The organism is Pseudomonas sp. YuFO20 (assembly GCF_035064975.1).
Taxonomy (GTDB): domain Bacteria; phylum Pseudomonadota; class Gammaproteobacteria; order Pseudomonadales; family Pseudomonadaceae; genus Aquipseudomonas; species Aquipseudomonas putida_AE.
Map to the genome: position 1 here is coordinate 1 of NZ_JAXDEO010000021.1, position 109,326 is coordinate 109,326.

General features: G+C 61.5%; 106 protein-coding genes and 3 tRNA genes. 58 read left to right on the forward strand and 51 right to left on the reverse strand.

What is annotated here, in order from left to right; genetic code table 11:
• Window positions 1–163: 163 nt before the first annotated feature.
• The 10 genes from SOP85_RS13525 to SOP85_RS13570 form a co-directional block, all read right to left on the reverse strand.
• Entirely contained in the window at window positions 164–1,096 is a 933-nt protein-coding gene (locus tag SOP85_RS13525; protein WP_274075433.1) for a phosphatidate cytidylyltransferase, read from the reverse strand.
• A gap of 1 nt (window position 1,097) precedes the next feature.
• Window positions 1,098–1,718 carry a lysophospholipid acyltransferase family protein gene (locus tag SOP85_RS13530; RefSeq protein WP_323627226.1) on the reverse strand — a complete coding sequence of 207 codons (621 nt, stop codon included), beginning with the start codon at window positions 1,716–1,718 and terminating at the stop codon, window positions 1,098–1,100.
• Between the two features lie 9 nt (window positions 1,719–1,727).
• Entirely contained in the window at window positions 1,728–2,183 is a 456-nt protein-coding gene (locus SOP85_RS13535) for a hypothetical protein (RefSeq protein ID WP_323627227.1), read from the reverse strand.
• Entirely contained in the window at window positions 2,173–3,516 is a 1,344-nt protein-coding gene (locus SOP85_RS13540) for a phosphatase PAP2/dual specificity phosphatase family protein (RefSeq protein ID WP_323627229.1), read from the reverse strand. Before SOP85_RS13540 ends, SOP85_RS13535 begins: the two co-directional genes overlap by 11 nt.
• Window positions 3,516–5,270: a bifunctional alpha/beta hydrolase/class I SAM-dependent methyltransferase gene (locus SOP85_RS13545; RefSeq protein WP_323627230.1), complete on the reverse strand. Its 1,755-nt coding sequence runs from the start codon at window positions 5,268–5,270 to the stop codon at window positions 3,516–3,518. Before SOP85_RS13545 ends, SOP85_RS13540 begins: the two co-directional genes overlap by 1 nt.
• A gap of 10 nt (window positions 5,271–5,280) precedes the next feature.
• Complete coding sequence (locus tag SOP85_RS13550; RefSeq protein ID WP_323627231.1) at window positions 5,281–5,904, reverse strand: CDP-alcohol phosphatidyltransferase family protein; 624 nt, start codon at window positions 5,902–5,904, stop codon at window positions 5,281–5,283.
• Between the two features lie 119 nt (window positions 5,905–6,023).
• On the reverse strand, window positions 6,024–6,638 hold the full coding sequence (locus SOP85_RS13555) for a hypothetical protein (protein WP_274075427.1): 615 nt from the start codon (window positions 6,636–6,638) through the stop codon (window positions 6,024–6,026).
• A complete protein-coding gene (locus SOP85_RS13560; protein ID WP_323627232.1) occupies window positions 6,635–8,098 on the reverse strand; it encodes a PAAR domain-containing protein in 1,464 nt (487 codons plus the stop codon). The genes SOP85_RS13555 and SOP85_RS13560 overlap by 4 nt, the downstream gene beginning before the upstream one ends.
• 162 nt (window positions 8,099–8,260) lie before the next feature.
• The gene (locus SOP85_RS13565) at window positions 8,261–11,536 is read right to left on the reverse strand and encodes a PAS domain S-box protein (RefSeq protein ID WP_274075425.1); all 3,276 of its coding nucleotides are present in this window, start codon (window positions 11,534–11,536) and stop codon (window positions 8,261–8,263) included.
• A 66-nt stretch (window positions 11,537–11,602) separates the two neighbouring features.
• Window positions 11,603–12,493, reverse strand: coding sequence for a LysR family transcriptional regulator (locus SOP85_RS13570; RefSeq protein ID WP_323627233.1), 891 nt, complete (start codon window positions 12,491–12,493; stop codon window positions 11,603–11,605).
• 148 nt (window positions 12,494–12,641) lie between these two features.
• Between SOP85_RS13570 and leuC the strand changes: the two genes are divergently transcribed.
• The 22 genes from leuC to SOP85_RS13680 all read left to right on the forward strand — a co-directional run bounded on the left by leuC (window position 12,642) and on the right by SOP85_RS13680 (window position 36,047).
• Window positions 12,642–14,060, forward strand: coding sequence for a 3-isopropylmalate dehydratase large subunit (gene leuC / locus SOP85_RS13575; protein ID WP_274075423.1), 1,419 nt, complete (start codon window positions 12,642–12,644; stop codon window positions 14,058–14,060).
• 11 nt (window positions 14,061–14,071) lie between these two features.
• The gene (gene leuD, locus SOP85_RS13580) at window positions 14,072–14,716 is read left to right on the forward strand and encodes a 3-isopropylmalate dehydratase small subunit (protein WP_077185516.1); all 645 of its coding nucleotides are present in this window, start codon (window positions 14,072–14,074) and stop codon (window positions 14,714–14,716) included.
• 149 nt (window positions 14,717–14,865) lie between these two features.
• Entirely contained in the window at window positions 14,866–15,633 is a 768-nt protein-coding gene (locus SOP85_RS13585) for a class I SAM-dependent methyltransferase (RefSeq protein WP_274075422.1), read from the forward strand.
• Between the two features lie 52 nt (window positions 15,634–15,685).
• A complete protein-coding gene (gene leuB / locus SOP85_RS13590) occupies window positions 15,686–16,768 on the forward strand; it encodes a 3-isopropylmalate dehydrogenase (protein WP_274075421.1) in 1,083 nt (360 codons plus the stop codon).
• Window positions 16,769–16,836: 68 nt separating this feature from the next.
• Window positions 16,837–17,949: an aspartate-semialdehyde dehydrogenase gene (gene asd, locus SOP85_RS13595; RefSeq protein ID WP_007975660.1), complete on the forward strand. Its 1,113-nt coding sequence runs from the start codon at window positions 16,837–16,839 to the stop codon at window positions 17,947–17,949.
• A gap of 244 nt (window positions 17,950–18,193) precedes the next feature.
• Window positions 18,194–19,204 (forward strand): aspartate-semialdehyde dehydrogenase, encoded by a 1,011-nt coding sequence (locus SOP85_RS13600; RefSeq protein WP_274075420.1) that lies wholly within the window; start codon window positions 18,194–18,196, stop codon window positions 19,202–19,204.
• 177 nt (window positions 19,205–19,381) lie between these two features.
• Window positions 19,382–22,066, forward strand: coding sequence for a FimV/HubP family polar landmark protein (locus SOP85_RS13605; protein WP_323627234.1), 2,685 nt, complete (start codon window positions 19,382–19,384; stop codon window positions 22,064–22,066).
• Window positions 22,067–22,336: 270 nt separating this feature from the next.
• The gene (gene truA / locus SOP85_RS13610; RefSeq protein ID WP_274075521.1) at window positions 22,337–23,161 is read left to right on the forward strand and encodes a tRNA pseudouridine(38-40) synthase TruA; all 825 of its coding nucleotides are present in this window, start codon (window positions 22,337–22,339) and stop codon (window positions 23,159–23,161) included.
• 63 nt (window positions 23,162–23,224) lie between these two features.
• The gene (locus tag SOP85_RS13615; RefSeq protein WP_323627235.1) at window positions 23,225–23,851 is read left to right on the forward strand and encodes a phosphoribosylanthranilate isomerase; all 627 of its coding nucleotides are present in this window, start codon (window positions 23,225–23,227) and stop codon (window positions 23,849–23,851) included.
• A 185-nt stretch (window positions 23,852–24,036) separates the two neighbouring features.
• Window positions 24,037–24,957 (forward strand): acetyl-CoA carboxylase, carboxyltransferase subunit beta, encoded by a 921-nt coding sequence (gene accD / locus SOP85_RS13620; RefSeq protein WP_274075417.1) that lies wholly within the window; start codon window positions 24,037–24,039, stop codon window positions 24,955–24,957.
• Complete coding sequence (gene folC, locus SOP85_RS13625; RefSeq protein ID WP_323627236.1) at window positions 24,954–26,261, forward strand: bifunctional tetrahydrofolate synthase/dihydrofolate synthase; 1,308 nt, start codon at window positions 24,954–24,956, stop codon at window positions 26,259–26,261. The genes accD and folC overlap by 4 nt, the downstream gene beginning before the upstream one ends.
• On the forward strand, window positions 26,245–26,913 hold the full coding sequence (locus tag SOP85_RS13630) for an SPOR domain-containing protein (protein WP_323606834.1): 669 nt from the start codon (window positions 26,245–26,247) through the stop codon (window positions 26,911–26,913). The genes folC and SOP85_RS13630 overlap by 17 nt, the downstream gene beginning before the upstream one ends.
• Window positions 26,914–27,011: 98 nt before the next feature.
• On the forward strand, window positions 27,012–27,572 hold the full coding sequence (locus SOP85_RS13635) for a CvpA family protein (RefSeq protein ID WP_274075414.1): 561 nt from the start codon (window positions 27,012–27,014) through the stop codon (window positions 27,570–27,572).
• A 41-nt stretch (window positions 27,573–27,613) separates the two neighbouring features.
• Window positions 27,614–29,119: an amidophosphoribosyltransferase gene (purF, locus tag SOP85_RS13640; RefSeq protein ID WP_274075413.1), complete on the forward strand. Its 1,506-nt coding sequence runs from the start codon at window positions 27,614–27,616 to the stop codon at window positions 29,117–29,119.
• Window positions 29,120–29,251: 132 nt separating this feature from the next.
• Complete coding sequence (locus SOP85_RS13645) at window positions 29,252–30,463, forward strand: O-succinylhomoserine sulfhydrylase (protein ID WP_323627237.1); 1,212 nt, start codon at window positions 29,252–29,254, stop codon at window positions 30,461–30,463.
• A complete protein-coding gene (locus SOP85_RS13650) occupies window positions 30,460–31,233 on the forward strand; it encodes an SDR family oxidoreductase (RefSeq protein ID WP_323627238.1) in 774 nt (257 codons plus the stop codon). The genes SOP85_RS13645 and SOP85_RS13650 overlap by 4 nt, the downstream gene beginning before the upstream one ends.
• Window positions 31,234–31,485: 252 nt before the next feature.
• A tRNA-Val gene (locus SOP85_RS13655) sits at window positions 31,486–31,561 on the forward strand.
• Window positions 31,562–31,614: 53 nt separating this feature from the next.
• Window positions 31,615–31,691, forward strand: a tRNA-Asp gene (locus SOP85_RS13660).
• A gap of 92 nt (window positions 31,692–31,783) precedes the next feature.
• Window positions 31,784–31,860 (forward strand) — tRNA-Asp (locus SOP85_RS13665).
• 246 nt (window positions 31,861–32,106) lie between these two features.
• Window positions 32,107–32,616: a sigma-70 family RNA polymerase sigma factor gene (locus SOP85_RS13670; RefSeq protein ID WP_274075410.1), complete on the forward strand. Its 510-nt coding sequence runs from the start codon at window positions 32,107–32,109 to the stop codon at window positions 32,614–32,616.
• Window positions 32,613–33,557: a FecR domain-containing protein gene (locus SOP85_RS13675; protein WP_323627239.1), complete on the forward strand. Its 945-nt coding sequence runs from the start codon at window positions 32,613–32,615 to the stop codon at window positions 33,555–33,557. The genes SOP85_RS13670 and SOP85_RS13675 overlap by 4 nt, the downstream gene beginning before the upstream one ends.
• 66 nt (window positions 33,558–33,623) lie before the next feature.
• Window positions 33,624–36,047 carry a TonB-dependent receptor gene (locus tag SOP85_RS13680; RefSeq protein ID WP_323627240.1) on the forward strand — a complete coding sequence of 808 codons (2,424 nt, stop codon included), beginning with the start codon at window positions 33,624–33,626 and terminating at the stop codon, window positions 36,045–36,047.
• Between the two features lie 130 nt (window positions 36,048–36,177).
• On the opposite strand, the gene aldA is transcribed toward SOP85_RS13680, so the two are convergent.
• Genes aldA through SOP85_RS13700 form a run of 4 tightly spaced genes read right to left on the reverse strand, consistent with a single transcriptional unit; the run spans window position 36,178 to window position 40,958 of the window.
• Window positions 36,178–37,611: an aldehyde dehydrogenase gene (gene aldA, locus SOP85_RS13685; protein ID WP_323627241.1), complete on the reverse strand. Its 1,434-nt coding sequence runs from the start codon at window positions 37,609–37,611 to the stop codon at window positions 36,178–36,180.
• 19 nt (window positions 37,612–37,630) lie between these two features.
• Complete coding sequence (locus SOP85_RS13690; RefSeq protein WP_323627242.1) at window positions 37,631–38,431, reverse strand: HpcH/HpaI aldolase/citrate lyase family protein; 801 nt, start codon at window positions 38,429–38,431, stop codon at window positions 37,631–37,633.
• Between the two features lie 14 nt (window positions 38,432–38,445).
• Complete coding sequence (gene rhmD, locus SOP85_RS13695; protein WP_323627243.1) at window positions 38,446–39,630, reverse strand: L-rhamnonate dehydratase; 1,185 nt, start codon at window positions 39,628–39,630, stop codon at window positions 38,446–38,448.
• 32 nt (window positions 39,631–39,662) lie between these two features.
• Window positions 39,663–40,958, reverse strand: a complete 1,296-nt coding sequence (locus tag SOP85_RS13700; protein WP_274075404.1) for an MFS transporter — start codon at window positions 40,956–40,958, stop codon at window positions 39,663–39,665.
• Between the two features lie 124 nt (window positions 40,959–41,082).
• Between SOP85_RS13700 and SOP85_RS13705 the strand changes: the two genes are divergently transcribed.
• The 6 genes from SOP85_RS13705 (at window position 41,083) to SOP85_RS13730 (ending at window position 48,356) form a co-directional block, all read left to right on the forward strand.
• Window positions 41,083–42,024, forward strand: a complete 942-nt coding sequence (locus SOP85_RS13705) for a LysR family transcriptional regulator (protein WP_323606827.1) — start codon at window positions 41,083–41,085, stop codon at window positions 42,022–42,024.
• Between the two features lie 175 nt (window positions 42,025–42,199).
• Window positions 42,200–45,031 carry a xanthine dehydrogenase family protein molybdopterin-binding subunit gene (locus SOP85_RS13710; protein WP_323627245.1) on the forward strand — a complete coding sequence of 944 codons (2,832 nt, stop codon included), beginning with the start codon at window positions 42,200–42,202 and terminating at the stop codon, window positions 45,029–45,031.
• Window positions 45,024–45,563, forward strand: coding sequence for a (2Fe-2S)-binding protein (locus tag SOP85_RS13715; RefSeq protein ID WP_046817930.1), 540 nt, complete (start codon window positions 45,024–45,026; stop codon window positions 45,561–45,563). The genes SOP85_RS13710 and SOP85_RS13715 overlap by 8 nt, the downstream gene beginning before the upstream one ends.
• A 2-nt stretch (window positions 45,564–45,565) precedes the next feature.
• The gene (locus tag SOP85_RS13720) at window positions 45,566–46,801 is read left to right on the forward strand and encodes a c-type cytochrome (RefSeq protein ID WP_323627246.1); all 1,236 of its coding nucleotides are present in this window, start codon (window positions 45,566–45,568) and stop codon (window positions 46,799–46,801) included.
• A gap of 1 nt (window position 46,802) precedes the next feature.
• Window positions 46,803–47,774, forward strand: coding sequence for an XdhC family protein (locus SOP85_RS13725; protein WP_323627247.1), 972 nt, complete (start codon window positions 46,803–46,805; stop codon window positions 47,772–47,774).
• 273 nt (window positions 47,775–48,047) lie between these two features.
• A complete protein-coding gene (locus SOP85_RS13730) occupies window positions 48,048–48,356 on the forward strand; it encodes a class I SAM-dependent methyltransferase (RefSeq protein ID WP_274075399.1) in 309 nt (102 codons plus the stop codon).
• Window positions 48,357–48,388: 32 nt separating this feature from the next.
• Here the strand turns inward: SOP85_RS13730 and greB are convergent, their stop codons facing one another.
• The 3 genes from greB to SOP85_RS13745 are packed head-to-tail and all read right to left on the reverse strand — an operon-like array spanning window position 48,389 to window position 52,125.
• Window positions 48,389–48,901, reverse strand: a complete 513-nt coding sequence (gene greB, locus SOP85_RS13735) for a transcription elongation factor GreB (protein WP_323627248.1) — start codon at window positions 48,899–48,901, stop codon at window positions 48,389–48,391.
• Between the two features lie 36 nt (window positions 48,902–48,937).
• Window positions 48,938–51,442, reverse strand: a complete 2,505-nt coding sequence (locus SOP85_RS13740; protein ID WP_274075397.1) for an ABC transporter permease — start codon at window positions 51,440–51,442, stop codon at window positions 48,938–48,940.
• Entirely contained in the window at window positions 51,442–52,125 is a 684-nt protein-coding gene (locus SOP85_RS13745) for an ABC transporter ATP-binding protein (RefSeq protein WP_274075396.1), read from the reverse strand. Before SOP85_RS13745 ends, SOP85_RS13740 begins: the two co-directional genes overlap by 1 nt.
• Window positions 52,126–52,135: 10 nt before the next feature.
• On the opposite strand from SOP85_RS13745, the gene SOP85_RS13750 reads away from it, so the two are divergent.
• The 3 genes from SOP85_RS13750 (at window position 52,136) to SOP85_RS13760 (ending at window position 54,762) form a co-directional block, all read left to right on the forward strand.
• Window positions 52,136–52,741 (forward strand): arylesterase, encoded by a 606-nt coding sequence (locus SOP85_RS13750; RefSeq protein ID WP_274075395.1) that lies wholly within the window; start codon window positions 52,136–52,138, stop codon window positions 52,739–52,741.
• 56 nt (window positions 52,742–52,797) lie between these two features.
• Window positions 52,798–53,091, forward strand: coding sequence for a hypothetical protein (locus SOP85_RS13755; RefSeq protein WP_008055299.1), 294 nt, complete (start codon window positions 52,798–52,800; stop codon window positions 53,089–53,091).
• 699 nt (window positions 53,092–53,790) lie between these two features.
• Window positions 53,791–54,762, forward strand: a complete 972-nt coding sequence (locus SOP85_RS13760; protein WP_274075394.1) for a L,D-transpeptidase family protein — start codon at window positions 53,791–53,793, stop codon at window positions 54,760–54,762.
• A 124-nt stretch (window positions 54,763–54,886) separates the two neighbouring features.
• On the opposite strand, the gene oprI is transcribed toward SOP85_RS13760, so the two are convergent.
• Window positions 54,887–55,138: an outer membrane lipoprotei OprI gene (gene oprI, locus SOP85_RS13765; RefSeq protein WP_003183784.1), complete on the reverse strand. Its 252-nt coding sequence runs from the start codon at window positions 55,136–55,138 to the stop codon at window positions 54,887–54,889.
• A 224-nt stretch (window positions 55,139–55,362) separates the two neighbouring features.
• Between oprI and SOP85_RS13770 the strand changes: the two genes are divergently transcribed.
• The gene (locus tag SOP85_RS13770) at window positions 55,363–55,674 is read left to right on the forward strand and encodes a hypothetical protein (protein WP_274075393.1); all 312 of its coding nucleotides are present in this window, start codon (window positions 55,363–55,365) and stop codon (window positions 55,672–55,674) included.
• Window positions 55,675–55,777: 103 nt separating this feature from the next.
• The gene (locus tag SOP85_RS13775) at window positions 55,778–56,065 is read left to right on the forward strand and encodes a GNAT family N-acetyltransferase (RefSeq protein ID WP_020800382.1); all 288 of its coding nucleotides are present in this window, start codon (window positions 55,778–55,780) and stop codon (window positions 56,063–56,065) included.
• A gap of 72 nt (window positions 56,066–56,137) precedes the next feature.
• On the opposite strand, the gene SOP85_RS13780 is transcribed toward SOP85_RS13775, so the two are convergent.
• Complete coding sequence (locus SOP85_RS13780; protein WP_274075392.1) at window positions 56,138–57,214, reverse strand: 3-deoxy-7-phosphoheptulonate synthase; 1,077 nt, start codon at window positions 57,212–57,214, stop codon at window positions 56,138–56,140.
• A 127-nt stretch (window positions 57,215–57,341) separates the two neighbouring features.
• Window positions 57,342–57,785, reverse strand: a complete 444-nt coding sequence (locus tag SOP85_RS13785) for a PilZ domain-containing protein (protein ID WP_274075391.1) — start codon at window positions 57,783–57,785, stop codon at window positions 57,342–57,344.
• On the opposite strand from SOP85_RS13785, the gene SOP85_RS13790 reads away from it, so the two are divergent.
• The 5 genes from SOP85_RS13790 to cysB all read left to right on the forward strand — a co-directional run bounded on the left by SOP85_RS13790 (window position 57,784) and on the right by cysB (window position 61,739).
• Window positions 57,784–58,170 carry a thioredoxin family protein gene (locus SOP85_RS13790; protein WP_323606808.1) on the forward strand — a complete coding sequence of 129 codons (387 nt, stop codon included), beginning with the start codon at window positions 57,784–57,786 and terminating at the stop codon, window positions 58,168–58,170. The genes SOP85_RS13785 and SOP85_RS13790 overlap by 2 nt on opposite strands.
• The gene (locus SOP85_RS13795; protein WP_323627250.1) at window positions 58,167–59,123 is read left to right on the forward strand and encodes a putative 2-dehydropantoate 2-reductase; all 957 of its coding nucleotides are present in this window, start codon (window positions 58,167–58,169) and stop codon (window positions 59,121–59,123) included. The genes SOP85_RS13790 and SOP85_RS13795 overlap by 4 nt, the downstream gene beginning before the upstream one ends.
• 25 nt (window positions 59,124–59,148) lie before the next feature.
• Window positions 59,149–60,054 (forward strand): 5'-nucleotidase, encoded by a 906-nt coding sequence (locus SOP85_RS13800; protein ID WP_274075388.1) that lies wholly within the window; start codon window positions 59,149–59,151, stop codon window positions 60,052–60,054.
• A 94-nt stretch (window positions 60,055–60,148) separates the two neighbouring features.
• A complete protein-coding gene (locus SOP85_RS13805) occupies window positions 60,149–60,652 on the forward strand; it encodes a universal stress protein (RefSeq protein WP_274075387.1) in 504 nt (167 codons plus the stop codon).
• Window positions 60,653–60,764: 112 nt separating this feature from the next.
• Entirely contained in the window at window positions 60,765–61,739 is a 975-nt protein-coding gene (gene cysB / locus SOP85_RS13810; protein WP_008049066.1) for an HTH-type transcriptional regulator CysB, read from the forward strand.
• A 33-nt stretch (window positions 61,740–61,772) separates the two neighbouring features.
• Here the strand turns inward: cysB and SOP85_RS13815 are convergent, their stop codons facing one another.
• Both SOP85_RS13815 and SOP85_RS13820 read right to left on the reverse strand, forming a co-directional pair.
• Window positions 61,773–62,255 carry a GreA/GreB family elongation factor gene (locus SOP85_RS13815; protein WP_323627252.1) on the reverse strand — a complete coding sequence of 161 codons (483 nt, stop codon included), beginning with the start codon at window positions 62,253–62,255 and terminating at the stop codon, window positions 61,773–61,775.
• Window positions 62,256–62,257: 2 nt separating this feature from the next.
• Window positions 62,258–62,668 (reverse strand): hypothetical protein, encoded by a 411-nt coding sequence (locus tag SOP85_RS13820; RefSeq protein ID WP_274075385.1) that lies wholly within the window; start codon window positions 62,666–62,668, stop codon window positions 62,258–62,260.
• Between the two features lie 124 nt (window positions 62,669–62,792).
• On the opposite strand from SOP85_RS13820, the gene earP reads away from it, so the two are divergent.
• Both earP and SOP85_RS13830 read left to right on the forward strand, forming a co-directional pair.
• A complete protein-coding gene (earP, locus tag SOP85_RS13825) occupies window positions 62,793–63,935 on the forward strand; it encodes an elongation factor P maturation arginine rhamnosyltransferase EarP (protein ID WP_274075384.1) in 1,143 nt (380 codons plus the stop codon).
• A 48-nt stretch (window positions 63,936–63,983) separates the two neighbouring features.
• On the forward strand, window positions 63,984–64,553 hold the full coding sequence (locus SOP85_RS13830; protein ID WP_017125860.1) for an elongation factor P: 570 nt from the start codon (window positions 63,984–63,986) through the stop codon (window positions 64,551–64,553).
• 134 nt (window positions 64,554–64,687) lie between these two features.
• On the opposite strand, the gene SOP85_RS13835 is transcribed toward SOP85_RS13830, so the two are convergent.
• The 4 genes from SOP85_RS13835 to SOP85_RS13850 form a co-directional block, all read right to left on the reverse strand.
• The gene (locus SOP85_RS13835) at window positions 64,688–65,698 is read right to left on the reverse strand and encodes an alpha/beta hydrolase (RefSeq protein ID WP_323627253.1); all 1,011 of its coding nucleotides are present in this window, start codon (window positions 65,696–65,698) and stop codon (window positions 64,688–64,690) included.
• A gap of 34 nt (window positions 65,699–65,732) precedes the next feature.
• A complete protein-coding gene (locus SOP85_RS13840) occupies window positions 65,733–66,152 on the reverse strand; it encodes an organic hydroperoxide resistance protein (protein ID WP_150772566.1) in 420 nt (139 codons plus the stop codon).
• A 177-nt stretch (window positions 66,153–66,329) separates the two neighbouring features.
• The gene (locus SOP85_RS13845) at window positions 66,330–66,791 is read right to left on the reverse strand and encodes a MarR family winged helix-turn-helix transcriptional regulator (RefSeq protein WP_274075382.1); all 462 of its coding nucleotides are present in this window, start codon (window positions 66,789–66,791) and stop codon (window positions 66,330–66,332) included.
• Window positions 66,792–66,859: 68 nt separating this feature from the next.
• Complete coding sequence (locus SOP85_RS13850) at window positions 66,860–67,816, reverse strand: LysR family transcriptional regulator (protein ID WP_274075381.1); 957 nt, start codon at window positions 67,814–67,816, stop codon at window positions 66,860–66,862.
• 126 nt (window positions 67,817–67,942) lie between these two features.
• Here SOP85_RS13850 and SOP85_RS13855 point away from each other — a divergent pair, with 126 nt between their 5' ends.
• Complete coding sequence (locus SOP85_RS13855; protein WP_274075520.1) at window positions 67,943–68,677, forward strand: sulfite exporter TauE/SafE family protein; 735 nt, start codon at window positions 67,943–67,945, stop codon at window positions 68,675–68,677.
• On the opposite strand, the gene SOP85_RS13860 is transcribed toward SOP85_RS13855, so the two are convergent.
• A complete protein-coding gene (locus tag SOP85_RS13860; RefSeq protein WP_274075380.1) occupies window positions 68,667–69,521 on the reverse strand; it encodes a LysR substrate-binding domain-containing protein in 855 nt (284 codons plus the stop codon). The genes SOP85_RS13855 and SOP85_RS13860 overlap by 11 nt on opposite strands.
• Before the next feature lie 95 nt (window positions 69,522–69,616).
• On the opposite strand from SOP85_RS13860, the gene SOP85_RS13865 reads away from it, so the two are divergent.
• From SOP85_RS13865 to SOP85_RS13875, 3 genes are all read left to right on the forward strand, one after another.
• Window positions 69,617–69,838 (forward strand): DUF1127 domain-containing protein, encoded by a 222-nt coding sequence (locus SOP85_RS13865; protein WP_274075379.1) that lies wholly within the window; start codon window positions 69,617–69,619, stop codon window positions 69,836–69,838.
• A gap of 161 nt (window positions 69,839–69,999) precedes the next feature.
• Complete coding sequence (locus SOP85_RS13870) at window positions 70,000–70,239, forward strand: DUF1127 domain-containing protein (protein WP_408597690.1); 240 nt, start codon at window positions 70,000–70,002, stop codon at window positions 70,237–70,239.
• Between the two features lie 67 nt (window positions 70,240–70,306).
• The gene (locus tag SOP85_RS13875; RefSeq protein WP_323627254.1) at window positions 70,307–71,533 is read left to right on the forward strand and encodes a winged helix-turn-helix domain-containing protein; all 1,227 of its coding nucleotides are present in this window, start codon (window positions 70,307–70,309) and stop codon (window positions 71,531–71,533) included.
• A 112-nt stretch (window positions 71,534–71,645) separates the two neighbouring features.
• Here the strand turns inward: SOP85_RS13875 and SOP85_RS13880 are convergent, their stop codons facing one another.
• Window positions 71,646–72,992: a class II 3-deoxy-7-phosphoheptulonate synthase gene (locus SOP85_RS13880; protein WP_323627255.1), complete on the reverse strand. Its 1,347-nt coding sequence runs from the start codon at window positions 72,990–72,992 to the stop codon at window positions 71,646–71,648.
• A 159-nt stretch (window positions 72,993–73,151) separates the two neighbouring features.
• Between SOP85_RS13880 and SOP85_RS13885 the strand changes: the two genes are divergently transcribed.
• Window positions 73,152–73,907: a spermidine synthase gene (locus tag SOP85_RS13885; RefSeq protein ID WP_323627256.1), complete on the forward strand. Its 756-nt coding sequence runs from the start codon at window positions 73,152–73,154 to the stop codon at window positions 73,905–73,907.
• A gap of 88 nt (window positions 73,908–73,995) precedes the next feature.
• Here SOP85_RS13885 and SOP85_RS13890 read toward each other — a convergent pair whose 3' ends face one another.
• Window positions 73,996–74,787 carry a crotonase/enoyl-CoA hydratase family protein gene (locus SOP85_RS13890; RefSeq protein ID WP_323609171.1) on the reverse strand — a complete coding sequence of 264 codons (792 nt, stop codon included), beginning with the start codon at window positions 74,785–74,787 and terminating at the stop codon, window positions 73,996–73,998.
• A 423-nt stretch (window positions 74,788–75,210) separates the two neighbouring features.
• Here SOP85_RS13890 and SOP85_RS13895 point away from each other — a divergent pair, with 423 nt between their 5' ends.
• Complete coding sequence (locus SOP85_RS13895; protein ID WP_007973525.1) at window positions 75,211–76,884, forward strand: DEAD/DEAH box helicase; 1,674 nt, start codon at window positions 75,211–75,213, stop codon at window positions 76,882–76,884.
• Window positions 76,885–76,962: 78 nt separating this feature from the next.
• On the opposite strand, the gene SOP85_RS13900 is transcribed toward SOP85_RS13895, so the two are convergent.
• The 8 genes from SOP85_RS13900 to minC form a co-directional block, all read right to left on the reverse strand.
• Window positions 76,963–79,119, reverse strand: coding sequence for a mechanosensitive ion channel family protein (locus tag SOP85_RS13900; RefSeq protein ID WP_323627257.1), 2,157 nt, complete (start codon window positions 79,117–79,119; stop codon window positions 76,963–76,965).
• Window positions 79,120–79,196: 77 nt separating this feature from the next.
• Window positions 79,197–79,373 carry a hypothetical protein gene (locus SOP85_RS13905; RefSeq protein WP_274075372.1) on the reverse strand — a complete coding sequence of 59 codons (177 nt, stop codon included), beginning with the start codon at window positions 79,371–79,373 and terminating at the stop codon, window positions 79,197–79,199.
• Window positions 79,374–79,521: 148 nt separating this feature from the next.
• Complete coding sequence (locus tag SOP85_RS13910; RefSeq protein WP_046817960.1) at window positions 79,522–80,811, reverse strand: M18 family aminopeptidase; 1,290 nt, start codon at window positions 80,809–80,811, stop codon at window positions 79,522–79,524.
• Between the two features lie 87 nt (window positions 80,812–80,898).
• Window positions 80,899–81,990, reverse strand: coding sequence for a hypothetical protein (locus tag SOP85_RS13915; RefSeq protein WP_323627258.1), 1,092 nt, complete (start codon window positions 81,988–81,990; stop codon window positions 80,899–80,901).
• Between the two features lie 139 nt (window positions 81,991–82,129).
• Window positions 82,130–82,765, reverse strand: coding sequence for an RluA family pseudouridine synthase (locus SOP85_RS13920; RefSeq protein ID WP_020800410.1), 636 nt, complete (start codon window positions 82,763–82,765; stop codon window positions 82,130–82,132).
• A gap of 89 nt (window positions 82,766–82,854) precedes the next feature.
• Window positions 82,855–83,109: a cell division topological specificity factor MinE gene (gene minE / locus SOP85_RS13925; protein ID WP_007974947.1), complete on the reverse strand. Its 255-nt coding sequence runs from the start codon at window positions 83,107–83,109 to the stop codon at window positions 82,855–82,857.
• A 3-nt stretch (window positions 83,110–83,112) separates the two neighbouring features.
• The gene (minD, locus tag SOP85_RS13930; RefSeq protein WP_008056976.1) at window positions 83,113–83,925 is read right to left on the reverse strand and encodes a septum site-determining protein MinD; all 813 of its coding nucleotides are present in this window, start codon (window positions 83,923–83,925) and stop codon (window positions 83,113–83,115) included.
• Window positions 83,926–84,125: 200 nt separating this feature from the next.
• The gene (gene minC, locus SOP85_RS13935; protein WP_274075369.1) at window positions 84,126–84,863 is read right to left on the reverse strand and encodes a septum site-determining protein MinC; all 738 of its coding nucleotides are present in this window, start codon (window positions 84,861–84,863) and stop codon (window positions 84,126–84,128) included.
• A 118-nt stretch (window positions 84,864–84,981) separates the two neighbouring features.
• On the opposite strand from minC, the gene SOP85_RS13940 reads away from it, so the two are divergent.
• Both SOP85_RS13940 and SOP85_RS13945 read left to right on the forward strand, forming a co-directional pair.
• Entirely contained in the window at window positions 84,982–85,914 is a 933-nt protein-coding gene (locus tag SOP85_RS13940; RefSeq protein WP_274075368.1) for a lipid A biosynthesis lauroyl acyltransferase, read from the forward strand.
• Between the two features lie 35 nt (window positions 85,915–85,949).
• The gene (locus tag SOP85_RS13945; protein ID WP_274075367.1) at window positions 85,950–87,104 is read left to right on the forward strand and encodes a patatin-like phospholipase family protein; all 1,155 of its coding nucleotides are present in this window, start codon (window positions 85,950–85,952) and stop codon (window positions 87,102–87,104) included.
• Between the two features lie 91 nt (window positions 87,105–87,195).
• On the opposite strand, the gene SOP85_RS13950 is transcribed toward SOP85_RS13945, so the two are convergent.
• The 9 genes from SOP85_RS13950 to puuE form a co-directional block, all read right to left on the reverse strand.
• Window positions 87,196–87,981, reverse strand: a complete 786-nt coding sequence (locus SOP85_RS13950) for an outer membrane protein OmpK (RefSeq protein ID WP_046817966.1) — start codon at window positions 87,979–87,981, stop codon at window positions 87,196–87,198.
• Entirely contained in the window at window positions 87,978–88,355 is a 378-nt protein-coding gene (locus tag SOP85_RS13955) for a hypothetical protein (protein WP_274075365.1), read from the reverse strand. The genes SOP85_RS13950 and SOP85_RS13955 overlap by 4 nt, the downstream gene beginning before the upstream one ends.
• A 1-nt stretch (window position 88,356) precedes the next feature.
• The gene (locus SOP85_RS13960) at window positions 88,357–89,142 is read right to left on the reverse strand and encodes an outer membrane protein OmpK (protein WP_274075364.1); all 786 of its coding nucleotides are present in this window, start codon (window positions 89,140–89,142) and stop codon (window positions 88,357–88,359) included.
• Between the two features lie 157 nt (window positions 89,143–89,299).
• On the reverse strand, window positions 89,300–90,652 hold the full coding sequence (locus SOP85_RS13965; RefSeq protein WP_323609180.1) for a nucleobase:cation symporter-2 family protein: 1,353 nt from the start codon (window positions 90,650–90,652) through the stop codon (window positions 89,300–89,302).
• Window positions 90,653–90,771: 119 nt separating this feature from the next.
• Entirely contained in the window at window positions 90,772–92,076 is a 1,305-nt protein-coding gene (locus SOP85_RS13970) for a urate hydroxylase PuuD (RefSeq protein WP_274075362.1), read from the reverse strand.
• Between the two features lie 51 nt (window positions 92,077–92,127).
• The gene (locus SOP85_RS13975) at window positions 92,128–92,631 is read right to left on the reverse strand and encodes an ureidoglycolate lyase (protein ID WP_007960046.1); all 504 of its coding nucleotides are present in this window, start codon (window positions 92,629–92,631) and stop codon (window positions 92,128–92,130) included.
• Between the two features lie 121 nt (window positions 92,632–92,752).
• A complete protein-coding gene (alc, locus tag SOP85_RS13980; RefSeq protein ID WP_274075361.1) occupies window positions 92,753–93,748 on the reverse strand; it encodes an allantoicase in 996 nt (331 codons plus the stop codon).
• An 88-nt stretch (window positions 93,749–93,836) separates the two neighbouring features.
• Entirely contained in the window at window positions 93,837–94,352 is a 516-nt protein-coding gene (uraD, locus tag SOP85_RS13985; protein WP_274075360.1) for a 2-oxo-4-hydroxy-4-carboxy-5-ureidoimidazoline decarboxylase, read from the reverse strand.
• On the reverse strand, window positions 94,349–95,275 hold the full coding sequence (gene puuE, locus SOP85_RS13990; RefSeq protein ID WP_323627259.1) for an allantoinase PuuE: 927 nt from the start codon (window positions 95,273–95,275) through the stop codon (window positions 94,349–94,351). The genes uraD and puuE overlap by 4 nt, the downstream gene beginning before the upstream one ends.
• A 443-nt stretch (window positions 95,276–95,718) precedes the next feature.
• Here puuE and uraH point away from each other — a divergent pair, with 443 nt between their 5' ends.
• From uraH to SOP85_RS14005, 3 genes are all read left to right on the forward strand, one after another.
• On the forward strand, window positions 95,719–96,072 hold the full coding sequence (gene uraH, locus SOP85_RS13995; protein WP_323627260.1) for a hydroxyisourate hydrolase: 354 nt from the start codon (window positions 95,719–95,721) through the stop codon (window positions 96,070–96,072).
• Window positions 96,073–96,338: 266 nt separating this feature from the next.
• Window positions 96,339–97,205, forward strand: coding sequence for a transcriptional regulator HexR (gene hexR / locus SOP85_RS14000; RefSeq protein ID WP_008056956.1), 867 nt, complete (start codon window positions 96,339–96,341; stop codon window positions 97,203–97,205).
• A 170-nt stretch (window positions 97,206–97,375) separates the two neighbouring features.
• On the forward strand, window positions 97,376–97,585 hold the full coding sequence (locus SOP85_RS14005) for a PA3496 family putative envelope integrity protein (protein ID WP_274074609.1): 210 nt from the start codon (window positions 97,376–97,378) through the stop codon (window positions 97,583–97,585).
• Here SOP85_RS14005 and SOP85_RS14010 read toward each other — a convergent pair.
• A complete protein-coding gene (locus tag SOP85_RS14010; protein ID WP_274074610.1) occupies window positions 97,527–98,489 on the reverse strand; it encodes a LysR family transcriptional regulator in 963 nt (320 codons plus the stop codon). The genes SOP85_RS14005 and SOP85_RS14010 overlap by 59 nt on opposite strands.
• A gap of 188 nt (window positions 98,490–98,677) precedes the next feature.
• Here SOP85_RS14010 and SOP85_RS14015 point away from each other — a divergent pair, with 188 nt between their 5' ends.
• From SOP85_RS14015 to SOP85_RS14025, 3 genes are all read left to right on the forward strand, one after another.
• Entirely contained in the window at window positions 98,678–100,093 is a 1,416-nt protein-coding gene (locus SOP85_RS14015) for an acetyl-CoA carboxylase biotin carboxylase subunit (RefSeq protein ID WP_046817975.1), read from the forward strand.
• Window positions 100,094–100,193: 100 nt separating this feature from the next.
• Entirely contained in the window at window positions 100,194–102,002 is a 1,809-nt protein-coding gene (gene oadA / locus SOP85_RS14020) for a sodium-extruding oxaloacetate decarboxylase subunit alpha (RefSeq protein ID WP_323627261.1), read from the forward strand.
• A 197-nt stretch (window positions 102,003–102,199) separates the two neighbouring features.
• Window positions 102,200–103,258: an AI-2E family transporter gene (locus SOP85_RS14025; protein WP_274074612.1), complete on the forward strand. Its 1,059-nt coding sequence runs from the start codon at window positions 102,200–102,202 to the stop codon at window positions 103,256–103,258.
• On the opposite strand, the gene SOP85_RS14030 is transcribed toward SOP85_RS14025, so the two are convergent.
• The 3 genes from SOP85_RS14030 to SOP85_RS14040 all read right to left on the reverse strand — a co-directional run bounded on the left by SOP85_RS14030 (window position 103,255) and on the right by SOP85_RS14040 (window position 104,354).
• On the reverse strand, window positions 103,255–103,446 hold the full coding sequence (locus tag SOP85_RS14030) for a hypothetical protein (protein WP_323609195.1): 192 nt from the start codon (window positions 103,444–103,446) through the stop codon (window positions 103,255–103,257). The two genes, SOP85_RS14025 and SOP85_RS14030, sit on opposite strands and share 4 nt — an antisense overlap.
• Before the next feature lie 115 nt (window positions 103,447–103,561).
• A complete protein-coding gene (locus tag SOP85_RS14035; protein WP_274074613.1) occupies window positions 103,562–103,756 on the reverse strand; it encodes a hypothetical protein in 195 nt (64 codons plus the stop codon).
• A 211-nt stretch (window positions 103,757–103,967) separates the two neighbouring features.
• Window positions 103,968–104,354, reverse strand: coding sequence for a hypothetical protein (locus SOP85_RS14040; protein WP_274074614.1), 387 nt, complete (start codon window positions 104,352–104,354; stop codon window positions 103,968–103,970).
• A gap of 244 nt (window positions 104,355–104,598) precedes the next feature.
• Here SOP85_RS14040 and SOP85_RS14045 point away from each other — a divergent pair, with 244 nt between their 5' ends.
• Complete coding sequence (locus SOP85_RS14045) at window positions 104,599–105,426, forward strand: shikimate 5-dehydrogenase (protein ID WP_323627262.1); 828 nt, start codon at window positions 104,599–104,601, stop codon at window positions 105,424–105,426.
• 9 nt (window positions 105,427–105,435) lie between these two features.
• Here SOP85_RS14045 and SOP85_RS14050 read toward each other — a convergent pair whose 3' ends face one another.
• Window positions 105,436–106,083, reverse strand: coding sequence for a YceH family protein (locus SOP85_RS14050; protein WP_323627263.1), 648 nt, complete (start codon window positions 106,081–106,083; stop codon window positions 105,436–105,438).
• A 172-nt stretch (window positions 106,084–106,255) separates the two neighbouring features.
• Between SOP85_RS14050 and SOP85_RS14055 the strand changes: the two genes are divergently transcribed.
• From SOP85_RS14055 to SOP85_RS14065, 3 genes are all read left to right on the forward strand, one after another.
• Window positions 106,256–107,428 (forward strand): acyl-CoA dehydrogenase family protein, encoded by a 1,173-nt coding sequence (locus SOP85_RS14055; RefSeq protein WP_323627264.1) that lies wholly within the window; start codon window positions 106,256–106,258, stop codon window positions 107,426–107,428.
• The gene (locus SOP85_RS14060; RefSeq protein ID WP_323627265.1) at window positions 107,425–108,618 is read left to right on the forward strand and encodes an acyl-CoA dehydrogenase family protein; all 1,194 of its coding nucleotides are present in this window, start codon (window positions 107,425–107,427) and stop codon (window positions 108,616–108,618) included. The genes SOP85_RS14055 and SOP85_RS14060 overlap by 4 nt, the downstream gene beginning before the upstream one ends.
• A 77-nt stretch (window positions 108,619–108,695) precedes the next feature.
• Window positions 108,696–109,205 (forward strand): DUF1993 domain-containing protein, encoded by a 510-nt coding sequence (locus SOP85_RS14065; protein WP_323609194.1) that lies wholly within the window; start codon window positions 108,696–108,698, stop codon window positions 109,203–109,205.
• Window positions 109,206–109,326 lie beyond the last annotated feature (121 nt).

Here is a 109,326-nt window from a genome sequence, read left to right on the forward strand (position 1 = left end):
AAGTTGTGGGTCAGTTCCAGTGCCCGAGCGAGACGCATAAAAAAATCCGATGCCAGTTCAGGCATCGGATTTTGATTTCTTGCGGCCAAAGGTCAAGCGAGATGGCTTAACTGATCGGCATTAGCCATCAGGCGCCCTTTTTTGTGGGCGTGATTCGGTGGGGTCAAGTCCAGCCATAGCGCACCAGATGGAAGAAGATCGGCGCCGCAAAGCACACCGAGTCCAGTCGATCGAGCATGCCGCCATGGCCTTCGATCATGTGCCCCCAGTCCTTGACGCCACGGTCGCGCTTGATCGCCGACATGACGATGCCGCCGGCGAACCCCAGTAAGTTGATCAGCAGGGCGATGACCAGTGACTGCCAGGGGGTGAACGGCGTGATCCACCACAAGGCACAGCCGATCAGCGAGGCCAGGACAATGCCGCCGACAAACCCTTCCAGGGTCTTGGAGGGCGACAGGTTCGGGGCGATCTTGCGTTTGCCGAACAATTTGCCGCACACGTACTGCAGTACATCCGACATCTGCACCACAATCACCAGATAGGCGATCAACAGCAGGTTGCGCCCCTCATACCCGACGATGTCCAACGTCAGCAGGGCGGGCACATGGGAGACGCAGAACACCGCGATCATCAGGCCCCACTGGACTTTCGAGGCGCGCTCGAGGAAGTGCGTGCTGTCGCCGCCCAGGGAAGCGAGGATCGGCAGGAGCAAAAACACGTAGACCGGAATGAAGATCGAAAACAGCCCGTACCAGTCGTAGTAGATCAACAGGTACTGCAGCGGCAGCGCCAGGTAGAAGGCCGCGACCAATGCCGGGTAGTCGCTGCGGCGGGTGGGCGTGAGGGTGAGGAATTCGCGCAGGGCGTAGAACGACACGGTGTAGAACAGCAGGATCACCGCGCCGGTGCCGAGCCAGAAGGCGACCCCGATCACCAGCACCATCACCCACCAGGCGTTGATCCGCGCGTTGAGGTTGTCGATCACCGGGTTGTCGGTACCGCGGGTGCGGCGCTTGAGCACCAGGCCGATGATCGAGGCCAGCAGCAGGAACGCGCCAATCCCGGCGAACAACATCAAGGTCTGTCTGTCCATGTCAGGCATGCTCCCCGGCCAGGCTCAGCAGCGCTTCGCGACTGCGTTCGAGGAACTGCGCCTTGCTTTCGTCTTCGTCGATGGCCAGCGCGGCACCAAAGCTGATGGTGCATAACAGCGGCAGCGGCAGCACACGCCCCTTGGGCATGACGCGGTTGAGATTGGCGATCCACACCGGGATTACCTGCGCCTGGGGATACTGCTTTGCCAGGTGATACAGCCCGCTCTTGAAGGGCAACAGGCCGTCTTCGGGATTGCGGGTGCCTTCCGGAAAAAGGATCAGCGAATCGCCGCTCGCCAGGGCGTCGAGCATTGGCTGCAAGGGATTGTCGGTACTGTCCTTGCGCTCGCGGTCAATCAGCACGCCGTTGAACACCCGGTTGATGATGTACCGGCGCAGGGGGCTTTTGAGCCAGTAATCCGCACCGGCAACCGGTCGCGTGATGCGGCGCAAGGTCGGCGGCAAGGAGGCCCACAACAGCACGAAATCGCCATGACTGCTGTGGTTGGCGAAGTAGATGCGCTGTACCGGTTGCGGCGCACAACCGAGCCAAAGGCTGCGCGCTCCGGTGAGCAGGCGCGCGGCCGAGGTGATGAGGGTGGCAACCACGGGTTCCAGCATGAGAGCTCCTTATTCGGCATAGGCCAGCCAGGGGGTGGCCAGGATGAACACCAGGGTCAACAACAGTTGGGCCGCCACCAGCAATGCCTGGCGGCGTAACAGTTTCAAGGCGCCGGCGATGCGTTCGCTCCAGGGGCGGCCGCCGCGCTCGGCAGGTTGCAGGCCCAGGGCCGTCAGCGCCTGGTCCAGGTCTTGGGTGCGCTGGGGCAAGTCTTCGGCACGGTCGGCCAGATGGCAGAACAGATCGGCGTCGAAGGCTACCCGCAGTGCCCAGTATTTTTGCCACAGGCCGAGCACCAGTAGTCCGCCGCTGCAGGCCAGGCTCCACAACCCCGGGCCGGGCATCAGGTACTGGCCCAGGCCGAGCAAGGCGCCGAGCAGGGTGAGGCCGCAGGACAATCGATCCAGGGAGTCGCCACGACGCAACAGACTGGCTGTCACCTGCAGTTGCATATCAATGGACACCTTTCTTCTCCATGCGGGTCGCCAGCGGCTCCAGCGCCTCTCGGTGCAGGAGACCCAGAACAATCCCCGGGCGTGCGCGCTGGATCACCAAAAAGGCTTCGGCGACACTGCTGGCCCGCCCGGTGTGCAGCAGCCAGGCGGCGACTGCGGTGGCGCTGCGCGAATAGCCCAAGGCGCAGCAGACCAGTAGCGGCCCGTGCTGGCGCAGGCTTTCGATGGCCAACGCGGCTTCCTGGCATTGCAAGGGGGTGGGGGTGGTCAAGTCCAGCACCGGCAGCGTGCGGTAGGCGACGCTGCCAGGATCGAGTGACAGTTCGGCACACAGGTCGAACACGGCACTGAAAGGGCTGCCCTTGAGTTCCAGGCCAGTCGGTATACGCCCCAGCCAGACGTCATCGAGCACCTGGTCAGGCTGCGGATTGTTGCGCGTCCACAGGCGCGAGTTGAGCCAGGCGGCAGCCAGGTAGGGCGCCATCAACCAGCGTGCGGCAGGGGACAGGCGTCCATCGGCGCCTTTCTGAAAACCTTCTGCACCCAGCACGGCGTAATTGAGCACCACCAGCAGCAAGGCCGATGCAGGCCAGGTCAGCCACAGCCAGATGCCCCCGAAGCTGAAGGCCGGGACGGCAAAAGCAGCAGCCCCCACCAGGTAATACAGCGCCAGTTGCCAGCGTTTTTTCCCGGTTGGCAGTCGGGCGCGCTGCAATGGGCCAGGTCCCTCCAGTGGCCACAGCCAGACACACAGCCAGCCAAGCAGCACGCCGGTCGGCAGATCGATGAAGTGGTGCTGGTAAGTGGTCAGCACCGAGATCCCGATGAGGATGAACCAGGCATGCATCAATCCGCGCCAGAGGCCCTGCAAGTGTCTGTGATAGCAGGTCCACAGGATCACCAGCAAGGCGATGTGCAGGGATGGCGCCTGATTGAATGGCTTGTCAAAGCCTGCCAGGACATCGAACAGCCAGCCGAATACGCCGTCCAGTTCCGGCCGGGCGAAGGTGAAGCGCAACGGCCAGATCAGGAAACAGCTGACCGCAATGAGTTGCGCGGTCAGCAGGCGCAAGGCGTGGCGCTTGAGTTCCTGGCGACTGTCGGGCAGCAGCAGGGACAAACCGTACAGCAAGTCGATGGACCAGTAGGGAACAATGGTCCAGGCCCAGAACGGCATGTGGTTTTCCCAGCCGAACACCAGGCTGCCGACATCGTCGCGCTGGGTGGTGTACCAAGTGGCGAAGCCGTAGGTGCCGAAGAACAATGGCGCCAGGAGCAGCAACCAGAGCAGCGCAGGTTTGAGCAAACCGGGTTCGCGTGTTGTCGTCGTGTTGCGCAGCATCAAGACACCCGTTGCGCGAGAGCCACGCTGAAAATGCCCCACTCGTCGACGCGCATGCTGACCTTGCGAAAGCCGGCGGCCTCCACCAGTTGGTCCATTTCCACCTGGGTGCGCCGGCGCATGACCCAGGCCTGGCCTTCACGGTGGCTGGTCAAGGCGCGGGCGATCAGTTCCAGTTGCGGGTGCCAGGGTTGGCCGGTATAGACCAGGTATCCGCCAGGCTCCACGGCTTCGGCCAGGCCAGCTAGGGAAGCCGCGACCATCTGGTTGTCGGCGAAAAGCTCGTACAGACCGGAGACCACCGCCAGGGTCGGCTTGGGTTGCAGCGCAGCCAGGTCGGCACGGTCGAAGGCGTCGCCCTTGACGAATTGTGCGATCCCTTCCAGGCCTTTCTCGCGGATCAGCGCGCTTCCGTCGCGCACGTTGATGTCGCTGTAGTCGCGCAACAGGATCGACTCGGGTAACGGGCTGACGCCCTGAAGGGCTTCGAGAATGTAGCGTCCGTGGCCGGCGGCGATGTCGACGATGCGCACTTCGCGGCCCTGGTCGCGCAATTGCTGCATCGCCAGGCGCAGCAGTTCTTCGACGTGCAGCTTGCGTTGGCGAATGCCGCGCCAGCCGATGGAATCGAGGTAATTGCGGTCGATCAGGCGGCCGACACCCGACTTGCCCGTGGCTGTGTTGCGGTAGACGTAGTCCAGGGTGCTGCCGGAGTCGAAGCCGGTGTCGAACCCCAGCTTGATCCCGGACGACAGTTGGCTGCCCAGGCGCATGCTGGCGCGGGTCATGCGCCAATACAGGTCGCGCAGTGAGTTGTGCGGCAGCGGCGCGGCCAGTGATTCGGATTCGGCGCAGGTCAGGCCCAGGCGATCGGCATTCAGCAGGCTGGGGCGTTCGCTCGGCTGTGCGAAGTTCTGCTGGATGAAGCGACGTGCGCTGGCGACGGCGTGCCCGCGGTTCTTTTCGCCCAGGGTGTCGTGGAAGAACCCCGGCAGGATGTGTTTTTCCTTGCGCAGGCTGCCCAGGCGCTCGAAGAACTGCTCCTGGGGTTGGCGATGCACGACAAAGTCGGCACCGGAGATCAACAACTGTGTGGGTATCGTGATGGCCTGGGCATCGGCCACGACACGCTCGGCGGCCTCGTAGAGACCGAGCAGGACATTGACTGAAATGGCCTTGGTGATCAGCGGATCGCTGTCATAACTGGCGACGCGCTGCGGGTCGTGGCTGAGAAAGCGCGCCTTGACGTAGCTGTTGACGAAAAAATTGCCGCGCCATCGACGCATCAGTGCCAATCCCTGGCGGGCGAAGGGCACATAGAGCTTGACCTTGAACGCCGGGGACGCCAGCACCAGCGCTCGGATGCGTGGCGCGTAATCGTGGGCCCAGGTGGCGACGATCACCGCGCCGACGCTTTGCGCGATCACCGCAATATTTTCTTCGTCGATCTGATAAGTCGCGCTCAGGTGCTCACAGAAAGTCTGCACGTCCCGCACGCTGGTGGCAAAGCCGGGGCTGTCGCCCCGGGCGCCCGGCGAGAGGCCATGGCCCCGGGCATCCCAGGCAAAGAAGTCAAAACCGGGCAGGTCCAGTTCATCCACCAGATGGGCAATGCGCCCGGAGTGTTCGTGGCCGCGGTGAAACAGCAAAACCGCCTTGCGCGGCTCCCCAGGTTCCGGGGTGCCGGGCCAGTGTCGATAGAACAGTTGCACGTCATCGTGGGTGGTGAATGTCTGTTGTTGTGCTTCGCGCATTGCCATTTCCTTAGGCTGAAGAGCTGTCAATTTGTGCTTCCCTGAGGCCCTGGCGGACCCGGTTGATCAAGGTATAAACCAGCAGCATCGCGATGATCGCGAACACCGTGTTGATCCAGAACGCGCCGATCCAGCCCGGTACGATGCCAGCGGCCACCACCCCCAGGACAAACGCCCGGTCACTTTTGCCCATGGGCCCGTCATAGCGCCGCGAAGCCCCGACCATCGACCCCAGCACGCCGCTGTACTCGCTGAACAAGGCGAGCAGCGCCACCAGCAACACCAGCCACAGGCTGACGCCGGGCAGCAGGGCGAACGGCAGGATCAGGGCGCAGTCGGCAGTGATGTCGCACAGCTCATTCAAATACGCCCCCAAACGCGACTGCTGGTTGAATTCCCGAGCCAGCATGCCGTCGATGGCGTTGAGCGCCATGCGCACGATCATCCAGATCGGTACCAGTGCAAAGACCCAAGGGTGATGCACGAAACTTGCGATCACCAAGCCCACCAGGATCGAGCCGATGCCGGCGATCAGGGTGATCTGGTTGGCGGTGGTGCCGTTGTCGAACAGGCGCCGGACCAGGGGGCGCAGGAGGTTTTGGAACGCGGGTTTGATCTGGTAGATGCTGGGCACGTTGGAGAGGTCTCGGCCTTGGATAGTTGGGGCTGGGGATATGGTTACTGAGTGTAGATGGCATCTTGGGATGGATTTGGTGATGGCGCCTGGTGTGTGGGGTTAATGCTCGAAGCATGTCAGGGATTCGTCCATGGCGTGGCCAGTGACAGCGTGATGAGGTAACGCTCCTCGGTGGGGTGCCTGTAATCCGTGAAACGATTGACCACCATCATCACCTGATACTGGGTGCCTGCATGCCAGTAGGATGTGCCGCCTTTGTTTGCATCGCGTAATTGGGCACGCCAATGCGGCATGTCCGCGAACGGTGGGAAGTCATTGACCCTGATGGGTACCCAGCCAGCATTGCGCCATTGCTCCTGTAGATCCAGCACGACCTTGAGTGTGTCGTCGAGCAGCAGCGGCTCGATTTGTGGGGACATGCGGACACTGCTGACCCGCTCATCATCGAAACTCACGGTAAAGAAACGGGCCAATGGGGTCACAAAGCCGTATTGAGGGTCTGCGAAGCGCAGGCGAGCATCAGACTTGGCCTGCCGCCCCCAATAGTGTCCGGGAATGGCTGGATCAATGGCCGCACTGGAGCGACGGCGCATATCCTCCCAAGGTTCGCCAATCAACAGGGCAATTTCCGGCTCATCCGAGAGGGCCTCAATCGCTGCCAATGTCAGGAGGGCCGCGACCGCCAGTGCCAACGCACCACGACGCCAGCCCACGCGTTGCAACAGGCTCATCGCACGCCTCCACCCCAGGCGATATCCCTAATCGACTGCTCAATCTGCCCGCGCTGGTTGCTGCGTAATAGATCATCAAACTGATCTGCGGCTCTGAGCACGAAGGGCATGCGCTGATTGATATCGGCCAGGTTGCCAGTGAGGCTGTTGCTGAAACCAACGGTACGTCCATCGTCGATACGGCCGCATTGACTGGCCAACGTCAGTTCGATGGCTTCGGCGGCGCCAGACGGGATACTGCTCAGGTAGGAAAGATGATTGCTGTACAGCAATGAGCTGAATCGCCAGTCGTTGTACATCGCTGGTTGCGGAATATTTTGTTGTTCGTGCCAAGCCAAATGTTCAACGCTTTTGGCGATGTTGCCCGCTTCTATCGCCTCAAAGGCTAGCAGGATTTCCTTGTGGTCAATCCCGAACTTCAGTGTTTTCTCGCCGACCGGCCACAGCACCGGATACTGCCCACTCCCATAGATGTTTTTCCGTGAAGGCAGACAATCCTTCAGCGCCTCCAGCCCACGTTCCCTGTAGAACACATGCAACGGATACACATCCAAAAACAGCGTGGTATTTCCCATGGCCAACATCTCGTACACAAATCTGTACATCCGTTGCGAGTACGTCAAGGGCATGTCGGCACCCCAGTGGGTGAAGCCCCACACCGGGTTGTCACGGTTGGCCTGTTCGTACTCGTGCTGGCGCTGCTCGAACTCGCGAATTTTCGCGCGCTTTTCCCACTCGCTGCGGCTGAACAAGCCTCCGAATCCTTGTCTGGCACTGTCCCTCAGTTGCTGTATCGCCTGCTCTTCCGCTTGCATCTTCTCGATCGTCTCGGCGGCGTGCAGCAATCCACAGCCCACCTGTTTCGAGGCGAAGGCCGCCAGCCCTGCCCACTGAAATCGTGGATCGAGGCGCCACAATTGCGCGTAGGCGGCATTGATCGCCTTGTTGCGCGTCTTCGGATCGGCGATCAGTTTGCCGCCCGGCGCCACGACGTTTTCGACCCTTTGCTGATACCCGCGCCAAAGGTTTTCACAGACTGTCCCCGGCCGTTCGCTGAGCGTGGGTGTGGGTGCCCGCGCTGAAGTGAAACTGGATTGTTGCGGTGTGACCGGGTTGTTGGGCGCAACCGGCGCGGCTTCCTGTTGAGGGTCGCTCCTCACGGCTTGCGGCGCTGCACCCTGTATGGACTCATAGCTGATGTTGGTAAACGAGGGGTTAAGCCCGGCCTTGCAGGGACAGCTGCTGCGGCTATCCAGCGAACCAGCTGCCAGCCTACCGTGACTGTCAAAGGACGAAATACCACCGACAATCTTGTAGGTTTCGTCGTTCTTGCCACAGGAAACCGGATCCCCCTCGCGAGCATGGGCGAAGCCGAACATCATGATGCGGGTATCGGTTTCCAGCACCTCGCCACCGCAACTGGTCTTGTCGCCCTTGCGAATGAAATATCCCTTGGCCATCGCTTGAACTCCTTGTCTGATGACGATCAAATTGCGCCTGCCTCCGAAGGAATGAAGGCAGGGCAAAGTGCAGCGCAAGGGTTCTATGCGAGGCAGTCAGGCGTAAATCGGACGCTTCCGGCACGCGTGTAGGAAAGGGATATTCAGCCAGTGAGGTCGTTCCTACAGGAGCTTCTGCAGATCCTCCACCGGTAGCGGCCGGCTATGCAGGTACCCCTGGTAGAGATGGCAGCCCAAGCCTTGCAGGAACTCTAGCTGTTCCACGGTCTCCACCCCTTCGGCGATGATCTTCAGTTCCAGGCTGCGGGCCATGGCGACGATGGCGCGGATGATCTCGGCGTCGTTGGGGTCGGTGGTGGCGTCGCGGATGAACGACTGGTCGATTTTCAGGGTGTCGACCGGCAGGCGCTTGAGGTAGGTGAGCGAGGAGTAACCGGTGCCGAAATCGTCCATGGCAAAGCTCACGCCGAGTTTTTTCAGGCGCAGCATCTTGTTGATGGTGTCTTCCAGGTTCTGGATGACGATGCCTTCGGTGATTTCCAGTTTCAGCAGCGAGCAGGGCAGGCCGTAGGTGGCGAGGCTGCTTTCGATGCGCTCGACGAAATCGTTCTGGCGGAACTGGCGCGGGCTGATGTTGACGCACAGGCTGAATTGCAGCGGGTCCACCAGGCCGTCGGCGATCAGTTTCTTGAAGGCCTGGCAGGCTTCGTCGACGATCCAGGTGCCGACCTCGAGGATCAGTCCGCTGTCTTCCAGGACCTTGATGAACTCGGTGGGCGACTGCGCGCCGAGCTCTGGATGATTCCAGCGCACCAGCGCTTCGGCACCGACGATGCGGTTGTCCCGGGCGTCCACCTGGGGTTGGTAATGCACGCGAAACTCACCACGCGACAGTGCCAGGCGCAGGTCGGTTTCCATGCGCAGGCGTTCGCTCGCGGCCTTCTGCATGGTGTTGTGGTACATCTGCGCGGTATTGCGCCCCGAATCCTTGGCCCGATAAAGGGCGATGTCGGCGCGCTTGAGCAAGTCGGTCGGCGTCGAGCCGTGGTCGGGAATCAAGGCAATGCCGATGCTCGGCGTCACCTGCAGGCGCTGGCCGTCGAGGAACATCGGTTCGGACAGCAGTTCACGAATGGTATCGGCCAGCTCGCGGACCTGATCGCTGACCTGGTTGCGCGTGCCTTCGAGGCCACTGAGCAACACCACGAACTCATCACCGCCCAGGCGCGCGACGGTGTCTTCCATGCGCACGCTGGCTTCCAGGCGCGCGGTGATGATTTTCAGCACCGTGTCGCCCACCGGATGGCCGAGGGAATCGTTGATGTGCTTGAAGTGGTCGAGGTCGAGGAACATCAAGGCGCCGCGCAGGTTGTGGCGTTTGAGCAGGGCGATCTGCTGGCTCAGGCGATCCATCAGCAGGGCGCGGTTGGGCAGGTTGGTCAGGGGGTCGTGGTAGGCCAGGTGGCGGATCTGCGCCTCGGCATTTTTCAGCAGGCTGACGTCCCGGGCGGTCAGCAGCAGGCACGCGGTTTCGTTGAGGGTGATGGGTTCTACCGAGACCTCGACCGTCAGCAGCTCGCCGCGCTTGTTGCGCCCGAGCATCTCCAGGTGATGTACCCGGCCCTTGATCTGCAGTTCGGCGAGTAAGGTCGAGCGCTGTTTCTCTTCGGCCCAGATCCCCACCTGGTACACGGTGCGGCCGATCACTTCGTCGGCGCGGTAGCCGGTCAGGCGGCAGAAACCGTCGTTGACCTCCAGATAACGTCCGGTATCGCGTTCAGTGATGGTGATGGCGTCGGGGCTGGAGTGGAAGGCCTTGGCGAACTTCTCTTCGCTGGCCTTGAGCGCCGCTTCCGAGCGTTGCTGCTGGGTGATGTCGCGTAAGGTGGTGACGACGCACGGCTGTTCGCTGACATTGATCTGGCGGCTGGAGATCACGCAGGTCAGCGACTGCCCGTCCTTGTGCTGGACGAGGATCGCGACATTGTTCAGGCCTTGCTCGCGGATCACCTGTTCGATCCGTTGCAGGCTTTTCGCCGAGGCGTCCCACAAACCGATTTCGTCGGCGCTGCGCCCGATCACATCGGCGGCGCTCCAGCCGAAGGTCTGGGTGAAGCTGGAATTGATTTCGATGAATTGCCCGGTGTCCTGGCGGGTCACGCAGATCGGGTCGGGGCTGACCTGGAACAGGGTGGCGAATTTCTCTTCGGAGGCCACCAGGCGTTGTTCGCGCTCGACCTGGTCGGTGATGTCGAGCAGGGTGCCGGCCATGCGCAAGGGCACGCCGTTTTCATCGCGGTAGAGGCGGGCGCGGCTCTCCAGATAGCGTGAGCTGCCATCCGGCATTTGCACCCGATAGGTCAGCTGGTAGTTGCCGGCCGGCCCTTCGCGCAGGCTGCGGTAGGCATCGCGCATGGTGTCGCGTTCTTCGCCGGGCACGCCTTCGAAAAACTCGTCGAAGGATTCGTGGAACGGCTTGGCCTCCATGCCGTGCAACTGTGCGGCGCGGGCCGAGCCATACAGCATGCCGCTGGGAATGTGCCAGTCCCAGGTGCCCAGTTGCGCCGAGTCCAGGGCCAGGTCGAGGCGCTCCTGGCTGTCTTTGAGGGCGTGTTCGGCGGCTTTGCGTTCGGTGGTGTCGAGGAAGGTGCTGAGCAGATAGGGCTGGCCTTCGAGTTCGACCTTTTGCGCACTGAGGATGCCATCGTGGATCTGCCCGTTGCTGGCGCGAAACTGCACCTCCATGCTGGTCAGCTCACCTTTGGCCTTGGTGGCCTTGACCAGTTGTGCGCGTTGTTCGGGGTTCACCCAGAGGCCCAGTTCCAGGGTGGTACGGCCGATCGCGTCCTGGACCGGCCAGCCGAACAGGCTTTCGAAATACTGGTTGGCTTCGGTGATCAGGCCGTCTTCCTGGCGCGTCAGCAGGACCATGTTCGGGCACAGGTGGAACAGCGTGGCGAAGCGTTTCTCCGAGCTACTCAGCGCCTGTTCGCGCTGGCGTTGGTGGGTGATTTCGCGGATCACGCCAATCATCCGTGGACGGCCGTGCTTGTCCGGCAGCAGGCTGCCGCTGATCTCCAGCCAGTGCAGGCTGCCGTCGGGCCAGCGAACGCGATGGTGCATTGCCTGCTCCAGCGGCGCGCCGCCGATCACGGCATGGAAGGCGCGAAGGGTCTTGGCCCGGTCTTCCACAGGCAACAAGTCAAGGTATTCCAGGTCGGCCGGCAACGGTTGCCGGGGATCGAAGCCAAACAGCGCCTGGGTGCCCCGGGACCAGCTGATCTGCCCACGCTCGATGTCCCAATACCAGGCGCCCAGGCGCGCGCCGTTGAGCGCGGCCAGCAGTTGCGAGGCACTTTCCCAGCTCTGTTCGGAGCTTTTCGGGTCAAGCGCCTGGATGCGCGGCATTGGCGGAATACGGTCAACAGATTTCGGCATTGGCAAGCCTTGGGCTGAATTGTGTATCGGGTACAGGAATTCGCGGCTCTATAGGAGTAGCACAAGTTAGCCTTGAGTCCCTGGCAGATCGATCTGGCCATCCAGCAAGGCCATGAAGGCCCGTGCTGCATTCGATAGCGTCCTTTCAGTGTGCAGGATATAGCCTAGCTGGCGAGTCAGTTGTATGCCCGGCAAAGGTATCCGCGCAACCTGGTCATCGAGCATGGTCCGTGGCAGGACGCTCCAGGCCAGGCCGATCGACACCATCATCTTGATCGTTTCCAGGTAATTGGTGCTCATGGCGATGTTCGGCGTCAGGCCCTGTGCTTCGAACAGGCGCTGGACGATGTGGTGGGTAAAGGTGTTGCCGCCGGGAAACACCGCCGGATGGCGGGCGATATCCACGAGGCTGACCTTGCCATTGTTGAGCAGCGAATGCTCGGGGGCGACCACGAAGTCCAGCGGGTCGTCCCACACCGGCGTCGCCTTGACCAGGGCATGGGGTTCCGGCGCCAGGGTGATCACCGCCAGTTCGGCCCTTCCGTGGAGGATTTCTTCGTAGGCCACTTCCGAATCGAGAAACTGGATATCCAGCGCCACCTCGGGATAGCGCCGGGTGAACTCCCTTAATAAGGGTGGCAAACGGTGCAGGCCGATGTGGTGACTGGTGGCCAGGGTCAGACGACCGCTCACCTGCCCGGTGAGGTTGGTCAGGGCGCGGCGCGTATCATCGAGGACATTGAGAATCTGGTAGGCCCGGGGCAGCAGGGCGCGGCCGGCTTCGGTCAGGCCGACTTCGCGGCCCAGCCGATCGAATAGCCGCACCTTCAGTTGCTGCTCCAGCCCGGCGATGCGCTTGCTGATCGCCGGCTGAGTCAGGTGCAAGCGTTCGCCGGCTCCGGAGAAGCTTCCGGTCTCGGCGATGGCAATAAAGGCATTAAGGTTGGCCAGGTCCATGCTCGTATTCCAGTTGGTTATCCAAAGCATAAAAAATATGAATTTGAGTTATTTAATGTAACCCCATAGGATCAGCCTCACAAGCCAAGGGGTTATTGAATCGCTCAAGACCCAGGGCATAGAAAGAAGCTGATGAGGAAACCGTCTGATGGCCGGCAAAACGCTCTACGACAAGCTCTGGGATTCGCATTTGGTCAAGCAGCGCGACGATGGCTCCGCGCTGATCTACATCGATCGTCACATCATCCATGAAGTGACCTCGCCACAAGCCTTCGAAGGCCTGCGGTTGGCCGGGCGCAAGCCATGGCGCATCGATGCCAACATCGCGACCCCGGACCACAACGTACCGACCACCCCTGAGCGCAAGGGCGGCATCGCGGCCATTGCCGACGAGGTTTCGCGTTTGCAGGTCCAGACCCTCGACGACAACTGCGATGAATACGGCATCGTCGAATTCAAGATGAACGACGTCCGCCAAGGCATCGTCCACGTCATCGGCCCGGAGCAGGGTGCCACCTTGCCGGGCATGACCGTGGTCTGCGGCGACTCCCATACCTCGACCCACGGCGCGTTTGGTGCCCTGGCTCACGGTATCGGCACCTCCGAGGTCGAGCATGTGCTCGCCACCCAGTGCCTGGTTGCTAAAAAGATGAAGAACATGCTGGTTTCCGTCGAAGGCAAGTTGCCGTTCGGCGTGACCGCCAAGGACATCGTCCTCGCCGTGATCGGCAAGATCGGCACCGCCGGCGGTAACGGCCACGCCATCGAGTTCGCCGGCAGCGCGATTCGTGACCTGTCCGTCGAAGGCCGCATGACCATCTGCAACATGTCCATCGAGGCCGGTGCCCGCGTTGGCCTGGTCGCTGCGGACGAAAAAACCGTGGCTTACGTGAAGGGCCGTCCATTCGCCCCGAAAGGCGCGGAATGGGACCTGGCCGTGGAAGCCTGGAAAGACCTGGTTTCTGATAAAGACGCCAAGTTCGACACCATCGTTGAACTCGACGCGACCCAGATCAAGCCGCAAGTCAGCTGGGGCACTTCGCCTGAGATGGTCCTGGCGGTGGATCAGAACGTGCCGGACCCAGCGAAGGAAATGGACCTGGTCAAACGCGATTCGATCGTGCGCGCCTTGAAATACATGGGTTTGACCGCCAACCAGGCGATCACCGACATTCAGCTTGATCGCGTGTTCATCGGCTCCTGCACCAACTCGCGGATCGAAGACTTGCGCGCCGCAGCCGTCATCGCCAAGGGCCGCAAAGTGGCCTCGACCATCAAGCAAGCCATCGTGGTGCCGGGCTCGGGCCTGGTGAAGGCGCAGGCCGAAGCCGAAGGTCTGGACAAGATCTTCCTTGAAGCCGGTTTCGAATGGCGTGAGCCGGGTTGCTCGATGTGCCTGGCGATGAACCCGGACCGTTTGGAGTCCGGCGAGCATTGCGCTTCCACGTCGAACCGAAATTTCGAAGGCCGTCAGGGCGCCGGTGGCCGTACCCACCTCGTCAGCCCGGCCATGGCCGCGGCCGCCGCTGTGAACGGTCGTTTCGTCGACGTCCGTGAATTGATCTAAAGGAGCGCAGCATGAAAGCTTTTACCCAGCACACTGGACTTGTCGCGCCTCTGGATCGTGCCAACGTCGACACCGACCAGATCATCCCGAAGCAGTTCCTGAAGTCGATCAAGCGCACCGGTTTCGGTCCGAACCTGTTCGACGAGTGGCGCTACCTGGATGTGGGGCAGCCGTATCAGGACAACTCCAAGCGTCCGCTGAACCAGGACTTCGTCCTCAACGCCGAGCGTTACCAGGGCGCCAGCGTACTGCTGGCCCGCGAGAACTTCGGTTGCGGCTCCAGCCGCGAGCACGCGCCATGGGCTTTGGAAGAATACGGTTTCCGCAGCATCATCGCGCCGAGCTATGCCGACATCTTCTTCAACAACAGCTTCAAGAACGGCTTGCTGCCGATCATCTTGAGCGATGCCGAAGTCGATGAGCTGTTCCAGCAGGTGGAAGCCAATCCGGGCTACCAGTTGCAGATCGATCTGCAGGCCCAGACCGTGACCCGTCCGGACGGCAAGGTGTTGAACTTTGAGATCGATGCCTTCCGCAAGCACTGCCTGCTCAACGGCCTGGACGATATCGGCCTGACCTTGCAGGACGGCGATGCGATTGCGGCGTTTGAAGCCAAGCATCGTGCGAGCCAGCCGTGGTTGTTTCGCGACGCGTAAAAATTGATTCAGGCAGGGCCGGCCTCTTCGCGAGCAAGCCCGCTCCCACATTGGATTTGTGGCGTAGACAAAACCCCTGTGGGAGCGGGCTTGCTCGCGAAGACGGCAGCTCAGACGACACAAGGCTAAACCCCAAAAAGGAAGTTCCCATGACCAGCACCGCCCAGCACAGCCAGGTAGTCCAGAAGCAATTCGGTGAACAGGCCGCGGCCTACCTGAGCAGCGCCGTACACGCTCAAGGCACCGAATTCGCGCTGCTACAGGCCGAACTGGCAGGGCAGGGCGAAGCTCGGGTCCTGGACCTGGGCTGTGGCGCTGGTCACGTGAGTTTCCAGGTGGCGTCGCTGGTCAAGGAAGTGGTGGCCTACGACCTGTCGCAACAGATGCTTGACGTGGTGGCCGCTGCCGCCGTCGATCGTGGCTTGAGCAACGTCACCACAGTCAACGGCGCCGCCGAACGCCTGCCGTTCGCCGATGGCGAGTTCGACTTCGTGTTCAGCCGTTATTCGGCACACCACTGGAGCGATCTCGGCCTGGCCCTGCGGGAAGTGCGGCGGGTATTGAAGCCGGGCGGTGTCGCGGCATTCGTCGACGTGTTGTCGCCGGGCAGTCCATTGTTCGACACTTACCTGCAAAGCGTCGAAGTGCTGCGCGACACCAGCCATGTGCGCGACTATAGCGCCGGTGAGTGGTTGCGCCAGGTCAGTGAGGCCGGGCTGCATACCCGCAGCACCACCCGTCAGCGGCTGCGTTTGGAATACAGCTCCTGGGTCGAGCGCATGCGTACCCCGCAGGTGATGCGCGCGGCGATCCGCGAATTGCAGCAGTCGATGGGCAACGAAGTACGCGAATATTTCGAGATTGAGGCCGATGGTTCGTTCAGCACGGATGTGCTGGTATTGATGGCCGAGCGATAGAATTTTTCCGGGCGCGCCCCCAGGGCGCACCGACTGATGACATGAGGAAAGCATGAGCAAGCAGATTCTGATTCTCCCAGGTGACGGTATTGGCCCGGAAATCATGGCCGAAGCGGTCAAGGTGCTGGAATTGGCCAGCGACAAGTTCGCCCTGGGCTTCGAGCTGAGCCACGACGTAATCGGCGGCGCGGCCATCGACAAGCACGGCGTGCCACTGGCTGACGAAACCCTGGAGCGTGCCCGCGCCGCCGACGCGGTATTGCTGGGCGCCGTGGGAGGCCCGAAATGGGACACCATCGAGCGTGACATCCGCCCTGAGCGCGGCCTGCTGAAAATCCGTGCGCAACTGGGCCTGTTCGGCAACCTGCGCCCGGCGATCCTCTACCCGCAACTGGCCGAGGCCTCCAGCCTGAAGCCGGAAATCGTTGCCGGCCTGGACATCCTGATCGTTCGCGAGCTGACCGGCGGTATCTACTTCGGCGCGCCACGTGGCACCCGTACCCTGGAAAACGGCGAGCGTCAGTCCTACGACACCCTGCCGTACAGCGAAAGCGAAATCCGCCGCATCGCCCGAGTCGGTTTCGACATGGCCATGGTCCGCGGCAAGAAGCTCTGCTCTGTGGACAAGGCCAACGTATTGGCCTCCAGCCAGCTGTGGCGTGAAATCGTCGAGGAAGTGGCCAAGGACTACCCGCAGGTCGAACTGAGCCACATGTACGTCGACAACGCCGCCATGCAACTGGTGCGCGCGCCGAAGCAGTTCGACGTGATCGTCACCGACAACATGTTTGGCGATATCCTGTCCGACCAGGCGTCGATGCTCACCGGTTCCATCGGCATGCTGCCGTCGGCGTCCCTGGACACCAACAACAAGGGCATGTACGAGCCGTGCCACGGTTCGGCGCCGGATATCGCAGGCCAAGGCATCGCCAACCCGTTGGCGACCATTTTGTCGGTCTCGATGATGCTGCGCTACAGCTTCAACCAGCAGGCCGCGGCCGATGCCATCGAGAAAGCCGTCAGCCTGGTGCTGGACCAGGGCTTGCGCACCGGTGACATCTGGTCGGCCGGTTGCACTAAAGTCGGTACGCAGGAAATGGGCGACGCAGTAGTCGCCGCGCTGCGGAATCTGTAATCTCTCGGGCCCGCTGCCGCTTTTACCCCCGGAAGCAGCGGCCCACTTTTCAAGAAGGTGTAGTTGCGATGAAACGTGTAGGTCTGATCGGTTGGCGCGGTATGGTCGGTTCCGTGCTCATGCAGCGGATGCTGGAAGAGCAGGATTTCGATCTTATCGAGCCGGTGTTTTTCACCACTTCCAATGTCGGTGGCCAAGGCCCGTCCGTGGGCAAGGACATTGCTCCGCTCAAGGACGCTTACAGCATTGAAGAGCTGAAAACCCTCGACGTGATCCTGACCTGCCAGGGTGGCGACTACACCAGCGAAGTGTTCCCGAAGCTGCGCGAAGCCGGCTGGCAGGGTTACTGGATCGACGCCGCTTCCAGCCTGCGTATGCAGGATGACGCGGTTATCGTCCTGGACCCGGTGAACCGCAAGGTCATCGACCAGCAGCTGGACGCGGGCACCAAGAACTACATCGGCGGCAACTGCACCGTCAGCCTGATGCTGATGGGCCTGGGTGGCCTGTTCGAGGCCGGCCTGGTGGAGTGGATGAGCGCCATGACCTATCAGGCGGCTTCCGGTGCCGGCGCGCAGAACATGCGTGAACTGATCAAGCAGATGGGTGCGACTCACGCCGCTGTCGCCGATCAACTGGCCGATCCGGCCAGCGCGATCCTCGACATCGACCGTCGTGTGGCCGAAGCCATGCGCAGCGACGCATACCCGACCGAAAACTTCGGCGTACCGCTGGCCGGCAGCCTGATCCCGTGGATCGACAAGGAACTGCCGAACGGTCAGAGCCGTGAAGAGTGGAAGGCCCAGGCCGAAACCAACAAGATCCTCGGTCGCTTCAAGAGCCCGATCCCGGTGGATGGCATCTGCGTGCGCATCGGCGCCATGCGCTGCCACAGCCAGGCGCTGACCATCAAGCTGAACAAAGACGTGCCGATCGCCGATATCGAAGGGCTGATCAGCCAGCACAACCCTTGGGTCAAGCTGGTGCCGAACAGCCGCGAAACCAGCATTCAGGAGCTGAGCCCGAACAAGGTCACCGGCACCCTGAACATCCCGGTAGGCCGTCTGCGCAAGCTGAACATGGGCTCGCAGTTCGTCGGCGCGTTCACCGTCGGCGACCAGCTGCTGTGGGGCGCGGCCGAACCGCTGCGTCGCATGCTGCGGATCCTGCTCGAGCGTTGATCGTTTGATGCAATGAAAAACCCGCGCCTTGCGAGAGGCGCGGGTTTTTTTATTCCGGGTTTCTCGGTTGTCTGGTCTGGCCCCTTCGCTGGCAAGCCAGCTCCTACAAGGACAGCGCAATCCCTGTAGGAGCTGGCTTGCCAGCGAAGGGGCCATAACGGGCGCCGAAGGGCTCGCCCGAATTGCCTGTACATCCACCACCCGGTAAAGTGCCGCTCCCCCCGTTTCGCCAGAGGTAAAACCCATGAGCCAGACCATTGATATTGCCGTGATCGGCGCCACCGGTACTGTCGGCGAAACGCTGGTGCAGATTCTCGAAGAGCGCGATTTCCCGATCGGCACCCTGCATTTACTGGCCAGCAGCGAATCCGCCGGCAGTTCGGTGCCTTATCGCGGCAAGAACGTGCGGGTGCGCGAAGTCGATGAGTTCGACTTCAGCAAGGTTCAGCTGGTGTTTTTTGCCGCCGGTCCCGCCGTGACATTGAGTTATGCCGCCCGTGCCACCGCCGCCGGTTGCTCGCTGATCGACCTCTCCGGCGCCTTGCCGGCCGACCAGGCGCCACAGGTGGTCCCGGAAGCGAATGCGCAGGTGCTGGCCGGCCTGAAAAAGCCATTTCAGGTCAGTAGCCCGAGCCCGTCGGCCACCACCCTGGCAGTCGTGCTCGCCCCCTTGCTGGGTTTGCTCGATTTGCAGCGCATCAACCTGACCGCCAGCCTGGCAGTGTCGGCCCAAGGCCGCGAAGCCGTGACCGAACTGGCCCGGCAAACCGCCGAACTGCTCAATGTGCGCCCACTGGAGCCAACCTTCTTTGACCGGCAGATGGCATTCAACCTGCTGGCCCAGGTTGGCAAGCCAGATGAGCAGGGCCACACCGTGCTGGAAAAGCGCCTGGTGCGCGAGCTGCGCCAGGTCATGGCGCTGCCTTCTTTGAAGATTTCCGTGACTTGCATTCAAGCCCCGGTGTTTTTTGGCGATAGCTATAGCGTGACTCTGCAATCCGCGAGCGACATCGATCTGGTCAAGGTCAATGCCGCACTCGAAGACGCGCCCGGCATCGAGCTGGTGGAAGCCGGCGACTACCCGACAGCGGTCGGTGATGCCGTGGGGCAGGATGTGGTCTACGTTGGTCGGGTGCGCCTGGGGATCGACGAACCGTCGGAACTTAATCTGTGGCTGACGTCAGATAACGTACGCAAAGGCGCGGCCCTCAATGCTGTGCAGCTGGCCGAGTTGTTGATAAAAGACCTGCTGTAAAAGATACTTCCAAACGAGCGCCATGCCTGGCCGTAATGCCGAAGGCGAGCCACCCTGCAGGGCGTTGCAGGGCATGCATGAAACGATCGCGCGCGGCGACCTTCGCCCGCGCGCAATGCCTTACGGCAGCGGCTACCTACCTCGCTGGCCGAGGAATGTAAAAACTAAGGATAAGCTATGGTTCAAGTTCGCAAACTGGTGTTAGCAATAGCGGCCGCCTCGGCGCTGTCCTCCGGTATGGCGCATGCCCTCGGGCTTGGGGAACTGACCCTGAAATCGACGCTGAACCAGCCGCTGGTGGCGGAAATCGAGTTGCTCGACGTCAAGGAACTCACCGCCGCCGAAGTGGTGCCGAGCCTGGCTTCACCAGAAGATTTCGCCAAGGCCGGTGTCGACCGCCAGGCGTTTCTCAACGACCTGACCTTTACCCCGGTGCTCAACGCCAGCGGTAAAAGCATCCTGCGCGTGACCTCCAGCAAGCCCCTGAGCGAACCGATGGTGAAATTCCTGGTTCAGGTGATGTGGCCCAACGGTCGTCTGCTGCGCGATTACAGCGTATTGCTCGATCCGTCCAAATTCTCGCCGCAGACCGCTGACGCGGCTGCGCAGCCTGCACCTGTTCAAACCGGTACAACGCCCGTCACCGGTGCGACTCCACCGGCTGAATACACCACCACAAAGCGCGATACCCTGTGGGAAATCGCCGCGAAGGCTCGCAATGGCGGTTCGATCCAGCAAACCATGCTCGCCATCCAGGCGCTGAACCCGGATGCCTTCATCGATGGCAACATCAACCGGCTCAAGACCGGCCAGGTGCTGCGTCTGCCGGATCAGACCCAAACCACGAGCCTGCCGCAAGCCAAGGCCATCGCCGAAGTGGCTGCACAAAACACCGCCTGGCGTCAGGGGCGTCGTTATGTCGCCAAGCCGGGTACTGGCCAGCAGCAGCTCGATGCGACCAATCGCGGTCGCGGTGAAGCACCTTCGGCACAAGCCGCCCAGGACAAGCTGAGCCTGGTGTCCGCCGAATCCGGCAAGGCCGGTGCCAAGGGCGCCGCGGGCGATGCCAAGGCCTTGAACAACCAGCTGGCGGTGACCCAGGAAAGCCTCGATACCAAGCGCCGTGACAGCGCTGAACTGAAAAGCCGCATGACCGATCTGCAAAGCCAGATGGACAAGCTGCAACGTCTCATCGAGCTGAAGAACAACCAACTGGCCAAATTGCAGGCCGACGGTGCGGCCGGGGCGCCTGCGGAGACTGCAACCGTTGCGGCGATCCCGGCTGAGCCGGCGACCGATCCTGCGGCAACGCCTGCCGAAGCGCCGGCGCCAGCCGAAGCGACAGCGCCCACGGCAGACCCGGCTGCAGCGACGCCTGAAGCCCCTGCTGCTCCAACTGCGGCTCCGGCCGACACTCCGATCGAACCGAAGCCTGCTGCCTCCAACGATCAGAAATTCAACGAGCTGCTGACCAATCCGTTGCTCTTGGGCCTGGCGGGTGGCGGGGCAATCGTGGTGCTGCTGTTGCTGCTGTTGCTGGCCCGTCGCCGCAAAGCCCAGCAGGAAGCCGAAAAACACCTGCGCATGGCCCGCGCCCTGGCAGAAGAGCAGGAGTTCTCCAGCGAGCTTGACCTGTCCAAAGGCATCTTCGAGGACCTGGACGTCGAGCCGCCGACCCCGAAACTGGCCACGGCACCCGCTCCAGCGCCAGCTCCAGCCCCGGTGATTGCCCCGGTTGTAGTCACGCCGCCGATTGCTGCACCCTTGGTATCGCCCGCCGCCGAGCATTCCGACGACGTGCTGGGCCGGGCGCAGTCGCACATCGACGGTGGTCGCCTGAATCAGGCCGCCGCGCTGCTGGAAGAGGGCGTCAAGCAGGAGCCGCAACGCAGCGAGTTGCGCCTTAAGCTGATGGAAGTCTACGGCTTGCAGGGTGACCGCGACGCGTTCGTGGTCCAGGAGCGGCAGTTGGTGGCCAACGGCGACAACTATGCCCAGGTCGAAAAACTCAAGAGCCGTTTCCCGGCCATGGCACTGGTCGCTGCCGGCGGTATTGCCGCTGCCGCCGCTGCTGCGGAACTGGACGCGCAGTACGTCAAGGATCTGTTGCTCGACGAGCCGCAATCGCCGGCTGCGGCCGATGACGATTTCGACAGCGCTTTCGACCTGAGCCTGGATGACCTGGAAAATGTCACGCCGGTCACGGTTGCGCCAGAGCCAGAGCCAGCGCCGGAGCCATTGCCAGAGCCAGCACCGGAAGCAACCCTGGCCGATCTGGAAGACTTCCCCCAGGATGATGACCTGAGTTTCGAGTCGGTCTTGCAGCAACAGACTGAAATCAAGGAAAACCTCGATGACCTGTCGGAGTTCGACCTGGACATGGATCTTGGTGGCGAGCCTTCGCCGGCGATCCTGGCCGAGGACGATTTCCTGCTGAGCCTGGACGAAGACATCAAGGACCTGCCGACCGCGCCAGTACCGGACGTGCCACAAGTGACCCTCGACGATCTGGACCTACCGGCCGATTTCGACTTGTCGCTGGCCGATGAAATGGACGAAACGCCGCCTGCGCAGGCGTTCAGCACTGAGCTGGATGACGTCAGCGCCGAACTGGACGACCTGTCCCGGAGCATCAGCGAGCCGAGCTTCACGGTAGATGACGCCCTGGCCACCGTGGATGACGAGCCGGAGTTCGATTTCCTGTCCGGCACAGACGAAGTCGCCACCAAGCTCGACCTGGCCCAGGCCTATATCGACATGGGCGACAACGATGGTGCCCGCGACATCCTCAACGAGGTGGTGACCGAAGGCGACGACGGCCAGAAGAGCGAAGCCAGGGAAATGCTGGCGCGTCTGGCTTGAGTCATTTGTTGCAAGCAGAACGGCAGCCCATCGAGGCTGCCGTTTTTGTTTGCGGGTGATGTGATGGTGCCTGTGGTGCCGCTATCGCCAGCAGGCTAGCTCCCACACAAACCCCTTGTGGGAGCCAGCCTGCTGGCGATGGAGCCATCCCATTCACCGCAGGAACCTCTGTTGTACTGGCGTCCTCGTCTGGCCGCCTTATAATGCCCCCCTTTGCGCACATCAGCAGGCTGTCCCTCCTTGGCAAACATAGATAACCCGGCCGCCGAAATGGCGGCCGACGGCTTTTTCCGGATCGCGTTGGGCGTTGAATACAAGGGCTCGCGTTATCGTGGCTGGCAGCGCCAGGCCTCGGGCGTGCTCACGGTGCAGGAAACCCTCGAAAACGCCTTGTCCAAGGTGGCCGACTCGCCCGTTTCGCTGCTCTGCGCCGGGCGCACCGATGCCGGCGTGCACGCCTGTGGCCAGGTCGTGCACTTCGACACGCAGGTCGAGCGTTCGATGAAGGCCTGGGTCATGGGGGCCAATATCAATCTGCCCCACGATGTCAGCGTCAGTTGGGCCAAGGTCATGCCGGCGCATTTCCATGCCAGGTTCAAGGCCATTGCCCGGCGCTATCGCTATGTGATCTACAACGACCAGATCCGTCCGGCGCACCTGAACGAAGAAATCACCTGGAACCACCGCCCGCTGGATGTCGAGCGCATGGCCGAAGCGGCCCGCTACCTGGTGGGCACCCACGATTTCAGCGCCTTCCGTGCCGGCCAGTGCCAGGCCAAGTCGCCGATCAAGGAGCTTCATCACCTGCGCGTCACGCGTCACGGCAAGATGATCGTGCTGGATATCCGTGCCAGCGCCTTCCTGCACCACATGGTGCGCAACATTGCCGGCGTACTGATGACCATCGGTTCCGGCGAGCGTCCGGTGGAGTGGATGAAGGAAGTGCTGGAGAGCCGTATTCGCCGTTCCGGCGGGGTGACAGCGCATCCGTTCGGCCTGTATCTGGTGCAGGTCGAGTACCGTGACGAGTTCCAGCTGCCGGAGCGTTTCATTGGCCCACATTTCCTCACCGGTTTCAGCGAACTTGACGGCTGACGCCTTCGAACGCTTTTGTTACCATCCGGGACTTTCTCGGATTTGCCGTGGGGATTAATCGACATGTCAGCCGTTCGCAGCAAGATTTGCGGGATTACCCGCATAGAGGATGCGTTGGCGGCGGTCGAGGCCGGGGCCGATGCCATCGGCTTCGTGTTCTACGCCAAGAGCCCGCGGAACGTGACGTTCCAGCAGGCGCGCGCGATCATCAAGGCGTTGCCGCCGTTCGTCACCACCGTGGGCCTGTTCGTCAACGCCAGCCGTTGCGAGCTGGGAGAAATCCTCGACGCGGTGCCGCTGGACCTGTTGCAGTTCCATGGCGATGAAAGTTCTGAGGACTGCGAAGGCTGGCATCGTCCGTACATCAAGGCCCTGCGGGTCAAGGCCGGGGACGATATCGCGGCAGCTTGCGACGCTTATCCGGGTGCCAGCGGTATTTTGCTCGACGCCTATGTCGAAGGTGTTCCCGGTGGAACCGGTCAGGCGTTCGACTGGTCATTGATACCGCAAGGCTTGAGCAAGCCGATCATCCTGGCGGGCGGCCTGACCCCGGAAAACGTCGCCGAGGCGGTGACGCGGGTTCGACCGTATGCGGTGGATGTCAGTGGCGGGGTAGAGGCGAGCAAGGGCATCAAGGATCACGCAAAGATTCAGGCATTCATCAAGGCAGTCCGTGGCACCTTGATGTGACGGCTGGCAGACTGCCGCCGTCCACTGCACTGTACAAAACGGCTGAGGATTGATGGGCTGTACGCAGGTCACGCTTCACTGACCCGGCACCCATCGAACATCGCCGCACACATGAATTTAGCTCAAGGGCATACGCGGGGCTGCGAACCAGAGCGTTCGGGCCGCCGGTACTGGAGAAAGAAAGCATGAGCAACTGGTTAGTAGACAAACTGATCCCTTCGATCATGCGTTCCGAGGTCAAGAAGAGCTCGGTGCCTGAAGGTCTTTGGCACAAATGCCCGTCTTGCGAGGCTGTGCTGTATCGTCCGGAGCTGGAAAAGACCCTGGACGTTTGCCCCAAGTGCAATCACCACATGCGAATCGGCGCACGCGCGCGCATCGACATCTTCCTCGATGCCGAAGGTCGTACCGAACTGGGCGCCGACCTGGAGCCGGTTGACCGCCTGAAATTCCGCGACGGCAAAAAGTACAAGGATCGCCTGACCGCGGCGCAGAAGCAGACCGGCGAAAAAGACGCGCTGATCTCGATGAGCGGTACCCTGCTGGGCATGCCGGTGGTGGTGTCGGCGTTCGAATTCTCCTTCATGGGTGGTTCGATGGGCGCCATCGTCGGTGAGCGCTTCGTGCGCGCCGCCAACTACGCCCTGGAAAATCGCTGCCCGATGATCTGCTTCTCCGCCTCCGGTGGCGCGCGGATGCAGGAAGCCCTGATCTCCCTGATGCAAATGGCCAAGACCTCGGCGGTCCTGGCGCGTCTGCGTGAAGAAGGCATTCCGTTCATCTCCGTGCTGACCGACCCGGTCTACGGTGGTGTTTCCGCCAGCCTGGCGATGCTGGGCGACGTGATCGTCGGCGAGCCGAAAGCCCTGATCGGCTTTGCCGGCCCGCGCGTGATCGAGCAGACCGTGCGCGAAAAACTGCCGGAAGGCTTCCAGCGCAGCGAGTTCCTGCTGGAGCACGGCGCGATCGACATGATCATTCACCGTCAGGAACTGCGGCCGCGCCTGGGTAACCTGCTGGCGCAAATGATGGGCCTGCCGACGCCGAAATTCGTCGCTGCACCCATCGAGCCAATCGTCGTTCCACCGGTACCTGCCAACCTATGACCGAACGTACCCTTGGCGAGTGGCTCGCCTACCTTGAGCAGTTGCACCCTTCGGCCATCGACATGGGCCTTGAGCGCTCGCAGCAGGTAGCGTCCCGTATGGGACTGGGCAAGCCGGCGCCTCGGGTGATCACGGTCACCGGCACCAATGGCAAGGGCTCGACCTGTGCGTTCGTGGCGTCATTGCTGCGGGCGCAGGGCCTGAACGTCGGTGTCTACAGTTCTCCGCACCTGCTGCGTTACAACGAGCGGGTGCAGGTCAATGGCGTCGAAGCTACTGACGCCGAGCTGTGCCGGGCTTTCACGGCGGTCGAGGCCGGCCGCGGCGACACATCCCTGACCTATTTCGAGATGGGTACCCTGGCAGCGTTCTGGCTGTTTCAACAGTCCAGGCTCGACGCCGTGGTGCTGGAAGTCGGCTTGGGCGGGCGTCTGGACACGGTCAACGTGGTGGACGCCGACATGGCGCTGGTCACCAGCATTGGCGTCGATCATGCGGATTACCTGGGTGATACCCGTGAGTCCGTGGCTTTCGAGAAGGCCGGCATCTTCCGTCAGGGCGCGCCCGCGCTCTGCGGTGACCTGAATCCCCCGCAACCCCTGCTGGACAAGGCGCGCGAGCTCAACTGCCCGTTTTTCCTGCGTGGGCGCGATTTCGACCTGGGTGTGACTGACCACGGCTGGCAGTGGCGTGGTGTTGACGCGCAAGGGCGTGCAGTCGAGCTGCGCGACCTGCCGTTGCTCGACCTGCCGATGGAAAACGCCGCCTTGGCGTTGCAGGCCTATCTGCTGCTCGGTTTACCTTGGGTGCAGGCGCAGATTGTCCAGGCGCTGCAAGCGACGCGGATGGTCGGTCGTCTCGATCGCCGGCAGGTCGAGTGGCAGGGCAAGCGCCTTAACTTGTTGCTGGATGTGGGGCATAACCCCCATGCCGCTGAGTACCTGGCCCGTCGCCTGGTCAGCCGACCACCGGCTGGCAAGCGCCTGGCGGTGTTCGGATTGCTGGCGGACAAGGATCTGGATGGTGTTATTGGCGAATTGAGTGCTAGTGTCGAGCACTGGGCCGTTGCGCCGCTGGATTCGCCGCGGGCGCGACCGGTGGCCGACTTGCGCGAGGCGCTGGACAAGCGCGGTGCTGCGGTGACGTCCTATGACAGCGTGGCCGCCGCCCTGGAAGGGCAGTGTGCGCAGGCGACGAGCGACGACGAGATTCTGTTGTTCGGATCATTCTATTGTGTTGCCGAGGCCCTCGAGTGGCTGGCCCGGCGCTCCACGGAGGAAGCGGCAAATGGCATTGCTGGATAAGGCTTACAAGCAGCGCATGGTCGGCGCCCTGGTTCTGGTGGCGTTGGCCGTGATTTTCCTGCCGATGCTGTTTTCCCGCCAGGACGAGCAGCGCCAGGTGACGGTCCAGGCCCCGGCGGCGCCGCAAGCGCCGGTGATGCCGCAAGTGCAGGTGGAGCCGGTGGTGGTGCCTGAACCCCAGGCCCTGCCGCAGGAGCCCGTGCCGAGCGACGAGGAAATCGCCCAGCAGGAAGCGCCGGTTGCACCGGTTGCGCCTGCCGCTCCGGCGCCTGCCGTCAAACCGGTCACACCGCCCCCGGCACCTGCGCCCGTCCCGGCGCTGGCTGCCAAGCCTGCCACGGCGCCGTCGCAACCGATCAGCGCCGCACCGGGCAAGCCGGATACCACGCAAAGCCGTGTCGACGCCAATGGCCTGTCGGTCAGCTGGTCGGTGCAACTGGCCAGTCTGGCCAACCGTGAGAGTGCGGAAAAGCTGCAGAAAACCCTGCGCAGCCAGGGTTACAATGCCTACATCCGCACTGCCGATGGCAAGAATCGGGTGTTCGTCGGGCCGCTGATCGAGCGTGCAGAAGCCGATCGCCTGCGCGACTTGCTGAACCGCCAGCAGAACCTCAAGGGCTTTGTCGTGCGCTTTCAGCCAGAGCGTGGCTAAATCTATCGACACGATTTGAAATGCACTGACAATCGCAGCTTACCGATAAGCATGGGCTCTGCTAAAATGCGCCGCCTTATCCGTCTGTAGGCTGCACTGTGCCATTTACCTGGGTTGACTGGGCGATCGTTGCAATCGTCGCCATCTCCGCATTGATCAGTCTGAGCCGCGGCTTCGTCAAGGAAGCACTGTCGCTCGTGACCTGGATCATCGCAGGAGCCGTTGCCTGGATGTTTGGTGGCTCATTGTCCGAGTACCTCGCCGGATACATCCAGACCCCATCGGCTCGTATAATCACGGGCTGTGCCATCATGTTTGTCGCCACGCTGATCGTAGGCGCAATGATCAATTATCTTATCGGCGAGTTGGTTCGCGTCACCGGGTTGTCCGGGACCGATCGATTCCTCGGCATGGCCTTCGGCGCGGCGCGTGGCGTGTTGCTGGTGGTCGTGGCGGTCGGGCTGTTGAGCCTGGGGCCGGTACAGCAGGACGGGTGGTGGAAAGAGTCCCAGCTCGTGCCAAGATTTTTATTGGTCGCCGACTGGTCCAAGAACCTGATTCTCGGGTGGAGCAGTCAGTGGCTTGCCAGCGGTATCAGCGTACCCGCTGATATACCGTTCAAGGAGCAGCTCTTACCGATGGCCAAAACGCCTCAGTGAGTGTTGTTCAGTTCAGATCCATTAAGTAGGGGTTGCGTCGCATGTGTGGCATCGTCGGTATCGTCGGTAAGTCGAACGTCAATCAGGCGCTGTATGACGCGCTAACCGTCCTCCAGCACCGCGGCCAGGACGCTGCCGGTATCGTGACCAGCCATGATGGCCGGTTATTCCTGCGCAAGGACAACGGCCTGGTGCGTGACGTGTTCCAGCAGCGTCACATGCAGCGCCTGGTCGGCCACATGGGCATTGGCCATGTGCGCTATCCGACCGCGGGCAGCTCGACCTCGGCCGAAGCTCAACCGTTTTACGTCAACTCGCCTTACGGCATCACCCTGGCGCACAACGGTAACCTGACCAACGTTGAACAGCTGGCCAAGGAGATTTACGAATCTGACCTGCGCCACGTCAACACCAGCTCCGATTCGGAAGTACTGCTGAACGTGTTCGCACACGAGCTGGCCCAGCGCGGCAAGCTGCAGCCGACCGAAGAAGACGTGTTCGCTGCCGTTACCGACGTGCACAACCGCTGCGTCGGTGGCTACGCGGTAGTGGCCATGGTGACCGGCTACGGCATCGTCGGTTTCCGCGACCCGCACGGCATCCGCCCGATCGTGTTCGGCCAGCGTCACACCGACGAAGGCGTCGAGTACATGATCGCCTCCGAGAGCGTGTCCCTGGACGTGCTCGGTTTCACCCTGATCCGCGACCTGGCACCGGGCGAAGCGGTCTACATCACCGAAGACGGCAAGCTGCACACCCGTCAGTGCGCGACCAACCCGTCCCTGACCCCGTGCATCTTCGAACACGTCTACCTGGCGCGTCCGGACTCGATCATCGATGGCGTGTCGGTGTACAAGGCCCGCCTGCGCATGGGCGAGAAGCTCGCCGAGAAGATCCTGCGCGAACGTCCTGATCACGACATCGACGTGGTCATCCCGATCCCGGACACCAGCCGCACCGCGGCCCTGGAGCTGGCGAACCACCTGGGCGTGAAATTCCGCGAAGGTTTCGTGAAGAACCGCTACATCGGCCGGACCTTCATCATGCCGGGCCAGGCTGCGCGGAAAAAATCCGTACGCCAGAAGCTCAACGCCATCGAACTGGAATTCCGCGGCAAGAACGTGATGCTGGTGGACGACTCGATCGTGCGCGGCACCACCTGCAAGCAGATCATCCAGATGGCACGCGAAGCGGGCGCCAAGAACGTCTATTTCTGCTCCGCAGCCCCGGCCGTGCGTTTCCCGAACGTCTACGGCATCGACATGCCGAGCGCCCACGAGCTGATCGCCCACAACCGTTCGACCCAGGACGTTGCGGACCTGATCGGCGCCGACTGGCTGATCTATCAGGACCTGCCTGACTTGATCGAAGCGGTCGGTGGCGGCAAGATCAAGATCGAGAACTTCGATTGCGCGGTGTTCGACGGCAAGTATGTGACCGGCGACGTCGACGAGGCTTACCTGAACAAGATCGAGCAGGCACGTAACGATGCCTCCAAGGTCAAGACCCAGGCGGTCAGCGCGATCATCGATCTGTACAACAACTGAGTAAAGCCGGCCTTGTAGGATCGAGGCTTGCCCGCGAAGCTTTTGGCGTATCCAAAGGACCCTTCGCGGGCAAGCCACGCTCCTGCAGGGCCGGTTTCGTATCTACTACCGAATAAGGCAAGGAGTGACAGCATGAGTCAGGATTGGGATGCCGGTCGGTTGGACAGCGACCTCGAAGGCGTAGCGTTCGATACCCTGGCCGTACGTGCCGGTCAGCACCGTACGCCGGAAGGCGAACACGGTGATCCGATGTTCTTCACTTCCAGCTATGTATTCCGCACCGCTGGCGACGCCGCCGCACGTTTTGCCGGCGAAGTGCCGGGTAACGTCTACTCGCGCTACACCAACCCGACCGTACGTGCCTTCGAAGAGCGCATTGCCGCCCTGGAAAGCGCCGAGCAAGCCGTGGCCACCGCCACCGGCATGGCCGCGATCATGGCGGTGGTGATGAGCCTGTGCAGTGCCGGCGACCACGTGCTGGTGTCGCGCAGCGTATTCGGCTCGACCATCAGCCTGTTCGAGAAGTACTTCAAGCGCTTCGGCGTCGAAGTCGACTACGTGCCCCTGGCGGACCTGTCCGGCTGGGACGCGGCGATCAAGACCAACACCAAGTTGCTGTTCGTCGAATCGCCGTCCAATCCGCTGGCTGAACTGGTCGATATCGCCGAACTGGCGAAAATCGCGCACGCCAAGGGCGCGATGCTGGTGGTCGACAACTGCTTCTGCACCCCGGCGCTGCAACAGCCGCTGAAACTGGGTGCGGACATCGTCGTGCACTCGGCGACCAAGTTCATCGACGGCCAGGGCCGTTGCATGGGCGGTGTCGTGGCCGGGCGCAGCGAGCAGATGAAAGAAGTGGTTGGCTTCCTGCGCACCGCCGGGCCGACCCTGAGCCCGTTTAACGCCTGGATCTTCCTCAAGGGCCTGGAAACCCTCAACCTGCGGATGAAGGCCCATTGTGCCAACGCCCAGGAGCTGGCCGAGTGGCTGGAACAGCAGGACGGCATCGAGAAAGTCCATTACGCCGGTCTCAAGAGCCATCCGCAGCACGAGCTGGCCCTGCGTCAGCAGAAGGGCTTCGGCGCGGTAGTGAGTTTCGAGGTCAAGGGCGGCAAAGAGGGCGCCTGGCGCTTCATCGATGCGACCCGCCTGATTTCGATCACGGCGAACCTGGGCGACAGCAAGACCACCATCACCCACCCGAGCACCACCTCCCACGGCCGCCTGGCGCCCCAGGAGCGTGAAGCTGCGGGCATCCGTGACAGCCTGATCCGCATTGCGGTCGGCCTGGAAGACGTGGCAGACCTGCAAGCCGACCTGGCGCGCGGGTTGGCTGCCTTGTGATCGAGTTGTCCACGCCACCGGGTTCCAATGGCCGTGTTGCACTGGTGACCGGTGCAGCGCGGGGCATCGGCCTGGGTATTGCGGCCTGGTTGATCAGCGAAGGCTGGCAAGTGGTGCTCACGGACCTGGATCGCGATCGTGGCTCGAAGGTGGCGAAGGTGCTGGGCGACAACGCCTGGTTCATCGCCATGGACGTCTCCAACGAAGGGCAGGTGGCCCTGGGCGTTGCCGAGGTGCTGGGGCAGTTCGGGCGCCTGGATGCGTTGGTGTGCAATGCAGCGGTGGCCGATCCGCATAACATCACCCTGGAAAGCCTCGACCTGGCTTACTGGAATCGGGTGCTGGCGGTGAACCTCAGTGGGCCGATGCTGTTGGCCAAGCACTGTGCGCCGTACCTGCGGGCCCATAGCGGGGCGATCGTCAACCTGGCCTCGACCCGCGCCGGGCAGTCGGAACCGGACACCGAGGCCTATGCCGCGAGCAAGGGCGGTTTGTTGGCCCTGACTCACGCACTGGCGATCAGTCTTGGTCCGGAGATTCGGGTCAATGCCGTGAGCCCCGGCTGGATCGATGCGCGGGACCCTTCGCTGCGTCGTGCCGAGCCGCTAACCGATGCCGACCATGCCCAGCATCCGGCGGGCAGGGTAGGGACGGTTGAGGATGTGGCGGCGATGGTGGCCTGGCTGCTGTCGAAGAATGCTGGTTTTGTCACTGGCCAGGAGTTTGTGGTCGATGGCGGCATGACCAAGAAGATGATTTACAGCGAGTAGATCGGTTCTTTCCTCAGGCATTGATGTTGAATGTACCGCCGTCTTCGCGAGCAAGCCCGCTCCCACAGTGGACTGCGTTTTGCCTGAAGAAACGCGGTTCACTGTGGGAGCGGGCTTGCTCGCGAAAGCGGTCTGAAGGTTTGCAACCCTTGTAAGTGATGCCACGATTTTGTCTTTTTCAGAAAAACTTCAATCCTGCTATTGACTTAGGTTCGCTACCTGCGTAAATTTCGCGGCCTCGGAGATGCAGACGGGTGATTAGCTCAGCTGGGAGAGCGTCTGCCTTACAAGCAGAATGTCGGCGGTTCGATCCCGTCATCACCCACCACTTCCGAGAAACTTGCGAAAGCAAGCCGTAGGCTGAAATGCCTGCACCGACGCGCAGCGGTAGTTCAGTCGGTTAGAATACCGGCCTGTCACGCCGGGGGTCGCGGGTTCGAGTCCCGTCCGCTGCGCCATATTTTCCGAGTCAGGCCTGCCTGGCTCGAGATTGAAAAGCTACTGAGTTTTCAATCAGACGAGTTACTTGAGCATCTGCTCAAAGCGATACGCAGCGGTAGTTCAGTCGGTTAGAATACCGGCCTGTCACGCCGGGGGTCGCGGGTTCGAGTCCCGTCCGCTGCGCCATATCTGCTCCAAGGCCCACTGAACGCCTTGGAGCTACGAAGAAAGCCACTGGCTACTTCGAGTCGATAGCAAAGACCCTGGTCGAAAGACCGGGGTTTTTTGTTTCTGGAATATGCCTTTTTCTCCTCGATGACGCTTGCCGTCCAATCTTTCTGCGCATCCGCTGCATAAAGCACTTGGTGCTGCCTCGCGACATTAATTAGAATCACTCTCATTTACGATAACGCCTGGCACAGGGTTCTTCAGATGAGTGATGCAGCGATGGCGAAGGAGCAAACCCTTCACGACCTGTACCGCGATCACCGTAGCTGGCTTGAGAGCTGGCTGAGGCGACGCATGGGCAACGCTTGTGATGCGGCGGACCTGAGCCAGGATACCTTCTTGCGTTTGCTCGCCAGCTCCCAGCGCATTGCCGACCTGCAAGAGCCCCGTGCCTATCTGCTGACGGTGGGCAAACGCCTGCTGAGCAATTTCTACCAACGGCGCAGTCTGGAACAGGCTTACCTGAGTGCGTTGGCGTCCCTGCCCGAAGAATGTGCGCCGTCCCCGGAACAGCGTTGGCTGCTGCTGGAAACCCTGCAAGCGCTGGACGAATTGCTCGATGGTTTGCCCAGGGCCGTGCGCCGGGCGTTTCTCTGGAGTCAGCTCGAGGGCTTGACCTACCAGCAGATCGCCGAGCGCCTGTCGGTGTCGGAACGTACGATCAAACGCTACATGGCCCAAGCCTATGAGCATTGCCTGTTGGTGGACCTGTGAACAGCCCGGCGGCCGACGTTCGCCAGGCCGTGCGCGCCGCCGCGCAGTGGCTGGCGTTGCTCGAGTCTGGAGGTGCCACCGATCAGGACCGGGCGAACCTGCAACGCTGGCGCGACAGCTGCCGCAGTCATGAACACGCCTGGCAAAAGGCCCAGGCCTTGCGCCAGCGCTTTGCCGACCTGCCTCCCGCGCTGGCCATGAGCAGCCTCGATCGCCCCGATCCTGCGCGACGCGTAGTGCTCAAACGCGCATTGGGCGCGGTGGCGCTGGTGCCGGCAGCCTGGCTGATCAGCCGGCAATTGCCCCTGGACGTCTGGCGCGCCGACCTGCACACCGCCACCGGCGAGCGCAAGCAGGTACCCCTGGCCGATGGCAGTGTCCTGCAGCTCAATACGGCCAGCGCCGTCGATGTGGATTTGCCGAATCGTCGGGTGAAACTGGTGGAGGGCGAAATGTCGCTGAAGGTGCCGGGTGCATCGCCCTTGATGATCCAGACCCGGTTCGGTCAGGTGACCGTCAGTCAAGGCGAAGCCTGCGTGCGCCAGGGCAGCCGCGGATGCCGGGTATCGGTGTTCAGCGGTGCCGTGCAGTTGCAACCCTTGCAGGGCGCGGCGCTGACGTTGCGCGCGGGCCAGCAGGTCGATCTGCAAGCGGCAGGTGCCGCCGCGATACAGGCTTTTGATGTGTTGCAACCCGGCTGGCGCGAAGGCGTATTGATGGCCAGCAACCAGCCACTGGGGGAATTCCTGCGCGAACTCGACAGCTATCGACCGGGTGTCCTGCGTTGGGCGCCGGAACTCGAAGCGCTGCGGGTCACTGGCAGTTTCCGCCTGGACGACACCGATCGCATCCTCGCGCTGCTCGCGGCCAGCCTGCCGCTGGAGGTGCAAATGCGTACTCGCTATTGGGTAACGCTGACGCCGCGCAAAAAAGTTGCGTGAAGCCTGTCCCCTTTTTTCGACTCGCTTGTCATTCAAGGCAACTGAACGCACAAGAGAGCCTTTTCAATGCCCGCCGTAAAGTCTTGCCGTCCACGCCCGGCGTCGTCCGGTCTGCGCCCGTTGTTGCGCCTGAGCCTGATGTTGAGCCTGAGTGCCAGCCCGATCTTCATCACCCATGCCTGGGCCGAAGACGCCACTCGTCGCAGTTATCAGGTGCCGGCCGGCAGCCTGAGCGATGCGCTCACCCGGTTCGCCGGCCTGGCCGGGGTCAACCTGTCGGTGGATCCGGCGCTGGTCAGCGGTCGCAGCAGTGCGGGACTTTCCGGTACCTATGGGGTGGAGGAGGGCTTCGTGCGCCTGTTGCAGAATTCCGGCCTGCAACTGCAACCGGTGGGCGAGCAGGCGTACATCCTGATTCCCGAACCATCGGGCAGCAGCCTGCAACTGGGCGCCACTTCCATTTACGCGACAGCGGGTGACGCCGTCGACCCGGTGTACGCCGGTGGCCAGGTTGCACGCCGTGGCTCGCAAGGCTTGCTCGGCTCGCAAGACTTCATGGAAACGCCGTTCAGCATGACCACCTACACCAGCGAGGCGGTGAAAAACCTTCAGGCGCGTACCCTGGGCGACCTGGTGGCCAGCGATCCTTCGGTACGCGCGACCAATCCGGCGGGAGGGCGTTATGAGCAGTTCACCATTCGCGGACTCAGCCTGTTCAACAGCGATGTTTCCTACAACGGCCTGTACGGTGTCCTGCCGACCTATACCATCGACATGGAGATGGCCGACCGCGTCGACATCCTCAAGGGCCCCAGCCAGCTGGTCAACGGCATCTCGCCACGGGGCAGCGTGGGCGGCGGAATCAACGTGGTGCCAAAGCGAGCGACCGACCAGCCGATCACCTCGTTCACCGGCAGTTACGCCTCCAACAACCAGCTTGGCGGTGCCGTGGATGTAGGCCGGCGCTTTGGTGAGGAGGACATGTTCGGCATTCGTTTCAACGGCGTGAAGCAGTCTGGCGACACCGACTGGGATCACCAGAGCGTCGACCGCGAGATGGCGGTGCTGGGCCTGGATTTTCGCGGTGACCGCCTGCGCCTCTCGACCGACATCGGCCACACCGAACGTGATACCGATGCCCCCCAGGAGCGCGTGCAGATTGGCGTCAACGCGAAGGTGCCGAATGCCAGCGATGTCCGCGACAACTATGCGCAGCCCTGGAGCCAGGCGCGCACCACGGACACTTTCGGCACGCTGAACGGTGAATTCGATGTCAGCGATTCAGTGCTGTTGTACGGCGGTGTGGGCGCGCGCAAAAGCAACCATGACTTTCTCAGGCATGCCGTTGCGGTCACCAACGATGCGGGTGATTTCAGTGTGCTGCCGCGGGACTTCACCCGCGACGAAAACGTGCGCACGGCCACGGCCGGCGTGCGCAACTGGTTTCATACCGGCCCGGTCAGCCATCAGGTCAACCTGGCGGCCAGCTATTTCTACATGGACTTCGAGAATGGCGGCGCCCGTTACGCTGCGGCCCCCAGCAACCTTTACGACCCCGTGGAAACCCCGACACCCGAACGGCCCACGCGCTTCGACCCAGAGGTCTATACCGAGAACCGCTTCAGCAGCGTGGCCTTGTCCGACACCCTGGGCTTCTTCGATGACCGGCTGCTGCTGACCCTCGGCGGCCGCTGGCAGCGGGTGCAAGTGGACGACTGGTCGGATGACGTCAAGGGCGACACCGCCTATGACGAGGAAAAATTCTCGCCATCGGGTGGCATCCTGTTCAAGGCCACCGACAAATTATCTGTGTACGCCAACTACATGGAAGGCCTGAGCCAGGGCAAGATCGCCCCGTCCACCTCGGTCAACGAGGATGAGATCTTCCCGCCGTTCATCAGTCGCCAGGTCGAGGTCGGCGCCAAGTACGACGCCGGTGCGTTCGCGGTCACCGCTGCGGTGTTCCGGATCAAGCAACCGGCCTACGAGACCAACGCCACGACCCGGGTCTTCGGCCCCAACGGCAAGCGGCAGAACGATGGTGTGGAGCTGAGCGTGTTCGGCGAACCGCTCGACGGATTCCGGCTGCTCGGTGGGGTGATGTACATCGACAGCGAGTTGAACGACACCACCAATGGCACCTTCGACGGCAACCGCGCGCCGGCCACGCCGAAGTACAACGTCAACCTGGGCGCCGAGTGGGACGTGCCGAACGTCCAGGGCCTGACCCTGACCAGTCGCGGCATCTACTCCAGCTCGCAGTACCTGGACCAGTCCAACAACAAGGAAATCGATTCGTGGGAGCGTTTCGACGTGGGCGCGCGGTATGCGTTCAGGGTTGATGAAAAGACCATCACCGTGCGGGGCAATATCGAGAACGTGGCGGACAAGCGCTACTGGAGTTCGGCGGGGGCTTCGGATGACAGTGAGCCGGGGTTGACGCTGTCGACGCCGCGGACCTATTTGCTGTCGGCGACTGTGGACTTCTGATGGTCTTGTGTTGACTGATCTGACGTCTTCGCGAGCAAGCCCGCTCCCACATTTGATTGTGTGTTCGACACAGAAACCAATGTGGGAGCGGGCTTGCTCGCGAAGGCGGCATCAGCAACACCGCAGATATTCAGCCCTGCAGATACACCGCATGAGTATGGGTGTACTCATACAACCCATGCTTGCCATCCGCCCCGCCAATCCCCGATTTACGCACCCCGGCATGAAACCCCTGCATCGCTTCGAAGTTCTCGCGATTGACGTAGGTTTCGCCAAAATCCAGCTCGCGCATGGCGTGCATGGTCATGCTCAAGTCGCGGGTGTAGATCGACGAGGTCAGGCCATAGTCGCAGTCGTTGGCCAGGGCGATGGCTTCATCCAGGTCATCGACGATCTGGATCGGCAGCACCGGACCGAAGATTTCCTCGCGCATGATCTCCATGTCGGCGCGGCAGCCCGCCAGGACCGTGGGCTGGAAGTGAAAGCCGTTCGGCAGGTCGGCAACCTGCCCGCCGCTGATCAGGCTGGCGCCCTGGCTCAGTGCTGTACGGACTTTACGGTTGACGCTGTCCAGGCCCTGGCGATTGATCAGCGGGCCCATCTCCACATCGGGTTGCGCAATCGGGTCGCCATAGCGGGTCGCGCTCATGGCGGCGGCGATGCGCTCGATGAATTGATCCGCCACCTTGCGTTCGACATACACCCGCTCGGCGCAATTGCACACCTGGCCGCTGTTGATGATCCGCGAATCGCGAATGGCCTTCACCGCCAGGTCCAGGTCGGCATCCGCCAGCACGATGGCCGGGGCCTTGCCACCCAGTTCCAGATTGAGCTTGGTGATGTTCGGTGCGGCGGCGGCCATGATCCGTGAACCGGTGGTGACGCTGCCGGTGAAACTGATCATGTCCACGCCTTTGTGCCCGCTGAGCGCCGCGCCAACCTGGCCGTCACCGCAAACCACGTTGAACACACCGGGCGGCAGGTCGGTTTCTGCCACCAATCGGGCGAACTCGAAGCAGTTGTTCGGCGTTTCTTCACTCGGTTTGATGACGATGGTGTTGCCGGTCAGCAGGGCGGGGGCCATCTTGCGAGCGATCAGGAAGAACGGGAAATTCCACGGCAGGATCCCCGCCACCACCCCCAGGGGTTTGCGGAACAGGAAGATGTTTTCGTTCTGGCGGTCGCTGGTGATGATTTCACCTTCGATGCGCCGCGCCCACTCGGCCATGTAGTCGAGGTAGTCGGCGGTGAAGTTGACTTCGACTTCGGCCAGGCCGCTGATCTTGCCTTGTTCCAGGGTGATGGTGCGCGCCAGGTGCGCAACGTTTTCCCGCAGTTTGGCGGCGATGCGGCGCAGGTAGCCGGCGCGCTCATTCGCCGGCTTGCGCGCCCAGTCCTTTTGCGCGGAGCGCGCCGCAGCGAGAGCGCGATCGACGTCTTCGGCATTCGACGCCGGCACCTTCGACAACAAGGCACCGGTGGCCGGGTTGATCACGTCAATGTGGGCAGCGCTGGCCACGAACTGGCCGTTGATGAAGTTTTCGTAAACAGGCACGGATGACATGGAACGACTCCTTGGCTGATCAGTAGGTACGCGACGGCGCGTGTTCGGTGGCCGGTGTGCGGTAGCGGGCGAGGGTGGCCATGGCGCTCTGGCGCAGCAGGCTGATGTCGATGGCCACGGCGATGAACTGGCAGCCCCAGCCCTGATAGCGCCGCGCGTCTTCTTCATTGGGTGCGAGGATGCCGCAGGCCTTGCCGGCCGCCAGCGTCGCGTTGACCGCGTGTTGAATGCGTTCCTGAACTTCCGGGTGACCGGGATTGCCGGCATGGCCCAGACCAATGGACAGATCCGCCGGGCCGATGAACACCGCGTCGACGCCTTCGACGGCGGCAATGGCTGCGACGTTTTCCACGCCGAGCCGCGATTCCACCTGCACGATCAGGCACAGCTGTTCATGGGCGGTGTTCAGGTAATCCGGCACGCCGTCCCAGCGAGTGGCGCGGGTCAGGCCGCCGCCGACGCCACGGATGCCGTGGGGTGGGTACCGCATGGCGCGGACCAGGGCCTGGGCCTGTTCGGCGGTTTCGACCATCGGGATCATCAGCGTCTGCGCACCGATATCCAGCAACTGCTTGATCAGGTTGGCGTCGCCATTCACGGCGCGCACGATGGGTGCCGTGGGGTAGGGCGCCACGGCCTGCAATTGGGCGAGTACGCCGGGCACGGTATTGGGTGCGTGTTCACCGTCGATCAGCATCCAGTCATAACCGGTGGTGGCGACGATCTCGGCGCCGTAGCCGGTGGCGAACCCGGCCCAGATGCCATATTGCGGCGCAGGTTTGTTCAGGGCGGCCTTGAAAGCGTTGTGCGGCATGTTCATCACGAACTCCTGGCTCAGCGGCTATACGGCCGATGCAGTTGGCATTCCGGGTTGAGGGTCACGCCGAATCCCGGCTGGTCGAGTGCCGACAGGCGCATGCGACCGTTCACCGGTACCGGTTCGCCGAGCAATTGCGGATGGAACATCGGCACCACTTCGTCGGCTTTGGGCGCCATCATCAGGAATTCGGCGATCGGGCTGTTATGCCGGGTGGCCACGAAGTGATAGCTGTACACCGACGAGCCGTGGGGAATGACCAGGGCGTTGTGGGCGTCGGCCAGGGCCGAGATCTTCACCAGTTCGGTGAGGCCGCCGCACCAGCCGACATCCGGCTGGATGATGTCGCAGCAGCCCATCTCCAGCAGCATGCGGAAGCCCCAGCGGGTGGCTTCATGTTCGCCGGTGGTCACCAGCATGCCTTTGGGCACGTTGTTGCGCAGGGCCGCGTAGCCCCAGTAATCGTCCGGCGGCAGGGCTTCTTCGATCCACTTCAAGCCATGTTCGTGGGCGCCGACCGCCAGTCTGGTGGCGTAGTTGAGGTCCAGGCTCATCCAGCAATCGAGCATCAGCCAGAAGTCCGGCCCGACCCGTTCGCGCATGGTCGCCAGTTCTTCGAGGTTCTTGCGCAGGCCTTCCTCGCCTTCGGCCGGGCCATGGTGCAGCGGCATCTTGCCGCCGATAAAACCCATTTTCTGCGCCAGGTCCGGGCGGGCGCCGGTGGCGTAGAACTGCAATTCATCGCGCACCGCGCCGCCGAGCAACTGGTGCACCGGCTCCTGGCGGATCTTGCCGAGCAAGTCCCACAGCGCCAGGTCGACCCCGGAAATCGTGTTGATCACGATGCCTTTGCGCCCGTAATACAGGGTCGATTGGTACATCTGGTCCCAGATCTTTTCGATGTCGGTGACTTTCGCGCCTTCGAGGAAGCGCGCCAGGTGTTTCTCGACGATGTAGGCGGCCGGCTCGCCGCCCGTGGTCACCGCAAAACCGACCGTGCCGTCGCTGGCTTCGATCTCCACCACCAGGGTGCCGAGCACGTTGATGCCGAAGGTGCGGCGGCTCTGGCGGTACTCCGGGTATTTGCTCATCGGCGTGGCAATGTGATCGTCGATCCAGTGGCCATCGGCCTGATCGTGGTAATCCGCGCCGCCGCCTCGCAGAGTGAAAGCGCGGACGTGCTTGATGGTTGGAATGCCCATGGTGTGATTCCTTTTTTTAACGGCGGTCAGGTTTAAACGGTGGCCGGTTTGTTCGAAGCTTCATGCCCGGGCGAACGCACGCCCAGGACCAGCAGCGCGGCGATGACGGTGGTGGCGGACAGCAGGTACAGGCCGGCTGCCGGAGAATGGAAGGCGCCTTCGGCCCAGTTCTTCAGCACCGGGGCGATGAAGCCGCCGAGGGCACCGAACGAGTTGATCAGGGCGATGCCGGCCGCCGCGGCGCTGCCGGCGAGGTAGCTGGAAGGGAAGGTCCAGAACACCGGTTGCACGGCGATGAAACCGGACGCGGCGAAGCACAGCGCGACGATGCCCAGGAACGGACTGCTGAAGGTCACCGAGCAGGCGATACCGGCGGCGGCCATCAGCAGGGTCAGGCTGGCGGTGCGGCGGCGTTCGCCGGTGCGGTCGCTGTAGCCGGGAATCAGGTAAGCCGCCACCAGCGCGCAAATCCATGGGATCGCCGTGACCAGCCCGACCATCAGCCCGACCTTGGTGCCCAGCAATCCGCCGACCTGGGTCGGCAGGTAGAACACCACGCCGTAGACGCTGGCCTGGATCAAGAGGTAGATCAGGCACAGGTACAGCACCGACGGCTGGCAGATCACGTTGAGCAGGCTGCGACCGTGATTCTGTTTGTGGCTGTCTTCCTGATCGAGCAGGTTCTGCACCTGCTGGCGTTCTTCGACCGTCAGCCACTTGGCGTCCGCCGGGCGGTTGTCCAGGTAAAAGTACGCCCAGATGCCTACCGCCGTGGCCATCAAGCCTTCAACGGCGAACAGCCACTGCCAGCCGTGGAAGCCGACAAAGCCGTCCAGCTCCAGCAGCAGGCCGGACAACGGGCTGCCGAAGATGAACGCCAGCGGCGCGCCGAAGTAGAAGAAACCCATGGCCTTGCCGCGCACGGCGCTGGGGAACCAGTAGGTGAGGTAGAGGATCACGCCGGGAAAAAATCCGGCTTCGGCCACGCCCAGCAGGAAGCGCAGGATGTAGAAGCTGGTTTCGGTGTGGGCGAAGACCATGGCCGCGGAGACCAGGCCCCAGGTGACCATGATCCGGCACATCCACAAACGGGCGCCGACGCGGTGCAGGATCAGGTTGCTCGGCACTTCGAGCAGGGCATAACCGACGAAGAACACCCCGGCGCCGAAGGCGAAGGCGGCGTCACTGATATTGGTATCGGCCTGGAAGGCTTGCTTGGCGAACCCGACGTTGGCGCGGTCGAGGAAGGCCATGATGTACATCAGCAGGAGAAACGGGAGCAGCCGCCAGGAAATCTTGGCGAGCAGAGGCGCGGGTAGAGTCTTCATCGCGGTTTTCCTTTGGTAGGGCATTTGTTCTTATGGGGAAGACTGTACGGCCGCTGATCGATGCGTTACAAATCGAATCTAGCTAACAACTGATACCCTAAGGGTATCGATAACAAGGCCCGCCATGACCACGCCCATCATCTCCCGCAGCCTGCTCAACCGCCTGCGCTACAAGCACCTGCACATGCTGGTGACGCTCAATTCCAGCCAGAACCTGCACCGCGCTTCGCAAAGCCTGAACATGTCGCAACCGGCCGCCACCCGCATGCTCCATGAAATTGAAGACATGTTTGGTTGCGACCTGTTCGAGCGTTTACCCCGGGGCATGCGACCGACGGCGCTGGGTCAGGAATTGATTCGCTTTGCCGAGTCGGCCATCAGTGGCCTCGACCGTTGCGCCGAGGACCTGATCGCGCGGCAACAGGGCGGTTACGGCTATCTGTCGATCGGCACCATCATGGGCGCGGCGCCGGACCTGGTGATGGATTCGATTGCCGAGATCAAGGCGCTCAACCCGCAGCTACGGATTCGCATCATGGGCGACACCAGCGACCAGGTGATCCAGTTGCTCGAACAGGGTCGCATCGACCTGGCCATCGCCCGGCGCAATGCCGCCACCGACAGCGAGCACTATGAATTCGAACAACTGGGCAACGAGCGCCTGCTGGTGGTCGTCCACGCCGGCCACCCGCTGGCCCGGCGCGAGACACTGGAGATGGCCGAACTGGTCAACGGCTGGCCGTGGATCCTGCAACCGGAAACCAGCCCGGCGCGCATCGGCCTGGACCAGGCCTTGCAACGCCTGGCCTTGCCACTGCCGGCGGACATCATCGAATGCAGTTCGGTGTACTCCATGCAGCAGCTGATTCAACTGACCGACGCGATCATGGTCCTGTCGGAAACCGCATTGCGCGACTACCTGAAAATGGGCTTGGTGGTGGCGTTGCCGGTTGAGCTGGATGTGCAATTGGCGCCGTTCGGGTTGTTGTTGCGCAAGGGCGAACACATCAGTCGGGAGCTGGGCCTGTTCATCGATCTGCTGCGTCGAAAAGCCGCGGTTTTTTGATTCCTTGGTCAGTTTTTTGTTTTCCGCGAGCGCATAAACCTTTAAAGTTAACCTTTCGGTCAGCTTTGCACTGTCATCACAGCCCTTTGCATCGTCAAGAAGGGCTTCTGCAAGACTCGAGATTTCCAGAACATAACCAGAAGGGCGGCCCCCATGACCGCCCATAGGATGATCCATGTCCAACCGTGAAATATCCCGGCGCTCGTTCCTCCAGGGCGGGCTGGTGGCGGGTGTGAGCGTGACGCTTGCACCGCTCGGCAGTCAGGCGCTGGCCGCCTTGATGGAAAACAGCGTGACCGTGCCGTCCGAGCAGTGGCTCGGCAACAACGGCCAGGCGCGCGCCCGTAACGATGCCTTGTCCAAGGTCTGCGGCAGCAAGGTCTTTGCCCGCGACATCCGTGCCAAGGACATGCCGGGCTGGCCGCAACAGCAAGGCCACGCCATGCTGCTGAAAACCATCAAGGCCGACCGCATCTACGCAGGTTATGACCTGTCGTGGCTCGGCGCCGACCTGCAGCCTGACCGCATCGTCACCGCCGACGACCTGGTCAAGGACGGCATCGTCTTCCCGGAAGAGCACGCGCCGGATCCGTTGCTGCCTGAAGGCAAGGTGCCGATGTTCATCGGTCACCCGGTGGCGATCCTGATCTGGAATGATTTCGAACGTTTCCGCCAGGCCAAGGCCCAGCTCAAGTTCAATGACAAAGCAATTCGTTACGGCGCCCAGGTGCCATATTACGAAGGCGATCCCTACGGCAGCTTCCGCTACGTGCGCGTGGGTGGCCCGACCTCGGCCGACGAAGACGAATTCGCCAGCCTCAAGGACTCGATCCTGTTCCCGATGCTGAAGAACCGTCGCCCGGTGTGGAATTCCCAGCCGAACCTGCACGGCAACCTGACCGAGCGCGGCCTGTTCTACGCCGACCGCATGAAGCAGCAGATCGATACGCCGCCGGACAACTGGCTGGTGTTCGACGAACGCTACAAGACCCCGTCGATCGAGCCGGCCGCCATGGAGCCGGACAACGGCAACGGCTGGTACGACCCGGCGACCAGGACACTGCACTTTGTGGTTGCGACGCAGTGCCCACTGGAGACTGCGACCGAGACCGCGAAGATGATCGCGCCGTCGCGTTTCGGCCTGGCCAACCTGAACATGCACCCTGGCTACACCGTCGGCTACGGCTCGAAAGACCATAACATCTTCGTCTACTACGCAGCCTTGGCGGCGTTGTACGGCGCCGGTGTGCCGGTGCGACTGGCCAACGACCGCTACGAGCAGTTCCAGAGTGGCATCAAGCGTCACCCGTTCGACATCCGCTACCAGCTGGCGGTGGACAAGACCGATCACAGCTTCAAGATCTTCCGCGCCGAAATGAGCGTCGATGGTGGCGGCCGGGTCAACTACAGCCCGTCCGTGGCAGCAGTAGGCGCCACGGCGGCGCAGTCGATCTACTACATGCCGCAGAACGACCTGCAGGTCACCGCCTATCACTCGCGCGCGGTAGAGGCCGGGTCGATGCGTGGCTACGGCACCCTGCAGAGCATGGCGTCGACCGAGATGATGGTCGACGAAATCGCCGATCGCCTCGGTGTCGATGCCATCGAATTGCGCCGCAAGAACGCCCTGCGTTCGGGCATGAAGAACACCCAGGGTGCGGTCCCGGCCGGTGCCTTGCGCCTGCACGAAATTCTCGACAAGGCCGCTGTCAACGAAGTCTGGAAAAACCGCAACGCGATCAAGCAACAGCGCGAAGCCGCCGACCCGGATAACTGGTATGGCGTCGGTTTCGCCATTTGCCAGAAAGACTTCGGCACCGGTTCCGAAGCGCCGATGGCCAGCATCGAATACACCGTTGACGGTCGCATCACCCTGCGCCACATCGGTATCGAAATCGGTACCGGCATGTCCACCTCCCAGGCGATGGTGGTGGCCGATTTCCTCGGCAACCCGGCGCACGAAGTGAAGACCGGCGAAACCGAATGGAAAGAGCTGCAACTGATCAGCGGCGGCAACCCGTACATCATGAGCCAGGCCGAGCAGGACAACTTCCTGCGCAACCCGCGCTGGGTCGGCAAGGTCGCGTCGGCGTCGTCGGCGACCAACTCCGCCTACTACTTCAGCCACGCCACCCGTGAAGCGGCGCGCGTGCTGTTCAACCACGGTTTGTGGCCGGCGGCGCTGGAGATCTGGCGCCAAGGCCCGTTCGGCGGCCAGGCCAACCCTTACGTGGTGCGCCGCGAAGACGCCCATTGGGTCGATGGCAAACTCACCGCCAACGGCATGGAACCGCTGCCGTTCGACGTGCTGGCCAAACGTGCCCACGAGCGCGGGCTGGTCACCGGTGCCACGGTGCACGGCTTCAACCGCTGGAGCTGGGCCGAGGCCGAGTTCAGCATCGATGGCGTGCGTGAGCGTCTGCCGCTCGATGGCCTGGCGGTCAAGTACGGCGACGGTGCACCGAAGGCGAAGAAGGCGCAAATGAGCAGCGCCGGTTTCCATCTGCTGGACCGGCAGAACATCGCCTACCCGGCGACCCAGTTGAACAACGCGGCGGTGACTTACTACAGCCCGGTGGCGACGCTGGTGGAAGTGAAGGTCAACAAGGGTTCCAACGAAGTGTCGGTGCTCAATCACCACTCGTGGGTCGAGTGCGGCCGGGTGCTGGTGCCGGAACTGGTCAAGGGCCAGCTCGAAGGTGGCATCGCCATGGGCATCGGGCATGCCTTGATGGAAGAAATGCCGCTGTACGAAGGCGGGCCGGGGGAGGGCGACTGGAACTTCAACCGTTACCGCCTGCCGATGGCGCGGCACGTGGCGGTGTGGAAACAGACCGCGGAAATTCTCCCGCCATTGTCGCCAAGCGACCCGTCCAAGGGCATTGCCGAGGTGGTGATGATCCCGGTGGTCGGCGCCATCGGCAACGCCGTGGCCCACGCCATCGGCAAGCGCGTTCGCGACCTGCCTATCACTTCTGCACGCATCAAGGAGGCCCTCAATGGCTAACCGTCCGCTTCAACTGACCCTCAACGGTCAATCCGTCGGCCCGGTGGACATCCCTGATGACCTGCCGATGATCGACTACCTGCACGAATACAAGAACCTCACCGGCTCGCGCCTGGGCTGCGGCCAGGGCATCTGCCATGCCTGCGTGGTGATCGTCGACAACCCCGACGGCACCAGCGAGGAAGTGCGCACCTGCATCACCGGCGCGCACTATTTCGAAGGCAAGAAAGTGCGCACCATCGAAGGCCATGCGAGCCGTGACGAGCAGGGCAAGGTCACCGAGCTGAACCCGATCCAGCAGCGCTTCGTCGACGAATTCGCCTTCCAGTGCAGCTACTGCGCACCGGGCTTCGTCAATGCCGCGACAGTGCTGGTGGAAAAGCTGCAGCGCCAGCCGATCGTCAAGAGCCAGCTGGAAAAAGTCATCGAGGACAGCCTCGGTCATCACATCTGTCGTTGCACCGGGTACGTGCGCTACTACAGCGCCACCCGCAACGTGCTGACCGATCTCGGCCTGGTCAAGGAGGGTTGAGCATGAAGCATCTAATGACCCGCCTGACCCTGGCGGTCGGCCTGGCTGCGCCTGTGTTGCTGGCGCAGGCGGACGATCAGGTGGCTCGTGGGGCTTACCTGGCCCGCGCCGCCGACTGCATGGCCTGCCACACCGCGCCGGGTGGCGCGCCGTACGCAGGTGGCCTGCCGATCGTTTCGCCGTTCGGCACGATCTACGGCACCAACATCACCCCGAGCAAAGAGCACGGCATCGGCCTGTACAACGATGACGAATTCTTCGCTGCGCTCACCGAAGGCAAGCGTCGTGATGGCGCCAACCTGTACCCGGCGATGCCGTACACCTCGTATCACCTGATGCCGCGTGAAGATTCCGACGCGATTCACGCCTACCTGAAAACCGTCGCGCCGATCGAACGTGCCGCGCCGGTCACCAGCCTGAGCTTTCCGTTCAACGTGCGCCTGGGCCTGATGGGCTGGAACATGATGTACGGCAAGGACGTCAAGCTGGAACCGGCCGAAGGCAAGAGCGAAGCCTGGAAGCGCGGCCAGTACATGGTCGACGTGCTCGGTCACTGCGGCGAATGCCACACCCCACGTGGCTTGCCCGGCGCGATGCAGCAGGACAAACGCATGACCGGCGGCATTCTCAACGGCTATCTGGCCCCGAGCCTGCTGGCCACCGACCTGGCCGCGCGCGGCTGGAATCACCAGGACCTGAGCTCGTTCCTCAAGCACGGCATGAGCGCCCAGGGCACCATGTTCAACGAGATGTTCCCGGTGTTCCACAACAGCACCCAGGGCCTCAGCGACCCGGACCTGGCGGCGATGGCGACCTTCCTGCTCGGTGATCAGCCACCGGCGGCGAAAGTCCTGACCGACGTGCCGCTGGACCAGCTCAGCGCCAGTGCCCAGCGCGGCCGTCAGGACTACCTGAACGTCTGTGCCGGTTGCCACGCGCCAGGTGGCGAGGGCAAGCCGCACGTCGCCGTGGCCATGCGTGGCAATACCACCTTGCGCCTGGAAGACCCGCGCAACCTGGTGCGGGTGATCGACGATGGCATTGGCGAGCAGAAATTCTCCGGCTTCGAACACATGCAGCCGATGCCGGGTTTCGCGCAGAAGCTGAGTGATGAGCAGCTGACCGATCTGTTGAATTACCTGCGCCAGGGCTGGGGCGGTCAACCGGGTGACCTGGCCTTGGGCGATGTGCAGAAGCTGCGGGCCGACGCGCCGCCGCTTGAGCACAAGGCGCACTGACATGCAGCATCTGGATCTGCAGGTGGTGCGGCGGGCGCTGGCGTGGTCGATAGGCGGGCAGCGTGTCTGGCTGTGCACTGTGCTTGCCACCTACGGCTCGGCGCCCCGGGCGCCGGGTTCGTTGCTGGCGGTGAATGCCGGCGGGCAGTGGATCGGATCGTTGTCCGGCGGCTGTGTCGAGGAAGACTTCCTCGCGCGCGTCGGCGAAGGTGCATTCGAGCAAGCGGTCAGCGTCGTGCGCTACGGCGAAGGCGATGACCCGCGCTCGCGGGTCAGCCTGCCCTGCGGCGGTGTGCTCGATGTGCTGGTGGAGAAGCTTGAGCCGGTCTGTGAGGTGCAGGCGCATCTGCGGGAGCTGGAGTCGGCGCTGTTGGGCCGGCGTCGGCTGATCCGTGAAGTCGACCTGGCCAGCGGCGCGCGCAGTCTGTTGGATGATCGCGAGCAGGGCGTACGCGTCGAACGCGAGATCGATCGCGTCAGGCTGCGCATCGGCGCGGCGCAGCGCCTGTTGCTGGCCGGTTATTCCAGTGTCGCGCAGGCCTGCGCGGAGTTTGCCGTGGGCCTGGGTTTCGAGGTGATCCTGTGCGATCCGCGGGACGAAGTGCTGGAAGGCGTGGTGCTGGACAACGTGGAAATTCGTCGTCAACTGCCGTCGGTGTTCATCGCCGACGGCGGCTGCCACAGCGACACGGCGGTGGTGGCGCTGACCCACGATCCGCGCATCGATGACCTGGCGATGATGGAAGCGGTGCGCACCGACGCGTTCTACATCGGCGTGATGGGCTCCCTGCAGACTTCGCAAAAGCGTTTCGAACGGCTGCGGCGCATTGGTGGGCTGGGGGAGGCGCAACTGGCGCGGATCCATGCGCCCATCGGGCTGAACCTGGGCAGCAAGACCCCGGCGGAAATCGCCCTGGCGGTGCTCGCCGATATCCTGCGCATTCGCAGCGGGATCGCTCGCGATCGCCTCTGATGCAGGCCCTGTCAGGGGCAAGGCTGGTTTAGAACAAGGCTCGTCGCTGGATTGGACGAGCCTTTTTTGTTGGGCGTCATTCTTGACACTGTCCGGTCAGCTTCTCTAGGATGCTGCCCATGCGCCGATTTAAACAGCTACTTGCGGGGCGCCAGGTGACTTCATTCAGTTGCCGACAGAAGCTTGAAGCAGGCTTCGAAATACCGCTAAAGCGCTGGTTCGGTGTTGCCTCTCACCTGCCATGCAGACTTTTTGAGGCAGAGACACGACACGATGAATGCACTAAACCCCGTTGTACGTCCTGCGCCGATCACGGCACATCTCACCCAGCGCAATCCAAAAATCCTGCTTGGCGGCAAACATCAGCCGACGCTCCTGCGTTACCTCGATGGTTGGCCACGGCGTACCGGTGGGCCCGCCGCCTTCCTGATCCAGTTTGTCGAAGACGGTGAATCCCTGGCGCGCTTTGCCACGGACAGTTTCGACCTGGCGGTGATTCAGTCGCCCAGCGTCGAAGACGCCCCTGAAATGATCCGGCAACTGACCCGCGTCGCCCGGCAAGGGCTGATTACCCGTCGCTGATTACCCGTCGCTGAGGCTCATGGCGCTGCGGCTCATAGCGCTGCGGCTCGTAGATACTCGATCGCCACGATATACACACACTGCTCACCCGTCGGTGTCTGGACCCGTACTTCGGCGTCCAGTGCCTTGCCGATCAGCGCGCGGGCCAATGGCGAGTCAATGCTGATCAGGCCCTGTTTCAAATCCAGCTCATCCGGCCCGACGATGCGATAGCGCGACTCCTTGCCGTCCTCGTCCTCGATCGTGACCCAGGCGCCGAAATACACCTTGTTCGGGTCGCTGGGTTTTTCACTGACGACCTTGAGTGCTTCCAGGCGTTTGGTCAGGAAGCGCACGCGGCTGTCGATCTCGCGCAACATCTTTTTGCCGTAGGTGTACTCGGCGTTTTCCGAGCGATCGCCCTGGGCTGCCGCTTCGCTGACCGCTTGCGTCACCTGGGGGCGGCGGACGTGCCACAGTTCATGAAACTCGGCGCGCATCCGCGCTTCACCTTCGGGGGTGATCAGCGCGGTGCCGGCGGAACGGGGAGGGCGATAACGGCTCATGGCAACTTTTCTTCGAATCAGGAGCGCCTGAGTCTATCAACCCTCGCGCAGGACTGTCAGGGGGCTGGCGTTCAGGGCGCGCCGGGTGCCGAACACGCCGGCGCCACCGATCAGCACGGCGCCGATCAACGGCAGCACCAGCAGCCACGGATGCGGATGCCAGGGCAGGTCAAAGGCGTATCGGTAGAGCACCAGGCTGACGACTTCCGAGCCCAGCGCCGCCAGCAAGCCGCTGACCGCACCCAGCAAGCCGAACTCGATACGTCGCGCCTTCACCAGCAGTTGCCGTTCGGCCCCCAGTGCTCGCAGCAGCGCGCCCTGGCGGATGCGTTCATCCAGCGTCGCCTGCAAACCTGAGAACAGCACCGCCATGCCCGCCGCCAGCACGAACAACAACACGTACTCCACCGCCAGGGTGACCTGGGCGAGGATGCTGCGCAGTTGCGCCAGCAACGCCTCGACCTGCAGGATCGTCACCGCCGGAAAACTGCGCGACAGGTCGACGATCTGCTGGTCATGCCCCGCCGCCAGATAGAAGCTGGTCAGGTAGGTAGCCGGCAGATCCTTCAAGGTGCCGGGCTGGAAGATCATGAAGAAGTTCGGCTGGAAGTTGTCCCAGTTGATCTCCCGCAGGCTGGTGACTTTGGCCTCGCGATTGGCCCCGCCCACGGTAAAGACCAGATGATCGCCGAGCTTGAGCTTCAGGCTTTCGGCGACCTTGCCCTCCACCGACACGCCGGGGATTTCATCCGGCGGCTGCTGCGGCCACCAGTTGCCGGCGGTGATCGTGTTGCCCTCAGGCAGGTCGGCCGCCCAGGTCAGGCTCAGGTCACGCTGGATGGCCCGGTCACCGGCCGATTCCTTGGTGACGATTTGCTGCACCGGTTCGCCGTTGATGCTGATCAGCCGCCCCGGGACTACCGGATACAGTGGCGCCGATTTCGCCGACAACGCGATCAGGCGATCGGTGAACGCCTGCTTGTCCGCCGGCAGGATGTTCAGGGCAAAATAGTTCGGTGCGTTCTTCGGTAGCTGGTTCTGCCAGGTGTCCAGCAATTCGCCGCGCAGCAGGGCGATCAACGCCATCGACAGCAGGATCAGGCCGAATGCCAGGGCCTGCCCAGCGGCTGCCAATGGGTGGCGCAGCAACTGGCCCAGCCCCAGGCGCCACGGCAGGGAGGCGCGGGCCAGCAGGCGGCGCAGGCTTTTCAACAGCAGCAACAGCAGGCCGCCCAGTACCAGTGCCGCGACCACGCCGCCGCCGAGCAGGGCGAAGGTCAGTACCAGGTCCAGGCTCAGGCGCCACATGATCAGCCCGAGGGCGCCCAATGCAGCGCCGTAGACCATCCAGGTGCTGGAGGGAATCGGCAGCAGGTCCCGGCGCAATACACGCAAGGGCGGAACCCGACCCAATGCCGCCAGCGGCGGCAGGGCAAAACCGGCCAGGGCTACCAGCCCGGTACCAATCCCGGCGATGGCGGGGAACAGGCCGCCCGGTGGCACGTCGGTCGGCAGCAAGTCATGCAGCAGGGCAAACAGTCCCAGCTGCGCCAGCCAGCCGATGACGGCGCCACTGAGGCTGGCGAGCAGGCCGAGCACGGTCAGTTGCAAGCTGAACAACACCATGGTTTCCCGACGGGACAGGCCAAGGCAACGCAACAGCGCGCTGGCATCGAAGCGGCGAGTGGCGAAGCGAGTCGCCGACAACGCCACGGCCACCCCGGCCAGCAGCACCGCCACCAGGCTGGCCATGTTCAGGTAGCGCTCGGCCTTGCCCAGGGCGCCGCCAATCTGCCGGTTGCCATCGCGGGCATCCTGGATCCGCTGGTTGGCCGCCAGGCCGGGCTTGATCAGTTGACGATAGGTTTCCAGCGCCGCTGCATCGCCGCGCCAGAGCTCGCGGTAGCTGACCCGACTGCCGGGTTGCACCACGCCAGTCGCCTGCAGGTCACCGAGGTTGATCAACACCCGCGGCGTCAGGCTGTAGAAATTGCCGGCGCGATCGGGCTCGTAGGTCAGCACTCGTGCCAGCTTCAGGGTTTTCATGCCGACGTCGATGCTGTCGCCGATCTTCAGGTCCAGCGCCGTCAGCAATCGTGCCTCGACCCAGGCCTCACCGGGTTTCGGCCCGCCGCCGGGTTCTTCCGGGGCGAAAGGCTCAGGGGCGCTTTTCAGTTCGCCGCGCAGTGGGTAGACGTCGTCGGCGGCTTTGATACTGGAGAGCTGGATGCCGTTGTCGGTGGCGATGACGCTGGAGAACTCCACCACTTGCGCATGCTGCAGGCCCAGCTCGGTGCCGCTCCTGATCTGTTCGGGGCGTGCTGGCGAACTGCCTTCGAGCAGCAGGTCGGCGCCGAGAAACTCGGTGGCGCGCAGCATCATCGCGCCATTGAGGCGGGCGCCGAAGTAACCGATGGCGGTACTTGCCGCCACGGCCACGACCAGGGCGAAGAACAACACGCGCAATTCACCGGCGCGGGCATCGCGCAGCAACTGGCGGACGGCGAGACTGAACAGGCGCAACAGCGGCAGACGTGCCATCAAGGCTCCAGGGGGGCGACCAGCAGGCCGGCTTCAAGACGGATCAGGCGCCGGCAGCGGTGTGCCAGGCGTTCATCGTGGGTCACCAGCACCAGGGTCGTGCCGCGCTCCTGGTTGAGTTCGAACAGCAGGTCGCTGATGCGCTCGCCGGTGTGGCTGTCGAGGTTGCCGGTGGGCTCGTCGGCGAACAGCACATCGGGTTCGGCGGCAAACGCCCGGGCAATCGCCACGCGCTGCTGTTCGCCTCCTGAGAGCTGGCGTGGCGAGTGGGTCAGGCGTTGCCCCAAGCCGACCCGCTGCAACAGCTCGGTGGCGCGGCCGCGGGCATCCTGGCGGCCATCGAGCTCCAGCGGCAGCATGACGTTTTCCAGGGCGTTGAGACTGTCGAGCAGCTGGAACGACTGGAAGACGAAGCCCACATGCTCGGCACGGATGCGTGCGCGCTGGTCTTCGTCGAGGTTGCTCAGGCCCTGGCCGGCGAGGGTGACTTCGCCGCTGCTTGGCAGGTCAAGCCCGGCCAGCAGGCCTAGAAGGGTGGATTTGCCGGAACCGGAGGCGCCGACGATGGCCAGGCTGTCGCCCTTGTTCAGTTCCAGGCTGAGTTCGTGCAGGATAGTCAGTTCACCTTCCGCGCTAGGGACCACTTTGCTGAGGTTCTTCGCGGTGAGAATGCTTGCGCCCATGGAGAATCCGATGCGTGTGTGGTTTTTGAGTGCTGGCCTGGCCTTGATGTGCATGGCCCAGAACGCAGCGGCGGGTACAGTCCTGATCGTTGGCGATAGTATCAGCGCCGGTTTCGGGCTGGATACCCGCTTGGGGTGGGTGTCGTTGCTCGAGCAGCGGCTCAGGCGCGAAGGTTTCGACGATAAGGTGGTCAATGCGTCCATCAGCGGCGACACCAGCGCCGGAGGCCAGGCACGCCTGCCGGCGCTGCTTGCAGAGCATAAGCCGGATCTGGTGATCCTGGAGTTGGGGGGCAATGACGGCCTGCGCGGACTGCTGCCATCGCAATTGCAACAAAATCTTGCGTCGATGATTCAGCAGTCCCAGCAGGCGGGCGCGAAGGTGCTGCTGCTCGGCATGCAATTGCCGCCCAATTACGGCGCTCGCTACACCAAGGCCTTCACTGAGGTTTACAGCAACCTGGCCGATGAGAAAAAAATCCCGCTGGTACCGTTTTTCCTCGACGGCGTGGGCGGTCATCCGGACCTGATGCAGGCCGATGGCATACACCCGGCAGCCGGGGCCCAGGACAAGTTGCTGGAAAATGTCTGGCCTACGCTAAAACCGCTGTTATGACACTTTTCTAGGAGCAGGCTTTCGGCTAAGGTGGCGCCCCCGATTTGGAGCCCCCGATGCCGCGTTCTGCCTGGTCACTTTATGCCTATCAACTGATCGAGCCTGACGAACAGCTGGATCTGTTCGCCTGCCAGGAAGTGCGGGTACACCTGGTGACCCGACAACTGGAGCTGGGCGGCTCGGCGGACCGGACCCTGTGCGGCAGTCTGCTGCCGGCCCAGCCGCGCTGGTCGAACGTCGACCGCCGGGTGTTCCAGGACCAGCGCCTGTGCTCGTTGTGCCGGGCCATTCTTGAATCGCAGAAGCGCGGCACGTCGCCAATCTGGCCGGAGTTGCGGTTCGAGCTTTGATCCTTTCTGCGGTGACGGCGGCTTCGTTGGCGGGTGAAAACCCGGTAGGAGCTGGCTTGCCAGCGAAGGCGGCCTCATGGCCGACCAATCTCCCACAGATGTACTCCGATCAAACTGTAGGAGCCGGCTTGCTGGCGATGGCGGCCTCATAGCCGACCCATCTCCTGTAGATGTACTCCGCTCAACTGTAGGAGCCGGCTTGCTGGCGATGGCGGCCTCATAGCCGACCCATCTCCTGTAGATGTACTCCGATCAAACTGTAGGAGCTGGCTTGCCAGCGAAGGCGGCCTCATGGCCGACCCATCTCCCACAGATGTACTCCGCTCAAACTGTAGGAGCCGGCTTGCTGGCGATGGCGGCCTCATAGCCGACCCATCTCCTGTAGATGTACTCCGATCAAACTGTAGGAGCGAGCTTGCTCGCGAAAAACGTCTGGACACCGCATTCATTCAGACAGCGCACGTCATCGTTGACGACCATCGCTGCGATGCGGCGACCCGACAAGCCAGCTCCTACAGGTAAGAGGCAAGCCATAGACGGCCGTTACCGCAGTAATGGATATGTACTCCATCAACAAACAACAGGCCGCCAGGAAATGCCTTGCATCGCCTGCACTACCCGCGACCTCCCCGAAATAACGGCCGGCGGTGTACAATCGCGTTCTTATACCCTCTGTCGATCATGCAAAGGATTTTCCGGATGTTGCCGCGCTTTCCCGCCGTCACCCGCTGCCTGACACTTGCCGCCCTCTGTGTAGCGGGTCCCGTCGCAGCATTGGAGCTACCCCTGCCACCGCCTGGTGAAGACATCGTCGGTCAGGTGCAAGTTATCCAGGCCAAGTACGAAGACACCTTCGCCGACCTGGGCACGACCTACGACCTGGGTTATTCGGAAATGGTCGCGGCCAACCCTGGCGTCGATCCATGGCTGCCTGGCGCCGGCACTGAAATCGTGCTGCCGACCCGCTTCATCCTGCCGCCGGGCCCGCGTGAAGGCATTGTCATCAACCTGGCCGAGTACCGCCTCTACTACTTCCCGAAAGGCAAGAACGTGGTCTACACCTTCCCGCTGGGTATCGGCCGTGAAGGCTGGGGCTCGCCGATTGCCCACACCAGCATCATCGCCAAGACGCCGAACCCGACCTGGACGCCTCCGGCGTCGATCAAGGCCGAGCACGCCGCTGATGGTGATCCGCTGCCAAATGTGGTGCCGGCCGGCCCGGACAACCCCCTGGGGCCGTTCAAGTTCACCCTGGGGACTCCAGGCTACCTGATCCACGGTTCGAACAAGAAGTTCGGCATCGGCATGCGCACCAGCCACGGCTGCTTCCGCATGTTCAACAACAACGTGCTGGAGATGGCGGGCATGGTGCCGGTCGGGACGTCCGTGCGGATCATCAACGATTCCTACAAGTTCGGCGTGAGTGGCGGCAAGGTTTACCTGGAAGCGCACACACCGCTGGACGACAAGGGCAACCCGTCGGTGGTCGACAAGCACACTGCCGTGATCAACGCGATGCTCAAGCGTGAAGACATCACCAACAACCTGCGCATGAACTGGGATGTGGTACGTGATGTTGTCGCGGCCGAAGATGGCCTGCCGGTGGAAATCGGCGTGCCGAACACGACCGCGCCGATGGTGACGAGTGCACCGATCGATCCGCTGCAGTAATGCCTGAAACAAACCCGCCGACGCAGGCCGCGTCGGCGGGTTTTTTATTGGCTGCAGGAAACAGCAGGCAATAAAAAAGCCGACCCAAAAAATGGGTCGGCTTGATAATAATCCCGAAGGACTATTACTTGCGGCTAGCTTTTTCCAGCATGCGCAGAGCACGCTCGTTAGCTTCGTCAGCAGTCTGTTGTGCTTTTTGAGCAGCAGCCAGAGCTTCATCAGCTTTACGGTAAGCTTCGTCTGCACGAGCCTGGGAGCGAGCTGCTGCGTCTTCAGTAGCGGTCAGACGTGCTTCGGTTTCTTTCGATGCGCTGCTGCAACCGGTAGCCAGAACTGCGGCCAGAGCCAGAGCAGAGAATTTCAGAACGTTGTTCATCGTGTTCCCCTTCAAGGACTTTCTAGTAAGTGGCTGTCTCCTCCGAGTGAGGAAATAGCCGGCGTACATACTACCCATTACTTGTCGTAAGTAAACTGACGTGAAGCAAGAAGCAAAAAAAATTGTAGGCGTTGATTCTTTTTCGAGCAACTTTTAACTGCGTTGTATAAAAAATATCCAGCTAGAAGGCCCGAGATGAGCGAGCCGCCAAGGAAAAGTTCCCCATGCCCAAAGCTCTTTTTGCGGTCTTGGCTAAAGTCCATCTAGATGCATTCGTCTACACTTTTGTTCGGAATTTGCGTGGCGTCTCTCATATCTTTCTCCATGTTACAGGTGACTTTAACGAGGGGCGCTCGTCTTATGTCTCAACATCCGGCAATGTTCAGGCTACCGACCGCTGCAAGACCCTCGGTCGAGCTGTTCCTGCGTTATCCACAGCAGCACCCGCCAACCAGCATGATGACGAGCGAACCTTGAGCATTTCTGCCAATGGCGCCTACTATTTGTACGTGCTCGGTTGCGCGAGATCGGTGTAGCTTTTCTCGGTGTCGATTCAGGCACGGGGTGGCGTAGTTGTTCCTTCGCCGGAAAAACATCGGTAAGGTAGGGGTCAGAAATCCAGACCCGCGAGGAGTAGTGATGAGCGAGGCGTTGTCCATCCACCATGACCAGGCTGGTCATCAATTCGAGACCAATGTGGACGGTCATCGTGCCTACCTGACCTATATGGATCTGGGGAAACAGACCCTGGATATCTATCGCACGTTTGTGCCCAACGCATTGCGCGGTCGCGGCATCGCCGCGGCCCTGACCGAACAGGCGCTGCAGTACGCCGAGGAAATGGGCTATACCGTCATTCCCTCGTGCTCCTACGTCGAGCGCTACATGGAGCGTCACCAGCGTCATGCTGCCAAGCTGAGCCAGTGACCTGCAACGAATCGGATGCATAAAAAAACGCCGGGCTCAGCCCGGCGTTTTTTTGTCTGCGGCAAGCGTCGGTCAGGTGCGTTCGCGTTTTGGCAGCACTTCCTTGAGCTTGGCATGCATGCTGCGCAAGGTGTTCTCGGTGGCCGTCCAGTCGATGCAGGCATCGGTGATCGACACGCCGTATTGCAGGTCGGCGAGGTCTTTCGGAATGGCCTGGCAGCCCCAGTTCAGGTGGCTTTCGACCATCAGGCCGATGATCGACTGGTTGCCTTCGAGGATCTGGTTGGCGACGTTTTCCATCACCAGCGGTTGCAGGGCCGGGTCCTTGTTGGAGTTGGCGTGGCTGCAATCGACCATGATGTTGGGCTTGATCTTCGCCTTGTTCAGTGCCTGCTCGCAGAGGGCGACGCTGACCGAATCGTAGTTCGGCTTGCCGTTGCCGCCGCGCAATACGACGTGACCGTAGGCATTGCCCTTGGTGGTGACGATCGACACGCCACCTTCCTGGTTGATGCCCAGGAAGCGGTGCGGGCTGGAAACCGATTGCAGGGCGTTGATCGCTACGGTCAGGCCGCCATCGGTGCCGTTCTTGAAGCCGACGGCCGAGGACAGGCCGGAGGCCATTTCCCGGTGAGTCTGGGATTCGGTGGTGCGCGCGCCGATGGCCGACCAGCTGATCAGGTCCTGCAGGTATTGCGGGGAGATCGGGTCGAGCGCCTCGGTGGCGGTCGGCAGGCCCATTTCGGCCAGGTCCAGCAACAGTTGGCGACCGATATGCAGGCCATCCTGGATCTTGAACGAGTCGTCGAGGTACGGGTCGTTGATCAAGCCTTTCCAGCCAACGGTGGTGCGTGGCTTCTCGAAATACACGCGCATGACCAGATACAGGGTATCGGACACTTCCGCCGCAAGAACCTTCAGGCGCTCGGCGTACTCGTGGGCCGCCTTGATGTCGTGGATCGAGCAGGGCCCGATGACCACGAACAGGCGATGGTCGGTGCCATCCAGAATATTGCGAATGACTTCGCGGCCCTTGGTGACGGTGCGCAGGGCGGCATCGCTCAGGGGGATATCACGCTTGAGCTGGTCGGGAGTGATCAGCGTCTCGTTGGAAGCGACGTTTAGGTCGTTGATCGGTAAATCAGCCATCGTTTACTCGTCAGGTCACGGGTGCCGGCCGCCAGCGAACCCGCGCGGCGGAGCACAGCAAATTAAGCGCGTCGGGGAACGGAACCTTAGCGCGTTACACCGTGGCTCGACAATGGGCTGGCCCGGTTTAATCCAGCACAGCCTGTGCAAAAGCCTTGCGAACCGTGTCGTGGGAGAACTCGTCGGCATGTTGCTGGACCCACTCCAGGGCCAGGGCCTGGATATCCTGCAGATCGTTGTGGGCATCATGCTGACGGCAGTAGCGCTCGATCTGGCACACCTGCTCGCCCATGCGGGCACTGAAAAGCGTCTGTTCGTCGACGAAGGCGATGCCGACCAGGTAGCCGCGCTTGCGTCGCAGGCACCAGGCTACGTAGCCCAGGAAACACAGGTCCGGGTTCAGGCTTGGCATGCGTACCTGCAGCGCCGTACCGTGGCGCCAGGCGCGGTGATAATTGCAAGCCATGCCCCCGAGGCTGATAGTGTGCAGCTGTTGGCGGGAGATGCACTCAGGTTTGAGCAACGTCAACTCGACAGGTATATCGTCAGGATGAGGAAGAAAACGTCCCATGAGCACGGACTCCATGTGTCGGCCATCTGACATTGTTTCCCCCAGTATAGTGGTCGAATTGGAACTGACCGATTTCGACGCCGACCAACGGCTGCTGGCAATGAACGGCGTATCGCTGGTGATTTTCACCAGTGTCGGCTGCGCCAGTTGCCGTTTTGCCCGCGAGCAGCTGCCTGCGCTCGATCTGGATGTCGATCGATTGTGCTGGATCGACGCTGGCAACAATGGCGGGGTGGTCGAGCGTTATCAGGTCTTTCACTTGCCGGCGCTGTTTGTCGTACGCGACGGCGAATTCTTCGGGGCACTAAAGTCGCGCTTGACCCGCACCGAGCTGAACACGGCCTTGGGGCAGGCGCTCAGTAGAACAGCAGAGGAGTTGCCATGACGGGAGCAGTTGCCAAGCCGAGAATCGGCATAATCGGGACCGGTGCCATCGGCGGGTTCTACGGGGTGATGCTGGCGCAGGCCGGGTTCGATGTGCATTTTCTGTTGCGCAGTGAGTTTGCCGCGGTGGCCGAGCGCGGGTTGCAGCTGCACAGCGCGGTACATGGCGCGCTGACGCTGAATCCGGTGCAGGCCTATTCGGCGGCCGAAGACATGCCACCCTGCGACTGGTTGCTGGTTGGCGCAAAAACCACCAGTAACCGCGACCTCGCGCCGGCCATCGTGCAGGCCGCCGCGCCGAATGCCAGGGTGCTGCTGTTGCAAAATGGCCTGGATGTCGAAGACGACCTGCGTGAACTGCTGCCCGACGCTCTGCATGTGCTGGGCGGGCTCTGCTATATCTGCGTGCATCGCCAGGGGCCGGGGGTCATTACCCATCAGGCGCTGGGGGCGGTGCATGTCGGCTATCACAGCGGGCCGGCGCCGGGTCAGCCTGAACGTGCGGCCATTGTCGAGGAGGGGGTTGGGCTGTTCCGTGCGGCCGGCATTGACGCCCAGGCCATGGCGAACCTGCACCAGGCGCGCTGGCAGAAACTGGTCTGGAATATCCCGTACAACGGCCTGTCCGTGCTGCTCGGGGCGAGCACTACGCCGCTGATGGCCGATGCCGACAGCCATGAGTTGATCCGGTCGCTGATGGCCGAAGTGATCCAGGGCGCAAACGCCTGCGGTCACGAAGTGCCAGCCAGTTATGCCGAGCAGCTTTTGCAGGTGACGCAGCGAATGCCCGACTACTGGCCCAGCATGTACCACGACTTTCTGCACAAGCGGCCGCTGGAACTGGAGGCCATATATGCCCGGCCACTGGCAGCGGCGAAGGCCGTCGGCTGTGACATGCCGCGCATCGAGGCGATGTATCGCAGCTTGAGTTTCATCGATCGACGTAATACCTGAGTCGATCTATCAGAGGGGGAAGGGGATGCCAAAGACCATAGACGACAAGCTGGTGCTGGCGATTTCGTCGCGAGCGTTGTTCGACCTGAGTGAAAGCCACAAGGTCTATCTGTCGAGTGGCGTCGAGGCCTACCGGCAATATCAGATCGAGCACGAAGACGAAATCCTCGAGCCCGGTGACGCCTTCCCGCTGGTGCAGAAACTCCTCGCCCTCAATGCCCACCTGGGCCGCGCCCGGGTCGAGGTGATCCTGGTGTCGCGCAACAGCGCCGACACCGGCCTGCGTGTGTTCAACTCGATCCACCACTATGGCCTGGCGATTTCCCGTGCGGCGTTTGTCGGCGGGCGCAGTCCATATCCCTACCTCAAGGCCTTTGGCTGCGACCTGTTTCTCTCAACCCACGCCGAAGACGTGCGCAGTGCGCTGGACGCCGGGTTCGCTGCGGCGACCATTCTGTCCGGTGGCGCCAGCCGTGCGGCCAGCGATGAACTGCGCATTGCTTTTGACGGTGATGCCGTGCTGTTTTCCGACGAGTCCGAACGCGTCTATCAAGCCGGTGGCCTGGAAGCGTTCCAGGCCAGCGAGCGCGAAGCGGCTCGCGAGCCCTTGCGCGGCGGGCCGTTCAAGGGCTTCCTCGCCGCCCTTAATCTGTTGCAGCGCGAATTCCCGGATGACGCCTGTCCGATTCGCACGGCACTGGTCACGGCGCGCTCGGCGCCGGCTCATGAGCGGGTGATCCGCACGTTGCGCGAGTGGGATATTCGCCTGGATGAATCGCTGTTCCTCGGTGGACTGACCAAGTCGGCCTTCCTTGAAGCCTTTGCCGCGGACGTGTTTTTCGACGATCAGGCCGGCCATTGCGAGTTGGCCCGCGAAGTGGTCGCCACCGGCCATGTGCCACATGGCATAAGCAACGAGCAAAAGGTTTAAGCCCGCCGTTCAACGTGTTACGCCGGACGTCGTACTCGCCAAGGCACTGCTAAGCTGAATCAATCTCCGCCATGTTGGCACGCGAGGAGGTCATATGATTCGTTCGATGCTGTATGCCACTGACCTCGGGCTGTATGCACCTGTGGTGATGCAGCATGCCCTGGAATTGGCGCGAACATTCAATGCCGACCTGTATGTGGTGCACGCCGTCGAACCCATGGGCTTGTTCGCCGAATCGGTGCTGCAGAGTTATCTCGACGAGCAGGCGTTGAACGAATTCCATAGCCAGGGTCTTAACACCGTGATCGCCAGCATCGAGCAGCGGGTGCTCGACAATTTTCGCGAAGAGCTGGGCGACGAGGGCGAGCAGGACCTTGAGCGGATCAAGGCGGTGCGGGTGCTGCAGGGTGATCCGTCGCAGGTGATCCTCGACCAGGCGCACAAACTCTCGGTGGATTTGCTGATCGTCGGTAGTCACAGCCATGGTGCGGGGGCGGAAACGCCCTTGGGCCGGACCGCCGCCCGGGTGTTGCAACTGTCCACGGTGCCGGTCTACCTGGTGCCGCTGGTGCAACGTCGTCGCCAAGGGGATCGCTAGAACACGAATAATGGCCTTTTGATAAAAAGTTCTAGATTTATTCTTCAAACCATTAATATAGTTATATACCGTCGCTGATGCCCGTGGCGTCTACCTGCTTTGAGGGATTCATATGAAGCTCCAACAACTGCGCTACATCTGGGAAGTGGCGCACCACGACCTCAACGTTTCCGCTACAGCCCAAAGTCTCTACACCTCTCAGCCGGGCATCAGTAAACAGATCCGCTTGCTGGAAGACGAACTGGGTGTCGAAGTGTTCGCCCGCAGCGGCAAGCACCTGACCCGCGTCACTCCGGCCGGTGAGCGCATCATCACCACCGCTGGCGAAATCCTGCGCAAGGTCGAAAGCATCAAGCAGATCGCCCAGGAATTCTCCAACGAGAAGAAAGGCACCCTGTCGATCGCCACCACCCACACCCAGGCGCGCTACGCCTTGCCGCCGGTGATCAGCAATTTCATCAAGCAGTACCCGGATGTTGCCCTGCACATGCATCAGGGCTCGCCCATGCAGATCGCCGAGATGGCCGCTGATGGCACCGTGGATTTCGCCATTGCCACCGAAGCCCTCGAGCTGTTCGGCGACCTGGTGATGATGCCTTGCTATCGCTGGAACCGCTGTGTGGTCGTGCCCCAGGGACACCCGCTGACCAAGCTGTCGAAATTGACCCTCGAGGCCCTGGCCGAATACCCGATCGTCACCTACGTGTTCGGTTTCACCGGCCGTTCCAAGCTCGACGAAGCCTTCAGCCACCGCGGCCTGACGCCCAAGGTGGTGTTCACCGCCGCTGACGCCGACGTGATCAAGACCTACGTGCGCCTGGGCCTGGGTGTGGGCATCGTGGCGAAAATGGCCGTCGATACCAAACTCGACAGCGACCTGGTGGTACTCGATGCCAGCGAACTGTTCGAGTCCAGCGTGACCAAGATCGGTTTCCGTCGCGGCACCTTCCTGCGGGGCTTCATGTGCGACTTCATCGAGAAGTTCGCTCCGCACCTGACCCGCGAAGTCATGGCCAAGGCCATCCAGTGCCACAACAAGCAGGAGCTGGAAGAGCTGTTCGACGGCGTCGAACTGCCTGTTCACTGATAGCCCGTCCTGCTGCGCCGGCAGGACAGCCGGTCAAACCACCTCGGTGACAGCGAACTGTTGCCGAGCGCCCGCCACCAGAATCTCCACCTCGTCGCCTTCGAACTTGCCCAGCAGGCTTTTGCCCAGCGGCGAGCGCGGGGTGATGACGGTAATCAGTTGCCCCACCAGGTCAACCTTCAGCCCCGCCGCATCCGGTGCCAGGAACAGCCACTGCTCGCGGCCCTTATCGTCTTCCAGGCCGAGCAGGGCACCGATCTCGATACCCCGTTGATCGTCATAGGGACGCAGTGTCAGGTTCTGGCAAAGCGCCAGTGACAGGCGAATCTCTTCGACCCGCCTGGCCTGCCCGGCGGCCAGGTAAGACGCTTCCAGGCCCAGTGTGTCGTACTTGTTTTCGGCGATGTTTTCTTCGTGGGTCGCGGTTTCGTAGGCGGTTTGCGCGGCGCGCTCGGCAATGTCGAGATCGACTCGCAGCTTGTCGAGAATCAGTTGGTGCACGGTATGCTTATTCATGATCAATCGCAGAATTGCAGGACGTTGGCGCGGCTTTTTTCGCTGGGTGCCGTCTGGTCCTGTTGCAACCAGAACTGGCATTTGGGGTTCGCCAGGTTGCGGTTGCTGGCGCGTGCCTGGTCGAGTCGTTGCGCCTGCTCGTTCCTGCGCAGGTTTTCTTCATACTGCTCGAACAATGGGCTCTGTGCCGGGATATCCGGCACCGGTCGAGTCACCACCGGCGGTTTGGCCAGTTGCTCCACCGCGGCTGCGACCGGTGCCAGTTGTTCGCTGAAAAACAGCCGGGACACCAGCCAGACGGTCAACACAATGGCGATAAAGCCTAGCCACATGCCAAGGGCGATACTGCCGGTCAGTTGCAGGGCATTGAGTTGAATCGAAAAGGATCGGCGCGGAGTAGGGCGGTAGGGCATGGTTGCCTCCTGGCGAAGGGTCGCGGGCGAGTGAGGATTGTCGCACGAAGATTAATCGTCGTCGGCTCTTCTGCGCGGGCTGATTTATGCGGACAATCGCTGCCTTTGCCAACGGGAGCCTGGAATGCCTGATATGAAAACCCGCTGGGATATTTTTTGCACCGTGGTCGACAACTATGGCGACATCGGCGTGACCTGGCGGCTGTCGCGGCAACTGGTGGCCGAACATGGGCTGGCGGTGCGTTTGTGGGTGGACGACCTGCGTGCCTTCGAGCGCTTGTGCCCGGAAATCGACATTCACGCAGGCCAACAATGGCAGGAAGGTGTCGAAGTGTGCCAATGGTCGGCGGACTGGCAACCGGTCGAGGCGGCCGATGTGGTGATCGCCGCGTTTGCTTGCCAGTTGCCCGGCGCCTACATGGACGCCATGGCCCAGCGGGAAAAAACACCGCTGTGGATGAACCTCGACTACTTGAGCGCCGAGGACTGGGTGATCGGCTGCCACGGCTTGCCGTCGGTCAAATACAAACACGTACAGAAGCACTTTTTCTTCCCGGGGTTCCACAAAGATACGGGTGGCCTGCTGCGTGAAAGCGGATTGCTCGAACGGCGTCGACAGTTTCAGCAGAGTGCCGAGGCTCAGCGGGCCTTCCTGCAAGACCTGGGGGTCGACCGCTCACCGGGTGCGCTACTGATTTCGCTGTTTGCCTATGAAAATGCAGGCTTGGCCAGTTGGCTGGACACATTGGCCAGCGATTCGACGCCCACTCATCTGCTGGTGCCGCAAGGGCGCATCCTGGGGGATGTCGAGCGTTGGCTGAATGTGCAGGACCTGCAGGTCGGGTCGCTGCATGTGCGCGATGCCTTGACCGTGCAGGTACTGCCGTTCGTCCGACAGGACCAGTACGACCCGTTGCTCTGGTGCTGTGATTTCAACGCCGTACGCGGCGAAGATTCCTTTGTCCGCGCGCAATGGGCAGGGCGGCCAATGCTGTGGCACATCTATCAGCAGGAGGAAGATGTCCATCTGGACAAGCTCGAAGCCTTCCTCGCGCTATACGTCAAGGACCTGCCGCCTGCGGCCGGCGAGGCGATCAGCGGTCTCTGGCGGGCCTGGAATGCCGGTGAGACAATGACCGACCACTGGCAATCGACCCGCAAACACTGGCCACAGCTGCAAAAACACGCCGAGACCTGGTGTCTGGAACAGGCCTTGCAGACCGATCTTGCCGCGGCGCTGGTACAGTTTTATGTAAATTGGATATGATACGCGGCCTAGATTTTTGTAAATCCCATCCAAATTCGGATATTCGCAATGAAAACTGGTAAAGAACTCAAACCCGGTACCGTGATCCGTATCGACAACGATCCTTGGCTGGTTCAGAAAGCTGAATTCACCAAGTCGGGCCGTAACAGCGCGATCATGAAGACCAAGCTGAAAAACCTGCTGACCGGTTACAAGACCGAGACCGTCTACAGCGCCGACGACAAGCTGGACGACGTGATCCTTGACCGCAAAGAAGCGACCCTGTCCTTCATCAGCGGCGACAGCTACACGTTCATGGACACCACCGACTACACCATGTACGAACTGAACGCTGAAGACATCGAAGCCGTTCTGCCTTTCGTTGAAGAAGGCATGACCGATGTTTGCGAAGCCGTGTTCTTCGAAGATCGTCTGGTTTCCGTAGAGCTGCCGACCACCATCGTGCGTCAGGTTGACTACACCGAAGGTTCCGCTCGCGGCGACACTTCCGGCAAGGTGATGAAGCCTGCCAAACTGAAGAACGGTACCGAGCTGTCGGTTGCTGACTTCATCGAAATCGGCGACATGATCGAGATCGATACCCGCGAAGGCGGTTCCTACAAAGGCCGTGCCAAATAAGCACTGCTTGAGGAATGAAAAAGCCCGACCATTGAGTCGGGCTTTTTTGTGCCTGTTTGTAGGAGCCGGCTTGCCGGCGAAGGCGTATTCGAGATCGCTTTCGCCGGCAAGCCGGGCTCCTACAGTAAAGCGTGTTATTTCAGATGTTGCTTGAGCTCTTCAGAGGCCTGCAACATCGCCGATCGCACCGCCGGCACCTGGCTCACCACGTTGAGCAAACCGTAGTCGTGGATCATGCCGTTGTAGCGAACCGATGTCACCGCCACGCCAGCCTCGTCGAGTTTGCGGGCGTAGGCTTCACCTTCGTCGCGCAACACGTCGGCACCGGCGGTCTGCACCAATGCTGGCGGCAACCCTTTCAACTGGGCAGTGGTTGCGCGCAGAGGTGAGGCGTAGATTTCGTTACGCTGGTTGGCGTCGGTGGTGTAGTTATCCCAGAACCACTTCATCGCATTTTTGGTGAGGAAGTGCCCTTCGGCATACTGGTTGTAGGAAGCGGTTTCGAAGTTGGCATCCGTGACCGGCCACAGCAACACCTGGAACTTGATTGCCGGAGTGCCCTTGTCCTTGGCCATCAGCGCAACCACCGCCGCCATGTTGCCGCCGACACTGTTGCCGGCTACTGCCAGGCGCTTGCCATCGACGTTGATCTCCTTGCCGTGCTCGGACACCCATTTCGTCGCGGCGTAAGCCTGGTTGATCGCCACCGGGTAATGGGCTTCCGGAGATGGCGTGTAGTTCACGAACACGGCCGCGGCCCCCGAACCCGTCACCAGATCACGCACCAGCCGCTCGTGGGTCGGGAAATCCCCCAGCACCCAGCCACCGCCGTGGAAGAACATGAACACGGGCAGCTCACCCTTGACCCCGGCCGGCCTGACGATGGTCAGGTTCAGCGGTTGGCCGTCGACTTGAATGGTCTTCTGGCTGACATCGGCTTTTGGCAGCGTCAGTTTCACCCCGGCCTGTGCACCCGTCAGCACGGCGCGGGCGTCTTTCGGGCTGAGTTGTTCAAGCGGCTTGCCGGTACCTGCATTCAGCACATCGAGGAATGCCTGGGTGTTGCGTTCAACGTCGCCGGCGAATGCACTGTGCACGGACAGGGCGAGAAGGGTACCGGTCAAGACTTTGCTGAAAGCGTTCATGTTCGTTTCCTGTTCGGGCCTGGGTGATCAGCGGTTAGACGGTGACGTGCAGACGTACTTCGACGTTGCCGCGGGTGGCGTTGGAGTACGGGCAGACCTGGTGGGCCGCATCGACCAGGGTTTGTGCGTCGGCTTGTTCAAGCCCTGGCAGGCTGATGTGCAGGTCGATGTCCAGGCCGAAACCGCCAGGGATCTGGCCGATGCCGACGTGGGCGGTGATCGAGGCGTCGTCGGGGATCTTGCGTTTGGTCTGGCTGGCGACGAATTTCAGTGCGCCGATGAAGCAGGCGGAGTAGCCGGCGGCGAACAGTTGCTCCGGGTTGGTCGCCGCGCCGCCAGCACCGCCGAGTTCTTTCGGGGTGGCGAGTTTGACGTCGAGAATGTTGTCGCTGGAGATCGCACGACCGTCACGGCCACCGGTGGAGGTTGCGATTGCGGTGTAGAGAGTTTGCATGGTGAAAGCCTCGTTCGGGTTTGGTTGATTGCGCTAAATGTTTGCGCGCTAAGTAAGTGCGAAATAAATGTATCGCGCTAATGTTTAGTGCGCAAGATAAATTTTGAAAAAATGCAGATCAGCTGAATTTTCAACACAAGCGCAGAACAAACTGTGGGACGTTCGGTGGTTTGAAAGTCAGAGGTTTTCTTGCAGGTGACGACGCAGTTCCTGCAGTTCCGCTTGAAGCTTTTGCAGTCGCTCCAGGGTCATCCCACTGGCGCCGAGGATGCACTGGGGAATGCCCCGGGCCTTGTCGCGCAAGGCGCGGCCCTGTTCGGTGAGTTCGACGATCACCACGCGCTCGTCCTCACGGCTGCGGGTGCGGCTGAGCACGCCTTCGGCTTCCAGGCGCTTGAGCAGCGGGGTCAGCGAGCCGGGATCGGTCAATAGGCGCGCGCTGATTTCACCTACGGTCAAGCCGTCCTGTTCCCACAGCACCATCATCGCCAGGTATTGCGGATAAGTCAGGCCCAACGCCTGCAGCAAGGGTTTGTAGACCTTGGTCAGCATCAGCGAAGTGGAATGCAGGGCGAAGCAGGCCTGATTGTCCAGCAGCAAGTCGTCGCAGTTATCCGGGGTGTCGCGCTTGGTGGTCATTTGGAAGCCTTGATCAGTGATCCTGATAAAACTAGCGGTCAAATCTTTAACGCGCCAGCAATTTTCGACTAATGCCGGCCCAGGTTGGTTTGCAACGCCAGGTCCCAGGGCGGAATGGGGCTGAAGCGGGTTTTCAGGTATTCCAGCAACAGGCGGCTGCGAGAGTTAGGCTGCTGCTGCAGTCGCAAGGCGTAGATCCCGGAGCTTTCCGGTTTCGGCAGGCCGTTTTCGCAGAATAACGGCAGCAGTTCGCCACGCAACAGGTATTCGCTGACGAGCCAGGTCGGCAGGTGGGCGATGCCCAGGCCGGCCAGTGCGCTGTAGATCAGCGCTTCGGCATTGTTGGCGCTCATGCGCACGCGCGACGGCCGATGCAGTTGCATCTGGCCATCCCGTTCGAAGCGCCAGGCGAAGGGCGGGGCCAGGCCGGCCCAGTCGAGGCCGTCATGTTCGACCAGCTGCGCCGGATCTTTCGGCACGCCGCGGCGCTGCAAGTAGTCGGGGCTGGCGCAGGCGACACGCACCATGCTCGCCAGCGGCGTGGCCACCAACCGCGTATCGGCCAATTGCCCGGCGCGCAACACCAGGTCGACCTTGCCCAGGTTCAAGCCCTGCATGTCGACAAAACTGTCGATCAGCTGCAATTGCACGTCGAGGCCGGGATAAAGCAGCAGGAAATCGGCAATCACCGGTGCCAGATGTCGCCGCCCGAACGCAGCCGGTGCGTCGATACGAATCAGGCCTTCCGGAGCACTGCTCAGGGACACCGCTTCGGCCCGGGCCAGGCGCAGTTCGGCGACTATCCGCCGTGCCCGTTCGGCAAACGCCAGCCCCGCCGGCGTCGCGCGCACCGCGTGGGTACTGCGAATGAACAACTGGCTGCCGACGGCGCTTTCCAGGCTGTCGATGCGCCGCGCCACTGCCGAGGGCGTCAGGGGATGACGGCGGGACGCTGCGGAAAAGCTGCCGGTTTCCAGCACATCCAGAAACAGGCCCAGTTGTTCGGTCAGTTGATTGGGATTCATGTTTGGCTCGATGCTTGTGCAAGTTTGGCATAGCCATTGTGCGTTGCTGTGCGTTTCCCCGCTAGAACCAGTTGCGTAGGATGAATCGCCTGACGTGTGGAGAAATGCGCTGTGATTGAATTTGTGTTGTATCTGGTATTCGGCGCGGCCCTGGGAACCCTCGGCGGCCTGTTTGGCATTGGCGGGGGATTGATCGCGATTCCGTTGCTGGGCGTGTTGTGCGGTCTCGATCAGCAGATTGCCCAAGGGACGGCGCTGGTGATGGTGGTGCCGAACGTGATGCTGGCACTGTGGCGCTACCATCAACGCAACAAGATCGAGTTGCGCTACGCGCTGCCGCTGGCTTCGATGGGGTTCTGCTTCGCCTGGCTCGGATCGATCTGGGCAGTAGGGGTCGATGCGCAAACCATGCGTATCGGATTTGTCGCATTCCTGGTCGCACTTTGCGCCTACAACCTCGCGCGGATGTTCATGGCCAGCACGCCGCCTTCGGCGCAGATGAACCATTCATGGCCCTGGCTGGGCGTACTCGGTGCGGCATCCGGCACCATGGGCGGGTTGTTTGGCGTGGGCGGGGCCGTGGTGGCGACACCGGTGTTGACCAGTGTGTTCGGCACCACCCAGGTGGTTGCCCAGGGCCTGTCCCTGGCACTGGCGCTACCGAGCACCGGCGTCACCCTGGTTACCTATGGGGTGCATCACCAGGTGAACTGGATGATTGGTGTGCCACTGGCGATCGGTGGGTTGATGAGCATCAGTTGGGGCGTGAAGATCGCCCACAGCCTGCCGGAGCGCCTGCTGCGCGCCTTGTTTTGCGGCTTTCTGCTGTTATGTGCGGTCATGCTTGTTTTTAAAGCTTGAAACCTTCGACGATGTGCTCGGCCAGGCACTCGGTGATCGGTGACGGATTATGCAGGTTGCGCACCAGCATGATGCTGGCCTCGGGCAGCACCGGCAGATCCTCGGCTTCACCGAGGATGCGCATGTCCGCGGTGATCAGGCTTTCCAGTTGCGCGGTGACCGCCAGGCCGGCGCTGACCACCGCCATGATCGCCGACAGGCTGTCGCTGTTATACGCCACGCGATAATCGCGCCCTTGGGCATCGAGGGCGTTGCAGGCCCACATCCGGCAGAAGCAATCACTGTTGAACATCGCCAGGGGCAAGGGCGTCTGCTCGTGGGCGCTGTAGCACTGCGCCTCAGCCCAGACAAAACGTTCCTTGCGCAACAACTGGCCGATTTCGCTGCCCGGCTCGCGAGTGACGATGGACAAGTCCAGGTCCTGGCGCATCAGCAGTTGTTTTGATGATTCACAATGCACTTCGATCTGCACCAGCGGGTAGGACTGGGCAAACTGGCGCAATATCCCTGGCAGAAAACGCATCACGTAGTCGTCCGGGGTGCCGATGCGCACCGTGCCGACCATGTGTGGCTCACGCAGGGTGTTGAACACCTCGCTGTGCAGCTTGAGGATTCGCCGCGCATAACCCAGCAACACCTGGCCTTCGGCTGTGAGCCGCACCTGGCGTCCGTCGCGCTGGAACAACTGGCGCTGCAGCACATCTTCTTCCAGCCGCTTCATCTGCATGCTGACAGCTGACTGGGTGCGATGGACCAATTCACCGGCGCGGGTGAAACCACCCTGGTCGGCGATGGCGACAAAGGTGCGCAGCACTTCGGTATCGATACTCGGGTAGGCCGACATGCATCAATCTCCGAGATGGTTACCATCAGAAACATTCGTTGGATTGATCTTAGTCCCGGGCAGAGACTTGAGCCATCCAAACGGAGGGCAACAAGATGAAAGGTCAACATGAAATCCATGGCGCTGAAAAACATTCGGTTCACCTGATTTCCGATCTGTTGCACAAGGTCGGCCGCTGGTACGAGCTGCACCGTGAGCGCGAAATGCTGGCGAGCATGAGTGATGAAGCGTTGAAGGACATCGGCTTGAGTCGTGCCGACGTCGCTCACGAAGCAGAACTGCACTTCTGGCAAGACCCGATGGGCAATGGAAAGTAGGCTCGACACCCCATGAAATGTCCCGACACTACCCCGTCATCCCGGCAAAGGCCCGGGCTGACGGGGTTGTCGCGAGCCCGAAACAGATGGTCATAGAGCTTTGCTGGAGCCTGTTTTTACACTGGCCGAAGATCCTCTCCCCAACATCGAGGAGTGGTGTCATGGAACGACGAAGCATTGAAGGAATACGCGCGAGGCATGGCGTGCGAACTGCACTCCACAGACTTCGAGAGCCAGTCTGGGCAGCGATCACACGACTGCAGCGCTGGCGCCAACTGAGCAGGGATCGCAGCGAGCTGGCGCAATTGAGCGATGACTGCCTGCGCGATATTGGCTTGAGTCGAGCCGATGTCCGCCGGGAGGCGACTCGCCCGTTCTGGGATGATCCACTCAAGCGATGAGACGTGGCCATTGGCGTTTTCCCCGCCTGCCGCTAAGGTGGGGAGAGCCTTGCCGATGAGCCTTCAGATGCCTGCTTCCCTGTCTTTTTCCTTGAAACAAGCCAGACGCCTGGCGCTGTCCGCCCAGGGTTTTGCCGGGCGCCAGTCGCCAGCGTCGGTCAAGCCTGCCGCGATCAACCGCTTGATCGAGCGCCTGGGCATTTTGCAGATCGACTCGGTCAATGCACTGGTGCGCTCGCACTACCTGCCACTGTTTTCCCGGCTTGGGCATTATTCAGCCGACTTGCTCGACCGGGCGGCCTGGAGCCAGGGGCGACACCGTACCTTGTTCGAGTACTGGGGGCATGAAGCGTCCCTGCTGCCCTTGTCGCTGTACCCGCTGATGCGCTGGCGCATGGGGCGGGCCAGCCGTGGCGAAGACATTTATCAACAACTGGCGCGTTTCGGTCGCGAACAGCAGGACACCGTGCGCCGGGTGCTGGCCTGCGTTGAAGAGCGCGGTGCGTTGGGTGCCGGCAGCCTGTCGACCCGCCAGGAACGGGCAGGGCCCTGGTGGGACTGGAGCGCGGAAAAGCATGCGCTGGAATGGTTGTTCGCCGCCGGCGAGGTGACAGTGGCGGGCAGGCGTGGCTTCGAACGGCTTTATGACCTGCCGGAGCGGGTCATTCCTTCGCAGGTTCTGGCACAGCCGTTGCTCAATGAAGCCGAGGCCCAGCGCGGTTTGCTGCTGCATGCCGCGACAGCTTTGGGCGTGGGTACCGAGAAGGACTTGCGCGACTACTTCCGTCTGAATCCTGCCGACAGTCGTCCGCGTCTGGCGGAGTTGGTCGAGGCGCGCGAGTTGCTCATCTGCGAAGTCCTGGGCTGGAAGCAACCGGCCTATTGCCTGCCCGGGCCCAAGGTGCCGCGCAAGGTCGAGGCCAGCGCGTTGCTGTCACCTTTTGATTCGCTGATCTGGGAGCGCAGCCGTACCGAGCGCCTGTTCGATTTTCGCTACCGGCTGGAGATCTACACGCCGCCGGACAAGCGGGTCTATGGCTATTACGTGCTGCCGTTTCTTCACAATGAGCGGATTGCCGCGCGGGTCGATCTGCGTGCCGAGCGGGCTGCCGGGCGATTGGCGGTGCATGCCGTGCATGAGGAGGAGGCGGGGCTGGATGATGAGGGAATGTTGGCGTTGGCCGTGAATCTGCGACGGATGGCGGATTGGTTGGGGCTGGAGCGGGTGCAGTTGAGTTGCCCTAGGGCGAGCGCGTACAGATTGCGGGTGGCATTGGCACAGATAGAGGGATGAATGATCTGGCCCAATCGCCAGCAGGCTGGCTCCCACATTGGACCTGTGTCGTACACAAAACCCATGTGGGAGCCAGCCTGCTGGCGATAGCGGTACATCAGGTGATCAAAAACTACCGCCGAACTTGCTTCAAAGTTTCAGCAATCAAAAACGCCAGCTCCAGCGACTGATCGGCATTCATCCGCGGGTCGCAATGGGTGTGGTAGCGATCCGACAAACCGTCCTCGGTGATCGGCCGCGCACCACCGATGCACTCGGTGACGTTCTGCCCGGTCATCTCGATGTGGATGCCGCCGGCGTAACTGCCTTCGGCTTCGTGGACCTGGAAGAACTGCTTCACTTCGCCAAGGATCTGCGCGAAGTCGCGGGTCTTGTAGCCGCTGCTGGCCTTGATGGTGTTGCCGTGCATCGGGTCGGAACTCCACAGCACCTGTCGGCCTTCACGCTGCACGGCGCGGATCAGCTGTGGCAAATGATCGCCGACCTTGTTCGCGCCCATCCGTGCGATCAGGTTCAGGCGACCGGGATCGTTGTCGGGGTTGAGCACGTCGATCAGGCGGATCAGGTCTTCGGGGTTCATGCTCGGGCCGACCTTGACCCCGATCGGATTGTTCACCCCGCGCAGGAATTCGACATGCGCGCCGTCGAGCTGGCGGGTGCGGTCGCCGATCCACAGCATGTGCGCCGAACAGTCGTAATAGTCGTTGGTCAGGCTGTCGCGACGAACGAAGGCTTCCTCATAATTGAGCAGCAACGCTTCGTGGGCGGTGAAGAAACTGGTTTCGCGCAGTTGCGGCGAGCTGTCCATGCCACAGGCGCGCATGAACGCCAGGGTTTCATCGATGCGGTCGGCCAGGTGGCTGTACTTTTCCGCCAGGGCCGAGTTGGCAATGAAATCGAGGTTCCACTTGTGTACCTGGTGCAGGTCGGCAAACCCGCCCTGGGCGAAAGCGCGCAGCAGGTTCAGGGTGGCGGTGGACTGGTGGTAGGACTGCAGCAGACGTTCCGGGTCCGGCACGCGGCTCTTTTCATCGAAACCGATGCCGTTGACGATATCGCCACGGTAGGCCGGCAGTGTCACGCCGTCGATGGTCTCGTCATTGGCCGAACGAGGCTTGGCGAACTGTCCGGCCATGCGCCCGACCTTGACCACCGGGCAACCGGCCGCGAACGTCATGACAATGGCCATTTGCAGCAGCACCTTGAAGGTGTCGCGGATCTTCGCGGCGGAAAACTCGGCGAAACTTTCGGCGCAGTCGCCGCCCTGCAGCAAGAACGCGCGCCCCTGGGTCACTTCGGCAAACTGACGGCGCAATTCCCGGGCTTCCCCGGCAAACACCAGCGGCGGGTAGCTGGCCAGGGTCTGCTCGACGTGCTGCAGATGCACCGCGTCGGGGTATTGGGGTTGTTGCTGGATCGGCAGGGCGCGCCAGCTGTCAGGGCTCCAGGGTTGGCTCATCATGATCTCTAGTGTTTTCCGCTCGGACGTCCATGTTATCAGCAATTAGTGCGTGACCTGTTCCCGTCGCTTCGCCGACAATCGCGCCTTTGCCGCTTCCGCTGCGGTTTATCGCGTTGCTGTTTGCCCAAGAAGGCCCGGTGACGATCAGGAGACGAAATGACTGAGGAGCGCGTCGAGCATCTGCTCGCCGAGGTGCAGGACGAATTTGGCGTGATCCGCGTGCTGGAAGTGGCCGATTACCGTTTTCTCGAATTCGGTGATGCCATCGAGCAAAGTTGCGTGTTCACCGCTGATCCGAGCTGGCTCGAGTACGACTATACCCGGGCGATGCTGATTGGCGCGCTGTGCCATGAACAGCCGGAAAGCGCGCTGTTCCTGGGGCTCGGTGCCGGCACGCTGACCCAGGCCTGCCTCAAGTTCCTGCCGCTGGAAGATGTCGAAGCCATCGAGCTGCGCCCGGATGTGCCGCGCCTGGCGATCGAATACCTGGGGCTGGACGATGATCCGCGCCTGTATATCCGCGTGGGCGATGCCCTGGAGCTGCTCGACACCGCTGAACCTGCCGACCTGATTTTCGTCGACCTGTATACCGACGTCGGTCCGGGTGTCGGGCACCTGGCCTGGTCGTTCCTGGAAAACTGCCAGAAACGCCTGAATCCGGGAGGCTGGCTGGTGATCAACCAATGGGCCACCGACGATGGCAAGCCACTGGGCGCTGCGTTGCTGCGCGGGCTTTATCACCGACATTACTGGGAGCTGCCGGTGAAGGAGGGCAACGTGATCCTGATCGTGCCATCGGAACTGGATCAGGTGCTGGACATGGAGGCCCTGACCGCGCGGGCCGAAGCGCTGGCGCCGCGGTTGGGGTATTCGTTGCAGTCGTTGATCAAGGCGATTCGCCCGGCGACATGAAGATCACCTGTAGGAGCTGCCGCAGGCTGCGATCTTTTGATTTTAAAGATCAAAAGATCGCAGCCTGCGGCAGCTCCTACACGGATTTTCAGCAACCTTTGAAAATGCCGGGGCGCCGCTCAACCAGCGATCGCACACCTTCCTGCGCATCCTCGCTGGTCAGCAACTTCTTCACCAGCGTCGGCAGCCCTCGCGCCGCGGCGGTCTCGCCCTCGTAGCGGGCCTGCCGGGCAGACAGCAACGTTGCCTGGACTCCCAGCGGCGCCTGCCGGGCAATGCGCTCGGCCAGTTCAATTGCCCGCGGCAGCAAATCCTCGCTGGCCATGACTTCCTGCACCAACCCCAGGTGCAGCGCATCATGGGCATCGAACTCGTCGCCCGTGAGCATCCAGCGCATGGCGTTGCCCCAGCCAGCCACCTGATGCAGGCGCAACGTGGCCCCGCCGAAGGGGAAGATGCCGCGCTGCACTTCCATCTGCGCGAAGCGGGTGTTGCTGGCACACAAGTTGATATCGGCGGCCAGCATCAACTCGATGCCGATGGTCAGGCAGTAGCCTTGGGCGGCGACGATCACCGGTTTGTTGACCCTGGGCCCGGCGAAAACTCCCCACGGGTCGCAGCCGCCGGGCGGGGCTTGCCAGCCTTCGGTCAGCGCCGCGCTGGCACTGACCAGGTCCAGGCCGGCGGTAAAATGTTCGCCATGACCGAAGACCACGGCCACCCGTGCTTCGCTGTCGGCTTCGAACTCGCCGTAGGCCAGGCTCAGCTCGTTGAGCAGGTCGAGATCGAAGGCGTTGCGCTTGGCGACCCGGTCCAGTCCGATCATCAGGACATGACCGCGCTTTTCACGGCTCACGCGGCTGGTATTGAGCTCTTTCATGCGGCATTTCCTCGAGCGGGAGATGGGCGCGCAGACCCGGGGTTTGTGGCGGGTGGGTGAACCGTTTTAGCGTCATCGCCCGCAGGGCAGGGCCTTTGAAAAGTAGACGCTCGTGCGATTATCCGCAAAGCCTGTGACAGAACGCCGTATATGGGAGTTTTGCGATAAAAAAAGCTCCCTTTTTCGGCAAATTCCGGTATAGTGCGCGCCGGCCTTTAGCCGGGCCGCGTTTAGGTGGCGCAATTCCCCGAAGTCATATTCGGTTGCACGTTCGCCCAGCGAACTCTTCCTGAACGATTCTTTTTCATTCATTCGTTTTCGCAAATCCCCGCCGACAAAGCTGCCAGGGCGACTCTTGAGTCTCAACACGGCATGCGCAGCTTTGGAGCATGGGTCTTTGCGGATGCACTTAGAGGCAGACCCATGACCCAGGAAATCGGCGGCTTCGCCGCTCTTGAACTTCACCCTAATATTGTCGCTGCAGTAGTCGCTACCGGCTATGAAGAGCCTTCGGCCATTCAGCAGCAGTCGATCCCGATCATTCTCGCCGGTCACGATATGATTGGCCAGGCGCAAACCGGTACCGGTAAAACCGCTGCCTTTGCCCTGCCTATCCTGCACCGCATTGATCCGTCCAAGCGCGAGCCGCAAGCTCTGATCCTGGCCCCAACTCGTGAGTTGGCGCTACAAGTTGCAACCGCTTTCGAAACCTACGCCAAGCAAATGCCGGGCGTAACTGTTGTGGCTGTCTACGGCGGCGCGCCGATGGGCCCACAATTGAAAGCAATCCGTAATGGCGCACAGATCGTTGTCGCCACTCCGGGCCGTCTGTGCGACCACCTGCGTCGCGACGAAAAAGTACTGGCGACCGTGAACCACCTGGTTCTCGACGAAGCCGACGAAATGCTCAAGCTGGGCTTCATGGACGACCTGGAAGTTATCTTCAAGGCCATGCCGGAAACCCGTCAGACCGTATTGTTCTCGGCCACCTTGCCGCAATCGATCCGTGCCATCGCTGAGCGCCACCTGCGCGATCCGAAGCACGTGAAGATCCAGAGCAAGACCCAGACCGTTACCGCGATCGAGCAGGCTCACCTGCTGGTTCACGCTGACCAGAAGACTTCTGCCGTTCTCAGCTTGCTGGAAGTGGAAGACTTCGACGCCCTGATCATGTTCGTGCGCACCAAGCAAGCGACCCTGGACCTGGCCAGTGCCCTGGAAGCCAAAGGCTACAAAGCCGCTGCGCTGAACGGTGACATTGCCCAGAACCAGCGTGAGCGCGTGATCGACTCCCTCAAGGATGGCCGTCTGGACATCGTTGTGGCGACCGACGTTGCTGCTCGTGGCCTGGACGTTCCGCGCATCACTCACGTGTTCAACGTTGACATGCCGTACGATCCGGAATCCTACGTTCACCGTATCGGCCGTACCGGCCGTGCTGGTCGCGAAGGTCGTGCGCTGCTGCTGGTGACTCCACGTGAGCGCCGCATGCTGCAAGTGATCGAGCGTGTAACCGGTCAGAAGGTTGCTGAAGTTCGCCTGCCGGACGCTCAAGCCGTTCTGGATGCGCGCATCAAGAAGCTGACCAACAGCCTGTCGCCGCTGGTGGCTGAAGCCGAATCGACCCACGGTGATCTGCTCGATCGCCTGACCGCCGACATCGGTTGCAGCCCGCGTGCCTTGGCCGCAGCCCTGCTGCGCAAGGCTACCAACGGTCAAGCGCTGAACCTGGCCGCTATCGAGAAAGAACGTCCACTGGTGCCGAACAACGCACCGCGTGGCGATCGTCCAGAGCGTTCCGGTGATCGTCCAGAGCGTGGTGACCGCGAGCGTCGCGCTCCGATGCCGCTGGGCGAAGGCCGTGCTCGTTGCCGTACCGCGCTGGGTGCGCGTGATGGTATCGCTGCCAAGAACCTGCTGGGCGCCATCCTCAACGAAGGTGGTCTGGCCCGTGAAGCCATCGGTCGCATCCAGGTGCGTGACAGCTTCAGCCTCGTCGAGCTGCCGGAAGATGGTCTGGAGAAGTTGCTGACCAAGCTGAAGGACACTCGCGTTGCCGGCAAGCAGTTGAAGCTGCGTCGCTACCGCGAAGATTGATCCGCCCTCGGGCTGATTGATCGAACATAAAAAATCCCCGACTGGTTCGGGGATTTTTTTTGGCCTGCGTTTAACTGTTTAACCCTTTTCTTCACCGCCGCCCGCCGTCACCACATGGATGCTCATGCGCGGTGTGGCCAGGTCCAGCCCGGCTTCATCCAGATGTCGTTTGAGCGACAGGTTGAATGCCCGTGAAACTTCCCACTGCTTGATCGGGGCGGTCTTGAACCGGGCCCGCAGGATCGCATTGCCGGACTCGAAACTTTCCACACCCTGAAATTCCAGGGGCGACCAGATATTGCGCCGCTGCAGCGGGTCGGTGCGCATTTTCTGGCCGACGTCGCGCATCAGCTTGATCGCGTTGTCGATGTCCATGTTGGCAGGCACCGCGACCCGGAAGATCGCGTAGCCGAATTCCCGGGAGTAGTTCTTGATGCTCTTGATTTCGCTGAACGGAATGGTGTGGACGATGCCGTCGATGTCCCGCAGGCGCACGGTACGAATGGTCAGGCCCTCGACGGTACCCAGGTGGCCGCCGACGTCCACGTAATCGTCGATGGCCAGGGAATCTTCGATGATGATGAACAGCCCGGTGATCAGGTCGGCCACCAGCGATTGCGCGCCAAAGCCGATGGCCAGGCCGATCACACCGGCACCGGCCAGCAGTGGCGTGACGTTCATGCCCATGTTCGCCAGGGCGACGATCAGCGCGACGATGAAGATCGCCACGAACAGCACGTTGCGGATCAGCGGCATCATGGTCTGTGCGCGGGCGTTGGCCAGGCCTTTGCGCGAGCGCGTGAGGGCGTGATGCACGGCGGTGTCGCTGAGGATCCAGATCAGCCAGGCAAAGATCAGCGTGCCGACCAGGCTGAACAGTTTGACGCTGACCTCATGGCCTTCGCCTTCGGTGAAGCTGATCAGCGACATGCCCCAGACCCGCAGGCCCAGCTCGATGAATGCCAGCCAGACCAGCAGATGGGCCAGGGTATAGAAGAAGTTTTTCAGGCGTTCCGAATACAGGGCGTGACGCTTGGCCCCGCGTTGCGGCTTGAGGGCGTGACGGCGTACCAGGCCATTGATGACCATGCACAACACCAGCAACACGGTGCAGATCAGCGACTGGCGCAGGGCGGTGCTGGTGTCGCCGGCCGAGACGAAGGTGGCGAACAGGGAAATCCCCACCAGCACCAGCGCCGGGACATACCAGAAGGTGCCGAGAATATCGATGGTGTCGCTGAGGGCACGGCGGGTCAGGCGCCGGGACAGCGGCTGGTTGCGGATCAAGTGGGCAATCGGGCGGCGGAACCGCAGGATGAACAACCCCGTGGACAATGCGGCCAATACATTGGCCACCGTCGCCGCGGTATGTGCCAGGTGCACGCCAAGGCTTTCCACCAGGCGCGGGTCGTTCAGGGCTTCACCGAAAGCGGCGAAACTGCCGATCAGCCACAGCGGCCGGAAGGCCTGGTGCCGCAGGATGTACAGGGCGCGGTGACGGTGCGGGCCGTCGAGCAGGGAAAAGGCAATCACGCAGATCGCCGAGAAACAGGTGCCGACCACTAGCGCATACGCCAGCACCATGGCCAGGCTTTTACCGAGTGACGAGGGTAGGGCGTAGCTCATGTAGACGGTGATGACCAGCGCGATTAGCCACGGCCCCAGCTTGCGCAGGGCGAAACGCAGCATGTCCAGGGCCCTGGGGTGTTGCGGCAGTTCTTCGGTCAGGCCAAAGCGCATGCGCACTCGATGACTGACCCAGATCAGCGCCGCCGCCAGCAGGCTCCAGACCATCAGGATCATGGCAAAGGCGAAGATGATCGGCAGCCACTCGTTGGCCGGCAGTATCAGCGCGGTCAATTCATCCTTGGCCAGGTCGAACTCGCTGGACCAGCGATTGAGCGGGCTGTCGACGCCGGAAAACTGCTTTTCGAAGCTGGCCAGGGTTCCACCAATCAGGCCCAGTACGCCTTCCTCGGCGACCGGCTGGGCTTTTTTTGTGGCGTCGCGCAGCTTCTTCAGATCCGCCAGCAGCTTGCTGCGCTGCTGATCGTTCTCCAGCGACTTGATGACTTCATCCAGGGATTGCCCGAGGGGTTCCTGCGCCTCGGGTTGGGTTTTTGCCGGGCTGCCAAGCAGGCTCGGCAGCCCGGCGGCCTGGGCAGGCGCTGACGGCATCAGCGTCATCAGGCAGATAAGGAAAAGGCACGGCAGGGCGAATAGACGAGCGAACACTAGGCGGTCAACCTCGAAATGGGCAGATCGACCGAGTGTACGAGCCCGTCTGGACCAATGCGAGCCGGGGTGGGGATTTATTCGTTGAGTTTGGCGAGGATCTTGAAGATCACCGTGGCGAGGATCAGCAGCATGCCGAGCCACATGGCGAGCACGCCTGCGTTCTTGTCGCGAAAGTTGAAACCGACTGCCAGCATGATCATCCCGATGAGAATGGGGATGAGCATGCCGTGGAACGAGGACATCGTGATCATGGCGACTGCCTTGTCAAAAGGGATAATTAAAGTCTAGGTGGATTTCCTGCGACCCGTGTAGGAGCTGCCGCAGGCTCGGGCCGCGTTCGGACGATCTTTTGATTTTCAAAGTCAAAAGATCGCAGCCTGCGGCAGCTCCTACAGGAACCTACGGCAATTCGCGGCAGGCGTAGAACGCGCTCAGCACCTTGACCAGATGCGCCAGGTCATGGCTGCCGCACAGTTCGCGGATCGAATGCATGGCGAAGGTCGGCAGGCCGATGTCCACGGTACGCACGCCCAGGTGGCTGGCGGTGATCGGGCCGATGGTCGAGCCGCAACCCATGTCGCTGCGCACCACGAAGCTCTGTACCGGCACTTCTTCGGCCATGCACAGGTGACGGAAGAACCCGGCGGTTTCGCTGTTGGTGGCGTAGCGCTGGTTGCTGTTGACCTTGATCACGGGGCCGGCGTTGAGTTTCGGGCCGTGATTGGCATCGTGCTTGTCGGCGTAGTTGGGGTGCACGCCGTGGGCGTTGTCGGCCGAGACCAGCAGGGATTTCTGGATGGTGCGCACGAATTCGTCGCCTTCGGGCAGCAGGCGCCGCAACGTCTGCTCCAGCATCGGGCCGTCGGCGCCACAGGCCGAGCACGAGCCGACTTCTTCATGGTCATTGCAGACCAGCACGCAGGTTTCGTCGGTATCGGTGGTCAGCAGTGCTTGCAGGCCGGCATAACAGGACAGCAGGTTGTCCAGGCGCGCACCGGCAATGAAATCACCATGCAGGCCGATGACCGCCGCGCTTTGGGTGTCGTAGAAGCTCAGTTCGTAATCCAGCACGACGTCGGCGTTCAGGCCGTGTTCGCGGGCCAGTTGGTCGGTGAGCACGGCGCGGAAATCCACGCGCTCGTCACCGGCGAATTGCGCCAGTACCGGTGGCAGCTCGGTCTGGGCATTGATCGCCCAGCCCATGTTGGCTTCACGATTGAGGTGAATGGCCAGGTTGGGGATGATCGCGATCGGCGCCTTGAAGTCGATCAACTGGCTCTCGACCTTGCCGTCACGACGGAAGGTGACGCGGCCGGCCAGGGACAGGTCGCGGTCGAACCAGGGGGCCAGCAGGGCGCCGCCATAGACTTCGACGCCCAATTGCCAGAAACCCTGGCGTTGCAGTTCCGGCTGGGGCTTGACCCGCAGGCACGGGCTGTCGGTGTGGGCGCCGACCAGGCGAATGCCACCGTGCAGCGGCGAGTGCCGGCCCATCTTGATCGCGACGATCGACGAGTCGTTGCGGGTGACGTAGTAGCGACCATTGGCCTCGGTGTTCCATGGCTCGCGTTCGTCCAGGCGTTGGAAACCCGCCGCTTCCAGGCGCTGAACAAGGCTGGCGGTGGCGTGGAACGGGGTAGGGGAGGCCTTGAGGAAATCGATCAGGCCTTGGTTCAACTCTTCGCGCATAAGTAGCTCCAGACAGCAATGGCGCCAGTTTAACGTATTGGCCCGATGCATTGGACAAGAGCTTTCAGCACCGAGCCCGCCAAGCCGTCAATGATTCATCCGCTCGCGCAGGTAGGCAATGATGGTTTGTTCGTCCGAAGACTTGGTCGGCCGGGGCAGGTGTTTCGGCCAGCGACCCTTTTCCGTGCCGAAGAACCTTTTCTGTTGGTCTTCTTCCCAGCGCAGGATTTCCCGAGAGGCGGACTCCCACCACTCATGGCGGCACACTTCGTAATACGGATGATCAGGTGCCGCGCTGCCATACAGCAGGTCGCGACCGACCTTTTTCACGCTCTTGTGCTTGTTGCGCAGTTGCCACTTGATGCGCAGGCGGTTCCAGGGTGAGGGCACGGGTTTGCAGCGCGGGACCTCAGTGCATAAGGCCGGGAGCTCTAGGCGGAACTGCTCGCCATGACGGCTGAAAAAATGCTTCTGCATGGCGTGGAAGAAGCGTTTTTCAGCGAAGTAGTGATAAACGAATTTCTTCGCCTCCTGAACGGGCTGGTTGCGCATCGCGAACGACAGGGCGATCTGCTCGATGGTATGGATGTCGAACGAGCCCTGGGTCCATTCATCGATCAGGCGGATCGATTTTTCCAGCAGGGGCGTATCGCCGTCGGTGACACCGCACAGCCCGCTGTTGTAAAGCTTGAAACTATTGTCGGAGGAGATGCCATGAGCTTGCAGGCAACGCCCGAGTTTGACGTAGTCGGGGCGTTCGCAGACGTAGCTCCAGTCGTATTCGAAACGGTCCATGACATAGCGCCCGGGCCCGATCCGTTCGAAGACGCGATGGGGCGATTCGAGGAACAGCGTGTCGGTGTCGACGAACAGGGTCTTCTGTGCAAGCTTCAGCCCTTGGGCGATAGCACAGCCCTTGCGCCGGTGGTGATAGCCGTTTTCGCCCTGCCATTGGGCCAGGGTCTGCTCGTCCAGGGCGATGGTGTCGACCGGCCAGCCGGCATAATCCTCGGGACGATCGGTCATGACCCTGATGCACAGCGACTCACCCCGTTTGAGCTGTGCCAGGGCGGTGAGCATGCTGAACTTGGCTTCGCGCCGGTAGACATCCTGGTTGCCATAGATGAGGTAGAGCAACTGGTGCGGTGTTTTTTCCAGGGGGGTCAGCGCTTCGCGCATAAGTAGCTCCAGGCAACAGAGACGCAAGTTTACCGTATTGGCTCGCGGCATTGCTTCACCCCTTTTTATAACGGGGTATGTGACAACAAATGAAAACGCCCTTCAATCGAAGGGCGTTTTCAGGCGAGGCTTGGGGTTGTCAAAAAGGCGCAGGGCACTCGAAGCGCAGTCGCTCACCGCTTTGTGGGTGAGTGAAGCTGAGCATACTGGCATGCAGGCACAGTCGTGGCCAGGCGGCCAGGGCTTGCTCATGGGCGTAGAGTCCGTCGCCCAGCAGCGGGTGACCGATCGACAGCATGTGCACGCGCAATTGGTGCGAGCGTCCGGTGATCGGTGTGAGTTCGACGCGGCACCAATCGCCACAGCGTTCCAGCACACGCCAGAAGGTCAGGGCGTGTTTGCCGAATTCATGGTCCACCACGTGGCGTGGCTTGGTCGGTGGGTCGTAGCGCAGCGGCAGGTCGATGCTGCCACTGTCGAGCTCCGGCTGACCCCAGCACAAGGCGGTGTAGGCCTTTTCCGTTTCGCGGTCGTGAAATTGTCGAGACAGTTCACGGTGCGTGTCGGGATCGCGGGCCAGCAGGATAATGCCGGACGTTTCCCAATCCAGGCGATGGACGATTCGCGCTTCCGGGTAGCCGTTTTCCTGCAGGCGGGTAATCAGGCAGTCCTTGTTGTCGTCGGCCCGACCGGGCACCGAGAGCAACAGGGTGGGTTTGTTGACCACCAGGACAGCGGCGTCCTCATGGATGATGTGGATATTGGACAGCGGCATCAAACAGCCTCGTAACAAACGCCAACGGCGGTTCAGGCCCAACAGGATACCTGATGGGCCTGAACCGCCGTGGCTCCAGCCGGATCGACTCAGCGATCTGGCAGGGTGATATTGAGTTCCAGAATCGAGCAGCTGCCCTGGCTTTCCAGTGCGACATGCACATCATCGGACCCGATATTGACGTACTTGCGAATCACCTCCACCAGTTCCTTCTGCAAGGCCGGCAGGTAGTCCGGGGTGCTGCGTTGGCCGCGTTCGTGCGCCACGATGATCTGTAGACGCTCTTTCGCTACCGACGCGGTGCTTTGCTTTTTGTTGGCACGAAAGAAGTCAAAAAGGTTCATTGTTTAATTGCCTCCAAACAGGCGCTCGAAGAATCCCTTCTTCTGTACATCGAGGAAACGATGTTCCACGGTTTTGCCCAGCAGGCGGTCCACGGTGTCGCTGTAGGCCTGGCCGGCATCGCTCTGGTCGTCGAGAATCACTGGAACGCCCTGGTTGGATGCCTTGAGCACCGCCTGGGATTCAGGGATCACGCCGAGCAGGGCCACCGAGAGGATTTCCTTGACGTCTTCGACGCCGAGCATTTCACCCTTGCTCACGCGCTCTGGATGGTAACGGGTAATCAGCAGGTGTTCCTTGATCGGGTCTTCGCCGCGTTCGGCACGACGCGACTTGCTGGCCAGCAGGCCGAGCATGCGGTCGGAGTCACGCACCGAAGATACTTCCGGGTTGGTCACGACGATCGCTTCGTCAGCGAAGTACATGGCCAGGTGGGCGCCTTTTTCGATGCCCGCCGGGGAGTCGCAGACCACGAACTCGAAGTCTTCCTTGAGTTGCATCAGGACTTTTTCCACGCCTTCGACGGTCAGCGCGTCTTTGTCGCGGGTCTGGCTGGCTGCCAGCACGTAGAGGTTTTCCAGGCGTTTGTCTTTGATCAGGGCCTGTTGCAGGTTGGCTTCGCCGTTGACCACGTTGACGAAGTCATACACCACGCGGCGCTCGCAACCCATGATCAGGTCGAGGTTACGCAAACCGACGTCGAAGTCGACGATGACTGTTTTGTGACCGCGCAGAGCGAGGCCGGTACCGATAGCGGCGCTGGTGGTGGTCTTACCCACACCACCCTTGCCGGATGTAACCACGAGAATCTTGGCCAAGGTGTTTCACCCCTAAGGAAAAAGGACTTTTAGCCCCTGAAAAACATCTCTTGAAAAACTACAGCAGTTGGACAGCCTTGGCTGGAATGGGCCGCAAATGGCGTTTACCCCCGGTAAACACTGTTTGTAGCCGTTTTCCTACTTCGTTTGAGCCGTTTTCGCTACGTTTTAGAGATGCTTGGAAAATGCGGCAGTATCCGTTAAAGCCGAATGATGTTCAACACGTCGCCTGACAGGCTGACCTGCACGCCCGAACCCCACAACGGGTCGCGGCGCAGATCTTCGGAAACCTTGTAATGACCGGCGATGGAGATCAGTTCAGCGCTCATTTGCTGGCAGAAAATCCGTGCCTTGGTGTCGCCTTTGACGCCGGCCAGCACACGACCGCGCATCGGGCCGTATACATGGATGTTCCCATCGGCGAGAAGTTCCGCCCCCGGGCTGACCGAGGAGATCACCACCAGGTCGCTGCCCTGGGCATAGATCTGCTGGCCACCACGTACTGGCGAAGTGATGATTTTCGTCGGCTTGATGCTCGGTTCCGCGGGTTTTTCCGGCTTTTTCGCCACGACGCCTTCGTTCAGGTCCAGCGCCCGTTCACGGGCTCCGGATGGCGGCAGCACCGGCAGGTCGACCGCGATGGCGGCCGCGATGTCTTCGATGCGGCTGGCGCGGATCGCCAGGGTACGCAGGCCATGCTGGCGGCAAACGCGCATCAGGCCGGGCAGATCGACGGCGCCGCCGTTGGCCGGGAGCTTGTCCAGGGCCAGTACCAACGGCGCGTTGCTGAAGAAGTTCGGCGCCTGGGCAACCTTGGCGGCCAGTTGCCGATCGAGGCCCTCAAGGTCATTGCGGGCCAGTTCCAGCACGGTAATGGCGAGCATGCTGCCCTTCAGCTGGAACACGGGATCTTGGTCTAGCGGTTCGGTTTGGCTCATGTTCGGCATACAACGACTTGTCACTAAAAGTGCCCAGACTTATAACGAGAACGCCGGCGAGCCGCAAGCCGGGTCGAACGATGTAGAATGCGCGGCCATCGTCTTTTCGGAACCTTTAATGGATCGCCCGCGTTTTCGAACAACCTTTCTGATGCCGCGTTTCTGGCCGCTCTGGTGCGGCCTGGGGCTGTTATGGCTGATTGTCCAGCTGCCGTACCCTGCATTGCTGTGGATCGGCCGGGTCCTGGGCGCCCTGATGTATCGGGCAGCGGCCGACCGGCGGCGCATTGCCAAGCGCAATCTCGAGCTGTGCTTCCCGGAAAAATCCGCGGCCGAGCGCAAGCGTCTGCTCAAGGAAAACTTCGCTTCCACCGGTATCGCCTTCTTTGAAATGGCGATGAGCTGGTGGTGGTCGCGTGAGCGGCTGGCGAAACTGGCCCATATCGAAGGCCTGGAGCACCTGAAGAATGCCCAGCGTGACGGCAAGGGCGTGATCCTGATGGCCGTGCACTTCACCACGCTGGAAATCGGTGCCGCGCTGCTCGGCCAGCAGCACACCATCGACGGCATGTACCGCGAACACAAGAACCCGCTGTTCGACTATGTGCAGCGTCGCGGTCGCGAGCGGCACAATCTCGATTCCCTGGCGGTGGAGCGCGAGGACGTGCGCGGCATGCTCAAGTTGCTGCGTGCCGGCCGGGCGATCTGGTACGCACCGGACCAGGATTATGGCGCCAAGCAAAGCATTTTCGTGCCGTTGTTCGGCATCCAGGCCGCCACCGTCACCGCCACCAGCAAGTTCGCGCGACTCGGCAAGGCGCTGGTGGTGCCGTTCACCCAGGAACGCCTGGCGGACGGCAGTGGTTATCGCCTGGTGATTCACCCGCCGCTCGAAGGCTTCCCAGGTGAAACCGAGGAAGCGGACTGCCTGCGCATCAACCAGTGGATCGAAGGCGTCTTGCGTGACTGCCCGGAGCAATACCTCTGGGCCCATCGCCGTTTCAAGAGCCGGCCGCCCGGTGAACCGAAGTTGTACGCAAAACGCGGCTGAACGGCCGCTCCCGACCTGCACCATGGAGCGTTGCGATGAGTCCTGCTGAACCGGTCACAGGCTTGATTCTTTCCGGCGGCGGGGCTCGGGCGGCGTATCAGGTGGGTGTGCTGGCGGCGATTGCCGAGTTGCTGCCCTTGGGCGCGGACAATCCTTTTCCGGTGATTGTCGGCACCTCCGCCGGGGCTATCAATGCGGTCAGCCTGGCCAGCGGGGCGATGGATTTTCGCGCGGCCATCGAGCGCCTGACGGCATTCTGGCAGGGGTTTCGCAGTCACCAGGTGTTGCGCAGCGACTGGCCGGGCGTGATCAGCCAGGCCACTCGGTTCGTCAGTCACAGTTTGTTGGGCCTTGGCGCGCAGGTGCCGGTGGCGTTGCTCGACAGCTCGCCGTTGCGCGGGTTGCTCGACGACAAATTACCGATGAACGGTATCGCCGAAGCCATTGCCCAAAAACAGTTGCACGCGGTTGCCGTCACGGCCTTCGGCTATGAGTCCGGCCAGGCCGTCACGTTCTACCAGGGCGGCGGCACCATCGACGCCTGGTTGCGCCATCGCCGCATCGGCATTCCCACCCAATTGTCCGTCGACCATTTGCTCGCCAGTTCGGCCATTCCGCTGCTGTTCGCTCCGGTGAAAATCGGCGAGGAGTATTTCGGCGACGGCGCGGTACGCCAATCGGCTCCCATCAGCCCGGCGTTGCACCTGGGCGCCAGTCGAGTGCTGGTGGTGGGGGTCAGTGGCAACCCGCGGGGCATCGATCCCGAGCAACCGCTGCAGCGCGCCTGGTCCGGGCAACAACCGACCCTGGCGCAGATCGGCGGGCACATGCTCAACAGTACCTTCATCGACAGCCTGGAAAGCGACATCGAGTTGCTGCGGCGTTTGAATCAGTTCAGCCACCTCCTGCCCGACGGCACTCCCACCCGTGCGCTTGGCGTGGCACCGGTAGAGGTGTTGGTGATTTCACCGAGTCAACCGATCGATGAAATTGCCGCGCGCCATCGCCAGGAATTGCCGGCGGCGCTGCGCCTGTTCCTGCGCGGGCCGGGGGCGACCAAAACCAGTGGGGCAGGGGTGTTGAGTTATCTGCTGTTCGAGGCGGGGTATTGCAGCGAATTGATTGATCTGGGGCGGCGGGATGCGTTGGCCAAGCGCGATGAACTTTGCCGGTTTATGGGGTTGGCGTGATAACGCAAAAGATCGCAGCCTGCGGCAGCTCCTACATTGGAATGCGTTTCCCTGTAGGAGCTGGCGGAGCCTGCGATCTTTTGATTTTAAATCAGAAGTGCACCTTGACCAGGAAGCTGGTCACGCTCTGATCCGTCTTGAAACCCTGGCTGTCTTCGATACCGTACTTGTTTTTCCAGTAGTCATACTCGACACCGACGTACAACTGCTTGGCGCCCAGGTTCAGCGCCTTGCCCAGGTCGTATTTGACCTGTGGGTTGAAGTGCAGGTTGGCGTGGTATTCGCCTTTGTCGTTCACGTCGTTGTCGACGACCCAGTCCATGAAGCCGTCGATCAGCACGTCCGAGTCGCCCACCGGGATGGTGTAGGACCATGCCGGAGTGATCTGCCAGACATCGTCACCCGGGCGGTCGCCTTCGGTGTGACGGTTGTAGAAGTTCAGCTGGAAGTAGTCGAAGCCGGGGATGGCCAGGTCGAAACCCGGGCCGATCAGGTACGACTCGGTGTCGTCTTCGCCGAACTCATAGGTCATGGCCAGCAGCACGTCCTTGATCGGGCCGAATTCCAGCTTCTGGTCGAAGATCTTGTTGAACGACAGGCGCGGGCTGAATTCGCCGTAGTGGGTGTTCTCACCCGCGAAAGAGTCTTCCTTGCCGTTGTAGAAAATCTTGTCGATGAAGAAGAAGTTGTCGCCGTATTTCCAGCCGTCGGCGTGCTCGAAGGTCACGGTCTGCTGGATGCGCGGGTTGACTTGGAAGTCCTTGCCATACAGATAGGTCAGGCTGTTGTTCTGCCACTGCAGCAAGTCGCCGGCCATGGCCTGACCCCCCGCCAGCAATGATCCCGCCAGCATCAGGCTAGTGCACGTACGTTTCATTCGGTTGCTCCCAAAAAGTAGTGGTTCCGCGTTATTTTTTTAAGGTCGACGCTCTGGTGTGGCGCCTTTTTCTGTAGCTGCAAAAAATCATCCACTCGGTCAGCTTTAGTGCTGTTAGCAAGAGCTGCGCCAAGGCTTTCAGAAAACCAAAAAACTCCCGCTCGGCTGCTCAAAAACAGTCGATTGAGAGTGGTTTGGGGATGCCTTGGTACCGTCCAGGGCCGGGATAAGTTGGCTTTCTGGTCAGGAATTAAATCCGGGCTTTTTTTTAAAGCGGATTCAGGCGGCCGCGGAGAATACTGACTCCTCGGCCAGGTCTCAAGTGCCCCGCAACGGCGCACCGACGACAGGTGTGGGGCACGGTTGCGGGTCATCTTAGAAATGCACCTTCACCAGCAGGCTGGTGGTGTTTTCATTGGTGTCGAGGTTGCCGTTGTTTTCGATGCCGTACTTGTCTTTCCAATAGCTGTATTCGACGCCGACGTACACCTGTTTTTCCCGCCAGCCAAGGGTTTTGCCCAGGTCGTACTTGATCTGCGGGTTGAAGTGCACGTTGGCGTGATAGGTGCCGTGGGCGTTCTGGTCGTTGTCCACCACCCAGTCCAGGTAACCGTCGATCAACAGGCTCGAATTGCCCAATGGAACGGTGTAGGACCAAGCTGGTGAGATCTGCCAGACATCGTCGCCGGGGCGCGAGCCTTCGGTCTGGCGGTTATAGAAGTTCAGGGTGAAATAGTTGAAACCCGGTATCGCGAGGTCGAAACCGGGGCCGATCAGGTAGGCCTCGGTGTCGTCTTCGCCGTTCTCGTAGGTCATGGCCAGCAGCACGTCCTTGATCGGGCCGAATTCGAAACGGCGGTCGAGGATCTTGCCCAGGGAGAGGCGCGGGCTGAACTCGCCGTAATAGGCGTGAACGCCTTTGTTGCGGTCTTGCTCGCCGTTGTAGTAGGTGCTGTCAATGAACATGAAGTTGTCGCCGTACTTCCAGCGGTCGGCGTGCTCGAACGTCACCGTCTGCTGGATCGACGGGTTGACCGCGAAATCCTTGCCGTACAGATAGCTCAGGCTGTTGGTTTGCCACAGCAGCAAATCGCCGGCCATGGCTTGAGTGGCGGCCAGGAGACCGCCCGCCAACAACAGGTTTGTCTGGGTACGAATCATCTGTTGCTCCCTCTTGTTCTTATTTTCAAGGCGCAGAAACACCCTACCTGTAGGAGCTGGCTTGCCAGCGAAGAGGTCATAAGATCCAACATCAATCTCGCCTGACACTCCGCTTTCGCCGGCAAGCCGGCTCCTACAGGGGGTGTGTGCTTCTGACTTAGTGGGCGTGGCAGTCGTTGATGGCCGCGCGTTCGGCGCCGCCAAGGATGTTGAACAGCAGGTTCAGCGTCAGGGCACTGAGCGTGGCCATGGCGATGCCGCTGTGGGTGATCGGGCTCATCCACAGGGGCAGGTGGGCGAAGAATTCCGGACGCACCACCGGGATCAGGCCCATGCCGATGCTCACCGCCACCAGCAACTGGTTGCGTCGGTCACCGATGTCGGCTTCCTGCAGGATCTTGATCCCGGTGGCGGCAACCATGCCGAACATCGCGATCGCCGCGCCGCCCAGTACTGCCGGAGGAATCGAGGCCACCAGGAACGCGGCCTTGGGCAGCAGGCTCAGGACGATCAGCAAGCCGCCGGCGACGATGGTCACCGAGCGGCAACGCACGCCGGTCATCTGCACCAGGCCGATGTTTTGCGCAAAGGAGGAGTGGGTGAAGGTGTTGAAGAAGCCGGCGAAGAACGAGGCGCCGGCGTCGCACAGCAGGCCGCGGCGCAACATGCGTGGGCAGACTTCCTGGCCGGTGATCTTGCCCAGGGCGAGGAACATCCCGGTGGATTCGACGAAAATGATCACCACCACCAGGCACATCGACAGGATCGGCGCGAGCTCGAATTTCGGCATGCCGAAGTGCAGCGGGGTGACGAATTGCAGCCATGGTGCCTGGGCCATGCCGCTGAGGTCGACCATGCCCAGCACGCCACAGAGCACGTAGCCCAGGCACATGCCGATCAGTACGGAAATATTCACCCAGAAACCGCGCATGAAGCGGTGCACCAGCAGGATGGTGCCCAGCACCAGCGCGGCGATGGTCAGGTAGATCGGTGAACCGAATTGAGCGGCATCGGCGCCGCCGCCGGCCCAGTTAACGGCCACGGGGAACAGCGACAAACCGATCGAGGTGATGACCGTGCCGGTCACCAGAGGAGGGAAGAAGCGCACGACCTTGGACATGAACGGCGCAATGAGCATACCGAAGAACCCGGCGGCGATGGTCGCGCCGAAGATCCCCTGCAGGCCGATACCGGGCATGCCGGCCATGGCGACCATGCTGCCGACGGCGGCGAAACTGGCGCCCATCATCACCGGCATGCGAATGCCCATGGGGCCGATACCGAGTGACTGGACGATGGTGGCGATGCCGGCGACCAGCAGGTCGGCGTTGATCAGGAAGGCGATTTCTTCACGACTCAGGCCAGCGGCCTGTCCGATGATCAGCGGCACCGCGATGGCGCCACCGTACATCAGCAGAACATGTTGCAAACCGACCAGGATCAGTTGCAAGAGGGGCAAACGCTGAATGGCGGGTGCGTCGGGGATGCGTGCTGGGGAGAGCTCGGACATGCAACACCTCGGATCATTTTTATTCTTGTGATTTTGTGCATCAGGTGGACCGCGTTGCGGCCAATCGCTGGCAAGCCAGCTCCTGTAGGAGCTGGCTTGCCAGCGAAGCTTTTCAACGATTAATTGGTCGGGGCACCCTGCACAATCCAGGCGCCGATCAGGTCACGTTCCTGCTGGGTCATCTGGGTGATGTTGCCCAGTGGCATGATCTGGCTGGCGACGGCTTGAGCCTGGATACGCGCCGCGTTCTGGCGGATCTGCTCGGGGGTGTCGAGCATCACGCCGGCCGGGGCCGCACTGAACAGCGGGCTGGTCGGTTTGGCCGAGTGGCAAACCGCGCAACGTTCCTGAATCACGCTGTGCACCTTGTCGAAGCCCGGGCCTGCGTTGGACGCTTGCGCCGGTGCGGCTGCAGGTGCCTCGGCAGGTTTGGCTTCAGCTGGTTTCAAGCCACCGCCCACTGCAGTTTCCGGCAGCGGCTGGTACTCGATTGCGGCAGGTGCCTTGGCCACTTCAGGGGCGCTGGACATCGGCTTCGGACCGGACACATAGGCCAGGCAGATCATGCCCACCGCTGCCACTGGCAGGGTCCAGGCATATTTGTGGCTGTCGTGACGGGTGTTGAAGTAGTGACGCACCAACACCGCCAGTACCGCGATCCCGGCCAGGATCAACCAGTTGTACTGGCTGCCGTAGGTGCTCGGGAAGTGGTTGCTGATCATGATGAACAGCACCGGCAAGGTGAAGTAGTTGTTGTGACGCGAACGCAACAGGCCTTTGGCCGGCAGTGCCGGATCCGGCGTGCGGTTCTCGGCGATGGCCGCCACCAGTGCACGTTGCGCCGGCATGATGATGCGGAACACGTTGCCGACCATGATGGTGCCGATGATCGCGCCGACGTGCAGGTACGCACCACGACCGCTGAACACCTTGCTGAAGCCATAGGCCGCGCCGATGATCAGCACGAACAGGATGAAACCCAGCAGGGCAGGGCGTTTGCCCAGGGCCGAGTCGCAGAGGAAGGAGTAGATGAACCAGCCGATGAACAGCGAGCCGATACCGATGGCCACGCCTTCAGGACCGCTCAGGGTGCTGCCCGGAGCCAGCAGGTAGAGCGTCGGGTTGGAGTAGAACACCACGCACAGCAGCGCGATCCCCGACATCCAGGTGAAGTAGGCTTCCCATTTGAACCAGTGCAGGTTGTCCGGCATGGTCGGTGGAGCCAGCTTGTATTTTTCCAGGTGGTAGATACCGCCGCCGTGGATCGCCCACAAATCACCGGCCAGACCACTTTTCGGGTTGACCCGATTGAGGTTGTTTTCCAGCCAGACGAAGTAGAACGATGCGCCGATCCAGGCCACGCCAGTAATCATGTGAACCCAGCGCACGCTCAGGTTCAGCCATTCCAACAGATGTGCTTCCACAGTCTTTACCTCTCGCCTGTCACTCTTGTTGTCGAGTGATCAGACCTTCTCTTATTGGTGGGGGGCGAGGATCAAACGCTCATCCTCTTTGAAAAAATGCTCATCGCAGTTATTGCCTGTGCCACTGCGATCAACCACCAGGAAGTCATCCCGCTTTTCGATCGTCAGCACCGGGTGGTGCCAAACGCCGCGATGGTAATTGATGCCCTGCCTGCCGTTGGTGACGAAGGCGCGGACCAAGCCTGATACAGGTTCATCGCCAAGTGGCGCGACCACGATCAGAAAGGGGTTGCCGAGCAGCGGAATGAAGGCCTGGCTGCCCAGCGGATGACGCTCCAGCATGCTCACGGTCAAAGGCATGTCCTGCGCGTCGGCGCGGAAGATGCTGATGATCGCGTTGTCTTCTGGCGTGGCGGTTTCCACCGTCGCCAGTTTATGGAAGCGCATGGTCGAACCGTTGTTGATCATGAAGTGATCGCTGCCGTCGGTTTCGATCACGTCACCGAAAGGGGCGAAGGCTTCTTTGGTCAGCGGTTCAATCGTCAGTGTGCGCATGCTGTTCTTCTTTTCGTTGAGTTCTGTGTTGTTGGTTCTGACGCCTTCGCGAGCAAGCCCGCTCCCACATCTGGAATGCATTCCCCTGTGGGAGCGGGCTTGCTCGCGAAGGGCGCGTCGCTTACTTCGCGACTTTGCCCAAAACGCGCAGGCGGCTCACACCACCATCCGGGAACACGTTCAGGCGGATGTGGGTGATCGGGCCCAGGGCCTTGATCTGCTCGGCGAAGGTGTGTTCGGCGTGCATTTCCAGCTTCTGGCTTGGCAGCAGTTCGCGCCAGAACAGCGATTGGGTTTCGATCTGGCTGTCGGTACCGCCTTTGACGAATGCGCCCTGGATCGAGCAGCTGTCCGGGTAGTTGCCCTTGAAGTGCAGGGTATCGACGACGATTTTCTCGATCTCGCCCGGGTGGCCCAGGGCGACGATCACCCAGTCATTGCCCGGGGTACGACGACGTGCGGTTTCCCAGCCGTCGCCCATGTTGATGCCACGGCCCGGGTTGAGAATGTTGCTCATGCGGCCGAAGTGTTCGTCGGAGCAGGCGAGGGCGCGGCCACCGTTGAGGGCTGCAGCCAGGTCGACTTGCTCGTTGTCGCCAACAGCCGACCAGTCGCGGAACGGAATGCCGTACACGCGCAGACGGGCAACACCACCGTCCGGGTAGATGTTGAAGCGCAGGTGGCTGAACGCCTGGTCGTTGCTGATTTCGTGGTAGTGGTGGCTGTTGCCTTGCAGTTCGACGGCGGACAGCACTTCAGTCCACTGGGTGTTTGCGTCCGGCTCGCCCGAGGCCAGGAAGCAGGCTTCCAGGGAGGCCGACGGCGGGAAGTTGCCGGTGAAGAATGAAGTGTCGATGTCCACGCCCTTGATCGAGCCAGGCACGCCCAGGCGGATCACCGCGCTGTCGTAGCCTTCGAAGCGCTTGCGGCGCGACTCCCAGCCGTCCATCCACTTGCCGTTGTCATCGAACACGCCCTCCTTCCACACGGCCGGGGTCGGTTGGAACAGACGGTTGGCGTCTGCGAACCAGTCATCGGTGACCGAGATGATCTTGGTGCCCAGACGGGCGTCGGCCAGGTTGACGAACTTCTCGAAAGGTACGGCGTAAGCTTTCATTCTTCTTGTCTGCCTTTAAATAAGTGGCTTGGGATGCTCTCAGGGCCCTGGGCGATTTGTGCGTTCAGATACGCTCGGGCCAAGGTCGCTATAGGGTCAGTAATCGGAACAGGGCGATCTTGTTGATCTGCGCCAGCGCGCACTTGAACTCGGTATCTTCCGGGTTGTGGATGCGCGTTTCGAACGCCGCGAGGATCTGATGCCGGTTGCTGCCTTTTACCGCCATGATGAAGGGAAACTTGAACTTGGCCTTGTAGGCGTCGTTCAGCTCGGTGAAGCGCTGGAACTCTTCGGCCGTGCATTGGTGAATACCGGCGCCAGCCTGTTCATTAGTGCTGGCTTCGGTGAGTTGCCCCTGGACGGCGGCTTTGCCGGCCAGGTCCGGGTGAGCGTTGATCAGGGCCAGCTGGCTGGCGTGATCGGCGCTCAACAGGATGTCGCTCATGCGCTGGTGCAGGGTTTCGATCTCGTCGATGGAAGCGTCCTGGCCCAGGTCGAAGGCCTTTTCGGCCACCCATGGCGAATGTTCGTAGATGTCGGCGAAGGCTTTGACGAAGGCGTCGCGGCTCAGGGTCGAGGGTTTCAATGTTTGAAAGGCGCTCATTTCGCGGCCCCTTGGTACGGGTGGGTTTCGTGCCAGTGGCGTGCGATGTCGACGCGACGGCTGAACCACACCTGTTCATGACTTTTAGCGTATTCGATAAAGCGCTTGAGTGAAGCCAGACGCGCCGGACGGCCGATCAGGCGGCAGTGCAGGCCGATCGACAGCATTTTCGGGGCTTCCGCGCCTTCGGCGTAGAGCACGTCGAACGCATCCTTGAGGTATTCGAAGAAATCGTCGCCCTTGTTGAAACCCTGGACCTGGGTGAAGCGCATGTCGTTGGTGTCCAGGGTGTACGGGATCACCAGGTGCGGCTTGCCGGTCGGGTTGTTCGGTTCCCAGTAGGGCAGGTCGTCGTCGTAGGTGTCGCTGTCGTAGAGGAAACCGCCTTCTTCCATCACCAGCTTGCGGGTATTCGGGCCGGTGCGGCCGGTGTACCAGCCCAGTGGGCGCTCGCCGGTGATTTCGGTGAGGATGCGTATCGCTTCGAGCATGTGCTCGCGTTCCTGGGCTTCGTCCATGTACTGGTAGTCGATCCAGCGGTAGCCGTGGCTGCAGATCTCGTGGCCGGCCTCGACCATGGCGTGGATCACGTCCGGGTGACGCTGGGCGGCCATGGCCACGGCGAACACGGTCAGCGGAATGTCGAATTCCTTGAACAGTTTCAGGACCCGCCAGACGCCAGTGCGGCTGCCATACTCGTAGAGCGATTCCATGCTCATGTTGCGCGCGCCTTGCAGCGGCTGCGCCGAGACCATTTCCGAGAGGAAGGCTTCAGATTCTTTGTCGCCGTGCAGGATGTTGCGCTCGCCACCTTCTTCGTAGTTGAGTACGAACGACAGGGCGATGCGGGCGTTGCCCGGCCAGTGTGGGTGCGGAGGGTTACTGCCGTAACCGATCAGGTCGCGAGGGTAGTCAGCGCTCACTGCAGTCTTCCTTCTTGTTCGTGTTGACAGGTGGTGTGGCGCGCCTGAGGGTGAAATGGCAGGGTGGCGTCACAGCGATGGGGTGATTGTATACAACTTTATATTCATTTTGTAAGCCTGATTTTTTGCATTTTTCATCAACGGTCATCAGTGGTGCGGATTCTGGACTGTCACCCGACCAGTGCAAGAAATTTGCCTGAGTGGTCAGCTAATGGTTCGAAAGCGGCGCAGGCGCAAGGATTGGTGGAAAATCGACGGTAAAAGCCCGTGTGGTGACGGTGTCGGACGAAATGTCGTTTTTATTGTGTACAATTTTTTTGAAAAATGTCTTAATCAATCGCTCGCCGCAGCTTTTCGTGCTCCGAATCGGTGCGGTCTCCTTTCAACTGACTTCGGGAGGCGCGAGGTCTGGCTGCTTACATGCAGGCAGGCGCGCAGAATCAATGGGACGTTTGACTACACACGTTTTGGACGCTGCACACGGGTGCCCGGGCAGCTCGATCAAGGTCGAGCTATACCGCGTTGAAGGCTCGCAGCTGGAATTGGTCGCCAGCGCAATAACCAACAGCGATGGCCGTGTCGATGCACCGCTGCTGCAGGGCGATGACTACCGCACCGGGGTCTATCAGGTGCAGTTCCATGCAGGCGACTACTACCGCGCCCGTGGCGTCCAGTTGCCGGAGCCTGCTTTCCTGGATGTGGTGGTGCTGCGTTTTGGCATCTCTGCCGTGCAGGATCACTACCATGTGCCGCTGCTCATTTCGCCCTACAGTTATTCAACGTACCGAGGAAGCTGATCCCCCAAGCGGCTTCCTCCACTTAGAAGCGACTGCGCATATAGCTTCTTTGGTCTTTCGCCCGCTCACACTGCGGGCTTTTTTTTCGCAAAAAATCCTTGGCGGCAAAGGCCGGATTTACTGCTACATAAGGCTCATACCGCTAAAACAGGGTGTGACAAAGACAATTCAGTTACTTATTCAGCAGGCAAAAAGACGATTCATGTAGTATAACTACAAGCGTGCTACATCCCCGGCGCCTGCCAAATAAAAAAGAGTCCAGCCCTTTGAATCTGCTGCAACACATCGCCCAGTCTCGCCACCTGTTACGCAAGTCGGAACTCAAGGTCGCCGATCACGTTTTGCTCGATCCTGCGGCCGTGATGCACAGTTCCATGGCCGACCTGGCCCACAGCGTGGGTATCAGTGAGCCGACCATCGTGCGCTTTTGCCGCGCCATCGGTTGCTCGGGTTTCCAGGACTTGAAACTCAAGCTGGCCCAGAGCCTGGCGGCAGGGGCGAGTTTCGGGCAGTTCGCGATCCATGAGGACGACTCGGTCGCCGACTACAGCCTGAAGATTTTCGACACCACCCTGCACACGCTGATGGAAGTCCGGGAAAAGCTCGATCCGCTGGAATTGCAGCGGGCGGTGACGCTCATGTCCCAGGCCCAGCGCGTCGAGTTCTATGGTTTCGGCGCCTCCGGGGCGGTGGCGGCGGATGCGCAGCACAAGTTTTTCCGTTTGCTGCTGACAGCGGCGGCGTATTCCGATCCGCACATGCAGGCGATGTCGGCGGTTACCCTCAAGCCAAGTGACGTGGCAATCTGCATTTCCCAGTCCGGGCGCTCCAAGGATTTGCTGATCACCGCGAACCTGGTGCGGGAGAGCGGCGCCTCGTTGATCACCTTGTGCCCGAGCCAGACGCCTTTGGCCGAGTTGTCGACCGTCAACCTGGCCATCGATGTTCACGAAGACACCGAAATCTACACGCCGCTGACCTCGCGTATCGCCCACCTGGTGGTGATCGATGTGTTGGCCATGGGCGTGGCCATGGCCCGCGGGCCGAGCCTGGTCAACCACCTCAAGAGCGTCAAGCGCAGCCTGCGCAGCTTGCGCCTTTCACCCAAGTCGGTGAAGGCGCTGGACGACTAAGATCAAATGATCGCAGCCTGCGGCAGCTCCTACAGGTGGTCACAAATCTCTGTAGGAGCTGCCGCAGGCTGCGATCTTTTGAATTTCATGTTCCTGTAACCCGCCCGCCGCCAAACCGTCATCCCTCGCGCCTATCTTGAAACTCCCGTACTCGACTTGGGAGACTCGAAATGGCCCAGCCCTACGAAGAACGCAACAGCGCCGTCAAAACCCGTCGTCAGCAGGAAGACCAGCGCCGCATGGCGTTCCGCCGTGCTATCGAAGATCGCTGCGAACAGCGCCAGCTTCTCGCCGAGATTGCCGATTTTGCTGAACTGGAACTCAATTACTGGCAGGCGGCGCCGACAACTTCCCGTCGAAGCGCTCAACCAGCGCGCTGATCTGAATCCTTTCGCTACGAATGAACGCAAGGAAAGCGTGAGCCACCGGTGACAGGCGTTTGGCCTTGGCCTGTACCAGGCACCAGCTGCGGTAGAGCGGCAGTTCCTCGATCGGCAACTCGATCAGGCCGCCGGTGGCCAACTCAAGGTTCAGGGCGTGGCGCGTCAACAGTGCCACGCCCAGACCCGCCAGCACGCATTCACGCTGGGCTTCGGCTGAAGAAACCTCCTGGGTCTGGTTGAAGTGCACGCGCTTTTCCTTGAAGTATTCCTCGCAGGCCATTCGCGTTCCCGACCCGACCTCGCGCATCAGCAGGGTGTAAGGCTCAAGATCCTGCAGGCGCAATGGCCCCAGGTGGCACAGTGGGTGGTCCGGCGGTGCGACCGCAACGATCGGGTTGTTCAGGAACGGCAGGAACTCCAACCCCATGTCCTGCGGTACCATGGACATGATCACCAGGTCGTCGCGGTTGTCCGACAGCCGCCGGATCACCTGGGCGCGATTGACCACCGTCAGTTGCAGGTTTACTTCCGGGTGCTGGCGCTTGAAGGCGGCAAACAGGTGCGGTACGAAATACTTGGCGCTGGATTCCACCGCCAGTTTCAGTTGGCCTTGCAGCGAGCCCTGCATGTCCGACAGTTGCATGTCGAGGTTTTCCAGGCGGCCGAAGATGTCCCGGCTTGCACGTTGCAAGGCTTCCGCCGCTTCGGTCATGTAGAGTTTCTTGCCGACATAATCGAACAGCGGCTGGCCCACCAGCTCTTCAAGTTGACGAATCTGCAGGCTGACGGCTGGTTGCGTGAGTGACATTTCGTCGGCTGCGCGGCTGTAGGACCTCAGGTCGCAGACCTCGTTGAAGATTTGCAACTGACGCAATGTCATACGCATCAAGGACTTACGCATTTCTTGCACACTCTGGCCACTGGCGAATGTGTCAACTATAAGTCTTTACTTATGCATGACCCAATAATTATTCATTTTTGTTAATCCCTTGTGAGCGCTAGTGTGGCGTTGCGACCAAACTGAAACATTTGGTCACGCGTCGACCTGTCAACAGGTCGTGGGTACCACCGGATCAAGGGAAACTCCAAGTGATAAAAAAGATCCTGATCGCCAACCGTGGTGAGATTGCCGTACGAATCGTACGCGCTTGTGCCGAAATGGGCATTCGCTCGGTCGCGATCTATTCCGACGCCGATCGCCATGCCCTGCATGTCAAGCGTGCGGATGAGGCCCACAGTATTGGTGCCGAGCCACTGGCCGGTTACCTCAACCCGCGCAAGCTGGTGAACCTGGCTGTGGAAACCGGTTGCGATGCCTTGCACCCAGGCTACGGTTTCCTCTCGGAAAACGCCGAACTGGCAGACATCTGCGCCGAACGCGGGATCAAGTTCATCGGTCCATCGGCTGAAGTCATTCGCCGCATGGGTGACAAGACCGAAGCCCGCCGCAGCATGATCAAGGCAGGTGTTCCGGTCACGCCGGGTACCGAAGGCAACGTCGCTGGTATTGAAGAAGCCCTGACCGAAGGCGACCGCATCGGTTACCCGGTGATGCTCAAGGCCACTTCCGGTGGTGGCGGTCGCGGTATCCGTCGCTGCAACAGCCGTGAAGAACTCGAACAGGCATTCCCGCGAGTCATTTCCGAAGCCACCAAGGCGTTCGGTTCCGCGGAAGTGTTCCTGGAAAAGTGCATCGTCAATCCCAAGCACATCGAAGCGCAGATCCTCGGCGACAGCTTTGGCAACGTGGTGCACCTGTTCGAGCGTGATTGCTCGATCCAGCGCCGCAACCAGAAGCTCATCGAAATCGCCCCGAGCCCGCAACTGACCCCGGAACAGCGCGCCTACATCGGCGACCTGTCGGTGCGTGCAGCCAAGGCCGTGGGTTACGAGAACGCCGGTACCGTGGAGTTCCTGCTCGCCGAGGGCGAGGTGTACTTCATGGAAATGAACACCCGGGTGCAGGTGGAACACACCATCACCGAAGAAATCACCGGCATCGACATCGTCCGCGAGCAGATCCGCATTGCGTCCGGCCTGCCGCTCTCGGTGAAACAGGAAGACATCCAGCACCGCGGTTTCGCCCTGCAGTTCCGGATCAACGCCGAAGACCCGAAAAACAATTTCCTGCCAAGCTTCGGCAAGATCACCCGTTACTACGCACCCGGCGGTCCGGGCGTACGTACCGACACGGCGATCTACACCGGCTACACCATTCCACCGTTCTACGATTCCATGTGCCTGAAACTGGTGGTCTGGGCGCTGACCTGGGAAGAAGCGATGGACCGTGGCCTGCGCGCGCTGGACGACATGCGTGTGCAAGGCGTCAAGACCACCGCCGCCTACTACCAGGAAATCCTGCGTAACCCGGAATTCCGTAGCGGCCAGTTCAATACAAGCTTCGTCGAAAGCCACCCTGAACTGACCAACTACTCGATCAAGCGCAAACCCGAAGAGCTGGCCCTGGCCATCGCCGCCGCCATCGCCGCCCACGCAGGCCTATGAATAAGCAGCTGTAAGTAGCAAGCGGCAAGCTACAAGTAAAAGCAGATCAGCTTTTTCTTGCAGCTTGTAGCTTGAAACTTGCCGCTATGAGGAGATACCAATGTCCAAGAAGATCTTCGTTACTGACACCATCCTGCGCGACGCCCACCAATCGCTGCTCGCGACCCGCATGCGCACCGAAGACATGCTGCCGATCTGCGACAAGCTCGACAAGGTTGGCTACTGGTCGCTGGAATGCTGGGGCGGCGCGACGTTCGACGCCTGCGTACGTTTCCTCAAGGAAGATCCGTGGGAGCGTCTGCGCCAGCTGCGCGCCGCGTTGCCTAACACCCGCCTGCAAATGCTCTTGCGTGGCCAGAACCTGCTGGGTTATCGCCACTACAGCGACGACGTGGTCAGGGCCTTCGTCGCCAAGGCAGCGGTCAACGGCATCGACGTGTTCCGCATCTTCGACGCCATGAACGACGTGCGTAACCTGCGCGTGGCCATCGAAGCGGTGAAAGCCGCCGGCAAGCACGCCCAGGGCACCATCGCCTACACCACCAGCCCGGTGCACACCATTGACGCGTTCGTGGCGCAAGCCAAGCAAATGGAAGCCATGGGTTGCGACTCGGTGGCGATCAAGGACATGGCCGGCCTGCTGACCCCGTACGCTACCGGCGAACTGGTTCGGGCATTGAAAGCCGAACAGTCGCTGCCCGTGTTCATTCACTCCCATGACACCGCCGGCCTGGCGACCATGTGCCAGCTCAAGGCCATCGAAAACGGCGCCGACCACATCGACACCGCGATCTCCAGCTTCGCCTCGGGCACCAGCCACCCGGGCACCGAGTCGATGGTTGCTGCGCTCAAGGGCACCGAGTTCGACACCGGCCTGAACCTGGAGCTGCTGCAGGAAATCGGCCTGTACTTCTACGCCGTGCGCAAGAAGTACCACCAGTTCGAAAGCGAATTCACCGCCGTCGACACCCGCGTTCAAGTCAACCAGGTACCGGGCGGGATGATTTCCAACCTGGCCAACCAGTTGAAAGAGCAGGGCGCCCTGAACCGCATGGGTGAAGTGCTGGCAGAGATCCCGCGGGTTCGTGAAGACCTCGGCTTCCCGCCACTGGTGACCCCGACTTCGCAGATCGTCGGCACCCAGGCGTTTTTCAACGTGCTGGCCGGCGAGCGCTACAAGACCATCACCAACGAAGTGAAGCTGTACCTGCAAGGTGGTTACGGCAAGGCGCCAGCCCCGGTGAACGAGCAACTGCGTCGCCAGGCCATCGGTAGCGAAGAAGTGATCGACGTGCGTCCGGCCGACCTGCTCAAGCCGGAAATGGCCAAGCTGCGCGCCGACATCGGTGCCCTGGCCAAGTCTGAAGAAGACGTGCTGACCTACGCCATGTTCCCGGACATCGGGCGCAAGTTCCTCGAAGAGCGTGCAGCAGGCACCCTGACCCCTGAAGTGCTGCTGCCGATTCCTGAAGCCGGTGGCGTCGCCTCGGCCGGCGGTGAAGGCGTGCCGACCGAGTTCGTCATCGACGTCCACGGCGAAACCTACCGCGTCGACATCACCGGTGTTGGCGTCAAGGCCGAAGGCAAGCGCCACTTCTACCTGTCCATCGACGGCATGCCGGAAGAAGTGGTGTTCGAACCGCTCAATGAATTCGTCAGCGGCGGCAGCAGCAAACGCAAGCAGGCGTCGGCCCCGGGCCACGTCAGCACCACCATGCCAGGCAACATCGTCGATGTGCTGGTCAAGGAGGGCGACACCGTCAAGGCGGGCCAGGCTGTGCTGATCACCGAAGCGATGAAGATGGAAACCGAAGTCCAGGCAGCCATCGCCGGCAAAGTCACCGCCATCCACGTGGCCAAGGGCGACCGGGTGAACCCGGGCGAGATCCTGATCGAGATCGAAGGCTGAGTTAACAGCCGCGATACAACGCTTTAAACCTCGGGGGGGCATGTGCTCCCCTTTTTTTTTGCCTGGAATTTGACGACTGTCTCTTCGACACCTCCCTTGCCATGCTTTTTCACCAAGCGCACGGCACTCGCGCGCGCCGTAGTGGCCTAACCATCAGGGCACAACGTTGCGTGCCGGTGAACTGACATGGATCGGACATGAACGAAGAGACGCTGAAAGATAAATCGCTGGCGGTTTTGCTGGTGTTGGTGAGCATTGCGTTCATCTGGATCCTGCTACCGTTCTACGGTGCGGTGTTCTGGGCGGTGATCCTGGGGATTGTCTTTGCGCCGATGCAGCGCCGGTTGCAACTGAAGTTCGGCTGGCAGCGCAACCTGACTTCGCTGTGCACCTTGAGCATCTGTCTGGTGATCGCGATTCTGCCGGTGATCATCATCAGCATGCTGCTGGTTCAGGAAGGCGCGGCGCTGTACAAGAGCGTCGAGAGCGGTGAGCTGGACATTGCCGGCTATGTGTCGCAGTTCAAGCACAACCTGCCACCGTATTTCCAGCATTTGCTTGATCGGTTCGGCGTGGGTGAGTTGAACGGGCTGCGGGAGAAAATCGTCAAGAGCGCGATGGCCGGTGGCGAGGTGACGAATCAGGTGTTCAGTCTTGGCCAGGGCACGTTCCAGTTCATTGTCAGCTTTTTCATCATGCTCTACCTGCTGTTCTTCTTCCTGCGCGACGGGGCCGAACTTGCTCGCAAGGTGCGCATGGCCGTGCCGTTGCAGGAACACCAGAAGCGCCGTCTGCAGCTCAAGTTCAATCGCGTGGTGCGGGCCACGGTGAAGGGCAACCTGCTGGTGGCAATCACCCAGGGCGCATTGGGCGGTTTGATTTTCTGGTTCCTGGACATTCCCAGCGCACTGGTCTGGGCGGTGTTGATGGCGTTTCTGTCGTTGTTGCCGGCGATCGGGGCAGGGATTGTCTGGGCTCCCGTGGCGGCGTTTTTCCTGCTGACCGGCGAGGTCTGGCAGGGCGTGGTGCTGGGATTGTTCGGGGTGTTCGTGATTGGCCTGGTGGATAACGTGCTGCGACCGATCCTGGTGGGCAAGGACACGAAGATGCCGGACTACATGATCCTGATCTCGACCCTCGGTGGCCTGGCGCTGTTCGGTCTCAATGGATTTGTCATCGGCCCATTGATCGCGGCCCTGTTCATGTCGAGCTGGGCCATTTTCATCGAGACCAAACCGAGGGTTCAGTTGCCTTAGGCACTGAGCTTGCCTGCCTGTCCCGCGCCGATTCGCTGGGACAACGCCTGGGCGTCGGGCAGCGAGGTGAGCGGGCCGCTGATCTGTTCGCCGTCCTGGACCAGGTACCAGCAGGCGAGCAAGCCAAGCGCTCTGAGCGGTGCGGGAACGGCGCTGCCGATAACGGACATGATCTGAACCTGAGACATCATAAGGACCTCCACTAATCTGTGAAGTCACCTTACGGTCCGAGCGTCTCGAGGAACAATCAACGCTTTCAATAGTGGTCATTGATGCCAGTGAGGTCTGCCAGGCGGTTGGCGCTCAGTCGACCACCTGATCGAGCATATGCACCACTTCCTGCTCGTTGAGCAGGCCTTTGCGCACCAGGTTCTGGGTCAGCAGCGAAAGGAATTTGGCGCTGCGATGGCCTTCCAGGTGCTTGAGTTCGGTCAGGGCGTTGTAGACCTTGCTGGAGGTACACAGACCATTGATGCGGTGCGGGTTTTGTGTGGGCATGAGCTCGTCCTTGTTGTTATCGGCCGTACAGGTACGAACCCAATCTTGCCGAAATCAAGGGTCGACACTGTTCCGATAGCGACGCCTACAGGATTTTTCCAGACCTGTGACGACGAACGGTAAACTACGGACGCGAGCTTGCAGCGTTCACGTCCATCGTCGGAACGCCGCCCGGAGCAAGCTCGCTCCTACAGGTACAGGGAACCCGCGGTTACCAGCGGCCGTAACCGTGGGGAGGGCCGTAATAGCCACGAGGGGGGCCATAGTAGCCACGCGGTGGACCGTAGTAGACCGGCGCCGGGCGATAGTAGATGGGTTGCCCCACATATACCGGTGCGGGCTGGTAATAGACCGGTGGAGGAGGCGCCATGTACACCGGTTGCGGTTGAGCGTAAACCGGCTGCGCGTAGACCGGTTGCGGCGCTACATACACAGGCCGGTTGCTGTTGATGATTGCCGAGCCAACGATGGCCGAGCCGACGATCGCGCCAAACACCGCCGGTCCTTCCCAGCCACCACCGCCGCCATGCGCCTCTGCTTGCCCTGCGACAGCCAGGGCGCCGATCAGCAAGGCCACTGTGGGGATTCTACGAATCATGATGATTCCTCGGTTCTTCGACCCGGCGCTTGCGTCTGCCATAGACACAAGGAATGTCGCGGGGATACTTCTGAGACAGCTTTTTTTTGAAAATCAGCACAGCTGCCGGGTAAATTTTGTGTAAGGTCTGTGTCGGCGAACTTACGCTCGCGCGGCGTCGATCAAGGCGTGCGACCATGATTGAACAGAACCCGATGGACTGGCTAATCCCGTCCATCCGAAAGTGCAATGCAAGGAGATTCACATGCAGATGAACCCCAACAGAGACACCCAGCTGTGCATGTCCCTCTCCGGACGGCCCGGGAACTTTGGCCTGCGATTTCACAATCATCTGTATGAGCAACTGGGGCTTAATTTCTATTACAAGGCGTTCTCGAGCCAGGACCTGCCGGGCGCCGTCGGCGGCATCCGCGCCCTGGGTATTCGTGGTTGCGGCGTATCGATGCCGTTCAAGGAAGCCTGCATTGCCCTGGTCGACGAACTGGACCCTTCTGCTGCGGCCATCCAGTCGATCAATACCATCGTCAATACCGACGGCCATCTCAAGGCCTTCAACACCGACTACATCGCCATAGCCCAGTTGCTGGAGACCCACCAGGTGCCCAAGGACACCTCATTTGCCCTGCTTGGCAGTGGTGGCATGGCCAAGGCGGTGGCCAGCGCCTTGCGCGATGGCGGTTACCACAATGGCCTGATCGTGGCCCGCAACGAACGCGCCGGCCAGGCGTTGGCCAAGTCGTTGGGCTACCCCTGGCAAGCCGAGCTGGGTGACCGGCGCCCGCAAATGCTCATCAACGTCACGCCCATCGGCATGACCGGCCCGCAAGCCGATCAGCTGGCGTTCGATGCCGAGGCCATCGCAGCTGCGGATATCGTCTTCGATGTGGTTGCCGTTCCCGCGGAAACCCCGCTGATCCTGCGCGCGCGTGCCGAGGGCAAGCATGTCATCACCGGGCTCGAAGTGATTGCGATCCAGGCACTGGAGCAATTTGTGCTCTATACCGGCGTGCGCCCGACCGATGAGCAGTTTGAAAAGGCCGTGGAGTTTGCTCGCAGCAGCCTTGCCTATTGATTCAAGCTTTTACTCAAGGCGTGCCAAACGCTCTTCCAACGCGGCGATTCGCGCTTCGAGCTCTTCGATTCGCTCAACCGACACGGCGCCGCCAGCACCGCGCTCCGGCGCATTTTGCCGTGCCGCGAGAATCGCTTCGATATCCGCCGGATCACCCAGCGCGTGGGTATAACGATCTTCACGCTGGCCGGCCTGACGCGGGATCAGCACGGCCAGGCGGCGGGCAATCAGGCGTTCGAGCTGATGCACGACCTGCTCGGCATCCTCGAAATCATGCATGCGCCCGCTGCGGGTCAGCAGTTCGTTGACCGTCTGCGGCCCCCTTAAAAACAACAGCCCGGTCAGGATCACCTGCGCTGGCACCAGTTCCAGTGCCTTGTCGACCTTGTGCTCCCAGCGATCGGCACGGCTGCCCATCACCAGTCGAGTGAAGCCGCGCCCTTCGAGGGCGCGCAGGCTCTGGCCGACCTGGCCCTGGGTGAGGTTCATCACCGGCTCGCGGCTGGTTTTCTGGTTGCAGGCGATCACCAGGGCATTGAGGGTCAGGGGATAGGTTTCCGGACTGGTGGCCTGTTTTTCGATCAGGGAGCCCAGAATGCGGATTTCCGTAGTGTTGAGCCGCGGCTCGTCGAAAGTCGTCTCTTGCTCAGTGCTCATGGTTCTGCATCCTTAGCCGATTCATGTTTTTCACTTGCGTAGGCGCACTTTGACATCGCCCGTTCGGACTAGGCAAGGCTGACGATTCTGTCGCGTCCGGGCGGCGCCAAACTTCATGCTCAAAGGGGTGTTGCGCCACGCGCGCCCCGCCAAACGAGCAGAAGGCGCCGCGATGGAGTTTGCATTCAGCGACGAACAGGAAATGATCCGCGAGTCGGCCGAGGGTTTCCTCGCCGATGTATCGGATTCCGCCGCCGTGCGCGCGGCGATGGTCAGCGACCGGGGTTTCGACGAAGCCCTCTGGCAGCGGTTATGCCAGGAAATGTGCTGGCCGGCGATTCATATTCCAGAGGCCTATGGCGGCCTCGGCCTCGGTTATGTCGAATTGGCAATTCTGCTGGAGCAGATGGGCCGGCGCTTGCTGTGCTCGCCGTTTTTCGCCACCGCCTGCATGGCCACGCCGGCGCTGTTGCTGGCCGCCAATGATGAGCAGAAGCAGCGATGGTTGCCGTCGATCGCCGACGGCAGCGTGACCGCGACCCTGGCGTTCAGCAGTACCAATGGCTGGTCGGCCGACGATGTCCAGGCCACGGCAGTGGCGGAGGGTGCCGGCTTTGTTCTCGACGGCACGCTCAAGCATGTGCTGGACGGCGATGGCGCCGACCTGTTGATCATTGCCGCACGTCAGCCCGGAACCGCTGGCGTAACGGGCATCAGCCTGTTTGCCGTCAACGCCGTACGTGCGGGCATCGAACGGCAGTTGCTGCCCACCATGGACCAGACCCGGCGTCAGGCGCGGATTGAGCTCAAGGGCTTGTACCTCGAAGCGGATGAGCTGCTGGGCGAATTGGGTTATGGCTGGTCGCACCTGGAACGCGTCCTGCAACTGGCCTGCATCGGCCTGGCTGCCGAGCAGACCGGCGGCGCGCAGCAGGTGCTCGACCTCAGCGTGGCCTATATGCAGGAACGCCAGCAGTTCGGTCGCCCCATCGCCAGTTTCCAGGCGCTCAAGCACCGCGCCGCCGACATGATGCTGCAAGTCGAATGCGCACGTTCGGCCGCCTACTATGCGGCGTGCGTGGCTCAGGAAGTCCTTGATCCCCGGGGCGATGCTGAAGTGGCGGTGCAACTGCCGCTGGCGGCTGCGTTGGCCAAGGCCCAATGCTCGGAAACCTTTTTCCACTGCGCATCCGAATCGATCCAGTTGCATGGCGGCGTCGGTTTCACCTGGGAATACGACCCGCACCTCTACTTCAAGCGGGCCCGCGCCAGCGAGAGCTTTCTCGGGCTACCGGCCTGGCATCGCGAGCGCATTGCTTCGGTGATTCTGGGAGAGCAGCCATGAAAATCAATTTCAGCGAGCAGGACGAGCACTTTCGCCAGGAAGTAGCCGATTGGATGAGCAACAACCTCTGCGGCGAATTCGAGCCCCTGCGTTTTCGCGGTGGACCCGGCGATGAGCACATGTTTCCCGAAGAGCGCAAAGCCTGGGAACGTAAACTCGCCGAAGGTGGCTGGACCTGTGTCGGCTGGGCGCCGGAGCATGGCGGGCGTGGGTTGTCGATCACCCGTCAAGTGATCTTCCATGAAGAATACGCCCGCGCCGGCGGCCCGGGACGCATGGGCCATATTGGCGAAGGCCTGGCCGGACCGACCATCGCCGCTTTCGGTACGGCCGAACAGCAACGGCGTTTTCTGCCGGGGATCGTCAGCGGTACCGAGTTCTGGTGCCAAGGCTATTCAGAGCCGGGCGCCGGTTCCGACCTGGCCAACGTCAAGACCCGCGCGACGCTGGATGAGGCGACGGGGCAATGGGTGATCAACGGGCAGAAAGTCTGGACCTCCCTGGCCCATGAGTCGGACTGGTGCTTTGTCATCGCCCGCACCGAACCGGGCAGCGTTGGCCATCGCGGTTTGTCTTTCCTGCTGGTGCCGATGGACCAGGCGGCAATCACCGTGCGACCCATCGAGCAACTGACCGGCACCTCGGAGTTCAACGAAGTGTTCTTCGACGACGCCCGTACCGACGCCGCCAACATCATCGGCGCGCCAGGCGATGGCTGGAAAATCGCCATGGCGTTGCTCGGTTTCGAACGCGGTGTCTCGACCCTCGGCCAGCAGATGCAGTTCCAGAACGAACTCAACGAGATCATCGCCATCGCCAAGGCCAATGGCGCTGCCCGCGATCCCATCCTTCGCCAGCGTCTGGCCGAAGCCTGGAGCGGGCTGCGGATCATGCGCTACAACTCGCTGCGCATGCTCTCGGGTAGCCAGGACGGTTCGCTGCGCAAGGAGGCGACCATCTACAAACTGTTCTGGTCGACCTGGCACGCCAGCCTCGGCAAGTTGGCGATGGACGTGCTCGGCGCCGAGGCGGAATTGCTCGAAGCCGCGCCTTATCAACTGACCCGCCTGCAGTCGCTGTACCTGTTCAGCCGCGCCGACACCCTGTACGGCGGCAGCAACGAAATCCAGCGCAACATCATCGCCGAGCGTGCCTTGGGCATGCCCAAAGAGCCGCGCCCAGGCAAATGAAAAAGAGCCGTTCCGGGAGGGCGGCGCACGGCTATAATCGGCCCACGTTTCCCTCCTGTCACCACAAGAGACCTGTCATGACCATTTCCCTGTACGACGCTTCCGTCCCTGTTTTCCAGCAAATGCTCAACGCCCTGAGCGATGTGCTGAACAAGGCCGAAGCCCACGCTACCGCCAAGAACATCGACCCGAACGCCTTCCTGCAAGCCCGTCTGTACCCGGACATGTTCCCGCTGGTGCGTCAGGTGCAGATCGCCGTTGATTTCGCCAAGGGCGTTACTTCGCGTCTGGCCGAAGTTGAAGTGCCGAAGTACGAAGACACCGAAACCACCTTCGCCGAGCTGCAAGCGCTGATCGCCAAGGTCCTGGCCTACATCGGCGAGTTCTCGCCTGAGCAGATCAATGGCAAGGAAGGCATCGAGATCGTCACCCGTCCAGGCACGCCGAAAGAGAAGCGCTTCTCCGGCCAGGCTTACCTGCTGACCTACGGCCTGCCGCAGTTCTTCTTCCACGTCACCACCACCTACGCGCTGCTGCGTCATAACGGCGTGGAAGTGGGCAAGCGCGACTACATGGGCGCGTTCTAAACCGTCCAGGTACAAAAAAGCCCGCCCAGGTTTGCGCCTTGGCGGGCTTTTTTTGCGTTCTGCTTTCTGTAGGAGCCCGGCTTGCCGGCGAAGGCGATCTGAAGTACGCCTTCGCCGGCAA

What these genes read in the sequence shown, in the direction of transcription:
- SOP85_RS13525 (WP_274075433.1), bottom strand. Translation starts at nt 1,096, where the DNA reads ATGGACAGACAGACCTTGATGTTGTTCGCCGGGATTGGCGCGTTCCTG.
- SOP85_RS13530 (WP_323627226.1), bottom strand. Translation starts at nt 1,718, where the DNA reads ATGCTGGAACCCGTGGTTGCCACCCTCATCACCTCGGCCGCGCGCCTG.
- SOP85_RS13540 (WP_323627229.1), bottom strand. Translation starts at nt 3,516, where the DNA reads ATGCTGCGCAACACGACGACAACACGCGAACCCGGTTTGCTCAAACCT.
- SOP85_RS13545 (WP_323627230.1), bottom strand. Translation starts at nt 5,270, where the DNA reads ATGCGCGAAGCACAACAACAGACATTCACCACCCACGATGACGTGCAA.
- SOP85_RS13555 (WP_274075427.1), bottom strand. Translation starts at nt 6,638, where the DNA reads ATGAGCCTGTTGCAACGCGTGGGCTGGCGTCGTGGTGCGTTGGCACTG.
- SOP85_RS13560 (WP_323627232.1), bottom strand. Translation starts at nt 8,098, where the DNA reads ATGGCCAAGGGATATTTCATTCGCAAGGGCGACAAGACCAGTTGCGGT.
- SOP85_RS13565 (WP_274075425.1), bottom strand. Translation starts at nt 11,536, where the DNA reads ATGCCGAAATCTGTTGACCGTATTCCGCCAATGCCGCGCATCCAGGCG.
- SOP85_RS13570 (WP_323627233.1), bottom strand. Translation starts at nt 12,493, where the DNA reads ATGGACCTGGCCAACCTTAATGCCTTTATTGCCATCGCCGAGACCGGA.
- leuC (WP_274075423.1), top strand. Translation starts at nt 12,642, where the DNA reads ATGGCCGGCAAAACGCTCTACGACAAGCTCTGGGATTCGCATTTGGTC.
- leuD (WP_077185516.1), top strand. Translation starts at nt 14,072, where the DNA reads ATGAAAGCTTTTACCCAGCACACTGGACTTGTCGCGCCTCTGGATCGT.
- SOP85_RS13585 (WP_274075422.1), top strand. Translation starts at nt 14,866, where the DNA reads ATGACCAGCACCGCCCAGCACAGCCAGGTAGTCCAGAAGCAATTCGGT.
- leuB (WP_274075421.1), top strand. Translation starts at nt 15,686, where the DNA reads ATGAGCAAGCAGATTCTGATTCTCCCAGGTGACGGTATTGGCCCGGAA.
- asd (WP_007975660.1), top strand. Translation starts at nt 16,837, where the DNA reads ATGAAACGTGTAGGTCTGATCGGTTGGCGCGGTATGGTCGGTTCCGTG.
- SOP85_RS13600 (WP_274075420.1), top strand. Translation starts at nt 18,194, where the DNA reads ATGAGCCAGACCATTGATATTGCCGTGATCGGCGCCACCGGTACTGTC.
- SOP85_RS13605 (WP_323627234.1), top strand. Translation starts at nt 19,382, where the DNA reads ATGGTTCAAGTTCGCAAACTGGTGTTAGCAATAGCGGCCGCCTCGGCG.
- truA (WP_274075521.1), top strand. Translation starts at nt 22,337, where the DNA reads ATGGCGGCCGACGGCTTTTTCCGGATCGCGTTGGGCGTTGAATACAAG.
- SOP85_RS13615 (WP_323627235.1), top strand. Translation starts at nt 23,225, where the DNA reads ATGTCAGCCGTTCGCAGCAAGATTTGCGGGATTACCCGCATAGAGGAT.
- accD (WP_274075417.1), top strand. Translation starts at nt 24,037, where the DNA reads ATGAGCAACTGGTTAGTAGACAAACTGATCCCTTCGATCATGCGTTCC.
- folC (WP_323627236.1), top strand. Translation starts at nt 24,954, where the DNA reads ATGACCGAACGTACCCTTGGCGAGTGGCTCGCCTACCTTGAGCAGTTG.
- SOP85_RS13630 (WP_323606834.1), top strand. Translation starts at nt 26,245, where the DNA reads ATGGCATTGCTGGATAAGGCTTACAAGCAGCGCATGGTCGGCGCCCTG.
- purF (WP_274075413.1), top strand. Translation starts at nt 27,614, where the DNA reads ATGTGTGGCATCGTCGGTATCGTCGGTAAGTCGAACGTCAATCAGGCG.
- SOP85_RS13645 (WP_323627237.1), top strand. Translation starts at nt 29,252, where the DNA reads ATGAGTCAGGATTGGGATGCCGGTCGGTTGGACAGCGACCTCGAAGGC.
- SOP85_RS13670 (WP_274075410.1), top strand. Translation starts at nt 32,107, where the DNA reads ATGAGTGATGCAGCGATGGCGAAGGAGCAAACCCTTCACGACCTGTAC.
- SOP85_RS13680 (WP_323627240.1), top strand. Translation starts at nt 33,624, where the DNA reads ATGCCCGCCGTAAAGTCTTGCCGTCCACGCCCGGCGTCGTCCGGTCTG.
- aldA (WP_323627241.1), bottom strand. Translation starts at nt 37,611, where the DNA reads ATGTCATCCGTGCCTGTTTACGAAAACTTCATCAACGGCCAGTTCGTG.
- SOP85_RS13690 (WP_323627242.1), bottom strand. Translation starts at nt 38,431, where the DNA reads ATGAACATGCCGCACAACGCTTTCAAGGCCGCCCTGAACAAACCTGCG.
- rhmD (WP_323627243.1), bottom strand. Translation starts at nt 39,630, where the DNA reads ATGGGCATTCCAACCATCAAGCACGTCCGCGCTTTCACTCTGCGAGGC.
- SOP85_RS13700 (WP_274075404.1), bottom strand. Translation starts at nt 40,958, where the DNA reads ATGAAGACTCTACCCGCGCCTCTGCTCGCCAAGATTTCCTGGCGGCTG.
- SOP85_RS13705 (WP_323606827.1), top strand. Translation starts at nt 41,083, where the DNA reads ATGACCACGCCCATCATCTCCCGCAGCCTGCTCAACCGCCTGCGCTAC.
- SOP85_RS13710 (WP_323627245.1), top strand. Translation starts at nt 42,200, where the DNA reads ATGTCCAACCGTGAAATATCCCGGCGCTCGTTCCTCCAGGGCGGGCTG.
- SOP85_RS13715 (WP_046817930.1), top strand. Translation starts at nt 45,024, where the DNA reads ATGGCTAACCGTCCGCTTCAACTGACCCTCAACGGTCAATCCGTCGGC.
- SOP85_RS13720 (WP_323627246.1), top strand. Translation starts at nt 45,566, where the DNA reads ATGAAGCATCTAATGACCCGCCTGACCCTGGCGGTCGGCCTGGCTGCG.
- SOP85_RS13725 (WP_323627247.1), top strand. Translation starts at nt 46,803, where the DNA reads ATGCAGCATCTGGATCTGCAGGTGGTGCGGCGGGCGCTGGCGTGGTCG.
- SOP85_RS13730 (WP_274075399.1), top strand. Translation starts at nt 48,048, where the DNA reads ATGAATGCACTAAACCCCGTTGTACGTCCTGCGCCGATCACGGCACAT.
- greB (WP_323627248.1), bottom strand. Translation starts at nt 48,901, where the DNA reads ATGAGCCGTTATCGCCCTCCCCGTTCCGCCGGCACCGCGCTGATCACC.
- SOP85_RS13740 (WP_274075397.1), bottom strand. Translation starts at nt 51,442, where the DNA reads ATGGCACGTCTGCCGCTGTTGCGCCTGTTCAGTCTCGCCGTCCGCCAG.
- SOP85_RS13745 (WP_274075396.1), bottom strand. Translation starts at nt 52,125, where the DNA reads ATGGGCGCAAGCATTCTCACCGCGAAGAACCTCAGCAAAGTGGTCCCT.
- SOP85_RS13750 (WP_274075395.1), top strand. Translation starts at nt 52,136, where the DNA reads ATGCGTGTGTGGTTTTTGAGTGCTGGCCTGGCCTTGATGTGCATGGCC.
- SOP85_RS13755 (WP_008055299.1), top strand. Translation starts at nt 52,798, where the DNA reads ATGCCGCGTTCTGCCTGGTCACTTTATGCCTATCAACTGATCGAGCCT.
- SOP85_RS13760 (WP_274075394.1), top strand. Translation starts at nt 53,791, where the DNA reads ATGTTGCCGCGCTTTCCCGCCGTCACCCGCTGCCTGACACTTGCCGCC.
- oprI (WP_003183784.1), bottom strand. Translation starts at nt 55,138, where the DNA reads ATGAACAACGTTCTGAAATTCTCTGCTCTGGCTCTGGCCGCAGTTCTG.
- SOP85_RS13770 (WP_274075393.1), top strand. Translation starts at nt 55,363, where the DNA reads ATGCCCAAAGCTCTTTTTGCGGTCTTGGCTAAAGTCCATCTAGATGCA.
- SOP85_RS13775 (WP_020800382.1), top strand. Translation starts at nt 55,778, where the DNA reads ATGAGCGAGGCGTTGTCCATCCACCATGACCAGGCTGGTCATCAATTC.
- SOP85_RS13780 (WP_274075392.1), bottom strand. Translation starts at nt 57,214, where the DNA reads ATGGCTGATTTACCGATCAACGACCTAAACGTCGCTTCCAACGAGACG.
- SOP85_RS13790 (WP_323606808.1), top strand. Translation starts at nt 57,784, where the DNA reads ATGAGCACGGACTCCATGTGTCGGCCATCTGACATTGTTTCCCCCAGT.
- SOP85_RS13785 (WP_274075391.1), bottom strand. Translation starts at nt 57,785, where the DNA reads ATGGGACGTTTTCTTCCTCATCCTGACGATATACCTGTCGAGTTGACG.
- SOP85_RS13795 (WP_323627250.1), top strand. Translation starts at nt 58,167, where the DNA reads ATGACGGGAGCAGTTGCCAAGCCGAGAATCGGCATAATCGGGACCGGT.
- SOP85_RS13800 (WP_274075388.1), top strand. Translation starts at nt 59,149, where the DNA reads ATGCCAAAGACCATAGACGACAAGCTGGTGCTGGCGATTTCGTCGCGA.
- SOP85_RS13805 (WP_274075387.1), top strand. Translation starts at nt 60,149, where the DNA reads ATGATTCGTTCGATGCTGTATGCCACTGACCTCGGGCTGTATGCACCT.
- cysB (WP_008049066.1), top strand. Translation starts at nt 60,765, where the DNA reads ATGAAGCTCCAACAACTGCGCTACATCTGGGAAGTGGCGCACCACGAC.
- SOP85_RS13815 (WP_323627252.1), bottom strand. Translation starts at nt 62,255, where the DNA reads ATGAATAAGCATACCGTGCACCAACTGATTCTCGACAAGCTGCGAGTC.
- SOP85_RS13820 (WP_274075385.1), bottom strand. Translation starts at nt 62,668, where the DNA reads ATGCCCTACCGCCCTACTCCGCGCCGATCCTTTTCGATTCAACTCAAT.
- earP (WP_274075384.1), top strand. Translation starts at nt 62,793, where the DNA reads ATGCCTGATATGAAAACCCGCTGGGATATTTTTTGCACCGTGGTCGAC.
- SOP85_RS13830 (WP_017125860.1), top strand. Translation starts at nt 63,984, where the DNA reads ATGAAAACTGGTAAAGAACTCAAACCCGGTACCGTGATCCGTATCGAC.
- SOP85_RS13835 (WP_323627253.1), bottom strand. Translation starts at nt 65,698, where the DNA reads ATGAACGCTTTCAGCAAAGTCTTGACCGGTACCCTTCTCGCCCTGTCC.
- SOP85_RS13840 (WP_150772566.1), bottom strand. Translation starts at nt 66,152, where the DNA reads ATGCAAACTCTCTACACCGCAATCGCAACCTCCACCGGTGGCCGTGAC.
- SOP85_RS13845 (WP_274075382.1), bottom strand. Translation starts at nt 66,791, where the DNA reads ATGACCACCAAGCGCGACACCCCGGATAACTGCGACGACTTGCTGCTG.
- SOP85_RS13850 (WP_274075381.1), bottom strand. Translation starts at nt 67,816, where the DNA reads ATGAATCCCAATCAACTGACCGAACAACTGGGCCTGTTTCTGGATGTG.
- SOP85_RS13860 (WP_274075380.1), bottom strand. Translation starts at nt 69,521, where the DNA reads ATGTCGGCCTACCCGAGTATCGATACCGAAGTGCTGCGCACCTTTGTC.
- SOP85_RS13865 (WP_274075379.1), top strand. Translation starts at nt 69,617, where the DNA reads ATGAAAGGTCAACATGAAATCCATGGCGCTGAAAAACATTCGGTTCAC.
- SOP85_RS13870 (WP_408597690.1), top strand. Translation starts at nt 70,000, where the DNA reads ATGGAACGACGAAGCATTGAAGGAATACGCGCGAGGCATGGCGTGCGA.
- SOP85_RS13875 (WP_323627254.1), top strand. Translation starts at nt 70,307, where the DNA reads ATGCCTGCTTCCCTGTCTTTTTCCTTGAAACAAGCCAGACGCCTGGCG.
- SOP85_RS13880 (WP_323627255.1), bottom strand. Translation starts at nt 72,992, where the DNA reads ATGAGCCAACCCTGGAGCCCTGACAGCTGGCGCGCCCTGCCGATCCAG.
- SOP85_RS13885 (WP_323627256.1), top strand. Translation starts at nt 73,152, where the DNA reads ATGACTGAGGAGCGCGTCGAGCATCTGCTCGCCGAGGTGCAGGACGAA.
- SOP85_RS13890 (WP_323609171.1), bottom strand. Translation starts at nt 74,787, where the DNA reads ATGAAAGAGCTCAATACCAGCCGCGTGAGCCGTGAAAAGCGCGGTCAT.
- SOP85_RS13895 (WP_007973525.1), top strand. Translation starts at nt 75,211, where the DNA reads ATGACCCAGGAAATCGGCGGCTTCGCCGCTCTTGAACTTCACCCTAAT.
- SOP85_RS13905 (WP_274075372.1), bottom strand. Translation starts at nt 79,373, where the DNA reads ATGATCACGATGTCCTCGTTCCACGGCATGCTCATCCCCATTCTCATC.
- SOP85_RS13910 (WP_046817960.1), bottom strand. Translation starts at nt 80,811, where the DNA reads ATGCGCGAAGAGTTGAACCAAGGCCTGATCGATTTCCTCAAGGCCTCC.
- SOP85_RS13915 (WP_323627258.1), bottom strand. Translation starts at nt 81,990, where the DNA reads ATGCGCGAAGCGCTGACCCCCCTGGAAAAAACACCGCACCAGTTGCTC.
- SOP85_RS13920 (WP_020800410.1), bottom strand. Translation starts at nt 82,765, where the DNA reads ATGCCGCTGTCCAATATCCACATCATCCATGAGGACGCCGCTGTCCTG.
- minE (WP_007974947.1), bottom strand. Translation starts at nt 83,109, where the DNA reads ATGAACCTTTTTGACTTCTTTCGTGCCAACAAAAAGCAAAGCACCGCG.
- minC (WP_274075369.1), bottom strand. Translation starts at nt 84,863, where the DNA reads ATGAGCCAAACCGAACCGCTAGACCAAGATCCCGTGTTCCAGCTGAAG.
- SOP85_RS13940 (WP_274075368.1), top strand. Translation starts at nt 84,982, where the DNA reads ATGGATCGCCCGCGTTTTCGAACAACCTTTCTGATGCCGCGTTTCTGG.
- SOP85_RS13945 (WP_274075367.1), top strand. Translation starts at nt 85,950, where the DNA reads ATGAGTCCTGCTGAACCGGTCACAGGCTTGATTCTTTCCGGCGGCGGG.
- SOP85_RS13950 (WP_046817966.1), bottom strand. Translation starts at nt 87,981, where the DNA reads ATGAAACGTACGTGCACTAGCCTGATGCTGGCGGGATCATTGCTGGCG.
- SOP85_RS13955 (WP_274075365.1), bottom strand. Translation starts at nt 88,355, where the DNA reads ATGACCCGCAACCGTGCCCCACACCTGTCGTCGGTGCGCCGTTGCGGG.
- SOP85_RS13960 (WP_274075364.1), bottom strand. Translation starts at nt 89,142, where the DNA reads ATGATTCGTACCCAGACAAACCTGTTGTTGGCGGGCGGTCTCCTGGCC.
- SOP85_RS13965 (WP_323609180.1), bottom strand. Translation starts at nt 90,652, where the DNA reads ATGTCCGAGCTCTCCCCAGCACGCATCCCCGACGCACCCGCCATTCAG.
- SOP85_RS13975 (WP_007960046.1), bottom strand. Translation starts at nt 92,631, where the DNA reads ATGCGCACACTGACGATTGAACCGCTGACCAAAGAAGCCTTCGCCCCT.
- alc (WP_274075361.1), bottom strand. Translation starts at nt 93,748, where the DNA reads ATGAAAGCTTACGCCGTACCTTTCGAGAAGTTCGTCAACCTGGCCGAC.
- uraD (WP_274075360.1), bottom strand. Translation starts at nt 94,352, where the DNA reads ATGAGCGCCTTTCAAACATTGAAACCCTCGACCCTGAGCCGCGACGCC.
- uraH (WP_323627260.1), top strand. Translation starts at nt 95,719, where the DNA reads ATGGGACGTTTGACTACACACGTTTTGGACGCTGCACACGGGTGCCCG.
- SOP85_RS14005 (WP_274074609.1), top strand. Translation starts at nt 97,376, where the DNA reads ATGGCCCAGCCCTACGAAGAACGCAACAGCGCCGTCAAAACCCGTCGT.
- SOP85_RS14010 (WP_274074610.1), bottom strand. Translation starts at nt 98,489, where the DNA reads ATGCGTAAGTCCTTGATGCGTATGACATTGCGTCAGTTGCAAATCTTC.
- oadA (WP_323627261.1), top strand. Translation starts at nt 100,194, where the DNA reads ATGTCCAAGAAGATCTTCGTTACTGACACCATCCTGCGCGACGCCCAC.
- SOP85_RS14025 (WP_274074612.1), top strand. Translation starts at nt 102,200, where the DNA reads ATGAACGAAGAGACGCTGAAAGATAAATCGCTGGCGGTTTTGCTGGTG.
- SOP85_RS14030 (WP_323609195.1), bottom strand. Translation starts at nt 103,446, where the DNA reads ATGTCTCAGGTTCAGATCATGTCCGTTATCGGCAGCGCCGTTCCCGCA.
- SOP85_RS14035 (WP_274074613.1), bottom strand. Translation starts at nt 103,756, where the DNA reads ATGCCCACACAAAACCCGCACCGCATCAATGGTCTGTGTACCTCCAGC.
- SOP85_RS14040 (WP_274074614.1), bottom strand. Translation starts at nt 104,354, where the DNA reads ATGATTCGTAGAATCCCCACAGTGGCCTTGCTGATCGGCGCCCTGGCT.
- SOP85_RS14045 (WP_323627262.1), top strand. Translation starts at nt 104,599, where the DNA reads ATGCAGATGAACCCCAACAGAGACACCCAGCTGTGCATGTCCCTCTCC.
- SOP85_RS14050 (WP_323627263.1), bottom strand. Translation starts at nt 106,083, where the DNA reads ATGAGCACTGAGCAAGAGACGACTTTCGACGAGCCGCGGCTCAACACT.
- SOP85_RS14055 (WP_323627264.1), top strand. Translation starts at nt 106,256, where the DNA reads ATGGAGTTTGCATTCAGCGACGAACAGGAAATGATCCGCGAGTCGGCC.
- SOP85_RS14060 (WP_323627265.1), top strand. Translation starts at nt 107,425, where the DNA reads ATGAAAATCAATTTCAGCGAGCAGGACGAGCACTTTCGCCAGGAAGTA.
- SOP85_RS14065 (WP_323609194.1), top strand. Translation starts at nt 108,696, where the DNA reads ATGACCATTTCCCTGTACGACGCTTCCGTCCCTGTTTTCCAGCAAATG.